Source organism: Pseudomonas sp. P97.38 (genome assembly GCF_001269745.1).
Taxonomy (GTDB): Bacteria; Pseudomonadota; Gammaproteobacteria; order Pseudomonadales; family Pseudomonadaceae; genus Aquipseudomonas; species Aquipseudomonas chlororaphis_E.
In genome coordinates this window covers 55,063-165,485 of the sequence record NZ_LHVJ01000016.1, presented here as the reverse complement: position 1 = coordinate 165,485, position 110,423 = coordinate 55,063, and the positions used below count along the sequence as shown (strand labels likewise).

Here is a 110,423-nt window from a genome sequence, read left to right as displayed (position 1 = left end):
CTTGCTCGCGAATGCGGTGTATCAGTCAACCTTGAATGAGCTGACACACCGCATTCGCGAGCAAGCCCGCTCCCACAGGGTTTACCGGTGAAATTGAAATTTGTGTGAGGACACCGTTTTGCGCTCTACCGAAGTCGTGATCATTGGCGCTGGCGCCGCAGGTCTGATGTGCGCGTTGACCGCCGCCGCGCGAGGGCGCCAGGTCATGTTGCTGGACCACGCCAACAAGGCCGGCAAGAAAATCCTCATGTCCGGCGGTGGGCGCTGCAACTTCACCAACCTGTACACCGAGCCGGCCAATTTCCTCTCGCAGAACCCGCACTTCTGCAAATCCGCCCTGGCCCGCTACACCCAATGGGATTTCATCGCCCTGGTGGCCAAGCACGGCGTGCCTTATCACGAAAAGAAACTCGGCCAGCTGTTCTGCGATAACAAGTCCAGCGACATCCTCGCCATGCTGCTGGATGAGTGCGACCAGGCCGGTGTCAGCCTGCACCTGGAGACCTCTATCGAGCACATCGACAAGACCGAAGATGGTTACCAGTTGCAAACCACCCTCGGCGCCATCGGCTGCCAATCACTGGTGATCGCCACCGGCGGGCTGTCGATTCCGACCCTCGGCGCCACCGGCTTCGGCTATCAAGTGGCCCGGCAGTTCGGCCACCAGTTGCTGCCGACCCGCGCCGGCCTGGTACCGTTCACCATCACCGACCAACTCAAGACGCTGTGCAGCGAACTCTCGGGCACCTCGGTAGACTGCCTGGTGAGCTGCAACGAGCAGAGTTTTCGCGAGAACATCCTGTTCACCCATCGCGGCCTGAGCGGCCCGGCGATCCTGCAGATTTCGTCGTTCTGGACGCCAGGGGACACGGTGCAGATAAACCTGCTGCCCGACCATGACGTGCCACAGTGGCTGCAACAGCAGCAGGCCGAACGCCCCAACAGCGAACTGAAGACCCTGCTCGGCGAGCTCTTCACCAAGAAGATGGCCAACCTGCTGGCCGACACCTGGTTCGTCTCCAAGCCCATGAAGCAATACACCCACGCCGAACTGGCGGACATCGCCGAGAAGCTGGCGAGCTGGAACGTTGTCCCGGCCGGCACCGAGGGCTACCGCACCGCCGAAGTGACCCTGGGCGGCGTCGACACCCGGGAGGTCTCGTCCAAGACCATGGAGTCGCTGAAAAGCCCCGGCTTGTACTTCATCGGCGAAGTGCTCGACGTCACCGGGCACCTGGGCGGCTTCAACTTCCAATGGGCCTGGGCCTCGGGCTATGCGGCGGCGCAGTACGTTTGATTCATGATTCAAATGTGGGCACAGATCCTGTGGGAGCGAGCTTGCTCGCGATAGCGGTAGTTCGGTCAATATCAACGTGACGGATCTGACGCCATCGCGAGCAAGCTCGCTCCCACAGTGGCTCGGCGTGTGGGGCGCGGAACACTTTTTGCTGCCAGATGTGATCGCCCCCATTGCGTCGGCGTCATTACTGCCTCAATTTAGCGTCATTGCCCGTCAGGCCCGTGCACTTCATGTCATCGACCTCGTTTAGCCAATCTCTGCGTCGCCTTTGGGCGTTGGATAAGTTCAGTTATAGCGTGCGGGTGTTCATCGCCCTGACCGGCAGCATGGGGCTGTGCTGGTACCTCGATGAAATGGCCCTGCTGATCCCATTGTTCCTGGGCATCATCGCCAGTGCACTGGCCGAGACCGACGACAGTTGGCAAGGGCGGCTCAACGCGCTGGTCGTCACCCTGGTGTGTTTCAGTGTCGCGGCGCTGTCGGTGGAATTGCTGTTCCCCTATCCCGTCCTGTTCATCATTGCCCTGGCCCTGGCGAGCTTCGGCCTGACCATGCTCGGTGCGTTGGGCGAACGCTATGGCGCGATTGCCTCGGCCACCTTGATCCTGTCGGTCTATACGGTGATCGGCGTGGACCAGCGCGGTGGCGCGGTCACCGACTTCTGGCACGAGCCCTCGCTATTGGTCGCCGGCGCGGCGTGGTACGGCCTGCTCTCGGTGCTGTGGCACGCGCTGTTTTCCAACCAGCCGGTGCAGCAGAGCCTGGCGCGGCTGTTTCGCGAGCTGGGGCGCTACCTGAAGCTCAAGTCGTCGCTGCTCGAACCGATCCGCCAACTGGACATCGAAGCGCGACGCCTGGAACTGGCCCAGCAGAACGGTCGGGTGGTCGCCGCCCTCAACAGCGCCAAGGAGATCATCCTGCATCGCGTTGGCAACGGCCGGCCGGGGTCGAAAGTCAGCCGCTACCTGAAGCTGTACTTCCTGGCCCAGGACATCCACGAGCGCGCCAGCTCGTCTCACTACCCCTACAACGCCCTGGCCGAGGCGTTCTTCCACAGCGACGTGCTGTTCCGCTGCCAGCGCCTCCTGCGCCAGCAAGGCAAGGCTTGCCAGGCCCTGGCCGAATCGATCCAGTTGCGCCAGCCGTTCGTCTATGACGACACCTTCGCCGAAGCCCTCAACGACCTGCACGCCTCGCTGGAGCACCTGCGGATCCAGAGCAATCCGGCCTGGCGCGGTCTGCTGCGGTCGCTGCGGGCATTGTCGGTGAACCTGGCCACCATGGACCGCCTGCTCAGCGACGCCAGCAACCCCGACGCCCTGGCCGATGCCACCGACAGCAGCCTGCTGGACCGCTCGCCGCGCAACCTCAAGGACGTCTGGCTACGCTTGCGCACCCAGTTCACGCCGACCTCGCTGCTGTTCCGCCATGCCCTGCGCCTGCCCCTGGCCTTGAGCGTCGGCTACGCCGTGGTGCACATGATCCACCCGTCCCAGGGTTACTGGATCATCCTCACCACGTTGTTCGTCTGCCAACCGAACTACGGCGCCACCCGGCGCAAGCTCGGCCAGCGGATCATCGGCACCGCCATCGGCCTGACCGTGGCCTGGGCGTTGTTCGACCTGTTCCCCAACCCACTGGTGCAGTCGTGCTTCGCCATTGCCGCCGGGGTGGTGTTCTTCACCAACCGCACGACCCGCTACACCCTGGCGACGGCAGCGATCACCATCATGGTGCTGTTCTGCTTCAACCAGGTGGGCGATGGCTATGGCCTGCTGCTGCCACGCCTGTTCGACACCTTGCTCGGCAGCCTGATCGCCGGGCTGGCAGTGTTCCTGTTCCTGCCGGACTGGCAAGGCCGGCGGCTGAACAAGGTGCTGGCCAACACGCTGACCTGCAACAGCATCTACCTGCGCCAGATCATGCAGCAGTACGCCGCCGGCAAAAGTGATGACCTGGCTTATCGCCTGGCCCGACGCAACGCCCACAACGCCGACGCGGCACTGTCCACTACGCTGGCCAACATGTTGATGGAGCCGGGGCATTTCCGTAAGGAAGCCGATGTGGGCTTCCGCTTCCTGGTACTGTCCCACACCCTGCTCAGCTACCTCTCGGGCCTGGGCGCCCACCGGGGCACCGAGCTGCCGGCGCAGGTGCGCGAAGACCTGATCGACGGGGCGGGAGTGAAGCTGGCGACCAGCATCGATGAAATCGCCCAGGGCCTGGCGAGCAAACAGCCGATTGCGGTGCAAAGTGACGAAGAAGAAGCCCTGGCCAATGCCCTGGAGCAGATGCCCGACGAGATCGACGAAGGCCAGCGGCTGGTGCAAACGCAACTGGCGTTGATCTGCCGTCAGTTGGGGCCACTGCGCACGTTGGCGGCGCATTTGATCAAGGAGACGGGTGAGGCCTGACCCGGTGGTGTCCAGCCGGGCGCCTTCGCGAACAAGCTCGCCCACATTCGAAAGCGTTCCCCTGTGGCAGCGAGCTTGCTCGCGATGAGGCCGGCGCACGTACGCAAACCGCTCACATCCCGTGCTGTTTCAATATCCGCTCATAGCTCCCGTCGGCCTTCATCGCCGCAATCTCACGATCGAACCCCGCCACGATCTGCTCGTGCTCCGGGTTCTTCAGGCTGACCAGGATGTGCAGGCTGTTTTCGCTCAACGGCTTGGGCAAAAACTCCACGGCGTTGCGCACCTTGGCGGATTCGCGAGACAGGTAGTAACGGGCGACGAACTCATCTTCCAAGGTCAGTTTGACCCGGTCGGCAGCCAACATGCGCACCGCCATAGCGAAACTGTGGACCGGAACCTTCTGCATCTGCGGGTCTTCATCGAATGCCTTGGAGTAGGCGTAACCGCGCACCACGGCAATCGGATACACGTGCAGTTGCTGCAAGTCGTCGTATTCGATGGGGATGTCCTTGCGCTTGATGAAACGCACGCGGTTGAGCAGGTACTCGGCCGAGAACTGGCCGATGCGGGTGCGCTCCTCGCTGTACCAGGCGTTGATCAACACATCGTAACGGCCCTCGCCGATGCCCAGCATGGCCCGGGCCCAGGGCACCTGCTCGAAGTCGGTGGCATACCCCGCCCGCGCCAGGGCCGTGCTGACGATATCGGTCGCCAGGCCGCCGTTGACCAGCGTGGCGTCGGTAAAAGGAGGCCAACCATCGGCGACCAGGCGCAACTTTTGTGCGCAGGCGTTATGGCTCAGCAACAGCAACCCGACCAAAGCAAGAGCTCGATGCAATCGCGGCATGCCAACATCCTTGACGGGTTCAAATCCCGGTTTGTTTTTAGCCGAAACTCAAAGGCGATCCCTAAGATATCCGGTCCTAACATTAGCTCATTGAAACCGCTGCGCAGGGCTGGGTCGAAGATTACACAAAGAAGACAACAGCGCGACAGGCCAATGATGGCATTTTGGCCTCTATCACAGTTTTTTCCAGTCGCCCAAGGAAAGAGACTTCCCGGGGCAGCCCGCTTAATATCGGCAGCAGGTTTTTCAGGAAATTCAAAAAATGGACATCGACTGGGTCTGCAAACATCACAGTGACCTGAGCAAGGAACAGCTGTACGCCATCCTCAAATTGCGCGCCGAGGTGTTCGTCGTCGAGCAGAACTGCGCCTATCCCGACGTCGACGGCCTCGACCTGGAAGGCGACACCTGCCACCTGATGGCCTGGCAGGACAACCACCTGGTGGCCTACCTTCGCCTGCTCGACCCGCACTCGCAGAACAGCGACGTGGTGATCGGCCGCGTGATCATCGCGCCGCAGGCACGGGGCAAGGGCCTGGGCCATACGCTGATGGAGCAGGGCCTCAAGCAGGCCGAGAAGCATTGGCCCGGCACGTCGATCTCGTTATCGGCCCAGGCGCATTTGCAGGGGTACTACGGGCGGTATGGGTTCGAGGCGGTGGGGGTGGAATACCTGGAGGATGGGATTCCACACATTGGCATGCACAGGCCTTGAGGCCGTCTTCGCGGGCAAGCCCGATCCCACATTGGAATGCATGCGCCCTTGTGGGAGCGGGCTTGCCCACGCAGGCGTCAGCCCTGATACCCACCTTCTTCAGGGGTATTGCAGCACCGTCTTGATCTGCTGCAGATTCCCCTCGATCCACCGCCGGTCGATCGCTCCCCAATCGCGAATCCGATAAGAGCCGGCATGATGGCGGGCGCCCTGCGCTTGCTCGAACTCGCAGACGATGTCCAGGTCCGCCAGCGCCGCCACGGTGTCCTGGGCCGTGCGCCGGGGCATCCCGGTGACCTCGGTCAGCGCGGGAATGCTGCTGGCCACGCCGCTGTCGATCAGGTAAGCCACGTACATGCGCCGATAGAAGCTGGTCTTGGTCTTGCTGACATCCATCCGATCATTCCTTGTGAGGTTGCAGGTCCCGCCAGGTCAGGTACACCCGCAGGTCGAATTCCAATTGGTGATAGCCCGGCAGCATGTGCTCGCAGAGCTGGTAGAACGCCTTGTTGTGGTCCGATTCCTTGAAGTGCGCCAGCTCGTGCACGACGATCATGCGCAGGAACTCCGGCGCCGCCTCCTTGAACAGCGCCGCGATGCGGATTTCCTTCTTGGCCTTGAGCTTGCCGCCCTGCACCCGCGAAACGGTGGTGTGCAGGCCGAGGGCGCGGTGGGTCAGGTCCAGGCGGTTGTCGAACAGCACCTTGTCGATGGCCGGGGCGTTACGCAAGTACTGCTGCTTGAGCTCCAACGCGTAGCCGTACAGGGCCTTGTCGCTCTGGATCGCATGCCGTTCGGGATAGCGCTGTTGCAGGTAGTCGCCCAGGCGATCTTGGGCGATCAGTTGCTGCACCTGGGCTTGCAGGGCGGGCGGATAGGCCTGGAGGTACTTGAGGGCGTTCATCGGGCGGCAACACTGTAAGAGAGGCCGCCAGTGTAGCGAATTCAGTGCCTGATCGCGCTCCAGTCGAACGGCTCGGCAAAGGCATCGGTGTCATCCGCCACCAATGGCCGCGCCACCAGGAAGCCCTGCACGAACTCGCAGCCATGGGCCTTGAGCCACTGGTACTGCTCGGCGGTCTCCACCCCCTCGGCAATCACCCGCAAGCCCAGTTGCAGGCACAACTCGATCACCGACGCGGCCAGTGCCGCATCGCGCGGCGAACCGGGCAGGCGGGCGATCAGGTGCCGGTCGAGCTTGAGGGTGTCGAGTTCCAGGTCGCGCAGGTGCACCAGCGAGCACGGCCCCGAACCGAAATCATCCAGCGCCACCCGCACCCCGAGGTGACGTAGCAGCCGCAGTTGCTTCTGGGTTTCGTCGGGGTTGCGCACCAGCGCATCCTCCGTCACCTCGACCTCCAGTTGCCGGGGCTTCAAGGCATGGCGCTCCAGCACCTGGCGCAGCTCGGTCACCAGGTTGGGCATGCCGAACTGGGTGCTGCTCAGGCTCACCCCCAGCACCAGGTCGTCCGGGAACCTGCGCTCCCAGACTTTGCGCTGGGCGCCGCTGCGATGGTAGATCCAACTGCCCAGTCGACTGATCAACCGCGCCTCCTCCAGCAACGGCAGGAACAGCCCGGGCGGCACGTCGCCGACGCTCGGATGCTGCCAGCGCAGTAACGCCTCGAAGCCGCGGATGCGCCCATCGCCGATGCTGACCTGGGGTTGATAGACCAGGTTGAACTCACGGTTCTCGATGGCCGAGCGCACGCTTTCTTCGAGCATCAACCGTGAACGGGCTCGACCGTTCATTTCGTGATCGTAAAAACGGTATTGCTGGCGACCGGCGCGCTTGGCCTCGTACATGGCAATGTCGGAGGCACGCAGCAGGCCATCGAGGTTGGCGCCGCAGTCGGGGTACGTCGCGATGCCGATGCTGGCCCCGAGCGCCACGTCCATGCCCTCGATCTGCTGGCAGATCGCGACACGCTCGATGAGCTTCTCGGCGATCTTGGCCGCCTGCTCCGGAAACTCCAGGTCCAGCAGCGCGGTGAACTCGTCGCCCCCCAGGCGGGCAAGGATGTCGAAGGGCCGCAGGCACGCCTTCAACTGTTCCGAGACCCAGCGCAACACCCGATCGCCGGCGTCATGGCCGAGCAGGTCATTGACCCGCTTGAAGCCGTCGAGGTCCAGGTACAGCAGCACCCAGTTGCTTTCCAGTCGCTCGCTGCGCATCAGCAGGTTTTCCGCGGTCTGGTAGAACCCTCGCCGGTTGAGCAAGCCGGTGAGCGGGTCCGTGACCGCCTGGTATTCGAGTTGTTGGTGCAGGTGACGCACCACCGACATGTCCTGCAGTGTCACCACCATGGCCTTCTGCTCTGCCGGCAGCGGCGCACAGGACAACGCCACCGACACCTGCTGGCCCGGCGCCGTGCGCAATACGGCATCGTGCAGGCGCAAGGTCTGCCCACGGCAATAGGCCGCGAAGATATCGGAATCGGCCCAATCGGGAATGTGGGGTTTTTGCAGGAAATCCAGCATCGGCAGCCCTTGCAACTGCTCAGCCGTCGCGTTGAACAGTCGGCAGGTGGACGGATTGGCGAAGCGGATGCAGCCGCTTTCATCCACCACCAGGATCCCTTCGGCGGCGTTATCCAGCACCGAAGCGTTGAAGGCCCGGGCCGCTTCCAGGTCCTGGCTCAGGCGCTGCAGGGCCCGGCGATTGCGCTGGTGCTCCAGCAACGCCTGGACCTTGGGCTTGAGAATCTGCGGGTCGAAGGGCTTGAACAGGTAATCCACGGCGCCACTGGCGTAGCCCTTGATCACCGCGTCCTGGGATTGTTCGTTGGCGGTCAGGAAGATGATCGGCGTGAGCCGCGTGCGTTGGCTGCCGCGCATCAAGCGCGCCACCTCGAAACCGTCCATGTCGGGCATCTGCACATCCAGCAGCACCAGATCGATGTCGTGTTCGAGCAGCAGGTTAAGGGCCTCGACACCCGAGGCCGCCGTCATCACCTGCCAATCCTGACGCTGCAATAACGCTCGCATGCTGAGCAGGTTTTCGGGGTAGTCATCAACAATCAAAAGGACAGAGTTGTCTTCGCCAAGCGTAGGTTGCGCGCATTCCATGCTGCTTCTCTTATCAGGCGCCACGTCCGTTTTTCACAAAGTAAAGCGGACAAATACTGAGATCTCACTCTAGACCGGGATTTTAAAAAGCAGTAGGTGTCATCACGCCATCATCCAGACAAAGCCCGAAATAGCCGACTAACGGTCACCCTCCTCAGGCATAGAACCTGCAATGACGGATTTCGACGAACATTTGACGTCAAGCATCCGCCGGGCAGCGCTCGAAAACATCCTGCCTGACTTTTATACATACGCCTCAAAGGCCTGGACTAGAGCCTCCCTGATGCGGCGTGCAACATTGAACCGTTACGCAGGATCCGAACATGATCGATCTCAACACCTGGAACTTGAGCATTCCTGAAGGCAGCCCGGCCATCACCATCGAAACCCCTCGATTGGCACAAGGTTTCAAGGACGAATACTTCAACGCCGAAACCGGCACACTATTCTTCTGGGCCCCGGTGACCGGCACCAAGACCGCCAACGCGATCTACCCGCGCAGCGAGCTGCGCGAAACCTACAGCGACGGCACCCTGCGTAACTGGCTGTATTCGGCGGCGGATAACTCGCTGAAGGCGACCCTGATGGTCAACCAGGTACCCAGCACCGGCAAGATCGTGATCGGTCAGATCCACACCAAGGACAGCACCAGCCCCATGGTGAAGCTCGAATACCAGTACAAGACGAAAACCTCCACCGGCAACATCGTCGCCAAGGTCCGCATGCGTCCTGACGACGAGGAAGGACAGGTCGTCATCATTGCCACCGGCGTCAAGCTCGACAGCCGGTTCTCCTACCAGATTCATCTCAACCAGAAGGGTGCGCTGGGTATCACCGCGGCGGGCTACAACTGGAGAACCACCATCGACCCGACCTGGAAAGACAAGCCGCTGTATTTCAAAGCGGGGGTCTACGTGCAGGACAACACCGGCTACACCACCGAAGGCGGAAAAGTGACCTTCAGCCTGCTGGCTGTCGATCACAAGATCTGATCCCCTCCAGGCGCCGAAGCAGCAGGGAACGCTGCTTGGGCGGACGCTTGTCGATACGCCCCCTCTTCAAGCAAGAACTGCCAAAAAGTGGAAAGCGACAGATACCACTTGGCCATCGTTCCAACCATTTTGCGATTAATCGACCAACGGTCATTCCGTTCGGGCACAAAAGCGGCAAATGCCACTCTGACGGTCCGTTGACGCCAACCCTCCGCCGAACGCGTACAGGAAGAATTACCGTCGCGCACGCCCACCGGTGTCTTCAAAAGCGCGTCACAGAGCCTCCGGCTATGGCGTAAATCATTTCTTTTGTACAGAAAGGATCCGAGCATGGTCGATCTTGCAACGTGGAACTTGAGCATCCCCGAAGGCAGCCCGCCGAAAACCATCGAAACCCCACGCCTGGTGGATGGGTTCAAGAACAAATACTTCAACTCCGACGGCAGTACCGTCTACTTCTGGGCACCGGTCACCGGCGCCAAGACCGAAAACGCCATCTACCCGCGCAGCGAGCTGAGGGAAACCTATAAAGACGGCACCTTGCGCAACTGGCTGTACCCCGACGCCGACAACTTCCTGAATGCCACCCTGACCGTCAGCCAGGTACCCAGCAGTGGCAAGGTGGTGATCGGCCAGATCCATACCAAAGACAGCAACAAACCCATGGTGAAACTGGAGTACCAGTACAAAGAGGCCACTGACACCGGTGACATCGTCGCCAAGGTCCGCATGCGCCCCGACGACAAAAAAGCCCGGGTCATCACCGTCGCCACTGGCGTGAAGCTTGGCCGCGCCTTCTCCTATCGCATCCACCTTGACCGCACCGGCGACCTGGGCATCACCGCGGCGGGCCGCAGCTGGTACACCACCATCAGCGCGACCTGGCGAGTCAGGCCGCTGTATTTCAAGGCAGGCGTGTATGTGCAGGACAACACCGGCTACACCAGCGAAGGCGGGAAAGTGACGTTCAGCAAGTTGGATATCGATCACAACACCTGAGACTTTCTGCTCCTAAAACCTCGTAGGCATTGACGCTTCGTGGCGAGGGAGCTTGCTCCCGCTGGAATGCGAAGCGGCCCTCGCTTTTCGTCAGACCCAGCGCATGCCCAGGCCTTGCGACGGCTGCGCCACCGAGCGGGAGCAAGCTCCCTCGCCACGTGGTGGTCCTAGGCCAACGCCCATAAAAAAACCCGCAAAAATGCGGGTTTTTTCGAAAGCAGAAAGACTCAGTTGACCTTGGCGTTCAACTCACCCTTCAAATACCGCTGATACATGGCTTCCAAAGAGATCGGCTTGATCTTCGAAGCATTACCCGCCGTACCAAACGCCTCATACCGCGCAATGCAAACGTCACGCATCGCAGTCACGGTCGCGCCAAAGAACTTGCGCGGATCGAACTCGCTAGGATTGGTCGCCATCAAGCGGCGCATGGCACCGGTGGACGCCAGGCGCAGGTCGGTGTCGATGTTGACCTTGCGCACGCCATACTTGATGCCTTCGACGATTTCCTCAACCGGCACGCCGTAGGTTTCCTTGATGTCGCCACCGTACTGATTGATGACCGCCAGCCACTCCTGGGGCACCGAGGACGAACCGTGCATCACCAGGTGGGTGTTGGGGATGCGCTTGTGGATTTCCTTGATGCGGTCGATGGCCAGCACGTCGCCGGTAGGCGGCTTGGTGAACTTGTAGGCGCCGTGGCTGGTGCCGATGGCGATCGCCAGGGCGTCGACCTGGGTCTTCTTGACGAAGTCGGCGGCTTCTTCCGGATCGGTCAGCATCTGGCTGTGATCCAACACGCCTTCGGCGCCGATACCGTCTTCTTCACCGGCCATGCCGGTTTCCAGCGAACCCAGGCAACCCAGCTCGCCTTCCACCGAAACACCGCAGGCGTGAGCCATGGCAACGGTTTGCTGGGTGACGCGCACGTTGTACTCGTAGTCGGTCGGGGTCTTGCCGTCTTCGCCGAGGGAGCCGTCCATCATCACCGAGCTGAAGCCCAGTTGGATGGAGCGCTGGCAGACATCCGGGCTGGTGCCGTGGTCCTGGTGCATGCACACCGGGATGTGCGGGAACTCTTCGATGGCGGCCAGGATCAGGTGACGCAGGAACGGTGCACCGGCGTATTTACGGGCGCCGGCCGAAGCCTGGACGATCACCGGGGAGTCAGTCTTGTCAGCGGCTTCCATGATGGCGCGCATCTGCTCAAGGTTGTTGACGTTAAAGGCTGGGACGCCGTAGCCGAACTCGGCTGCGTGGTCCAGCATCTGACGCATGCTGATAAGTGCCATGTGTGTCTCTCTCCCGGTCGAGGGTCGTTAATCGTGCCAGCCTGCCGGAGCGGCGGCGGCTATTCAAGTCATTGCAGGTCGGGGCTCGGCCCTGGCCTGGATGTTTGGTGAAGCAAATGCTCGAAACTGCAGCGGCCCCTGTGGGAGCGGGCTTGCTCGCGAATGCGGTTTCACATCCAACAAAAATGCAATCTGGCCCACTGCATTCGCGAGCAAGCCCGCTCCCACACTGGATCTCTGTGAATCAATCGGCCTTGCAGCCACGCCCAATCAAGTCATTGGTGGCGACCCAATACACCAGGCCTTCCTCACCCTTGACGTGAAACGCCAGCATGTCATCGCTGTACAGCGAGCCTGAGGCGCCCGGTTCCTGCTTCAGGTGGTAGACCTGCTCGGCACCGCCAAGGCGCACGTCGACTTCCTGATGGGCGGCATCGGTGTAGCGCCAGAGCACCTTGGCCTCGCTGTCACAGGTCCAGGTCGTCCAACCTGCCGCAGGCGCGGATGCGCCCGGAAAACCCAACTGCGCACAACCGGCCAGCACTGCCAACGCCGCAACGGCGATCAAGCCTTTCATCCGTGTTCCTCGACTGACGGCACACGCCGCCAGCCATGAGTTAAGAGTCAGACCCGTCAAGGACAACCATGTTCCTTGGCCGGGGTTTGCGTCTCGTATTTGTCCAGGCCGTCGGGTCCGGAACGCTTGTTCAGCACCGGATTGGTCTCGGCCTGCCAGTCGGCCTGGTAGCAGCCTTCCTCAGGCGCCGGCGTCCCGGTTTCCGGGGGCGTGGCCTTCGGACTGCCAGAGCAGGCCGCCAACAGCGTCGCCGCCAGCAGCAACGTGAACGTCTTGACCATCAGAACACTCCTTTGCCTGGTCAACGCAGCCTCAGGCCTTGGCCCGGCTTTCCAGGACTTCCACGGCCGGCAGCACTTTGCCCTCGACGAACTCGAGGAACGCGCCACCCCCGGTAGAAATGTAGGAGATCTGCTCGGCCACGCCATATTTATCGATGGCCGCCAGGGTGTCGCCGCCGCCAGCGATGGAAAATGCCGCGCTCTCGGCGATCGCCTGGGCCAGCACCTTGGTGCCGTTGCCGAACTGGTCGAACTCGAACACGCCCACCGGGCCGTTCCACAGGATCGTCTGGGAGGATTTCAACAGTTCGGCGAAATTGGCCGCGGTTTGCGGGCCGATGTCGAGGATCATGTCGTCTTCGGCCACGTCGGCGATCAGCTTCACGGTCGCGGCAGCGCTTTCGGCGAACTCCTTGGCCACCACCACGTCCACCGGCAACGGCACGCTGACCTTGGCGGCGATGTCCCGGGCGGTGTCCAGCAGGTCCGGTTCATACAGGGACTTGCCGACCGGATGACCGGCCGCCGCGAGGAAGGTGTTGGCGATGCCGCCACCTACGATCAGTTGGTTGCAGACCTGGCTCAGGCTGTTGAGCACATCGAGCTTGGTCGACACCTTGGAACCAGCGACGATGGCCGCCATCGGCTGGGCCGGGGAACCCAGGGCCTTGCCCAGGGCGTCCAGTTCGGCGGCCAGCAGCGGACCGGCGGCGGCGACCTTGGCGAACTTCGCCACGCCATGGGTCGAGCCCTCGGCGCGGTGGGCGGTGCCGAACGCGTCCATCACGAATACGTCGCACAGGGCGGCGTATTGCTGGGCCAGTTCATCGGCGTTCTTTTTCTCGCCCTTGTTGAAGCGTACATTTTCAAACAGCACGACATCGCCGGCCTTCACGTCCACGCCGCCCAGGTAGTCAGCCACCAGAGGCACCTCACGGCCCAGGGCACGGCTGAGGTAGTCGGCCACGGGCTTGAGGCTGTTTTCGGCCGAGAACTCGCCTTCGGTCGGGCGGCCCAGGTGGGAGCAGACCATCACGGCCGCGCCTTTTTCCAGGGCCAGCTTGATGGTCGGCAGCGAAGCCAGGATACGTGCGTCGCTGGTGACAACACCGTCCTTGACGGGGACGTTGAGGTCTTCGCGAATCAGTACACGCTTACCTTGCAGATCGAGGTCGGACATCTTCAACACGGTCATGGGTCGCAATTCCTGGGTAACTGTTTAGAGAGCAGGTTTGTTGGAAGCACTGAGCGGGCCAGAATGCGCCGTCGCTGCTTGCAGGTAATGTTCAGCAACGTCGAGCATTCGGTTGGCAAAACCCCATTCGTTGTCGAACCAGGCCAGGATGTTCACGAGCCGCGGCCCGGAAACACGGGTCTGGCTGGCATCGACGATGGCCGAATGGGGGTCATGGTTAAAATCACAGCTGGCATGAGGCAATTCGGTGTAGGCCAGAAGGCCTTTGAGCGGGCCGCTGGTGGCGGCTTCGCGCAGGATCCGGTTGACCTCGGTGGCGTCGGTATCGCTCACGGTCTGCATCGTGATATCGAGGCAGGACACGTTGACCGTCGGCACCCGCACGGCTTTGGCCTGAATTCGCCCCGCAAGTTCCGGCAGCAGCCGTTCGATGCCGCGCGCCAGACCAGTGGACACCGGAATCACCGACTGGAACGCCGAACGGGTGCGGCGCAGGTCTTCATGGTGATAGGCGTCGATCACCGGCTGATCGTTCATCGCCGAGTGAATGGTGGTGATTGACACGTATTCCAGGCCTATGGCCTGGTCCAGCAGGCGCAACAGCGGCACGCCGCAGTTGGTGGTGCAGGACGCGTTGGACACCAGCAGTTCGTCGCCCGCCAGGCAATCCTGGTTCACGCCGTAGACGATGGTCGCGTCCACATCCGCTTCGCTGGCCATCGGTTGGGAGAACAGCACGCGGGGCGCGCCGGCCGCGAGAAAACGCTGGCCGTCTTCACGGGTGTGGTAGGCGCCGGAACATTCGAGTACCAGGTCGACGCCCAGGGACGCCCAGTCGATGCCTTCGGGGGTGGCACTGCGCAGGACCTTCACGCAGTCGCCATTGATATGCAGACAATCGCCCTCGACCCGCACTTCGCCCGGGAACCGGCCGTGGGTGGAGTCAAAGCGTGTCAGGTATTCGATACTGGCCATGTCGGCCAGATCGTTGATCGCGACAATTTCAAACCCGGCCTTCGCCCCTCGCTCGAACAACGCACGCAAGACGCAACGACCAATCCGGCCGTAGCCGTTGAGTGCAACTTTGTAGGGACGCGGTTGGGGCATGGGGGTCTCGGGGCCTGGTTGAATCCATTAAGACAATCTTTATCTGGACCACCGCCATCGCGAGCAAGCTCGCTCCCACAAAGACCTTCGTCGAACCTGTGGGAGCGAGCTTGCTCGCGATGGCGTCAGAACAGACAACTTGTTCGCGGATCAGTCTTCCAGCAACTCTTCAGCCTGGCCCAGGATGTTGTCCAGGGTGAAGCCGAACTCCTCGAACAGCGCCGGCGCAGGCGCCGATTCGCCGTAGGTGGTCATGCCGATCACGCGACCTTCCAGGCCGACGTACTTGTACCAGTAATCGGCGTGAGCTGCCTCGATGGCGATCCGGGCGCTGACCTGCAGCGGCAGTACCGCCTGCTTGTAGCCGGCGTCTTGGGCGTCAAACACGCTGGTGCACGGCATCGACACCACGCGTACGTTGCGCCCCTGCGCGGTCAGCTTGTCGTAGGCCTGGACGGCCAGGCCAACTTCGGAGCCGGTGGCGATCAGGATCAGTTCCGGCTCGCCGATGCAGTCCTTGAGCACGTAGCCACCGCGAGCGATGTCGTCGATCTGGCCGGCTTCGCGCACTTGGTGTTGCAGGTTCTGACGGGAGAAGATCAGCGCCGATGGGCCGTCGTTACGTTCGATCGCGTATTTCCAGGCCACCGCCGACTCCACGGCGTCGCAAGGGCGCCAGGTATCCAGGTTCGGCGTGCAGCGCAGGCTGGCCAGTTGCTCGATCGGCTGGTGAGTCGGGCCGTCTTCGCCCAGGCCGATGGAGTCGTGGGTGAACACGTAGAGCACGCGTTTCTTCATCAGGGCCGACATGCGCACGGCATTGCGGGCGTATTCCATGAACATCAGGAATGTCGCGCCGTAAGGCACCAGGCCACCGTGCAGCGCCACGCCGTTCATGATGGCGCTCATGCCGAATTCACGAACACCGTAGTACATGTAGTTGCCGCTGGCGTCTTCGGCGCTGACACCCTTGCAGCCTTTCCACAGGGTCAGGTTGGAACCGGCCAGGTCGGCCGAACCGCCCAGCAGTTCGGGCAGCAGCGGGCCAAAGGCATTGAGGGTGTTCTGGCTGGCCTTGCGGCTGGCGATGGTCTCGCCCTTGGCCGCGACTTCGGCGATGTACGCCGAGGCCTTGGCGGCGAAGTCGGCCGGCAGCTCGCCGCTGAGGCGACGCACCAGCTCATTGGCCAACTCAGGGAATTCGGCGCTGTAAGCCGCGAAACGCTGGTCCCAATCGGCTTCGACGGCGCGGCCTTTTTCCTTGGCGTCCCACTCGGCATAGATGTCGGCCGGGATTTCGAACGGGCCATGGTTCCACTTCAGCGCCGCGCGGGTCAGGGCGATTTCCTCGGCGCCCAGGGGAGCGCCGTGGCAGTCTTCCTTGCCCTGCTTGTTCGGCGAGCCGAAGCCGATGGTGGTCTTGCAGCAGATCAGGGTCGGCTGGGCACTTTTGCGAGCGGTTTCGATGGCGGTCTTGATCTCTTCCGGGTCATGACCGTCGACGTTGCGGATCACCAGCCAGTTGTAGGCTTCGAAACGCTTGGGGGTGTCGTCGGTGAACCAGCCTTCGACTTCACCGTCGATGGAGATGCCGTTGTCGTCGTAGAAGGCGATCAGCTTGTCCAGGCCCAAGGTACCGGCCAGGGAGGCCACTTCGTGGGAAATGCCTTCCATCATGCAGCCATCACCCAGGAACACGTAGGTGTGGTGATCGACCACGTCATGGCCGGGACGGTTGAACTGCGCCGCCAGGACTTTTTCCGCGAGGGCGAAGCCCACGGCGTTGGCCAGGCCCTGGCCCAGCGGGCCGGTCGTGGTTTCCACGCCTGGGGTGTAGCCGTATTCCGGGTGGCCCGGGGTGCGGCTGTGCAACTGGCGGAAGTTCTTCAGGTCATCGATCGACAGGTCATAGCCGGTCAGGTGCAGCAGCGAGTAGATCAACATCGAGCCGTGGCCGTTGGACAGCACGAAGCGGTCACGGTCGGCGAACGATGGATTGCTCGGGCTGTGCTTGAGGTAGTCGCGCCAAAGCACCTCGGCGATATCCGCCATACCCATAGGGGCACCGGGATGGCCGCTGTTGGCTTTCTGCACGGCATCCATGCTGAGGGCACGAATGGCATTGGCTCGCTCACGACGGCTGGGCATCGCTGATCTCCTGCGGGAATTGAATCGAGAATGAATAAAACGAAACTGAAAAAGGCGAGCATTTTCCCTCACCCACCCGCCCCGGGGCAATGACAGATAGTCATCGGCAGGCGTTTTTCCGGTGGATAAAGTCTCATTCGCCAGGTGAAACCTTTCCGCTGATGGATTGTAGAGTCCGGTACGCGGCGGGAAGTGCCATTTATCAAGCAATATCAAAACTTTTTGATATTGACCTTGCGATGCACCGCCCCCCTCACTAGACTGCCGCCTTATGAACTTACACGTGCCTTCCATTCGCCACGACGATTGCGATGAGCTGGCGGCCCTTTGCAAGGCCGGCGGCGATCCGTTGCGGCTCAATGTATTGCGCGCCCTGGCGAACGACTCGTTCGGCGTGCTGGAACTGGCGCAGATCTTCGGCATCGGCCAGTCCGGCATGAGCCACCACCTCAAGGTCCTGGCCCAGGCCGACCTGGTGGCCACCCGCCGCGAAGGCAACGCCATTTTCTATCGCCGCGCCCTGCCCCACACCGATCTTCTGGGCGGCAAGCTGCACGCCGCGTTGCTCGACGAAGTGGACGCGCTGCAGTTGCCGATGGACGTGCAGGCACGCATCGCCCAGGTCCACAAGCAACGGGCCGCCGCCAGCCAGGACTTCTTCGCCCGTGTGGCCGAAAAATTCCGCGCCCAGCAAGACCTGATCGCCGGCCTGCCGCAATACCGCGAAAGCGTGGTGGCGCTGCTGGACAAGCTCGGCTTCGAGCCCACGGCCAGCGCGATCGAAGTCGGCCCTGGCGACGGCGCGTTCCTGCCGGAACTGGCGCGACGCTTTCACCAGGTCACGGCGCTGGACAACAGCCCGGCCATGCTCGAACTGGCGCGCCAGGTGTGCGAGCGGGAAAACCTGGCTAACGTCAGCCTGCAACTGGCCGATGCCCTGGATGGCATCAACCAGCAGGCCGACTGCGTGGTATTGAACATGGTGCTCCACCACTTCGCCGCACCGGCCGATGCCCTCAAGCACCTGGCCAGCCTGGTGCAAACGGGCGGCAGCCTGCTGGTAACCGAGTTATGCAGCCACAACCAGAGCTGGGCCAGGGAGGCCTGCGGAGATCTCTGGCTGGGGTTTGAACAGGATGACCTGGCCCGTTGGGCCTCCGCTGCGGGCCTTGTGCCCGGGGAAAGCCTCTATGTGGGCTTACGCAATGGTTTCCAGATCCAGGTTCGCCACTTCCAGCGACCGACTGGCGACACTCACCAACGGTAACTTGTAGGAAAACATCGAGATGAGCGAATACTCCCTTTTCACCTCCGAGTCCGTGTCTGAAGGGCATCCGGACAAAATCGCCGACCAGATTTCCGATGCCGTGCTGGACGCCATCATCGCGGAAGACAAATTCGCCCGCGTGGCGTGCGAGACGCTGGTGAAAACGGGCGTGGCGATCATCGCCGGCGAAGTCACCACCTCGGCCTGGGTCGACCTGGAACAGATCGTGCGCGATGTGATCCTGGGCATTGGCTACAACAGCTCCGACGTGGGCTTCGACGGGGCCACCTGCGGCGTGATGAACATCATCGGCAAACAGTCGGTGGACATCGCCCAGGGCGTCGACCGCAGCAAGCCGGAAGACCAGGGTGCAGGCGACCAGGGCCTGATGTTCGGCTACGCCAGCAACGAGACCGACGTGCTGATGCCGGCACCGATCACCTTCTCGCACCAACTGGTGCAGCGCCAGGCCGAAGCCCGCAAGTCCGGCCTGCTGCCGTGGCTGCGCCCGGATGCCAAGTCCCAGGTCACCTGCCGTTACGAGAACGGCAAGGTCGTGGGCATCGACGCGGTCGTGCTGTCGACCCAGCACAACCCGGAAGTGTCCTATAAGGACCTGCGCGAAGGCGTGATGGAGCTGATCGTCAAGCACGTATTGCCTGCCGAATTGCTGACCAAGGACACCCAGTTCCACATCAACCCGACCGGCAACTTCATCATCGGCGGCCCGGTGGGTGACTGCGGCCTGACCGGTCGCAAGATCATCGTCGACAGCTACGGCGGCATGGCCCGTCACGGCGGCGGCGCGTTCTCCGGCAAGGACCCATCGAAGGTCGACCGTTCGGCCGCCTACGCCGGTCGCTACGTGGCCAAGAACATCGTCGCCGCCGGCCTGGCCGAGCGCTGCGAGATCCAGGTCTCCTACGCTATCGGTGTCGCCCAGCCGACTTCGATTTCGTTGAATACGTTCGGCACCGGCAAGATCGGCGACGACAAGATCATCAAGCTGGTGCGTGAAGTGTTCGACCTGCGCCCTTACGCCATCACAACCATGCTCGACCTGCTGCACCCGATGTACCAGGAAACCGCCGCCTACGGTCACTTCGGCCGCACGCCGCAGACCCGCACCGTCGGTGACGATACCTTCACCACCTTCACCTGGGAAAAAACCGACCGCGCCGACGCCCTGCGCGCCGCTGCCGGCCTGTAATACCCGCGTGTCATGAAAAAGCCCCTGGCGACCCGGTTGCCAGGGGCTTTTTCATGCCCGGCGCTTTGTATGCCGCCAGGGCAATCAGGCGGGTAAAACCCGGTAACGCTCTCGATCGCCCAGTGTGCGCGACAGTGACTAGCCTTCAAGTCACTCAACGAGCAAGGATGCCTCGATGCCACTGTCCGCATTTGTATTCATCGGTCTTCTATTCACCACCCTACCCGTCACTGCGGTGCCCTGCCCAACCTGGCCCGAGGAACGCGCCCAGGCCGAGGTGGCCGCCGTGCAGCAACAAATCGACAGCTGGGACGACAGCTATCACCGCGAGGGGCGCGCAGAGGTCGCCGATGAACTGTACGACCAGGCCCGCGAGCAACTGGAGCAATGGCGCAACTGCCTGGGCCTGGAGAAGCCCGCGAGCCCATTGCGCACGGCCGGTGGAAAGGTCGCGCACCCGGTGGCCCACACCGGCTTGGACAAACTCAAGGATGCCGGCGCCGTGCAAGCCTGGCTGCAGGATCGAGAAGACGTCTGGGCCCAGCCGAAAGTCGATGGCGTGGCCGTTACGCTGATCTACCGCAAGGGCCGGCTGCACCAGGCGATCAGCCGCGGCGATGGCGTACAGGGACACGACTGGACTGCGAACGCGCGAAAGATCGGCGCCATCCCCCAGCACTTGCAGCAACGTTCGGACGTGCGGGTCCAGGGCGAGTTGTATTGGCGCCTGGATGCCCACGTCCAGGCACAAAGCGGCAGCCTCAACGCCCGCGGGACGGTAGCGGGATTGATGGCACGCCAGCATTTGACGGCGCAGGAGGCAGCGGGGATCGGTCTGTTTACCTGGGACTGGCCAGAAGGGCCCGACACCCTGACCGAACGGATGACGGCCCTGGGCAAGCTGGGTTTTGCCGACACCCTCACATACAACCAGCCCGTCCACACCCTGGCCGATGCCGAGCACTGGCGCAACCACTGGTATCGAACGCCACTGCCGTTTGCCAGCGATGGGATCGTCCTGCGCCAGAGCCGCCGTCCACCCGCCGACCGCTGGCAGGCCCGGGCACCGTTCTGGAGCGTGGCCTGGAAGTACCCTCACGCCCAGGCGCTGGCCGAAGTGCGCAAGGTGCGCTTCAAGATCGGGCGCACCGGGCGGATCACACCGCTGCTGGAACTTGAACCGACCCTGCTCGACGACCGGCTCATCCGCCGGGTGAGTGTCAGCTCCCTCAAGCGCTGGGAAGCATTGGACATCCGGCCCGGCGACCGAGTCGCCATCAGCCTGGCCGGGTTGACGATTCCGCGTCTCGACGGCGTCGTGCTGCGTGGTGTCGTGCGCGAACCCATCAGCGCACCGGTGGCAACCGATTATCACCCGTTGAGCTGCTGGCAACCGACACTCGGCTGCGAAAGCCAATTCCTCGCGCGCCTGAACTGGCTCAGCGGCAAGCAGGGGCTCGCCTTGCCTCACGTCGGCCCCGGCACCTGGGAAAAACTCCTGGCGGCCGGTCGACTCGACGGATTGCTGGATTGGATGACCCTCGATGCCGCCGAGCTTGCTAACATGACCGGCTTCGGCGAACGCAGCAGCACCCGCCTGCTCGCCAGTCTGCATGGCGCCCGGCAACGGCCTTTTCGGCAATGGCTCAAGGCCCTTGGCCTACCCCCCGTTGGCGAGGCACGGCTGGAAGGCCCCTGGCAGGCACTGGCCGAGCGCAGCACCGAACAATGGCAAGCCGAAACGGGTATTGGGCCGGGGCGCGCCGCGCAATTGAGCGCGTTTTTTGGCGACCCTCAGGTGCAAGCCTTGAGTGAAGTGTTACGCGCCGCCGGAGTCGACGGGTTCTGATCCGTACCCGTGTGGTTGAACCCAAGGGGCCCCTGAGGGCTCCAACTGCGCATCTGAACCGACCGCTCGCGATTTAATTACGGAGTTGCTATGAATTTCCTGTCCCCCGCTGCCCTGCTGGTCCTGTGCAGCGCCATGGCCACGCCGCTGATGGCGGACGAGCAAGCCCCGGAGCTCACCGGCTGCGCGGCCAAGCGCCAGGGCATCATCAACCAGATCGAACTGGCCAAGTCCCGTGGCAACCAGGACCAGCAAGCCGGCCTGGAAACGGCGCTGAGCGAGGTCACCACCCATTGCACCGACGCGTCCTTGCGCAAGGAACGTGAAAACAAGGTGCTCGAGGCCAAGCACGAAGTCAGCCGACGCCAGGCCGACCTGGAAAAAGCCATGAAGAAAGGCGACGCCGAGCGGATCAACAAACGCAAGGACAAGCTGGCGGCCTCCCGCAAGGAGCTGCAGGAAGCCGTGGATGAGCTGGACAAATAAGCGGCAAGTTTCAAGCTGAAGGCGTCAAGTTACGGCGAACCGCTAGCCTTTTACTGGCCGCTTGCAGCTGGCCACTCGAAGCTGCTCTATTTCAATGATCGCGAAATTCCTTATGGCAGGCACTGCACGCATCCTCGACCTTCTGCACCGCCGGCCCAAGGTTGCTGGCCTTGTAGGGCTGGACCTGGCTGACCGTCACCAGTTCGCCGGTCGCCACCTCAAGGTTGCGGGCCAGTTCCTGGAAACGTGCCTGCTTCTGCCAGACCTCATCCCGGGCGCTGGTGTGGTCTTGCTCGCGCACTGGCGGGAAGTGCTTCCACGGCTCATGGGACAGTCGATCGAGCTGCACCGCGCCCTCGGCGAAACGCGTGCCGTCGAACGGGACCCGACCACGCAGCATGCCGCCCAGTTCTTCGTTGGTCTTGAGCATCTGTTTGAAAATCGCCTTGCGCTGGCCCAAGGGAGAGTTGGGATCGACGCCGCCACAAGCGGGCAACAGCAGGCAGGCCAGCATGACCATGGAAAATCGTTTTACAAACATCTTGGCCTCGGGACAGGAAACGGCGGTTAGTATCCTCGCGTCATCGGTAAAGACCAATGGCCCCATCAACAATACGGGTTGTTCGCACGCCTGACAGCGTTTGAATGACTGCAAGGGAAATCTTCATGAACAGTCGCTCCAAGACCTGGCACCTGGGCCTGGCGTTGACCTTGCCGCTGCTCGCTGTGCTGGCCGGCTGCAACCGCGGCGAAAAAACCGAAGCACCCCAGACCCATGCCCTCGCCACGTATGCCAGCGCGCCATGGGAAGCGCTGCCGCCCGTGTCCGACCAGGATCTGTTGGCCGGTTTCGCCTCCTGGCGCAGCGCCTGCACCCGGCTCAAGGCCGATGCGAACTGGGGCCCGACCTGCGCGGCGGCGGCCAATGTGCCGCAGACCGCCACGGCTGTACGCAACTTCCTCAAGCAAAACCTGGACGTCTATGGCCTGCGCTCGGGCGACAACAGCCCCAACGGCCTGATCACCGGCTATTACGAGCCGGTCTACCCCGGCAGCCTCACCCAGACCGCCAGCGCGAACATCCCGGTGTACGGCGTGCCCGACGACATGATCATCGTGGCCCTGGACAGCATCTACCCCGAACTCAAGGGTAAGCGCCTGCGCGGCCGTCTCGAAGGTCGCGTGCTCAAGCCCTACGACGACGCCGCCACCATCGAGACCCAGGGCGTGAAGGCGCCGGTGATCGCCTGGCTGACAGACCCGATGAACCTGCAATTCCTGCAAATCCAGGGTTCGGGTCGGATTCGCCTCGATGACGGCCGCCAGTTGCGCATCGGCTATGCCGACCAGAATGGCCACCCTTACCGGCCCATCGGCCGCTGGCTGGTGGAACAGGGCGAACTGAAGAAAGAAGACGTGACCATGGGCACCATCGCCGCGTGGGCCAAGGCCAACCCGAAGCGGATCCCCGAGTTGCTGGGCAGCAACCCCAGCTACGTGTTTTTCAACCGCAACCCCGACAGCAACGAAGGCCCGCGAGGCTCGCTGAACGTGCCGCTGACCGCCGGCTACAGCGTGGCGGTGGACCGCAAGGTGATTCCGTTGGGTAGTTTGTTGTGGCTGTCCACGACACGCCCCGACGGCAGTGCCTTGAACCGCCCCGTCGCCGCCCAGGACACCGGTGGCGCAATCACCGGAGAAGTACGTGCGGACCTGTTCTGGGGCACCGGGGACGCCGCCGGGCAGTTGGCCGGGGACATGAAGCAGCAGGGCCAGATCTGGATGCTCTGGCCCAAAGCAATGCCATTGCCGCAAGTGCCACAGGTGGCGAATGCGGTCAGCGCCAATCCCTGAGGGTTTTGGCGCCAGCGGCCCCCTCTGGCGAGCAAGCCAGCATCAGGCCCCAGCAGCCAGGCTCAAACCGAAACGAAGAAGAAACTCAACACCAGCCCCACGCCGACTAGCCACACCAGCGAACGCAGGATCGCCCAGTCGGCCAGGTAGCAGATGATGTAGAGCAGGCGGCTGGTGATGAACAGCACCGCCAGCACATTGATCGTCACCAGCTCGGCGTTGCCGGCCAGGTGCGCGACGATCACGGCGGCAGCGAACGCCGGGGCGATTTCGAAGCTGTTGAGCTGTGCGGCATAGGCGCGCCGCGGCCAGCCGTCGAGCGATTCGAGAAAATCCCGAGGGTCGTGGTTGTCCTGCAACCGATACCTGCCGCCTATCTTGGCAAGACCGATACACAGGTAAGGCAGGATGATCGCAATCAAAATACACCACAGAGCCACCGTCATGACGCAGTTCCTTTTTTTAAGTGTTGTGGACAATCGAGCATCAGGGCGCCGGTCAGAACATCACCACCGACGTGCCAATCCGCACCGGCCCGCAGGCTAGGCTCTGTCTGAAAAGCCTTGATACTCGTTCATGCTGCGTTGAAAACCGGCTCGGAATGCTCATTTACTCCAGTAAACTCCGCTTCCTCGCCGGTTTTCGCCTTGCCTGACCTTCGTCTCAAGACTTTTCAAACAGAGCCTAAGAGCCGCGGCCGGGCAAAAGGTTCTTTCAGGCCATGCACGCCGTTGCGGGCATGGCATCCCCCCTGTCCGGTTTCACGCCCGCAAGGGCACGAATTGATTCGCGATCCCGGGACAGCTGTTTATACTGCACGCAACCACGCCGCACTCAGTTGCGCATGCACCTATTCCAATAATTTCCAATAATTGTGCCGATATCCGCGCCCTTCGAGCCGGACGTCGGCCTGCGTATGCCTGAACCGCGTCAAGACTATAGACAGAGACCCTGCGCATGCCACTCGCCTTGCTTGCTTTGGCCGTCGCCGCTTTCGGCATCGGCACGACTGAATTCGTCATCATGGGGCTGCTGCCCGACGTCGCTCGAGACCTGGCAGTGAGCATTCCCCAGGCCGGGTTGCTGATCACCGGCTACGCCCTGGGCGTGGTGTTCGGTGCGCCGATCCTGGCCATCGGCACCGCCAACATGCCGCGCAAAGCCACATTGCTGGGCATGACGTTGATGTTCATTCTTGGCAACGTGCTCTGCGCCCTGGCGCCGAACTACGCCACGCTGATGGCCGCCAGGGTCATCACGGCGCTGTGCCACGGGGCGTTCTTTGGCATCGGTTCGGTGGTGGCTGCCGGGCTCGTCGCTCCGAACAAGCGGGCCCAGGCGATTGCCATGATGTTCACCGGCCTGACCCTGGCCAACGTGCTGGGCGTGCCGCTGGGCACGGCCCTGGGTCAATACGCCGGCTGGCGCTCGACGTTCTGGGCGGTGGCGGTCATCGGCGTGATCGCCGCCATCGCCCAATGGGTCTGGCTGCCCAAGGCAATCCCCATGGACAAAGCCAACCTGGCCAGCGAGTTCAAGGTGCTGGGCAAGGTCAACGTGTTGTTGGCCCTGGGCATGAGCGTGCTGGCCTCCACCAGCCTGTTCAGCGTGTTCACCTACATCGCGCCGATCCTGCAGGACATCACCGGCGTCAGCCCCCACGGCATCACGGTCATGCTGCTGTTGTTCGGCGTCGGCCTGACGGCGGGCAGTTTCCTGGGTGGTCGCCTGGCCGACCGCCGCCTGTTGCCAGCGCTGGTGGCGATGACCCTGGCCGTGGTGCTGGTCCTGGCCGCGTTCAGCCAGACCAGTCATTCGGTGATCCCGGCGGCGATCACCCTGGTGCTCTGGGGCATCTTCGCCTTTGCCCTGTGCCCGATCCTGCAATTGCTGATCATCGACCAGGCCCACGAGGCACCCAACCTCGGCTCGACCCTGAACCAGAGTGCTTTCAACCTCGGTAACGCGGCGGGGGCGTGGATGGGCGGGCTGGTCGTCGCCAGTGGCGCCGACCTCGCGGACTTGCCGTGGGCCGGGGCATGCATCGGCGGTCTGACGACGTTGACGGCGTTGTTCTTCATTCATCGTCAGCGGCGTTCGGCGGCAGTCGCGGTTTAAAGGCTGAGAAAACTGCCCTGCCCATGAGCGAATGGGCAACGCTTTCAGTAAGAATTTGTTCCCTTCCGTGCGGGCTGTTTTACCGGCCATCCAGAAGCCTTGTTCCAGAGCGCTTTCATAAAAGTCCGCCGACTGTTGTTGGCAACCGGCGGATATTTGTCCAATTGAGTCACGACGCAATTAGCCTCCAGATCTTGCTTACAGTTCGGCTCCCCTCCTGGGCACACGGAACGAACCAGAAAATGCTAGAAATCTCGCGACACTCCTCCTACACCTTTCAGAACTCAGGCCCACTCGCAGAACAAGCGCGTCCAGAAGGTCCCCAGCAGATGGCCTGTGGCGCGACGGACCGGTCGATCAGTCTCGTTCGAAATGAAGACGGTAGCGCCCAAATCGGTATGAAGCGGCCTCCCATCACAAAACTGGTCCTGAGCGGCGGTGGGGCCAAGGGCGTCGCTTATTCCGGATTCGTCGATACCCTCGAGGCCAACGGCGTCATGGGCAATATCAGAACGATTTCAGGCTCCTCTGCGGGGGCCATTTCGGCGGCGTTGCTCGCCAGCGGCATGAATCATGTGGGCTTCGACAGAATCTCTGACGACATCCCCCTTGTTTCCTTGCTCGACAGCACCCACCCAAGCGTCAGAAAAATCCAGAACGGGTTGTCGAAGCTGGGCGAAAAACTGGAAAAACTCCCCCTGGCGCAGTTGCTATGTGACCTGCTGCCACGCCTGGGCTCCAAAGGGATGCCCCTGGAAGAACTGATCAGGGCCGAGGCCTGCAAGGCGCTGCTGCAGCATTGCCAAGACCACCCAAAGCCTCTTTCCAAAGAAGCGCAACAAGCCGTTGCCAATGTGAAAAGCAACCAATACGTCACGTTTGCCGACCTGGCGACCCTGAGCAAAGAGATTGCGCAGATCAAATCTGTAGAAATCACCGGCACCGCCCTGTTCAAGGAAGGCACGCAACTGGTGGTCTTCAGCGCGGACCTGACCCCCGACATGGACATTGCCGTGGCCGCGCATATCTCCGCGTCGCTGCCGCTGGTGTTTGGCAAGCCGACCCTGCAAGGACAGCCTTTCCAAACGATGGAGGCAACCATGGCATGTGCCGATGGCGGCATCCTGAACAACACACCCGTACCTGACCTGTATAACCCGCCGACTTCGCTAAGTCCGATCCCGGACAGCGAGCCATTGATCCTGGTCTTCGAGGCGCAGGAAGCGGAGCAGGAAAATCCGCGAGGTACGGGCATGTCGGCCCTGGTCGACCGTTTTCTCAAGGCCCCCCATACGGCCAGCTCTGCATGGAATGCCGAACAACTCAAACGCTTTACCGACCAGACCGTCGTCGTACGGCTGAAAACGGATCAAGGCGATTATCGCGGCCTACTGAAAGGGACGGTCAACTTCAGGATGTCCAAGGACATCAAGAATCATCTCCAGGAAGAACTGCGCAAGGATGTCCAGATCCATCTGGACAGGCGCGATGCCACACAACAGACCTTTTCGTTTGCCTCGGTCGAGGACGCCCTGTTGGCATTGAACGATCAGGATTTCGAGCAACTGAGCGCAGAACTGGAGGTCGACGAAGCCTGCGCCGAAGTGATCGCCTTCAGGGAGAAGGCCAAGTGGGCGATGGCACAATTGAAGGAATCGGTCCGGGAGGCCAACGAAACGTCCACCGTGCTTGAACCCACGCCCCAGATGCACATGGCCATCTGGGGTCTCGACCAACTTGCGGATCAACCCGGTAGGCTGGAATGGCTGGCTAAACGCCTCAATCACGACAATGACCCGGACTTCATGCAGTTTCTGCAGGCTGCCAGCGAGTGGGACAAAAACGCACCCGGAGTCATTTCCGAAGTGACCCATCATGCTATCGAGAAAATGCAGTTGCAGGACATTGCCACGCGTATCCGTAACGTCGTGCAAAACGTGCTGCACCCCGCACGTTTCCTGAGCGGCCAGCCCAATGTGAACATCGAGCTGATCAATGGGGTCATCCGGGATCTGCAGGAACTGCAAGATCCAAAGGCGCCCAAGCATTCACACGAGCAGAAGATCGCGTTCAATCATTCGCTCGAACGGATCATCGCCAATTACCGGTCGCGCTACACGGGGCTGCTCAATCCGGAGTCAACGACCCGCGAGACGTTGCGCAACATGCAATTCAAGTAAGCGCCGCCCGCAGCGCGGGTCCGGGGTCAGGCTTGCCCTCACTCCGAATCGCTGCGCCGCGTCGGCCTGGCGGCTGGCTTGTCTTTGGGAAGGCCGACTTCGCTGCGGATCTGCGCATGACTGATCAGGGCGAATATGCAGCTGCCACCGACAATGTTGCCGGCCAGCGTCGGCCCGGCAAACACCATCCAAAAATCTTCCCAGGGCAGTTCGCCGGCAAACACCAGGTACGACACCTCGGCCGAGCCGACGACAATGTGGGTGAAATCGCCGAGCGCCATCAGGTAGGTGATGAGGATGATGGTCCACATCTTGGCGCTTTCCATGGAGGGGATCATCCAGACCATGGTGGCGATCATCCAGCCGGAAATGATGCCCTTGGCAAACATCTGGCCGGTGTCGTTTTCCATGACCTTGCGGCCGATCTCCAGGAAAGCGAGGTCGGTACGCGCGTCGAAGATCGGCAGGTGCAGCATCACGTACGCCACCAGCAGGGTGCCGCACAGGTTGCCCACCAGCACCACGCCCCAGAGCCGCAACAATCGTCCGAAATTGGCCAGGCTGGGTTTGCTCATGACCGGCAACACGGCGGTCAGGGTGTTTTCGGTGAACAACTGCTGGCGGGCAAGGATGACCGCGAGAAAGCCGGCGCAGTAGCCGAAACTGGCGATCACCTTGAAGCCTTCGTGGTCTGGCAGCCGGGAGTTGAGCAAGCCCATCGCCATCAGCGACAGGCCCATGGTCAACCCGGCCGCCAGGGCCGACCACCAGAGCGCGGCAATGCTGCGCTCCAGCTCCTGGTCGCCCTGGGTGCGGATGATTTCGTGCAGCACCGCTGCCCGTGGCGGCTGGTTGCGGTCGACTTCCTGCTGTTCCTGAGCCGAAAGGTCAGGGGTCTTGCCGTCTTTATGAGTGTCCATACAGCTCCTGAACCGGTGGCGTGATGTAGCTACGACAGGCGGCGCACGAAGCTGTTCAGTGACGGGTTTGCACCCTCGATCCCGAGTTTGATGCAAAACCCATGTTGGAGCGGGCTTGCTCGCGAAAACGGTGGTTCAGCGTGCCGTGATGCCGCATGTAACGACGCCTTCGCGGGCAAGCCAGCGCCCCCAAGGTTGTCACTCAGTGATGTCGTCCTGGAACTGATCCTTGACGTACTTGATCTCGGTACGGCCATGGGGCGCCGGCAGGCCATCCTCGCCAAGATTGACGAAGACCATCTTCTCCACGGTCAGGATGCTCTTGCGGGTGATTTTGTTGCGCACCTCGCACGTCAGGGTGATGGAGGTACGGCCAAACTCGGTGGCGGTGATCCCCAGCTCGATGATGTCGCCCTGGCGCGAGGCGCTGACAAAGTTGATCTCCGAGATGTACTTGGTGACCACGCGCTGGTTGCCGAGCTGGACGATGGCATAGATGGCCGCCTCTTCGTCGATCCAGCGCAGCAGGCTGCCGCCGAACAGCGTGCCGTTGGGGTTGAGGTCTTCGGGCTTGACCCATTTGCGGGTGTGGAAATTCATGTTCACTCCTGAGTGTCTGGCCGATGAATGGCTGCATCATGGCAGACCGGCCGGTCAGGCTCTACGTCGCGGGTCCTATAACGACCATCGGCAATTTTGATTTGCCGACAGAAACCCTTTGGAAGATCGGCCGAGCCCGTTATAATCGCCACCGCTTCAACCGGTCCTCGCTTTGGACCGTTCCCGCCACCTGTCCGAGGGGCGCTGCAGCAGGTTCGACCTGTCAGGCTCGGATGGGGCGTTGTTCACACGGGGCAACCTGCATGGACACTAAACGCACAACGGCGCCCATTCGCATACATTACGAATGGAGGCTCTTCATGAGCGCTGTTATCACGCCTGCAGATTTTAACGACTACAAAGTTGCCGACATGTCCCTAGCCGCCTGGGGCCGTCGCGAAATCATCATCGCCGAATCCGAAATGCCAGCCCTGATGGGCCTTCGCCGCAAATACGCCGGCGAGCAACCGCTCAAGGGCGCGAAGATCCTCGGCTGCATCCACATGACCATCCAGACCGCCGTGCTGATCGAAACCCTGGTTGCCCTGGGTGCCGAAGTGCGCTGGTCGTCCTGCAACATCTTCTCGACCCAGGACCAGGCCGCCGCCGCCATCGCCGCCGCCGGTATCCCGGTGTTCGCCTGGAAGGGCGAGACCGAGCAAGAGTACGAGTGGTGCCTGGAGCAGACCATCCTCAAGGATGGCCAGCCATGGGACACCAACATGATCCTCGACGACGGCGGCGACCTGACCGAGCTGCTGCACAAGAAATACCCGGCCGTGCTCGAACACGTCCACGGCGTGACCGAAGAGACCACCACCGGCGTGCACCGCCTGCTGGACATGCTGGCCAAGGGCGAACTGAAAATCCCGGCCATCAACGTCAATGACTCGGTGACCAAGAGCAAGAACGACAACAAGTACGGCTGCCGTCACAGCCTCAACGACGCCATCAAGCGCGGCACCGACCACCTGTTGTCGGGCAAGCAGGCGCTGGTGATCGGCTACGGCGACGTGGGCAAGGGCTCGGCCCAGTCCCTGCGCCAGGAAGGCATGATCGTCAAGGTCTCGGAAGTCGACCCGATCTGCGCCATGCAGGCTTGCATGGACGGTTTCGAGCTGGTTTCGCCGTTCATCGACGGGATCAACGACGGCACCGAAGCAAGCGTCGACAAGGCCCTGCTGGGCAAGATCGACCTGATCGTGACCACCACCGGTAACGTCAATGTCTGCGACGCGAACATGCTCAAGGCCCTGAAAAAGCGTGCCGTGGTGTGCAACATCGGTCACTTCGACAATGAGATCGACACCGCCTTCATGCGCAAGCACTGGGCTTGGGAAGAAGTGAAGCCGCAGGTCCACAAGGTTCACCGCACCGGCACCGGCAGCTTCGACCCACAGAACGACGACTACCTGATCCTGCTGGCCGAAGGCCGCCTGGTCAACCTGGGCAATGCCACTGGCCACCCGAGCCGGATCATGGACGGTTCGTTCGCCAACCAGGTCCTGGCCCAGATCTTCCTGTTCGGCCAGAAATACGCCGACCTGTCGCCTGCCCAGAAAGCCGAGCGCCTGACCGTGGAAGTATTGCCGAAGAAACTCGACGAAGAAGTGGCCCTGGAAATGGTCCGCGGCTTCGGTGGCGTGGTCACCAAGCTGACCAAGCAACAGGCTGACTACATCGGCGTCACCGTCGAAGGCCCGTTCAAGCCGCACGCCTACCGGTATTAAGCAGCTGCGAGCTTCAAGCTTCAAGCGGCAAGCAGAGCGGTTTGTCTACTTGTGACTGGAAGCTTGGATCTACTTCTTCATCGCTATTACGCAGCCGCGAGCTGCAAGCCTGAAGCACAGGAATCGGCGCAACGCCCTCTTGTAGCTCGCAGCTTGCAGCTTGCAGCTGGGAGCTCCGACCATGTCCCAAGACCGTCGCTACAGCTTCGAATTCTTCCCGACGAAGACCGATGCTGGGCATGAAAAACTGATCGCCACTGCCCGCCAGTTGGCGAGCCACAAACCCGACTTCTTCTCCTGCACCTACGGCGCCGGCGGTTCGACCCGTGACCGCACGATGAACACCGTGTTGCAGCTCGAAAGCGAAGTGAAAGTCCCGGCAGCGCCCCACCTGTCCTGCGTGGGCGACAGCAAGGACGACCTGCGCGGCCTGCTGACCCAGTACAAGGCGGCGGGCATCAAGCGCATCGTTGCCCTGCGCGGTGACCTGCCCTCGGGCATGGGCATGGCCAGTGGTGAACTGCGCCACGCCAACGAACTGGTGAGCTTCATTCGTGAAGAGACCGGTGACCACTTCCACATCGAAATCGCCGCTTATCCGGAAATGCACCCGCAGGCGCGCAATTTCGAAGACGATCTGCGCAACTTCGTCCGCAAGGCCCACGCCGGGGCGAACAGCGCCATCACCCAGTACTTCTTCAACGCCGACAGCTACTTCTACTTTGTCGAACGCGTGCGGCAGCTGGGAGTCGACATTCCAGTGGTGCCGGGGATCATGCCGATCACCAACTACAGCAAGCTGGCGCGCTTCTCCGATGCGTGCGGCGCCGAGATCCCACGCTGGATCCGCAAGCAGCTGGAAGCCTATGGTGACGACACGTCCAGCATCCAAAGCTTCGGCGAGGACGTCATCACGCAAATGTGTGAACGTTTGTTGCAGGGCGGTGCACCGGGGCTGCATTTCTATACCCTTAACCAGGCCGAGCCAAGCCTGGCGGTATGGAACAACCTCAAACTGCCACGTTAATGGCTTAACGTGCCGGTATGAAAAAGGCCTTGGCACCCTCCAAGGCTTTTTTTTCACCCAAGACACCTGAAGGATTGCAGTAGATGCTCAACGGTCAAAGGTTAAAGACCCCACAACTGATCTACCTGGTCTATGGGGCCGAGACCTATCACCAGGAAGCCTTGTTCAGCATCGCCAGCGCGTTGGCGGGCCTGCGCAAAACCCCCGGCGAAGCCCTGGATATCCAGGTATTCACCGACGATCCGGCACCGTACGAAGGCCTGCCGGTGCGCTTGCGCCTGCTGGACGACGAGACCCGCAAGGCCTGGATCGAGCCCCACGGCTATCATTTCCGCGCCAAGCATGTGGTGATGCAGAAGGTGCTTGAAGAAGCCGAACTGGCCCTGTTGATCGACACCGACACCTTCTTCCATTGCTCACCGCTCGAATTGTTCCGCCGTATCCAACCCGGCACCTTGCTATGCAATGCCGTCAACCTGAGTTATGGCGCCAACAAGGATTCGTTGCTGTACGTGACGCTGGCGGACATCCTGCGTGAGCGCCGGCTGGCGGACGACAGCATGCCCCAGTTGAATTCGGGGGTCATCGGCCTCTACCACACGGATGCGTCGGTGCTGGACCGCTCGATTGCACTGATGGATGAGCTCTTTCCCCTGGCCCAAGGGGCCTACACCCTGGAAGAGTTTTGCCTGGCGGTGGCGGCCTACCGTTCGGTGCAACTGCGCGAATGCCCGGACCTGATCCATCACTATTGGAGCCGCAAGCAGCTGTTCCGCGCCAAGACCAAGGCCTGGCTCGACAAGCACCATGCCGCGCCCACCTGCCAGCAGGCGCTGGACGAAACGGCGCAGGTCACCACCGTCCTGCCCCGCCCTCCGGCGTTCCAACGCCTGGCCTACAAGTTCGTCACCCTGGCGCTGCCCGCCCATAAACGGCAATTCATGCGCGAGATCCTCTACGGCTGCTACCGCCATACCAACCAGTTCGATCAGGCTTGCGCCCCGGTCTGGTGGGAAAAAGCCCTGGAAAACGTCGAAGATCGCCTTAAAAAACCACTGGAAGACCACGAACTCAAGCGCTGGCTCAATCATCCGCTGATTCGCCTGGTGCTGGGCGAGCGCCGCGAAGTCATCTATGCGCACCTGATGCAGACAAAAGGCGACTGAGGCCCAGGCCAGAGCACTCTAGCTATTTGATGAGCTCTCGTCGTAACCTCAGGGCATGCCCGTCATTGCCCAGCTACTGACAGCCTTAATTCTCATGTGCCTGAGCATTGCCGCTCGGGCAGAGAAGTTGCGCATTGTCACTGAGCCCTGGGCGCCGTACGTGTACGAAGAAAACGGCAAGCGCCTGGGCCTGGACTACGAAACCACGGCCATTGTGTTCAAGCGCCTGGGGATCGACGTGGAATGGCAGTTCCTGCCCTGGAAGCGTTGCCTGGCGATGCTGGAGCAAGGTCTGGCGGACGGCGCGCTGGACATTTTCCACAGCGACGAGCGCGATGCCACGCTGCTGTACCCCAGCGAGCCGCTGTCGGACGTGGAGTTCGTGATGTTCTACGCCAATGCCCGCCCCCATCCCTTTCGTACACTCGACGACCTCAAGGGCCTGACCGTCGGCACGTCACCCGGCTATCTCTACAGCCAGGCCTTCAGCGAATCGAACCTGTTCAAGCGCGAAACCGCACCCACCCACGAAGCCAACTTCGGCAAGTTGCAACTGGGCCGGATCGACCTGCTCATCACCGATCGCCGGGTCGGCCGCCATGTGCTCGAGCAGATGCAGCTCGGCGACCAGATCACCGAGAACCCGACTGTCGTCAGTCGTCAGAGCCAATACCTGGCGGTGCGACGCAACGCCGGCATGGACCTGCTGGTGCAACGTTTCGGCGCCGAACTCAAGCGTTTCAAGCGCGAACCGGCCTATGCCGAACTGAGCGCCCGGTACGGCGCAGGCCCGATGGCCCAGGTCATGCCGTCGGCTGCGGCCAACGCCGAAATACACCGTTGAGCAGCAGGAAAGCAGCGCACGGCGTTTGCTCTGTTATACTCCGGCCTTCCCGCCAGGCTCACGCCCGGACGCCCGGTCTTGCAAAAGGTCTCCCGACACCGCTACAGCGCAGCTTTCAGCCCCGCGCGAGCCGTATCCGGACCCACCTTTAAGACCCGGCAGGACCGGACGGGATGACATTTATTGACCGTCATTCGCGCCAGGCAAGACTATCCCATTGGGCCAGGCCCTCACTAAAACAGGATTACTCATGTCCTTTGCTTCCCTCGGTCTCTCCGAGGCTTTAGTCGGCGCCATCGAAGCCGCCGGCTACACCGAGCCTACCCCGGTGCAACAGCGGGCCATTCCCGCCGTGTTGCAAGGTCGCGACCTGATGGTCGCGGCGCAGACAGGCACTGGTAAAACCGGCGGTTTCGCCCTCCCGATCCTGGAGCGGTTGTTTCCCAACGGTCACCCAGACAAATCCCAGCGTCATGGCCCGCGCCAACCGCGCGTACTGGTCCTGACCCCGACCCGCGAACTGGCGGCCCAGGTCCACGAGAGCTTCAAGATCTATGCCCGTGACCTGAAGTTCGTCAGCGCCTGCATCTTCGGCGGCGTGGGCATGAACCCGCAGGTCCAGGCCATGTCTCGCGGTGTCGACGTGCTGGTGGCCTGCCCCGGCCGCCTGCTGGACCTCGCCGGCCAAGGCAGCGTCGATTTGTCCCACGTGGAAATCCTCGTGCTGGACGAAGCCGACCGGATGCTCGACATGGGCTTCGTCCATGACGTAAAGAAGGTCCTCGCCCGCCTGCCCGCCAAGCGCCAGAACCTGCTGTTTTCGGCGACGTTCTCCAAGGACATCACCGACCTGGCCGGCAAGCTGCTGCACAACCCGGAACGCATCGAAGTCACGCCGCCCAACACCACGGTCGAGCGCATCGAGCAGCGAGTGTTCCGCCTGGCAGCCAGCCACAAGCGCGCCCTGCTGGCGCACCTGATCACCGCCGGCGCCTGGGAACAGGTCCTGGTGTTCACGCGCACCAAGCACGGCGCCAACCGCCTGGCCGAATACCTGGACAAGCATGGCCTGCCGGCCGTGGCGATCCATGGCAACAAGAGCCAGAACGCCCGCACCAAGGCCCTGGCCGACTTCAAGGCCGGTGAAGTGCGCATCCTGGTCGCCACCGACATCGCCGCCCGTGGCCTGGACATCGACCAGTTGCCCCACGTGGTCAACTTCGAACTGCCGAACGTCGATGAAGACTACGTGCACCGTATCGGCCGTACCGGCCGGGCCGGTCGTTCGGGCGAAGCGATCTCCCTGGTTGCGCCGGACGAAGAAAAGCTGCTCAAAAGCATCGAGCGCATGACCAAGCAGAAAATCGCCGACGGCGACCTGATGGGTTTCGACGCCAGCACCATTGAGGCCGAGAAGCCTGAAGTGCGTGAACGTCCGGACGTGCGCAACCCGCGCAATGCCCGTGGCCCACGGGGCGACGGTCCGAATGGCGGTGGCGGCGGTCGCAAGGACAAAGGCAAGGACAAGGGCAAGGAAAAGTCCGCCAGCAACGGCCGTGGCGAGCGCCCGGCCCGTGAGCAGAAGCCCCGTGAAGGCAGCCCTGCCCGCGAGCAGCAGCGTCCGGCCCCACGCGCCGCCGTCGATCGTGCCCCGGACGAGTTCCTGGACGACGATATCGACAACTTCGGTAACCGCGTCGACTACGTACCGCAGCAAAAGCCCGCCCAGGGCCGCGGCCGTCGCCCGGGGGCTCCGGCACAAGGCGCAGGCGCTCCACGCGGCGGCCAGTCGCAAGGTCGCCAGAACGGTCCGCGCAACAACGGCTCGTCCACCGGCACCCCGCCAGCCAAGCGCAACGGTCCACGCAACGGTGCATCCCGTGACGGTCAGGCACGCCGCGAAGACTCCCGCCCTCGCCGCCCGGCCCGTGACGACCAGTCTCGCCAGGAACCGGCCGTGCAAAACCCGCGTGGCAACCAGCCGAAGATCATGCACAAGGAGTCGAAGATCGATCGTTTCCCGACGCCTGAGCAACTGGATCAACTGCCTAGCCGTCCACGAGGCGAAAAACCGGCCCTGTTGACCCGCAATCGCTGAGTTTTTCCGTGCCGTAGACAATGCCCCTTGGTCTCGCGATCAAGGGGCATTTTTGTTGAAGCCTCACACACATTCCTGTGGGGCACATCCTAATGTGGGAGCGGGTTTGCTCCGGGCGGCGATCCGACGAATGCGGACTTTCATTCACCTCTGTGTCTACTGGCCCACCGCTTTCGCGAGCAAGCCCGCTCCCACAGAGGTCAGGGGTCGTTTGCAGCATATTCATACGGCCATAAAAAAACGCCCCCGACCGCAAGGCCGGGGGCGTTTTTTTGTCAGGCGCGAAGATTACTTCGCTTTGACACCTTCAAACGAAACGTACAGCTCGACCACATCGGACGATGGGCCCAGGTCTTTCTGTTTGCCGAAGTCCGAGCGCTTGATGCTGGTGGTGCCTTCGAAGCCGGCACGGTAGCCGCCCCATGGGTCCTTGCCTTCACCCAGGAAAGTGGCCTTGACCACGACTGGCTTGGTCACGCCCAGCAGGGTCAGGTCGCCGGTGACGTCGGCCGTTTCCTTGCCATCAGCGTTCTTGCCGGTGGACTTGACGCTGGTGGAGACGAACTTGGCGTCGGCGAATTTGCCCGCGTTCAGGAAGTCGGCACTGGCGATGTGCTTGTCGCGCTCGGCGTGGTTGGTGAACACGCTGGCGGTGCGGACGTTGAACTCGATCTTGCTGTCTTCAGGCTTGGCGGCGTCGAAGTTGAACTTGCCGTCGATGTCCTTGAAGGTACCGGTGATGTAGCTGTAGCCCAGGTGGCTGATCTTGAAGTCGACGAAGGCGTGCTGACCTTCCTTGTCGACTACGTAGTCGGCAGCCATGGCCTGGCCGGCCAGCAGGGTGGAACCGATTGCCAGGGCGGCGAGCGTCTTTTTCAACATGCTTTCTATTCCTTTGGAGTCGAGGTTGAACATCAGGCTTGGCGCCCCAGCATGCGCTTGAGGGTCGCGTCACGGTCGATAAAGTGGTGTTTCAATGCTGCCAACGCATGGAGGCCGGAGAAAATGACCAGCGCCCATGCCAGGTACAGGTGAATCAGGCCGGCGACGTCTGCCTGGTCAGGCAGTCCAGACACTAGCGCGGGTACTTCGAACAGGCCAAACACCGGGATCCCGACACCGTCTGCGGTGGAAATCAGGTAACCGGCAATCATCACGGCGAACAACCCGAGATACAGGGCACTGTGGCCGAGCTTGGCGCCGACGCGGGTCAGGCGACCATAGCTGGGCAAGGTCGGTGGCGGCGGGCTGATAAAACGCCAGAGCACCCGCAGCAGCATCACCGCCAGCAGCACCAGGCCAATGCTCTTGTGCAGGTCCGGCGCGTCTTTGCGCCAGGTGCTGTAGTAATCCAGGCCGACCATCCACAAGCCAAGCGCGAACAACCCGTACACCACCAGCGCAACGCCCCAGTGCAAAACGATACTGACCCAGCCATAGCGAGAAGAAGAGTTGCGTAGCTGCATTGCTCATATCCTGTAAAAACTGCGACCAAGACTAGCGGGTTATCTATCGATTTAAAGCGGAAAATTTCGCTTTGAAATATCGAGAAATACGATCATCAGTGTGGGAGAGCTGGGTTAAGGAAAGATTAAAGGGGGAGATGGTGGTGATGACGGGGGATTAGCAGCCTTTAGGGGCAATGCCAGTCAGTTAAGCCGCAAACCCGTGGGGAGAAAAGCTTGCTCGCGATGGGGCGAGCCAGTCGACAACACCATAGATGGGCTGCCGCTATCGCGAGCAAGCTTTGCTCCCAAAGGTTTTGTGTCGTTTGATCATTAACTGACTGACATTAGCCTTTACGAGCCTGTATGGGTCTCATCGCGAGGGACTGCTTCCACAGGAAAGCGCGTCGGAGCCATCACCACCCAGCTATTTCCACCATGCAATATATGTATCGCCGTTTCCGCCTTCCCTCTTGATCAAATGAGTGCTCAACAACTCATTGAACAAGGTAAAAACATGGCTGTTCCTTACACTCCATTTCGAGCAAGTGGCTCGCCGTTGCTGCCTCCCAATCAAACAATGTCGCCGGGGCAGTACCTCCAGTCCCCAAACGGAAAATTCCGCCTGGTCTTGCAGGCTGATGGAAATCTGATCATCAAAGACGATGAGACTGTCGTTTGGGTAGCTGATAGCAGACAACCTCATAGCGCAACCTTGTATCCAAAAAGAATGCGTGAGCCACTGCAGTTTGTCATCGCAAACAGTGGCTTCCTTTATAACCCGTCGAAGAGGCGTTTGTGGATTGCTGAAAGTACTCATAGCAGAGACAAATCGCTCTGGTACAACGCCTGCCTGGCGATGCAAGACGATGGCAACCTGGTGATCTATGACAGACGGACGGGGAATCTATGCTGGGCCCGCTTTGGCTTCGTCCCGGGACGTTTCTCAAAGCCAAAACGGGTGAAAATCTGGTTCGAGAATGTGGAGGTCTATACTTGGTCTTTTTCGCTACCGCCCTTGTAGGAACTACACAAACCTCAAGTAGCGGTGCATTCAGGTCTATAAGGATCCATATCGCATCTGTACGTCAATTGAGGGTCGTGTTTTTTAAGTATCATACGGCCACCAGTACAGCCGCTACCGAAGAGAATTATCAATAACACTAAAGCCGCCATTGGTTTCATGTTTCACTCCAATTCTTATGAGCCTAACGCTTTGAATTATTAATTCACCAAGCATTCAGGCTTATAGGGGACAAACGTGCACCTGTACGCCAACTAAGGGTCTTGTTTTGAAATCATCAGAGGATCCCGACATTCGCCGTACACGCACCCGTACATCGAAACCAATACGGCCATCGTCATCAGTATTTTCATACACGCTCCTGCTTTTTCGAGGAGCCTAGACTTATGGCTTGGTGCGCTCTATCGCTTGCTTCTGGTTAAAGGGTGGGAAGTTTCCGATATATCGCCAAGAGGTGTAGGACGTAACGCTCATTAAGCGACGCCGGGCTTTGGGTGGCGCCGCCGGTACGCTTGATGCTGAATAAAAAACGCGGCCCTTGAGCCGCGTTCTTTCCACCTGATCGTTACTGAGCCTTCGTCTCAGTAGCCGTCGTCGGTTTGACTGCTGCCTTCTTCACCGGCTCGGCCTTTTTCACCGGAGCCTTGGACGGGGACTTTTTGGCGGGAGCCTTGGCGGCCGGTTTTTTCGCCGCCGGCTTAGCCGTTGCTTTCTTGGTTGGCTCAACTTTCACCGGAGCAGGCGCTGGTGGCTCCACCGGTGCGGGTGCTGGGACGGGTGCCGGCGCAGGTGTTGGAGCAGGCGCTACCGGTTCCGGTGCCTTGACTGGCTCTGGCTTCTTCTCGTCGTCCGACCCACCGAACAGGTTGGTGAAGAAGTTGCCCTTCTTCGCCGCCACGGCGCCCGCTGCCGCCGCCGCGACCGGAGCCACCTTGGCCGGCTCGAACGACTTGCCCGCTGCCAGGTCTTCCACCTGGCTGGCCGCCCGTTGACCGCTGCGCAGCGCACCTTCGAGGGTGCCTGGGTACAAGGTGTCGGTGTGCTCGCCGGCAAAGGCTACGCGTTGCAACGGTTTTTCCCACAGGCGCCAGTACTTGCTGATCTGGCCCGGGCCAAAGGCCAGGTAGGCGCCGCCCATGGACGGGTCGGTGCTGTAGCGACGGATTTCATAGCCGGTGAACGCGCCACGGGCCTGTGGGTAGAACGCGTGCAGACGAATGAGCACCTGGTCGACCATCTGCTTGTCGCCGAAGGCCTGCATCACCCGAGCGTTGTCGCCGGACAGGTTGATGACCACGTTGGCGCCGCCCTTCAAGGCCGGCTCGATCCACATCATGCCCAGGCCGGTGTTGCTGTAGATCTCGCCGGACATGCGCGCCTTGCTGTCCCACACCGGAGTCTTGAACTTGAGCATGATCTGGTCGCGCCAACCGTAGTTGGTGCCTTTGATCGCGCCCTGGTGCTGGGCGTCGAGGGCCGGGGTCAGCTGGATCTTGTTCAGCGCCCGCAGCGGCACGGCCAACACCACGTAGTCGGCCTGGTAGCCGACGCTGCCGACCTTGACGGTCACGCCGTCCTTGTCCTGGGAAATCGCCGATACCGGCGAGTTGGTCTTGATGGTCTTCAGTTGCTTGACGAACGCCTGGGCCAGGACCGGGCTGCCGCCGAGCAGGCGCGAGGCCCGCAGGTCGCGGTCGGACACACCCCGGTAAACGCGGTTCTGCTGTGCGAAATACAGCAGCGACAAGCGCGAAGGTTCGTCATAACGGGTACGGATTTCCTGGTTCACCAGTTGCCGCGTGGTGGCGGGCAGTTGCAGGCGGTCGAGCCAGTTGGACACGGTGATCTGGTCCAGGGCGTGCAACGTGCTGGTGGCGGCCGGGTTCTGCGGGTCCTCGATGGAGCGCGCCAGATCATCCAGGGTGGTTTCGTAGCGCTTCAGGGCTTCGGCGGTGGCCGGCTGCTTGGTCGCCAGGTCCGCGGCCGTGAAGTAGGTGCCGTCGATCAGGTAGCTGGGGGTACGCACGAACTCCGGGGCCGGCGTGGTGCTCAGCTTGAAGGTCGAGACGTATTTGTTCAGCACCGGCTGGGTCTTGTCATTGCCGATCCATTCACTGGTGGCCATGCCCGAACGGCCGCCCAGGTCCTGCTTGGCCTCCAGCAGCGTCACGGCCCAACCCTTGTTCTGCAGCTCATAGGCCGCCGTCAGCCCCGCCAGGCCGCCACCGACGACGATGGCCGTCGGTTGTTTGTCCTTGGCCAGCGCCGAAACGCTGAACAGCCCTATCATCACCAGCGCACAGGCGCGCAGCCAACCAGCAGACATTCAGCGAACTCCGGATTAAAACGTAGGAAATTTCAGTTGTTCGAGCCAGACGGCTCACGGTCTTTCGAGCCAGTCGGCTCAGGGAACGGCGAAGAATACGTCAGCCATCAAAACGCCGCCAGCGACGTCTATCGCCTCGGCCAAAGTAGCGGGAATGACACAATGGGTTGTCCGCGCGGCCACCATTGCATAGGCTTGCGCGATTGTTTTGCCCGCGCCCGCCGCGAGCCGCACCGAGGAGACTGTAAATGGGCCTGAATGACCAGTGGATGCAACGCGACCTCGCCGTGCTGTGGCATCCCTGCACCCAGATGAAAGACCACGAACAGCTGCCGCTGATCCCGATCAAGCGCGGTGAAGGCGTGTGGCTGGAAGACTTCGAGGGCAAGCGCTACCTCGATGCCGTCAGCTCCTGGTGGGTCAACGTGTTCGGCCACGCCAACCCGCGCATCAACCAGCGGATCAAGGATCAGGTCGATCAACTGGAGCATGTGATCCTCGCCGGTTTCAGCCACCAGCCGGTGATCGAACTGTCCGAGCGTCTGGTCAAGCTCACGCCTGAAGGCCTGACGCGGTGCTTCTACGCCGATAACGGCTCGTCCTGCATCGAAGTGGCGATGAAGATGAGCTTCCATTACTGGGTCAATCGTGGCCGGTCGGACAAGAAGCGCTTCGTCACCCTGAGCAACAGCTATCACGGCGAAACCATCGCGGCGATGTCGGTGGGCGACGTGCCGCTGTTCACCGAAACCTACAAGGCGCTGCTGCTCGACACCCTCAAGGTGCCGAGCCCCGATTGCTACCACCGGCCCGAGGGCGTGAGCTGGGAAGCGCATTCACGCACGATGTTCGCCGCCATGGAGCAGACCCTCGCCGAACATCACGACACGGTCGCGGCGGTGATCGTCGAGCCGCTGATCCAGGGCGCCGGCGGCATGCGCATGTATCACCCGGTGTACCTGAAACTGCTGCGCGAAGCCTGCGATCGCTACGGCGTGCACCTGATCCACGACGAAATCGCCGTCGGCTTCGGCCGCACCGGCACGATGTTCGCCTGCGAGCAGGCCGGCATCACGCCGGACTTCCTGTGCCTCTCCAAGGCCCTGACCGGTGGCTACCTGCCGCTGGCGGCCTGCCTGACCACCGACGAGGTCTACAGCGCCTTCTACGACGACTACCCGACCCTGCGGGCCTTCCTGCATTCCCACAGCTACACGGGCAATCCACTGGCCTGCGCGGCGGCCCTGGCGACGCTGGATATCTTCGAGCAGGACCAGGTCATCGACAACAACCGGGCCCTGGCCCAGCGCATGGCCAGCGCTACGGCGCACCTGGTCGATCATCCGAATGTCGCCGAAGTGCGCCAGACCGGCATGGTGCTGGCCATCGAGATGGTCAAGGACAAGGCGAGCAAGACCGCCTACGCCTGGCAGGAACGGCGTGGCCTGAAGGTGTTCCAGCATGCCCTGGAGCGCGGGGCGTTGTTGCGTCCGCTGGGGAGCGTGGTGTATTTCCTGCCGCCGTACATCATCACCCCGCAGCAGATCGATTTCCTGGCCGAAGTGGCCAGCGAAGGCATCGACATTGCCACCCGGGACACGGTCAGCGTGGCGGTGCCGAAGGACTTTCATCCGGGCTATCGCGACCCGGGCTGAAAATAGATTCTCCGTGGCGAGGGAGCTTGCTCCCGCTCGATTGCGCAGCAATCGCAAAAAAAGGGCCGCTTCGCAGCCCAGCGGGAGCAAGCTCCCTCGCCACAGCAATCTTCCTCGCCACAAAAAGCGCTCGATCAAAATAGCAACGACACCCCCTGATTCAGCAGAGAACCCACATGAGACTGTCCCGCTTCTTCATCGACACCCCCCTGAGCCTCGGCGACCACGAGCTGCCCGAGGCCCAGGCGCATTACATCGGCCGGGTGCTGCGCATGGCCGAGGGGGATGCGGTTCAGGTGTTCGACGGCTCAGGCCAGGAGTATCGCGGTAGCCTGGCCGAAGTCGGCAAGAAGCGCGTGCGGGTGCAACTGGACGAGCAGTTCGCCGGGCAGCCTGAATCACCGTTGCGCATTCACCTCGGCCAGGGCTTGTCCCGGGGCGAGCGCATGGACTGGGCCATTCAGAAAGCCACGGAACTGGGCGTCAGCGAGATCACGCCGATTTTCAGCGAACGCTGCGAAGTGCGCCTCAAGGACGAACGCGCCGACAAACGCCTGCTGCACTGGCGCCAGGTGGCGATCAGCGCCTGCGAGCAATGCGACCGTTCGAGCGTGCCGGTGATCCATGCGCCATTGCTGCTGGCCGATTGGCTGAAGCAGACCGAGGCCGAGCTGAAACTGGTGCTGCACCCGGTGGCCGAGCCGTTGGTCAGCCATGCCAGGCCATCGACGCTGGCCTTCCTGATCGGCCCTGAAGGCGGGTTGTCCGAAGGCGAAGTCGAACAGGCCAAGGCCGCCGGCTACCACGCCGCCCGCCTCGGCCCTCGCGTGCTACGCACCGAAACCGCACCGGTGGTGGCGCTGGCGGTGGCGCAGCAGTTGTGGGGGGATTTCTAACCGCCTGCGGCCACTGAGAACCCCGTGTGGGAGCGGGCTTGCTCGCGAATGCCATGGGTCAGTGACATCGATGTTGGCTGACCCACCGCTTTCGCGGGCAAGCCCGCTCCCACACGGGTTCGGTGGTGTTTGTCAGAGTACATAACGCAGAATCGCCACGAAGTGCAGCAGGCTGCCGGCGATCACGAACAGGTGCCAGATGCCATGGGCATGGCGCAGGCGTTTATCGAGGGCGAAGAAAATGATGCCCACGGTGTACAACACGCCGCCCGAGGCCAGCCAGGCGAAACCGGTGCTGCCCAGGGCCGCCAGCAGCGGCTTGACCGCCACCAGCACGATCCAGCCCATCACGGCGTAGATCACGATCGACAGGATCCGCGCCTCGGATCGTGGCTTGATCTCCTGCAGGATCCCGATCAGCGCCAGCCCCCAGACGATCCCGAACAGGCTCCAGCCCCACGGCCCGCGCAAGGTCACCAGGCAGAACGGCGTGTAGCTGCCGGCGATCAGCAGGTAGATCGAAAAATGATCGACCTTCTGCATGATCTCTTTTCGGCGTCCGCGCACGCTGTGGTAGACCGTCGAGGCGCTGTACAGCACCAGCAGGGTAAACCCATAGATCGCCACGCTGACGATCTTCCAGGGATCGCCGGTCAGCGCGGCAATCACCACCAGCCACACACCACCGACAAAGGCCGCAATGGCCCCGACCAGGTGGGTCCATGCGTTGAGTCGTTCCCCGTGATACATCGAATCCTTACCCCATATGTCCAGACATGCGCCAAGGCTCAGGCCTGGCGCCATAAAGTGCAATGGTTTGCTTAAGACCTGCTGACACAACCCTGTGGCGAGGGAGCTTGCTCCCGTTCGATTGCGCAGCAATCGCACAAAACCGGGGCCGCTTCGCAGCCCAGCGGGAGCAAGCTCCCTCGCCACAAAAGCGTCCTTGCCACAGCTGAATGCCTCCCGAAAAACCTCGTCAATATCCTCGCCACAGTTGCGATTGAGGCACAATCGGATGACACGAATAAGAGCCCGCCCCATGCTGATCGACGAAGAATTGACCCTGAAGAAACTCGAGGTGTTCCTGGCGTTCATGCGCACCGGCAACCTGGCGCGGGCGGCGGTTGAGTTGCAGACCAGCAACGTCAGTGTGCACCGGGCCATTCACTCGCTGGAGAGCGCCCTGCGTTGCCCGCTGTTCAAGCACGAAGGTCGCAACCTCACGCCGCTGGAAAGCGCCTACGTGCTGGAGGAACGGGCCCAGAAGCTGATTCAGGACGTGGTCGAAAGCGTGCGCCTGACCCGTGAGGCCGCCGGGTTCTCCGCTGAGCGTTTCAAGCTCGGCTCGCTCTACTCACTGACGGTCAAGACCGTCCCGCAACTGATCATGGGCCTGAAGATCCGCCGCAGCGAACTCAACATCGACCTGATCATGGGCTCCAACATCGACCTGCTGTACAAGCTCAAGAACATGGAAGTGGACGCGATCCTGGTCTCGCTGGACGACAGCGTCAACGACCCGGACTGCGAGCACATCGCGCTGTTCTCCGATGACATTTTCCTCGCCACGCCGGCCGACTCACCGTTCGCCCAGCGCAGTGAGGTCGACCTGGCCGAGGTCCGCGACGAGACGTTCATCACCCTGACCCAGGGGTTTGCCACGCACCAGGACGGCATCCGGGTGTTCAGGCAGGCGGGGTTCGAGCCGAAGGTGGCGATGCAGGTCAACGACATCTTTACCCTGCTGAGCATGGTCAGCTCGGGCGTGGGCTATGCGTTGCTGCCAGGCAGGATCGCGGCGGTGTACGAGAACCGGGTAAAACTCATCCCGTTGCAGGACAAGTACCGATTGCAACAGCACATCGGCGTGGTGTTCCTCAAGGCCAAGGAGCGCGACCCGAACCTGCTGGCGTTGCTCGCCGAGTGCCGGATGTACGCCAATCGCCAGGGTTGAGACCCCGCGGACTTCTTCGCGAGCAGGCTCGCGCCCACAAGATCCCAGGGCCTCTCGATCAAACGTGGGGCGAGCCTGCTCGCGAAGGGGGCGCCCCTGCCAACCGAACTACCCCAACAGCCCTCGCATGATCAAAAACAGTACCGAGGGACCCAGCAAGCAACCCAGCGCGGTATAGAACGCCGCCGTCAGACAACCATAGGGCACCAGCTTCGGATCCGTGGCTGCGAGCCCGCCCGCCACGCCACTGGAGGTCCCCATCAAGCCGCCGAAGATCACCGCGCTGCGTGGGTTGTTCAGGCCGATCAGTGGCGCCACGAACGGCGTCGCCACCATGACCAGGATCGCTTTGATCAAGCCTGCGGCAATCGACAGTGCCATCACCTCGGAACTGGCGCCGATGGCTGCGCCGGTCACGGGGCCGACGATGTAGGTGACCGCGCCTGCGCCAATGGTAGTCAGGCTTATCGCGTCGGTATAACCGAAGGCCATCGCCACCCCAACACCGGCGATGAATGATGTCCCGACGCCGACGAACAGCGCCAGCACTCCGACGAAACCGGCACGCTTGAGTTCTTCGATGTTCACGCCGAACGCAGTGGCGACGATGGCAAAGTCGCGCAACATCGCGCCGCCCAGCAGGCCGATGCCCGAGAGCAATGGAATGTCCACCACCCCTTTCTGTCCCCCGGTCATCGCGCCGCCAATGTACGACAGCACCAGCCCCAGCAGTATCGCGATGGCTGAACCATGCAGGCGACCCTTGGTGAATGTGTTACTGATCCAGTACGACACCCACATGGTGATGCCGACAATCGCGAAACCGCTGATCAGGCCGTAGCCGGTGATGACCTTCATCAATGATTCGTACATGGCGATCACCCTACCGTTTTCACGCAGGTGTCGGCTTCAGGCCCCTTGTTGCCGATGCGCACCAGCACCGGCACCATTGCAAAGGCAATCACCACCGCCAGAGTCCCCGCCAGGATCGCCATCGGCCCGCCCTTGAGGGCACCGTAGACATTCTGCTGGGCTGCCATTGCCACAACGATGGGAATGTAGACCGCGCTCCAGAATTCCACCCCGGCCTCGGATTTGCCCTTGAACAGACCACGCTTGCCCAGGTAGCTGCCCAGGCCGATCAGCAACAGCATTGCAATGCCGACCCCGCCGACATTGGCCGGCACGCCGATCAACTTACCCAGCAGTTCACCGATGAAAATACCCGTCAGGGTACAAAAAGCCAGAAACGCCACGCCGTAAATAATCATTGTTGTAGTCCTCAAAATGCATCGTCGAAGTTGTTGTTTTTGTGCTTCGCCAGCTTGAGTCGGTGGTCTAGGGTTGGCGGCATCCCTCCTCTGCGAGCAGCGTCTGCAGCGTATCGAGCCGGGCACCGTCATAGGCCATGACCGTGCCCGACTCGAACACCCGGCGCGCCAGCCCGGTCAGCACCGCACCGGGTGGCAGTTCGATCTGCAGCCGCACACCGCGCTCGTAGGCACTTTGCACCGTGCCGCGCCAATCGACGACACGGCACATGTTGAAGGCCAGGTCGTCACGCAAGGCCTGCGGCGCGATGACCAGCCGGGCACGGCTGCCGCTCAAGTAACCCAAGGCCGGGGCTTGCAGCGGTACATCGGCAAATGCCTGGGCCAACGTTCGCGCCGGGGCCTCCAGCAGCGGGCAATGGGACGGCACGCTCACCGCCAGGCGACAGGCCTTGCCGGCGCCCTGGCCGCGCGCGTGCCTGGCGACGGTGGCCATGGCCTCGTCGCTACCGGCGATGACCACCTGGTTATCGGCATTGATATTGGCCAGGTAGACCGGCGTGCTGTCGCTGTGCACTTGCGCCAGCAAGCCTTCCACGGCGGCGAGGTCCAGGCCGATGATGGCGGTCATGCCATAGCCCTGTGGGTACGCCTGCTGCATCAGTTCTCCGCGCAGGCTGACCAGCCGCAGCGCATCCTCGAACCCCAACGCACCCGCCACCACTGCCGCCGGATAGGCACCGATGGACAACCCCGCCACATAATCCGGTGCCGGCGCCTGCTCCAGCAATCGACGGGATGCCGCCACGCCGGCGATCAACAGGCACAACTGCACGGCGCGGGTCGATTGCAACGCCTGGGCGCTGTCCAGTTGCAGCACGTCTTCACCGAGCACTTCGCTGGCCTGTTCCAACCACTGCGGCGCCAGGCCGTGGAGCATGCCTGCCCGCTGCGCGCCCTGGCCCGGAAACACCAAAAGGCTGCTCATGCCACCTGCTCCAGCGCCGGCTGCCAGGGATTGCTCACCAGTCGGGCCTGGTGGTCATCCTTGAGCAGGACCCGGCGCGACGACCCCGCCCACTCCCGCAGCGCCACGGCGCCGAAGGGCGTTTGCAGCTGCATGTCCACCCCGCACGCCGAGTCCTCCAGGTCCGCCAGCAACGCCTTGGCTCGCTGGCGTTCCAACGGTTGTGGCGTGCGCAGAATCAGGTCCAGGTCGCTGCGCGCATGCAGGGCCTCGACCCCACTGGCAAGCTCGAACCCGGCGCTGCCGCTGATGCCCCAGCGCCAGCCGCAGGCATCGAGCAGCGGCCGCAGACGGGACAGCGCTCGCAGGGCCGGCAGGTCGCGAGCGGAGTGGGCCTGGCACAGGTCTTCCGGGCGAACCCGGCGCAGGATCGCCGCCAACGGCATCGACGTGGCATAACGTTGTTCCCGGGCCCGACCACGAATGCCCACCGCCACCCACCCGGCCGGGCTCAGCGCCCGTCGTACCACCACCGGGTGCCCGAGACCGAGGGCTTCGCTCGCCCAGGCGGGTGCATCCAATGGCAACTGCGCCGGGGTCATCCCCCAGAGCAGGTCGTGGGCCAAGAAGGTGCTCACCACTGCTCACTCAGCAATTGGCGAACATGGCTGGAAGCGGCGCGATGGGGCGCCCCAAGGCGACTGCGCAAATCCCGAGGCGCCCCGCCGACATGCTTGATCGCCTGTTGCAGGCAGTCGGCAACCCGGGCCAGATCGGTCACCGAGGGCTGTTCGATCTGCTCGACCGACAAGGTTTCCCAGAGCAATCCCAGGCTGGCAAAGCTGTCGATGTCATAGGCCATCGGCGGCACGCTGGCGGCCAGTGCTTCCAGTTCTTCGACACTGCGCAGGGTCACCCGCGCCGCCGACGCCTTGCCCATGGCGTGGACCATCACCCCCGGATCGCGCAGCGCAATCAACCGGTTCGCCTGGTAGCCGTGGGCCAGGAACGCCCCAGACATCGCCTTGCCCACCAGCAGGCCGATCACCGGGTGCCCGGCCAGGCGGGCACGGGCGTAACTGTCCGCCGCCCCCGCCAGGGCCTGATGGATGCCCAGGGCTTCTTCCCGGCGCCCATAAGCCTGGCTGGGCACATCGACAATGGCGATCAGCGCCCGCTTGGCGGACGCCTGGCGGTCGGCCTCGATGGCGTCGTCCACCGCCTTGGCCAGGCCCCAGCCCTCCAGCAAACCGACCTCGCCGTTGCGCGCACGGGGAAAACGGTTGTCGGGGTCGGCCACGACCGCCAACAGGCGCACGGCCTGTTCGCCCAGCGTCGTGTCGACAACTTTCACCGAAGCAGGCAATCCCGACAGCGGCTCGGCACCGCCGCTCAAGGCTTCGAACCAGCGCAAGCCTCTCAATGAATACGAACTCATGGGCGTTCTCCCTGATACAACTGGCGAACCGCGGCCGGTTCGATCTGCGCGTGCGTGTCCAGGCGAGCCAGGCGTTGCAGGAACAGCCCGGCCTGGCCGCTGCGGTGCTGGGCAGGTACGCCCAGGTGCAGCAACTGGCTGACCTGTTGGCGAATCTGTGTCACATCATCGGCGCTGTAGCGGTCCACCAGCCCGGTGGCAAAACGCTGTTCACCACCGGTCAGGCTCCAGATGAAGGGGCGGTCGCGGGAGTCGTACTCGTCGAGCCCGGCCTCCTGCTCGATCACCTGCGGGCCGTTCAGGCCCAGCCGGGCCTCCTGGGTCACCAGCAGGTAACTGCACAACCCGGCGGCGATGGACATGCCGCCAAAGCAGCCGACGCTGCCCGCCACCACGCCCACCACCGGCTGGTACTGGCGCAGGTCGACGATCGCCGAGTGGATCTCGGCAATCGCCGCCAGGCCCAGGTTCGCCTCCTGCAAGCGCACGCCGCCGGTTTCCAGCAGCAGCACGGCGCGGGTCGGAATGCCACGACGGTTGTCCTCGGCAGCCAACTCCAGCGCACCGGCAATCTTCGCCCCACCGACCTCGCCGAGGCTGCCGCCCTGGAACGCGCCTTCGATCGCGGCGATCACCACCGGCAGGCCGTCGAGCGAGCCCTTGGCGATCACCACCCCGTCGTCGCTTTGGGGCACCACGCCTTGTCGCAGCAACCAGGGCGACATGACCCGCTGGAACGGGTCGAGCAACTCGCGAAACGTACCGGCATCGAGCAAGGCTTTCGCCCGCTGCCGGGCACCGAGTTCGACGAAGCTGTGCTTGTTGAGCAACGCTGCGCTGTCAGTCATGACCGATCTCCTCGAAGCCTTGTTCCAGGCGCAGGCGTACCACCCCAGGGGTGGCGCCGAAATCGTGGATGTCGATGGCCAGCGCGGGAGGCGTCTGGCCGTCGAACATCCGGGCGAACAGATGTTGCCAGCGTTGTTCGCTGCCATTGACCGAGGTCTGCACCTGGATGGTCAGCTTGCCGGCCAGCCCCGGCTCGATCAGCACTTCCAAGTCGCCCGAGCCGACACAGCCCACCAGGGCACGCCCCCGTGGCGGCTGCCCGGCGGGGAATTCAAACATTAAGGTTTGCATCAGAAAGCTCCCTGGATGAGGCCGTCACCCGATTCGATACGGTCGACGAACAGGCAGGCGGCGAGCAGGTCGGCGGCACCGCCGGGCGAGGCGTTCAAGGCGATCAGTTGTTGGTCCAGCCCGTGCAAGCGGCGGCGACCGTCGAGGCTGGCGCTGCCGCCGGCGTCCAGCACCGCCTGGGCGCCAGTCTGCATGGCCTGCAAACCGGGCTCGCCGGCGCGGTACAGCACGCAGGTGTCCGCCAGTTGGGTCATGATCGCCAGCAAGGCATCGAGCCGGGCGTTCTGTTCGCCGTGCCCTTGGGCGCGGCTGCATCTGAGTTGCGGCAGGGCCCGCTGCGTGATCGAAGGAAAACCAAGCTGCGCTTCTTCCCTGGCGCCGCGGGCGCCGTAGCGTTGGGCGACTTGGGCGCCATGGCTGAGGGGCCTTGGCGCATAGCGATCGTCTAGCAACGCCAGGCGCGCGGCGCGCAAGGTGACCGCGCCGGCCGTAGCGGCTTGAGGTGCCAGCGCAGCCGCGGCCACCAACAGGCCCAGCGCCCAGATCGCGCCACGATGGGTGTTCACGCCACCGGTGGTGGCAAGCATTGACGCTTCCCCTTCCCGTCCGATCCGCCCGAGGGCTTCGCGCAGCGGCAGGCCGATTTCACCGAACTCGATCGCTGCTTCAGCCATTTGCTTGAAAGCCGGCCACAAGGCCAGCGCCGAGGCGTGCATCAGGCCGAGGTGCAGGTCGGTGTGGGCGCCGTTGCCACGTCGGTCCACCAGCGCCGGTTTGGGCGACAGGTCCGCTTCGTCGATCAGCGCGTCCACCGCCAGGTCGGCCAGTCGGTCGGCCAGGCTCAGGGTTTTCGGTTGCAGGTTGAATGCGAGCATTACCAACTCCTGAATTTGGCGGGCGGGTTGTAGAGGCCACCGGACCACTCCACCAGATCGGCCACGCTCTTGGCGGCGAGCCATTGGCGGGTGGCGTCGGTGCGGCGAATGCCGAGGTCTTCGGGCAAGGCGATCAAGCCCTCGCGGCGCATGCGGGCGGTGTCCTTGGGGTTGTGCCGCAGGCCGATGGCGGTGACGCCGGCCACGGCAGCGATCATGGCCTGGCGCTCTTCCAGGGAACGGGCCTTGTACAGGTAGGCGATGCCTTCCTCGGTGAGCAGGTGGGTGACGTCGTCGCCGTAGATCATGATCGGCGCCAGGGGCATCCCGGCTTTCCTGGCCACGTCCACCGCATCGAGGGTGTCGACGAAGGTGGGCTTGCCGCCTTCCTGGAAGGTCTCGACCATTTGCACCACCAGCTTCTTGCCACGTTCGAGCAATGGCGCCTCGCCGTCGCCATGGCGCATGTCGAGCCAGGCCGGCGTGCCATGTCGACGACCACGCGGGTCGTGGCCCATATTCGGTGCCCCGCCGAAGCCGGCCAGTCGCCCTCGGGTCACGGTGGAGGAATGGCCGTCGCCGTCCACTTGCAGGGTCGCGCCGATGAACAGGTCCACCGCGTATTGCCCGGCCAGTTGGCACATCATGCGGTTGGAGCGCAGCGAGCCGTCGTGGCCGGTGAAGAACACGTCCGGCCGGGCGGCGATGTAGTTTTCCATCCCCAGCTCGGTGCCAAAGCAATGCACGCTTTCGACCCAACCGCTTTCAATGGCCGGGATCAACGTCGGGTGCGGGTTGAGGGTCCAGTTGCGGCAGATCTTGCCCTTGAGCCCGAGGGATTCGCCGTAGGTCGGCAAGATCAGCTCGATCGCCGCGGTGTTAAAGCCGATGCCGTGGTTGAGGGACTGGACGTTGTGTTTCTCATAGATCCCACGGATCGCCATCATCGCCATCAAGACGTGCACCGGCTTGATGTGACGCGGGTCGCGGGTGAACAGCGGCTCGATATAGAACGGCTTGTCGGCCACCACCACGAAATCCACCCAGGACGCCGGGATATCCACCCGCGGCAGGTCGCTGACGTCGTCTACCAACTGATTGACCTGGACGATGACGATGCCATCGCTGAACGCCGCCGGTTCAATCAACGCCGGGGTGTCTTCGGTGCTCGGGCCGGTGTAGATGTTGCCGGCGCGGTCGGCCATGAAGCCGGCCGAGAGCACCACGTTGGGAATCAGGTCCACCACCAGCCGGGCGTAAAGCTCGATGTAGGTGTGGATCGCGCCGACTTCCAGCAGCCCGTCTTCGAGCAACTGGCTGATGCGCAGGCTCTGGGTGCCGGCGAAGGAAAAGTCGAGCTTGCGGGCGATGCCGCGTTCGAACAGGTCCAGGTGCTCGGGCCGGCCGACGCTGGGCATGATCATGTGCAGGTCGTGCAGCTTCGAAGGATCGGCCTTGGCCAGGGCGCGCGCGAGGAAATCCGCCTGCTTCTGGTTATTGCCCTCCAACACCACACGGTCGCCTGGCAGGACCAGCGCCTCCAGCGCCGCCACGATCTTGTCGGTGGGCAACACCACACCGTCGGCCAGCCCCTTCACCAGCCCGAGACGCCGCTGCTTTTCGCCGCGCCGCCGCGTCCAGCGCGAGTCGGGGGATATTGTTGTTGTCATGACCACTCCACGGGTTCGCTGTCGTGGGGCTTACCTTAGGAGCGATGGTGTGACGGCATCAATCAAGCTCGATGGAGGATCGTTACGCTTGGCGTAATGATCGAGCACAACCCTTGTGAAAGGCGGTTTGAGACACGGCGCCAGCCCTCGTGGGAGCGAGCTTACTCGCGAAGACGGCGGCACGGTCAACATTATCGGTGACTGACATATCGCTTTCGCGAGCAAGCTCGCTCCCACAGCGAGGGATGGCGGCCTGCTTGAAATTGAGACTCAGCGCGGGACTTTGTGGGAGCGGGCTTGCCCGCGAAGGCGGCGGCACGGTCAGCATCATCGGTGACTGACACGCCGCTTTCGCGAGCAAGCTCGTTCCCACAGGATGAGGGACTGGCTCAGGCTTTGATCAGGCCGGCGGCGATGACCAGTTCTTCCAACGCCAGCAGGTCCGGTACTTTTGCCACGTGTTCGCCCACTTGCACCGCCGCCTGTTCCAGCCCGCACAGCGGTACATCGACGTAGCTCAGTTGAGCGTCGAGCTTGCAGGAACGGGGGATGCCTTGCACCAACAGTGCCATGAAGCGCAGCTCCGGGCGGCCGCCCAGGGCGTTGAGCACGACGATGCGCACTCGCTCGCCGATCACGGTTTTCTGGCCGCACGCCGATTCGAAGCTCAGCAGCGGGATCTGCCGTTCGCGCCAGCTGGCCCAGCCCAGGAACCACGGCGGCGTGTCCAGATCGAACGTGCTGCCCTGGTAGTCGATCAACTCGGCCACCGCGACGTTGGGCAGGATCAGGTGGCGGTCCGCCAGGGGCAACAGCAACCCGGTGAGGTGGCTGGTGCGCTGGTGGGGGTGCAGGTCATGCATGGGGCTTGCTCCAGTGCGCGATGCTGTCGAGCAGCACCGATTCCTGGTACGGCTTGCCCAGGTAGTCGTTGACGCCAATCGCCATGGCGCGGTCGCGGTGCTTCTGGCCGGTGCGCGAGGTGATCATGATGATCGGCAGGTGTGCCAGGCGCGGGTCGTTGCGCACCAGGGTGGCCACTTCGAAGCCATCCATGCGCGGCATCTCGATGTCCAGCAGCATCAGGTCCGGCGAATGCTCGGCCAGCAGCGCCATCGCGTCCACCCCGTCCTTGGCGGTCAGGACATGCATACCATGGCGCTCCAACAGGCGGCTGGTGACCTTGCGCACCGTCACCGAGTCGTCCACCACCAGCACCAGCAGCGGCCGTTGCGGCTCGCCCTCGCTTTCGGCGGGCATCGGTCGGCGCGGCACCTGGTGAGGCAAGGCGCGGATCGGCGCCAGCAGGTCGAGGATCAACACCACCCGGCCATCCCCCAGGATCGTCGCCCCGGACACACCCTGCACCGCCGCAAACTGCGCGCCAAGGCTCTTGACCACGATCTCGCGGGTGCCGGCGGTGGTGTCCACCTGCACCGCGATATGGCGCTCGTTGCACTGCATCAGCAGCAGCGGCAACGGTTGGCTCTGGCCCAGCAGTTTCGGCCGAGCCGTGGTCTTGAGCAGCTCGCCCAGGTAGCACAGTTCGTAGCGCTGCCCGGCGTAGGTATAGGTCGGCGGATCGAGCTGGTAATAGCCATCCAGCTCGGCAGGCAAGACCCGCACGATGCTTTCGATGGTATTGAGCGGGATCGCGTATTGGTCTTCGTGACACTGCACCATCAACGCCCGGTTGATCGCCAGGGTGAACGGCAGGCGGATACGGAAATGCACCCCCTGCCCCGGCGTCGAGTCGATGATCATGCTACCGCCCAGTTGCCGCACCTCTTCGTGGACCACGTCCATGCCGACGCCGCGCCCGGAGATCTGGGTGATCTTCTCGGCGGTGGAAAACCCCGGCTGCAGGATGAACTGCAACACGTCGCGGTCACTGATGTCGCTGTCGGGAGCCAGCAGGCCGCGCTTGATCGCCTTGCGCCGCACCGCCTCCAACGGCACGCCGGCACCGTCGTCGCGGATGTCGAAAATGATGTCGCCGCCCTCCCGCGACAAGTCGAGGCTGATGCGTCCGCGGGTCGGCTTGCCGGCGGCGATGCGCACGTCGGCCGGTTCCAGGCCGTGGTCGACGGCGTTGCGCAGCATGTGCTCCAGGGGCGCGGCCATGCGCTCCAGCACGTTGCGGTCCATTTCGCCCTCGGCATTGCCGACCACGAACTCGACCTCCTTGCCCAGTTCCTGAGCCACTTGCCGGACGATGCGCTTGAGGCGCGGCAACATGCGCTCGAAGGGCACCATGCGCGTGCGCATCAGGCTTTCCTGAAGCTCGGTGTTGATCCGTCCTTGCTGTTGCAACAGGCTTTCGGCGTCGTGATTGCCGCGGTCGAGGGTTTCCTTGAGGTCGAGCAGATCCGAGGCGGATTCGAACAACGCCCGGGACAATTGCTGCAATTGGGAATGCCGATCCATTTCCAGCGGGTCGAACTCCTCGTAGCCCAGGCGCTCGGCCTCGACCTGCTGGCGACTGAGAATCCGCCCCTGGGTCTCGGTGTCCAGCCGGCGCAATTGATCACGCATGCGCTCGATGGTGGTTTCCATTTCGCTCAACGCCACCCGGGCGTCGTTGACTTGCTGTTCGATGCGGCCTCGGAAGATCGACGCTTCACCGGCCAGGTTGACCAGGTCGTCGAGCAGTTCGGCGGAGACCTTGACCATGTCCGCGCCGTCGCTGGGTGTGCTCGGCTCGGGCCTGGCGGGCGCAGGCGTGGCGGCAGTGACCGGGGCCACGACCGGCGCCGGAAGCGGCTGTGCCACGGGCGTCGCCTGACTTGCCGGGGCTTGCTTCGCGTGGCTCACCGCCTGGATCTGTGCGATCAGCCGGTCGCCCGGCGGGCACGGGTGCCCGGCGCGTACGGCATCGAGCATCTGCGCCAGTCGGTCGTGACTGCTTTGCAACAGGGTGAACAGGCTCGGACTGGGCTGGAGCAGACCGGCCGACAAGCCTTCGTAAAGGTTCTCCAACTCATGGGCCAGGTCGCCGATGGGCACGATCTCCACCATCCGCGCGCCGCCCTTGAGGGTGTGCAGGTCCCGCAACAGGGTTTCCACGGCCTGGCGATTCGACGGCTCGGCCTGCCAGCGCAGCAACGCCGCGCCGGAGCTGTCGAGGATGTCGAAGCCTTCTTCGAGGAAGATCTCCAGCAACTCAGGGTCCTGGCCGGCTGCATCGCCCTGGCTTGCCCCGGCGGTGTCAATGGCGTTCGGCTTGTCCTGGCGGAAGCGGCGGATGGCATCGATCAGCGCAACGGGATCGCCCAGCGGCTGGCCCTGTTGCAATTGCCCGAGCAGCAGGTCGAGGCGTTCGTGGCTGCGTTCGAGCAGTTGCTCCAGTGCCTCGCTGTGGCTGTAGCGGCGGTCCACCAGGCCTTCGTAGAGGTTTTCCAGTTCCTGGGCCAGGTCGCTTACCGGCCGGATATCGGCCATCCGCGCCCCGCCCTTGAGGGTGTGCAGGTCCCGTTGCAACGAGGACAACGGCGCACCGTTGTCCGGGTCGGCCAACCAGCGCTGCAAGGCTTGGGCGGCGCTCTCGAGAATGTCCTGGGCTTCCTCGAGGAAGATCGCCGCGATATCGTCGTCCACCGCTGCGTCGGTGGGGGCGTCGCGCTCCAGCTCGGCGGTGGCCTGGCCCAGTTCGTGGATGCTCAGGGTCCGACTGCCGTCGCTGCGGATCAGGCCGGTGGCCGCCGGGTCGAGGCCGTCTTCCAGCAACCTGTGCAAGGCCTGGACCCGTTCGGGTTGTGGATGCACCGACTGCCCGGCCGCCAGCTCATCGAGCATGTCGATCAGCGCCTCATGGGCGCGCTGGGCTTCCTGGAAAAACATGTCGCTGACCACCAGGCTGCTCTCTTCCACCGCGCCGTAGAGGTCGAGCAACGCTTCGCAAAGCTCATCGACCGGGTGCAGGTCGGCCAGGTGTGCGCCTTCGCCGAGGGTGGTCAGCTCATCCAGCAACGCACTCAGTTCCTGGCCTTCGCCCGGATGCTGCTGCCAGCGCTGCAGCAGGCTTTCGGCGTCGAGCAGGATGTCCATGCCCTGGGCGAGGAAGTTGTTGATCAGTTGGGGATCGCGCTTGGCACGCAGTCCCTTGTCCGGGGCGTCGAGGGCTGTTTGCAGGTGTTCGGCCAACAACGATTGGGCTCGCTGGATCAGGTCCTCGGCACCGGGAATCGGTGCCAGCGGCTCGCTGTGCAACTGGCGCAGGCTGCGGCGCAGCAACCCTTCGGCCTCCAGCAACAGTTCGATCTCATCCAGGTCGAGGGCAATCAGGTGGGCCTTGTATTCCCGGGCCAGTTCATCCATTGCGCCGGCCAGTTCGGCAATCGGCAGCACGCCGGCCATGGAGGCGCTGCCCTTGAGGGTGTGCAAGGCCCGTTGCAGTTCATCGCTGGCCTGCAACGGCAAGTGGTCGGTGGCCTGGTCGAGAAACCGATTGAGGCTGGCGAGGTGGCCCTGGGCTTCATTATCGAAGATCTTCAGCAGCAGCGGGTCGAGGGCGGCCACGTCCTGCACATCTTCATCGGCCTCGTCATCGCCCTTGGCGAGGGCATGGGCGCGGGCGGCCAGGCGATCGACGTCATCGCGCTGCCGTTGCTGGTGGGCGGCGAACTCGGTCACCAGGGCCGGCAGCAACTGCACGGTGTCCTCGATCAGTTGACGCACCGAAGCCGTCGGCTCGACACTGCGCTCCAGCACCCGGTTGAGCAGGTTTTCCACCGCCCAGGCCAGCTCCCCCAGCACCAGCGCCCGCACCATCCGGCCGCTGCCCTTGAGGGTGTGGAAGGCCCGGCGCAGTTCACTCAGGGCACCCTGGTCATCGGGGTGGGTGTTCCAGCGCGGCAGGTATTCGCGCAGGACGTCCAGCACCTCATCGGTCTCCTCGAGAAAGACCTCGCGCAATTCATCGTCCACCGGATGTTCGTCCCGCGGTGGCGGCAGCAGGCTGCCCGGTGTGCTGCGGGCCGGCGGATTGACCGTCGAGACCGGGCTGGCCAGCACTTGCGCCAGCGATTGCACGGTCAGCGGGTCGTCCAGTTCCTGCAGATCCTGCATCAGCTGGGCTTCGTTGGGGCCCAGCACATCCTCCAGCACCGGCACCCGCGCTTCGTCCGGGAAATAGCCGAGCGCGGCCAGGCTCCGCTCGACCCCGTCGAGCAAAGGCTCGCCGGGGGTCTGTGGGTCTTCGCTCAAGCGCTCCAGGTAATATTCGAGGCCGCTGATCACATCGGCCAGATGGTCGAGGGCTTCCCAGCCCGGCTGGGCCTGGTCGAACAGCAGGTGTTCGCGGATGAACCCGTTGCACGCCTCCACCAGGCCGGCTGCGCGGCTCAGGGGGATCATCGCCAGCGCACCGCGCACCTGGGTCAGCAGGGCCGGCAAGGGCTGCAACTGCTCGCGGTTCCAGTCGGCGTCGATGTAGTCGACGATCATGTCCTTGGCCTGTTGCAGGCAGGTGTGCGCTTCCTTGATGACAATCTGGTGGATCTGGGTCAGATCGGTGGTGGGCAGGTGCGTGTCTTCGCGGCTCTGTGGTTCGACGGTGCCGACCATGCCGGCCAGGGTGGCTTCGACGTAGAGCAAGGCACCGGCGACGTCCATGAGGGTTGCGTCATCAGGCTTGCGCTGGCCCTGGGCGAGGCTCAGCACCACCGCCAGTTGATCGATGATGACCTTGCGCGGCTGGCCGAAGCCCAGCACCGCCAGGGTATCGGCGATCTGTCGCAGCGGCGCCAGCAGGCTGTCCAGTTCCGAGGCGTGCTGGCGATCGCTGCGCACGAACAGGTCGAGGCGCTCCTTGACCCGCACCAGTTCTTCACAGAGCGCGGCAAGCACCGAGCGCAAGGCATCGCGGTCGGGCCCGGCGAGGCGCGCGCGTTCTTCGTCGACCATGGCGCTGTCGGGCAGCGCGTCGTCCAGTGAGTAGCGTTCTTTCATGATCTGCATCTGCCCGCTGGGGTGTTCGGCCTTGGCAATATAGAACAACAAGCTCTTGAGCAGGTGGGCCGGTGCCGGTTGATTGATGCCACCCATGCCGTGTTCGAGCAGGCGCCTGAGTTCCTGGTCGGCTTCCTTGAACAGGCTGCGCAACGCCGGGCTGTTGGCGATGCGCCCCTCGCGCATGCCTTCGACCAGCGCCGAGGCCACCTGCCACAAGGCATTGAGCGGCGCCCCGGCGCACAGGCCTTCCAGGCGATGGAAAACCTTGGCAAGGTAGCCGAGGTGGGTGGCATCGTCCTGTTCGCGCAACAGCCCGACGAGGGCCATTTGCAGGGTCTGGCGCAGCTTGCGCAGGGTGTTCGGCAGGTCCGGCGGTTCGAGTCGCCGCAACGCCTCGTCGCTCAGCGGCGGCAGTTGCGGCAGCTCGGGGCTGAACAGGCTGGTCTCCGACAACAGGCTTTCGCCCCGGGCGCTGCGCAGGTCGTTGATCAACGGCAGCACCACCAGCGGTAAATCGCGGCGGGCGCCCTGGACACGGTCCAGGTAGATCGGCAACTGGCCCAGGGCCTGGCTCAACAGGCTGATGGCCTCTTCGCGATGGCTGATGCGGTTGTCCTGCAGGGCCAGGCACAACTGTTCCATCTCTTCGGCCAGCAGCGCGGCGCCGTAGAATTCGACCATCTGCAAGCCACCGTGCACCTGATGGATACCGGCCAGGCACTGCGCGAGGGCATCCAACGCCTGCGGGTCGTCCACCAGGCGATTGAGGGCCTGGTGGGCCTGCTTCAGCGTTTCGGCAATCTCGCCCTTGACCCACTCCAGGGCCACATAGTCGCGCCGATCAGCCATAACCACTCCAAATCAACAGTCGTACACCTGCGCTGACGTCGAGAACGTCGTGGCGAGGGAGCTTGCTCCCGCTTGAGCGCGCAGCGCTCACAAAATCTCTAGGGCGGCTACGCCCGAAACGTCGGACCGCCCCAGCGGGAGCAAGCTCCCTCGCCACAAAAGCGTGCCCGCCACAGATACATCCCCTCCCAGCAGACGGGTCACGCCTTGTCCTCGCCCGCAGCCGCCGGCAAGGTGAACCCGGACACCGACCGCCGCAGTTGGCTGGCCATTTTCGCCAGGTTGCCGATGCTCTCGGCGGTGGCGGTGGAGCCCGACGAGGTTTGCGTGGTGATCTGCTGGATCACGTTCATGGTCAGGGAAATCTGCCCCGCCGACGTGGTCTGTTGCTGCGCCGCGTTGGAGATGCTCTGGATCAGCGCAGCCAGGGTCTTGGAGACGCCTTCGATTTCCTCCAGCGCGACGCCGGCATCCTGGGCCAGCCGTGCGCCGCGCACCACTTCGGTGGTGGTCTGCTCCATGGAGATCACCGCTTCGTTGGTGTCGGCCTGGATCGCTCGCACCAGCGTCTCGATCTGCCGGGTCGCCGCCGAAGAACGCTCCGCCAGGCGCTGCACTTCATCGGCCACCACCGCGAAGCCGCGCCCGGCGTCGCCGGCCATGGAGGCCTGGATGGCGGCGTTGAGGGCCAGGATGTTGGTCTGGTCGGCGATGTCGTCGATCAGGCTGACAATGTCGCCAATCTCCTGGGACGATTCGCCCAGGCGCTTGATGCGCTTGGCGGTGTCCTGAATCTGTTCGCGAATGTTGTCCATGCCGTGGATGGTGTTGTGCACCACTTCGTTGCCCTTGTTGGCAATTTCCACCGAGCGCTCGGCCACCGCCGACGACTCGGCGGCGTTGGCCGAAACCTGGTCGATGGACTGGGCCATCTCATTGATGGAAGTCGACGCCTCGGAGATCTGCTGGGCCTGGTGCTCGGAGGCCTGGGCCAGGTGCATCGCCGTGGCCTGGGTTTCCTGCACGGCGGCGGCGACCTGGCCGGCGGTGAGGTTGATGGTCGCCACCAGGTCGCGCAGCTGGTCCACCGAATAGTTGATGGAGTCGGCGATGGTGCCGGTGAAGTCCTCGGTCACCGAGGCGGTCACCGTCAGGTCGCCGTCGGCCAGGTCTTCGATCTCGTCCAGCAGACGCATGATCGCGTTCTGGTTGCGCTCGTTCTTTTCCGCGGTCTCGCGCAATTGGCGGTTGGTTTCCCGAACCATTACCAGGCCGATCAGGATGATCGACGTCAGCGCCAGCAGGCCCAGCACATACCCGCCGATGGCGTTGGCCGCGCGCCCGCCGGCCAGGTTCTCGAACGCCGTGGCCAGGTGCGACGCTTCGTCGAGCAGGGTTTGCGACAGGCTGAAGATATTGCCGGCCGACTCACGGACCTTGAACAGCTCCGGCGACGTTTCGAGGATTTCATCCACCGAACCCGAGACGAACTCGAACAGTTCGCTGATTTCGCTCAAGCGGGCCCGGGCATCGCGGTCCTGGACCTGGGAAATCTTCAAGGTCGGGTCGCCCTGCAACATGCCGTTGAGCACCTGGCCGAAACGCGCGGCGTCGCGGCCGAAGGTGTCGGCCGCCTGGCTGGCGTTTTCATCCCCCGCCAGCACGGTGTTGACCGCGCCAAGAATCCGCTCGGCCAGCAGCGACTGGCGCTGGGCCATGGCCACCTGGGCCGCGGGCGCACCGCGTTGCAGCAGGATCTCGACGACTTTCTCGTACTCGACCTGCAGTTGCGGCACGGTCTCGGCCAACGTCGCCGCCACTTGATGCAACGACAGGACCGTCTGCTCGCTGGACAGAATGGCGTCGGCATTTTTCAGCAGGCGTTCCCAGTCCAGCTGCACGGCGCGCATCTGCGGGCGCAGGGCGGCGGGCGCCGGCGGCAGCCCGGTCACCGGGTCCCCCTGTTTCAGGTAGCCCCAGCGCTGGGCAAAGTCATTGCGCGCATCGCTCAGCAACTTGAACGCGGCCGGCTTGCCGGCTGCGGCCTCGGTGGCGTTCTTGGCAATGCGCTGGGACAGCACCCGCAACTCACCGGCGTGACCGATGTACTGCTTGTCGTAGGTGGACTGGGTGTTGAGGTAGGCGAAGTTGGCGAACAGCAGCATGATGAAGACAATCAGCGCGACGAACAGCACGATGATCTGCGAACGACTGCGCGACGCTTCCAGTGGCTTGCCTGCTTTTGCTTTGATCATCGGTTCTCGCCTGTACTGCATCATCCAACTCACTCACCGTGGTACCCCATGTGGGAGCGAGCTTGCTCGCGATAGCATCGGATCAGCCAGCATTGATTTAGCTGACCCACCGCAATCGCGAGCAAGCTCGCTCCCACAAGGGACCGGCTCTGTATCCCGTCAAATCGCCACATCCATGAACCCTGGCGAGCGCGTCAACGCAAACGGGCTGAACACCTGCCACGGCGGCTCGCCGGGAAACTGCCCTTTGACGAACACCGACTCCGGGCCGTCGAGCTCGTCCACCAGCGTCGGCTCCAGGCTGCCCTGGGGAAAATGCTGCAACCCGAGGACCTCATCCACCAGCAAGCCGGTGAACACTTCGTCGTGATCCACCACCAGCACGCGCCGCTGCTTGCGCACGGGCGACAGTTCATGGCCGAAGAACCCGCACAGGTCCATCAATGGCAGCAGCCGCCCGCGCAGGTTAGCCACACCGCGCACCCAGGGCTTGACCCCGGGCAACTGTGTGCAGCGCGGTTCATGCAGCACTTCACTGACCTCCCCCATGGGGGCCACGTACCAATGCTCGCCCAGGCGAAAACCGATGCCGCTCCAACTGTCGCGGTGGGTCGGCTGGGAAGGCAGGTCGGCCCCCAGCAGCCGGCAGCGCCGGTCGATCTGCAGCAGCAGTTCGAATGCCGTCAGGTTCTGGCTCATGGCCGCGTCGTCAATCCGCCAGCACTTTGTTCAGGGTCGCGATCAGGGTTTCTTCGTCCACCGGTTTGGTCAGGTAGTCCTTCGCGCCCTGGCGCGTGCCCCAGACCTTGTCGGTGTCCTGGTCCTTGGTGGTGATGATGATCACCGGGATGTGCCCGGTGTCCGGGTCCTTGGTCAACTGGCGGGTGGCCTGGAAACCGTTGAGGCCGGGCATGACGATGTCCATCAGCACGGCGTCGGGTTTTTCCTGGCGGGCCAGGGCCACGCCATCGGCGCCGTTTTCGGCCTTCAGGACCTGGTGGCCGTGCTTTTCCAGCATACCGGTCAATTTGTACATTTCGGTCGGCGAATCATCGACGATCAGAATACGTGCCATGGTGTTCCCCATTTTTGTCGACCCCAGGCCTGTTGGCCGAGTGTCATTAATGTGCCTGGTGCGGCTGGACAGCGGCAAAGCCCGGAACATGGGCCTGTATCGCACCCAGCAGTTCTTCCTTGCTGAACGGTTTGGTCAAAAACTGATCGGAGCCGACGATGCGCCCCTTGGCCTTGTCGAACAAGCCGTCACGAGACGACAGCATGATCACCGGCGTGGCCTTGAACGCGCTGTTGTTCTTGATCAGGGCGCAGGTCTGGTAGCCGTCCAGGCGCGGCATCATGATGTCGACAAAGATGATGCCCGGATGATGATCGGCGATCTTGGCCAGGGCATCGAAGCCGTCGATGGCCGTGATCACCTCGCAGCCGACGTTGCGCAGCAAGGTTTCGGCGGTGCGGCGGATGGTCTTCGAGTCGTCGATGACCATGACCTTCAAGGCACTGGGTTGCTGCTGCGTAAATTGCTCTGCCATTGCCACTGCGAACCAGTTTTTAACGCGCCAGGGTGGTCGACGGCGCAAACCCTTGATGTTCAAGGCCCGCGCGTCACATGGCAGCCTTTTTAGCACAGTCTCCATCGCCGATCTATCGGCCGCTCGGCGTGGCGGTTTTTCCTTGACCGCCAAACTTGGGGGCGCCACTCTGACGCCACTTTTTCACGCCATTTGTGCCCATCATATTTTCGAGGAACCAAGCCATGAGCGTACGCGTCGGCATTGTCATGGACCCTATCGCCAGCATTTCCTATAAGAAGGATAGCTCGCTGGCCATGCTGCTGGCCGCTCAAAAGCGCGGCTGGGAGTTGTTCTACATGGAGCAGCGCGACCTCTACCAGGCCGAGGGCCAGGCGCGGGCGCGGATGAAACCGCTGAAAGTCTTCGCCAACCCCGAGAAATGGTTCGAGCTGGGCGCCGAAAGCGATGCCCTGCTGAGCGACCTCGACGTGATCCTGATGCGCAAGGACCCGCCGTTCGACATGGAGTTCGTCTACTCCACCTACCTGTTGGAGCAGGCCGAGAACGCTGGCGTGCTGGTGGTCAACAAACCCCAGAGCCTGCGCGACTGCAACGAAAAGCTGTTCGCCACGCTGTTCCCTCAGTGCACGCCGCCGACCCTCGTCAGCCGCCGCCCGGACGTGCTGCGCGAGTTTGCCGAGCATCACGGCGACGTGATCCTCAAACCCCTGGACGGCATGGGCGGTTCCTCGATCTTCCGCCACACCGCCGGCCACCCGAACCTGTCGGTGATCCTGGAAACCCTGACCCTGCATGGCAAACAGCAGATCATGATCCAGGGCTACCTGCCGGCCATCGTCGACGGCGACAAGCGCATCCTGATGATCGACGGCGAACCAGTGGACTATTGCCTGGCCCGGATTCCAGCGGCTGGCGAAACCCGCGGCAACCTGGCCGCCGGTGGCCGTGGCGAGGCGCGCCCGCTGACCGACAAGGACCGCTGGATCGCCGCCCAGGTCGGCCCGAGCCTGCGGGAGAAAGGCCTGCTGTTCGTGGGCCTGGACGTGATCGGTGAGCACCTGACGGAAATCAACGTCACCAGCCCGACCTGCATCCGCGAGATCGACAACGCTTTCGGCACCGACATCGGCGGCCTGCTGATGGATGCCATAGAGAAGCAACTGCAAGCCATTCGCGGCAAGCGGCAAGCGTGAAGCGGACGATGTGCAGCTTGTCGCTCGCTGCTTGAAGCTTGCAGCTAAAAACCAACATTGCGCTATCATGCCGGGCCCTGAAAAAAAGCGATGTTGGTTTTTGCCGCTATGACCCTCCCGTCCGATCTGCCCCAAGAGCTTGCCCATCGCGGCGTGCGCCCGGCCGATCGCCTCGGTTTTACGCTGTTCCTGGCGGCGCTGATCCACCTGGCCCTGTTGCTGGGCGTCGGGTTTGCCACGGTCGAGCCCAAGCAGATCAGCCAGACCCTGGAAATCACCCTGGCCACCTTCAAGAGCGAGACGAAGCCGGCGAAGGCCGATTTCCTCGCCCAGGAAAACCAGCAAGGCAGCGGCACCCTGGAAAAAAAGGCCATTCCCAAGACCACCGAGATCGCGCCGTTCCAGGACAATCAGGTGCAGAAAACCAGCCCGCCCCCGGCTGCCAAGCCCGAGGTGCAGGAGGCCGCGCCGAAGGCCGCCGTGACCACCGTGGCGCCCAAGCCCAAGAAGGCCCCGGTCAAGGAAGAGGTCAAGCCCGACCCCAAGCCCAAGGCCCCCGCCCCGACATTCGACAGCTCCCAGTTGTCCAGCGACATCGCCAGCCTGGAAGCCGAACTGGCCCAGGAGCAGCAGCTCTATGCCAAGCGCCCGCGCATCCACCGCCTGAGCGCGGCCTCGACCATGCGCGACAAGGGCGCCTGGTACAAGGACGAATGGCGCAAGAAGGTCGAGCGCATCGGCAACCTGAACTACCCCGACGAAGCGCGGCGCAAGCAGATCTATGGCAACCTGCGGCTGATGGTCTCGATCAACCGCGACGGCTCGCTGTATGAAGTGTTGGTCCTGGAGTCCTCCGGCCAGCCACTGCTGGACCAGGCGGCCCAGCGGATCGTGCGCCTGGCCGCGCCGTTCGCCCCGTTTACCGGGGATCTGTCGGACATCGACCGGCTGGAGATCATCCGCACCTGGAAATTCTCCCGGGGTGACCGGTTGTCCAGTAACTGACACATCATTGATGCCTGTGGGAGCGGGCTTGCTCGCGAAGCGGCCTGTACATCCAACAGATTTCTTGTGGCAGGACCACCGTCTTCGCGAGCAAGCCCGCTCCCACATCGATGGGGCCGGGAGGCCGATAGGGGCATTTGCAACGCATCCCCAGCTTGTCAGTTCGCCCCCGCGCCGCCACACTAGCGCCTATGAAAAACGTCAGCCCCACCTACCTCAAGCATCAATTCCTGATCGCCATGCCCCACATGGCCGATCCGAACTTTGCCCATACCTTGACCTACATCGTCGAGCACACGGCCAATGGGGCCATGGGGCTGGTGATCAATCGCCCGCAGGAGCTGAACCTGGCGGACATCCTCGAGCAGCTGCGCCCTGATGTAGAGCCGCCATTGTTGTGCCAGCACGTGCCGATCTTCATCGGCGGCCCGGTGCAAACCGATCGCGGTTTCGTGCTCCATCCGTCGGGGCCGACCTACCAGGCCACGGTGGACCTGAACGGCGTGTCGCTGTCCACGTCCCAGGACGTGCTGTTCGCCATCGCCGACGGCGTCGGCCCGGAAAAAAGCCTGATCGCCCTCGGCTACGCCGGCTGGGAAGCCGGGCAACTGGAGGCCGAGTTGGCCGACAACGCCTGGCTGACCTGCCCGTTCGACGCCGACATCCTGTTCAACACCAGCAGTGAACTGCGCCTGGAAGCGGCCGCCAGCCGGCTGGGGATCAACCTCAGCCTGCTCACCAGCCAGGCGGGACACGCCTGATGGCCTTGCGCTTGCTGCTGGGCTTCGATTACGGCACCAAACAGATCGGCGTGGCAGTCGGCCAGGTCATTACCGGCCAGGCCCGCGAACTGTGCACGCTCAAGGCGCAGAATGGCGTCCCGGACTGGAACCAGGTCGAGGCGCTGATCAAGGAATGGAAACCCGACGCCGTGGTGGTCGGCCTGCCGCTGAACATGGACGGCACGCCCAGTGACATGTGCGTGCGTGCGGAAAAGTTCGCCCGCCGGCTCAATGGCCGCTTCAACCTGCCCTTCTATACCCACGACGAACGCCTGACCACGTTCGAAGCCAAGGGCGAGCGCCTGGAGCGTGGCGGGCAGAAAGGCAGTTACCGCGACAACCCGGTGGACGCCATTGCCGCCGCCCTGCTGCTGCAAGGGTGGCTCGATGCAAACACCGCCCTGTTCGAAACCTGATTTTCTATAAAGCGCCGCCAAGGCGCTTTCTTTTAGCGATGAACCGCGCCCCTCACACCGGCCCGGAAACCTGAAGGAGCCAGCATGAGCCTGCCCAATCCTGCCGAACTGATCAGCCAGATGGCGATCCGTCTCACGGCACACCTGGAACAACGCGGCATCCGCGAACCGCGCTACATCGGTATTCGCACCGGTGGCGTCTGGGTCGCCCAGGCATTGCTCGATGAACTGGGCAGCCAATCGCCGTTGGGCACGCTGGATGTGTCGTTCTACCGCGACGACTTCAGCCAGAACGGCCTGCATCCGCAAGTCCGCCCTTCGGCGCTGCCGTTCGAGATCGAAGGCCAGCACCTGGTACTGATCGACGACGTGCTGATGAGCGGGCGGACCATCCGCGCGGCCATGAATGAGTTGTTCGACTACGGCCGCCCGGCCAGCGTGACCCTGGTGTGCCTGCTGGACCTGGACGCCGCCGAACTGCCGATCCGCCCGGACGTGGTCGGCGCGACACTGGCGCTGGCCGCCCACGAGCGCGTCAAGCTCTCCGGGCCCGCGCCGCTGCAACTCGAACTGCAAGACCTTGCCCTTTAACTGCCCTTGTAAGAGTCCATTGCGATGACGCCTCTCGAAACCAAGCGCCCGCTGCAGCTCAACGATCAGGGCCAGCTGCGGCACTTCCTGTCCCTCGACGGCTTGCGCCGCGAGCTGCTGACAGAAATCCTCGACACCGCCGACTCGTTCCTCGAAGTCGGCGCCCGGGCAGTGAAAAAAGTCCCGTTGCTGCGCGGAAAGACCGTGTGCAACGTGTTCTTCGAAAACTCCACCCGCACCCGCACCACCTTCGAACTGGCCGCCCAGCGGCTGTCGGCGGACGTGATCACCCTCAACGTGTCGACGTCCTCGGCGAGCAAGGGCGAAACCCTGCTCGACACCCTGCGCAACCTCGAAGCCATGGCCGCCGACATGTTCGTCGTGCGCCACGGTGATTCCGGCGCGGCACACTTCATCGCCGAACACGTCTGCCCGCAGGTGGCGATCATCAACGGCGGCGATGGCCGCCACGCCCACCCGACCCAGGGCATGCTGGACATGCTCACCATCCGCCGGCACAAAGGCAGTTTCGAGAACCTCTCGGTGGCCATCGTCGGCGACATCCTGCATTCGCGGGTGGCCCGCTCGAACATGCTGGCCCTCAAGACCCTCGGTTGCCCGGACATTCGCGTGATCGCGCCGAAGACCCTGCTGCCGATCGGCGTCGAGCAGTACGGCGTGAAGGTCTACACCGACATGACCGAAGGCCTCAAGGATGTCGACGTGGTGATCATGCTGCGCCTGCAGCGTGAACGCATGACCGGCGGCCTGCTGCCCAGCGAAGGCGAGTTCTACCGCCTCTACGGCCTGACCACCGCCCGCCTGGCCGGGGCCAAGCCGGACGCTATCGTCATGCACCCGGGGCCGATCAACCGCGGCGTGGAGATCGAGTCGGCGGTGGCCGACGGGCCGCATTCGGTGATCCTCAACCAGGTGACCTACGGCATCGCCATCCGCATGGCCGTGCTGTCCATGGCCATGAGCGGGCAAACGGCCCAGCGCCAATTCGACCAGGAGAACGCCCAGTGAAGCTCAGCATTCTCGGCGCACGCGTGATCGATCCGGCCAGCGGCCTGGATCAAGTGACCGACATCCACATCGACGCCTGCAAGATCGTCGCCCTGGGCGCTGCGCCCGCCGGTTTCACCGCCGTGCAAACCCTCGACGCCCAAGGCCTGGTGGCGGCCCCGGGCCTGGTGGACCTGAACGTCTCCCTGCGCGAACCCGGCTACAGCCGCAAAGGCAGTATCGTCAGCGAAACCCGCGCCGCCGCCGCTGGTGGCGTGACCAGCCTGTGCTGCCCGCCGCAGACCAAACCGGTGCTGGACACCTCGGCCGTGGCCGAACTGATCCTCGACCGCGCCCGCGAAGCCGGCAACACCAAGGTCTTCCCGATCGGTGCCCTGAGCAAAGGCCTGGACGGCGAGCAACTGGCCGAACTCATCGCCTTGCGCGACGCCGGCTGCGTGGCGTTCGGCAACGGCCTGAACAGTTTCCGCAACACCCGCACCCTGTGCCGCGCCCTGGAATACGCGGCGACGTTTGGCCTGACGGTGATTTTCAACTCCCAGGATCACGACCTGGCCGAAGGTGGCCTGGCCCACGAAGGCCCGACCGCCAGCTTCCTCGGCCTGCCGGGCATCCCGGAAACCGCCGAGACCGTGGCCCTGGCCCGGGACCTGCTGCTGGTGGAGCAAAGCGGCGTGCGTGCGCACTTCAGCCAATTGACCAGCGCCCGTGGCGCGGCATTGATCGCCCAGGCCCAGGCCCGGGGCTTGCCGGTCACCGCCGATGTGGCGCTGTACCAATTGATCCTGACCGACGAAGCGCTGATCGACTTCAACAGCGTCTATCACGTCCAGCCGCCGCTGCGCACCCGCGCCGATCGCGATGGCTTGCGCGAGGCGGTGAAGAGCGGAGTGATCTCGGCCATCTCCAGCCATCACCAGCCCCATGAGCGTGACGCCAAGCTGGCACCGTTCGGCGCCACCGAGCCCGGCATCAGCAGCGTCGAACTGCTGCTGCCGTTGGCGATGACCCTGGTGGAAGACGGCTTGCTCGACCTGCCGACCTTGCTCGCGCGCCTGAGCGCTGGCCCGGCCCAGGCCCTGCAATTGCCGGCCGGGAAACTGGCCGTGGGCGCCGCGGCCGACCTGGTGCTGTTCGACCCCGCCGCCTCTACCGTGGCCGGCGAAGCCTGGCGCTCCAAGGGCGACAACTGCCCGTTCCTGGGCCACAGCCTGCCGGGGGTGGTGCGTTACACCCTGATGGATGGGCGGGTCACTCACCAGGCCTGAGACCGCGTCGCGCCTATCGCGAGCAAGCTCGCTCCCACAGTTGGATCTTTGGTGAACACATGATTTGTGAACACCTCGATCCAGTGTGGGAGCGAGCTTGCTCGCGATGCAGGCGCCCCGATCTTACTGAAACGCCCCCCGCTTCTGCGCATTGCGTATCGAGACCTGGTCATTGAGTGTCCAGAAGTCATACAGCACCCCCAGGAAAAACACCCCGCCCGTCAGCAGATAGACAATGCCGCTGAGCCATTTGCCCTGGTACATGCGGTGTACGCCGAACACTCCGAGAAACGTCAGCAGGATCCACGCCACGGAGTATTCGATGGGGCCGGGGGTAAAGCGCAGGTCCGCCTCGCGGTCCATGGCCGGGATCAGGAACAGGTCGATCAGCCAGCCGATGCCCAGCAAGCCAAACGTGAAGAACCAGATCGTGCCGGTGACCGGCTTGCCGTAATAGAAACGGTGGGCACCGGTGAAACCGAAAATCCACAGCAGGTAGCCGATGACTTTGCTGTGGGTGTCGTGCACGGCACCCGGTTGATAGCTGTTCATGAAGAGCCTCTTCGCCTCGATAGATAAATTTTTTCTGACTTTTTGTTACTTTTTCGTGTCTCGCCGACAAGCGGTCTTCACCGCACCGGTTCGACGAAAGCCCCGTACTAGCAGGGCTGTGTCGGACAATCGGGCCAATTTGTCGCATTTAGACGGGTTTTGCCTGGGGTTCCAAATCGACAAACGGCCTCGGAATCGCAAAAAAAGCTGTTATAAAGTTGCGCGCTAACCTTTATGAGCCCTGCCTAATGCGTCCATTTTTCAAGACATGGCTAACCATTTGCCTATTATTGCCACTGGCCGCCCACGCCACCAATCGTGAGCAACGTCTGCCCAACATCAACGGCTACACCCCCAAATCCCATGTTTCTGCTCCTTCGAGCAAGAACAAGCCCGGCGCACAACGCCCAGGCACCGCCAGCAGCAAGCTGGTACCGCCCATGGCGAGCAAGACCAGCAGCAACGTGCTGAGCCGCGCCGTCAATGTACTCGGTACACCTTATCGTTGGGGCGGCAGCAGCCCAAGTAAAGGCTTCGATTGCAGCGGACTGGTGAAGTACGCCTTCAACGACGCCACCTTCGACCTGCCGCGCACCTCCAACGCGATGGCTGCCGGGCATGGCGAGAAAGTCGAGCGCAAGGACCTCAAGCCGGGCGACCTGATCTTCTTCAAGCTCAAGAGCCGCCGGGTCAACCACGTGGCGATCTACCTGGGCAACGACCGCTTCATCCATGCCCCGCGCCGTGGCAAGTCGGTGACCATCGACACCCTGAACAAGCCGTACTGGGACACCCACTATGTGGTAGCCAAGCGCGTGCTGCCGAAAGAGCCGGGCGGGATGCGGGTCGTCCAACGCTGATCTGAAGAACACACCGCACCCTGTGGCGAGGGAGCTTGCTCCCGCTGGGGCGCGAAGCGGCCCAAAAATAATTGGGCCCACAGAGATCATTGGCCTGTTTTGGGGCGGCTGCGCCACCCAGCGGGAGCAAGCTCCTCGCCACAGAGCTCGTATCAGGCCTGACTGACCGTCCCCCGCCTCAGAAATTATCCGGCGTACGCGCCCGCTCCCGCGCATGTTCCCGGCTGATCAGGCCCTTGTTCACCAGGTCCTTCAGGCACATGTCCAGCGTCTGCATCCCCAGCGACCCACCGGTCTGGATCGACGAGTACATCTGGGCGATCTTGTCTTCGCGGATCAGGTTGCGAATGGCCGACGTGCCCAGCATGATCTCGTGCGCGGCAATGCGGCCGCCACCGATCTTCTTGATCAGGGTCTGGGAGATCACCGCTTGCAGTGACTCCGACAGCATCGAGCGCACCATGGACTTCTCATCCCCCGGGAATACGTCCACCACCCGGTCGATGGTCTTGGCCGCCGACGTGGTGTGCAGCGTACCGAACACCAGGTGCCCGGTTTCGGCGGCGGTCAGCGCCAGGCGGATGGTTTCCAGGTCGCGCATTTCTCCCACCAGGATCACGTCCGGGTCTTCCCGCAGGGCCGAGCGCAGGGCCGTGGAGAAGTCTTGGGTGTCGCGGTGCACCTCACGCTGGTTGATCAGGCACTTGCGCGGCTCGTGGACGAACTCGATCGGGTCTTCGATGGTAAGAATGTGATGGTGCTTGTGGCTGTTGAGGTAGTCGATCATCGCCGCCAGGGTGGTGGACTTGCCCGAGCCGGTCGGCCCGGTCACCAGGACCAGGCCCCGGGGCGACTCGGTCACTTTGCGAAACACTTCGCCCATCCCCAGGTCTTCCATGGTCAGGACCTTCGACGGGATGGTCCGGAACACCGCCCCCGCGCCGCGATTCTGGTTGAAGGCGTTGACCCGGAACCGCGCAACGCCCGGCACCTCGAAGGAAAAGTCGGTTTCCAGAAACTTTTCGTAATCCACCCGTTGCCGGTCGTTCATGATGTCGTAGATCAACTCATGGACCTGCTTGTGATCCAGTGCCGGCAGGTTGATCCGCCGCACATCGCCATCGACCCGGATCATCGGCGGCAAGCCGGCGGACAGGTGCAGGTCCGACGCCCCCTGTTTGGCGCTGAAGGCCAGCAGTTCAGTGATATCCATAGCGCTCCTCAATTCCAGTAGAATGCCGCGAACCTCAGACCGCTGGCGCTTCTTTATGTCCACGATAGCAGACAACATCGCTCAGGTTAGATCGCGTATCCGCGCTGCGGAACAGGCCGCCCAGCGTGCCGAACAGAGTGTCCAACTGCTGGCCGTGAGCAAGACCAAGCCCGCCCAGGCCCTGCGCGAAGCCTATGCCGCGGGCCTTCGGGACTTCGGCGAGAACTACCTGCAAGAAGCCCTGGGCAAGCAGGCCGAACTCACCGACCTGCCCTTGATCTGGCACTTCATCGGCCCCATTCAATCGAACAAGACGCGCGCTATTGCCGAACATTTCGATTGGGTGCACTCCGTGGATCGCTTGAAAATTGCCCAACGCCTGTCCGAGCAACGCCCGGACGGCTTGCCGCCGCTGAACATCTGCATCCAGGTCAACGTCAGCGGTGAAGCCAGCAAGTCCGGCTGCACCCCGGCGGACCTGCCCGCCCTGGCCGCCGCCATCGACGCCTTGCCGCGGCTCAAGCTGCGCGGGCTGATGGCCATTCCCGAGCCAACCGAGGAGCGTGCCGCCCAGGATGCCGCCTTCGGTGCGGTCCAACGCCTGCAAGCGAGTCTGCAACTGCCGCTGGACACCCTTTCCATGGGCATGAGCCATGACCTCGAGTCGGCCATCGCCCAAGGCGCCACCTGGGTACGAATCGGAACAGCCCTGTTCGGCGCCCGCGACTATAGCGCTGGCTGAGCCCAAGCCATGCCGACCCCACTCTCTAATCAAGGACCAGTCATGAGCAACATGCGTATTGCCTTCATCGGCGCCGGCAACATGGCCGCCAGCCTGATCGGCGGCCTGCGGGCCAAGGGTCTGGATGCCTCGCAGATCCGCGCCAGCGATCCGGGCGAGCAAACCCGCAGCCGGGTGAGCAGCGAGCACGGCATCGAGACCTTTGCCGACAATGCCCAGGCCGCCGACGGCGCGGACGTCATCGTACTGGCGGTCAAGCCCCAGGCCATGAAAGCCGTGTGCAAAGCCCTGCGCCCGAACCTCAAACCCCATCAACTGGTGGTGTCGATTGCCGCCGGCATCACCTGCGCCAGCATGAACAAATGGCTGGGCGAGCAGCCCATCGTGCGCTGCATGCCCAACACCCCGGCGCTGCTGCGCCAAGGTGTCAGCGGCCTGTTCGCCACCCCGCAGGTGAGCGCCGCGCAACGCCAGCAGGCGCAGGAGCTGTTGTCGGCCGTGGGCCTGGCGCTGTGGCTGGACACCGAGCAACAGCTGGACGCCGTCACCGCCGTCTCGGGCTCGGGCCCGGCGTACTTCTTCCTGCTGGTCGAAGCCATGACCGCCGCCGGCGAGAAACTCGGCCTGCCCCGGGAGATCGCCGCGAAGCTGACGGCGCAGACCGCCCTCGGCGCGGCGCACATGGTGGTGTCCAGCGACGTCGATGCGGCCGAGCTGCGCCGCCGCGTGACATCGCCGGCCGGCACCACCGAAGCCGCCATCAAATCATTCCAGGCCGGGGGCTTCGAAGCCCTGGTGGAAACCGCACTCGGCGCCGCCGCGCACCGCTCGGCCGAAATGGCCGAACAACTGGGTCAATAAGGAGCCATCATGATTGGATTGAACACCGCAGCGGTCTACGTGCTGCAAACCCTTGGCAGCCTGTACCTGCTGATCGTGTTGCTGCGCTTCGTGCTGCAACTGGTGCGCGCCAACTTCTATAACCCGCTGTGCCAGTTCGTCGTCAAGGCCACCCAGCCGCTGCTCAAGCCCTTGCGCCGGATCATCCCGAGCCTGTTCGGCCTGGACATGTCGTCGCTGGTGCTGGCCATCCTCGTGCAGATGGCACTGATGGCCCTGACCCTGCTGCTGACCTACGGCACCACCGGCAATCCGCTGCAACTGTTGATCTGGTCGATCATTGGCGTGACCGCGCTGTTCCTGAAGATCTTCTTCTTCGCCATGATCATCAGCGTCATCCTGTCGTGGGTCGCGCCTGGCAGCCACAACCCGGGCGCCGAGCTGGTGAACCAGATCTGCGAGCCGGCCCTGGCCCCGTTCCGCCGCATCGTGCCGAACCTCGGCGGCCTGGATATCTCGCCGATCCTGGCGTTCATGGTGCTCAAGCTGATCGACATGCTGGTGATCAACAACCTCGCGGCCATGACCATGATGCCGGAGATCCTGCGCCTGCTGATCTGACGGGGCGCACATCCTGTGGCGAGGGAGCTTGCTCCCGCTGGCGCGCGTAGCGGCCCTGGTTTTTAGGGCTGCTGCGCAGCCCAGCGGGAGCAAGCTCCCTCGCCACGGCAGGCTCTCAGTCATAAGTACCGCGTCAAGCAATAAGGCCCGCCCTTTGCTTGCCGCTAACCCCAGCGGTCTTTAGACTTACGCCTCATTTCAACGAGAGCAGGGTCGATGCCAGCTGCCTTTCCCGCCGATTCCGTTGGTCTGGTGACGCCGCAAGTGGCGCATTTCAGCGAGCCCCTGGCCCTGGCCTGCGGTCGCTCGTTGCCGGCCTATGACCTGATTTACGAAACCTATGGCACCCTCAACGCCACGGCCAGCAATGCCGTGCTGATCTGTCACGCCTTGTCGGGCCATCACCACGCCGCCGGCTACCACAGCGTCGACGACCGCAAGCCAGGCTGGTGGGACAGTTGCATCGGCCCGGGCAAGCCCATCGACACCAACCGGTTCTTCGTGGTCAGCCTGAACAACCTCGGTGGCTGCAATGGCTCCACCGGCCCCAGCAGCCTCAACCCGGACACCGGCAAGCCGTTCGGCGCCGATTTTCCGGTGCTCACCGTGGAAGACTGGGTGCACAGCCAGGCACGCCTGGCCGACCGCCTCGGCATCGGCCAGTGGGCGGCGGTGATCGGCGGCAGCCTGGGCGGCATGCAGGCGCTGCAATGGACCATCACCTACCCGGACCGCGTGCGCCATTGCCTGGCAATCGCCTCGGCCCCCAAGCTGTCGGCGCAGAACATCGCCTTCAACGAAGTGGCGCGCCAGGCGATCCTCACCGACCCGGAGTTCCATGGCGGCTCGTTCCAGGAACACGGCGTGATCCCCAAGCGCGGGCTGATGCTGGCGCGCATGGTCGGGCACATCACCTACCTGTCCGACGACTCCATGGGCGAGAAATTCGGCCGCGGCCTCAAGAGCGAAAAGCTCAACTACGACTTCCACAGCGTCGAGTTCCAGGTGGAAAGCTACCTGCGTTATCAGGGCGAGGAGTTCTCCGGGCGCTTCGACGCCAACACCTACCTGCTGATGACCAAGGCCCTGGACTACTTCGATCCGGCGGCGAGCTGCGACGATGACCTGGCGAAAACCTTCGCCGGCGCCACCGCCAAGTTCTGCGTGATGTCGTTCACCACCGACTGGCGTTTCTCCCCGGCACGCTCCCGGGAGTTGGTGGATGCGCTGATGGCCGCGCGCAAGGATGTCTGCTACCTGGAAATCGACGCGCCCCAGGGCCACGACGCCTTTCTGATCCCGATCCCGCGCTACCTGCAGGCGTTCGGTAACTACATGAACCGTATAACGCTGTGAGGACGCCATGAGAGCCGATCTGGAAATCATCCAGGAATGGATCCCCGCCGGCAGCCGCGTGCTCGACCTGGGCTGCGGCGACGGCGAACTGCTGACCTGGCTGCGGGACCACAAGCAGGTCAGCGGCTACGGCCTGGAAAACGACCCGGACAACATCGCCGAATGCGTCGCCAAGGGCATCAACGTCATCGAGCAGGACCTGGACAAGGGCCTGGGCAACTTTGCCAGCAACAGCTTCGACATCGTGGTCATGACCCAGGCCCTGCAAGCGGTGCATTACCCGGACAAGATCCTCGACGAAATGCTGCGGGTCGGGCGCCAGTGCATCATCACCTTTCCCAATTTCGGGCACTGGCGTTGCCGCTGGTACCTGGCGAGCAAGGGCCGCATGCCGGTGTCGGAGTTCCTGCCCTACACGTGGTACAACACGCCGAACATCCACTTCTGCACCTTCGCCGATTTCGAAGCACTGTGCCGCGAACGGGAAGCCAAGGTCATCGATCGCCTGGCCGTGGACCAGCAGCACCGACACGGGTGGGCCAGCAAGCTATGGCCTAATCTGTTAGGTGAGATCGGCATTTATCGGGTCAGCAGCCCAGGCCTGCCCGATTACCAGGTCGCGGTGTGAACCCCGGCCCTGACAGGAGCACGACATGAAACGTCTCGCATTGTTTCTCATCACCGCCTGCCTCTGTGCAGGCGCCATGGCCGCCGACGTCATCAAGGCCGAGCGCAAGGAAGTGTTCGGTGACGTCACCGTGCACTACAACACCTTCAACTCCACGTTCCTCACGCCGGACATCGCCAAGGCCACCGAGCTGGTGCGCAGCAAGAACCAGGGCGTGATCAACGTATCGGTGATCAAGGACGGCAAGCCCTTGATGGCCCAGGTCAGCGGCACGATCAAGGACCTGACCAGCAAGGCGGTCCCGCTGACGTTCCGCCAGGTCATCGAGCAAGGCGCGATCTACTACATCGCCCAGTACCCGGTGGAGCAGCAGGAAAACCGCACCTTCGAAATCAAGGTGCAGACCGGCGACAAGATCAACACCCTCAACTTCAACCAGGAACTGTTCCCCGGCGAATGATGAACCTCTCCCAACTCGTACTCGCCAGCCACAACGCCGGCAAACTCAAGGAACTCCAGGCCATGCTCGGCGGGTCGGTGCAATTGCGCTCGATCGGTGAGTTCAGCCAGGTGGAGCCTGAAGAAACCGGCCTGTCGTTCGTCGAGAACGCCATCCTCAAGGCCCGCAATGCCGCGCGCCTCTCGGGGCTGCCGGCGCTGGCCGACGACTCCGGGCTGGCAGTGGACTTCCTGGGCGGTGCGCCGGGCATCTATTCGGCCCGTTACGCCGACGGCAAGGGCGATGCAGCGAACAATGCCAAGCTGCTTGAGGCCCTCAAGGATGTGCCGCAAGCCGAGCGCGGCGCGCAGTTCGTTTGCGTCCTGGCGCTGGTGCGGCACGCCGACGACCCGCTGCCGATCCTCTGCGAAGGCCTGTGGCACGGGCGCATCCTCACCGAGGCCAGCGGCGAGCACGGCTTTGGCTATGACCCGTTGTTCTGGGTGCCGGAACGCAATTGCTCCAGCGCCGAACTCGGCCCGGTGGAGAAAAACCAACTGAGCCACCGCGCGCGCGCCATGGTCCTGCTGCGCCAGCGCCTGGGCCTGCAATGAACGATGACACCCCCGCGCCGCTGATCCATGGCGGCGCACAAACGCCTCGGGCGCCACTACCGGTGCTGCCGCCCCTGGCGTTGTACATCCACATCCCGTGGTGCGTACGCAAATGCCCTTATTGTGATTTCAACTCTCACACCGCCAGCCCACAGCTGCCCGAAGAGGACTACGTCGACGCCTTGTTGGCCGACCTCGACCAGGACCTGCATGGCGTGCATGGCCGGGCACTGAGCTCGATCTTCTTCGGTGGCGGCACCCCGAGCCTGTTCAGCGCCCAGGCCCTGGGCCGGCTGCTCAAGGGCGTCGAGGCGCGCATACCGTTCGCCCCTGACATCGAAATCACCCTGGAAGCCAACCCCGGCACGTTCGAGCAAGAGAAGTTCGTCGCTTACCGGGCGCTGGGCATCAATCGCCTGTCCATCGGTATCCAGAGCTTCCAGCAAGCCAAGCTCGAGGCCCTGGGGCGGATCCACAACGGTGACGAAGCCGTGCGCGCCGCCGGCATGGCCCGCCAGGCCGGGTTCGACAACTTCAACCTGGACCTGATGCACGGCCTGCCGGACCAGTCCCTGGACGATGCCCTGGGCGACCTGCGCCAGGCCATCGCCTTGAAGCCGACGCATCTGTCCTGGTACCAGTTGACGCTGGAGCCCAATACCGTCTTCTGGAACCAGCCGCCGACGCTGCCGGAAGACGACACGTTGTGGGACATCCAGGAAGCCGGCCAGGCCCTGCTCGCCGAACACGGCTACGCCCAGTACGAAGTCTCGGCCTACGCCCAACCCGGCCGGGCGGCGCGGCATAACCTCAACTACTGGAGCTTTGGCGACTTCATTGGCATCGGTGCCGGTGCCCACGGCAAGCTCAGCCATCCGGACGGGCGCATCGTGCGCACCTGGAAGACGCGCCTGCCCAAGGACTACCTCAACCCGGCCAAGCGCTTCCTGGCCGGCGAGAAGACCCTGGCCAACGAAGAGCTGCCGTTCGAGTTCCTGATGAACGCCCTGCGCCTGACCCAGGGCGTGGACGCCCGCTTGTACCCGGAGCGCACTGGCCTGCCCCTGCAAAGCCTGGCCGACGGCCGCCGCGAGGCCGAACAAAGCGGGTTGTTGCAGGTCGAACCGTCACGTCTGGCGGCCACCGAGCGCGGACAACTGTTTCTCAATGACTTGCTGCAGAAATTTCTGAGCTGATCAACACAAGGAAATCGAATGGATCTGGTACTCGACCTGCTGGCCACCGTGTCCCGCTGGAGCCGCAGCAACCTGTCGGAAATCTCCCTGGCGCTGGTCGGCTGCCTGCTGGTGCTGTTCGGTGCGGACATCAAGGCCTGGGTCGAGCAACGCCTAGGCAGCATCGCCGGCGCGTTGCGCGTCCCGTTGATCGCCCTGCTGTGCATGATCGGCAGCGGCGCCGCCCTGATCTACGCCACGCCATGGGTGGTGCGAGGGCTGAGCCAGTTCAACAACTACAGCCTGGCGCCGGTGCTGTTGGTGGTGCTGGTGTTGATCGGCGTGGTGGCGGATCGGCGCTGATCCCAGCTACACCATAGAACAAATGTGGGAGCGGGCTTGCTCGCGAATGCGGTGTATCAGTCGCAATTTCATTGCCTGACACTACGCATTCGCGAGCAAGCCCGCTCCCACATTGGATACAGCGTATGGCTTACGCCAACTTCTCGAACTTCAAATCCCAGACCCCATGCCCCAGCCGCTCGCCGCGGCGCTCGAACTTGGTGATCGGTCGTTCAGCCGGACGCGGGACGTATTGGCCGTCTTCGGCAAGGTTGCGGTAGCCCGGCGCGACGTTCATCACTTCCAGCATGTATTCGGCGTAGGGTTCCCAGTCAGTGGCCATGTGCAGCACGCCACCGACTTTCAACTTGCTGCGCACCAACTCAGCGAACGAAGCCTGGACGATGCGGCGCTTGTGGTGACGGCTCTTGTGCCAAGGGTCCGGGAAGAACAGCATCAGCCGGTCGAGGCTGTTGCCGGCCACGCAGCGGTTGAGCACCTCGATGGCATCGCAATCGTAGACCCGCAGGTTGGTCAGCCCCTGGGTCAGCACGCCGTTGAGCAGCGCACCGACACCGGGCCGGTGCACTTCCACACCGATGAAATCCTGTTCCGGCGCCGCGGCGGCCATCTCCAGCAGCGAGTGGCCCATGCCGAAACCGATTTCCAGCGAGCGCGGGGCCGAGCGGCCGAACACTTGGTCGAAGTCCACCGGCGCGTCGGCCAGCGGCAGGACGAACAGAGGGGCGCCCTGCTCCAGGCCACGCTGCTGGCCTTCGGTCATGCGCCCGGCACGCATCACGAAACTCTTGATGCGGCGGTGTTGGCGCTCTTCGCCTTCGTCCGGCTGGACAGGCGTGTCGTTCGATTCAGTCATCAATGGCTCTTACTTGATCAGACCATCCAGCGGCGAGGAGGCGCTGGCGTAAAGTTTTTTCGGCATGCGGCCGGCGAGGTACGCCAGGCGCCCGGCCACGATGGCGTGCTTCATGGCTTCGGCCATCAGGATCGGCTGCTGGGCGTGGGCGATGGCGGAGTTCATCAGCACCGCTTCGCAACCCAGTTCCATGGCGATGGTGGCGTCGGAAGCGGTGCCGACGCCGGCATCTACCAGCACCGGGATCTTCGCTTCCTCGAGGATGATCTGCAGGTTGTACGGGTTGCAGATCCCCAGGCCCGTGCCGATCAGCCCGGCCAGCGGCATCACCGCGATGCAGCCGATTTCCGCCAACTGACGGGCGATGATCGGGTCATCGCTGGTGTACACCATCACGTCGAAGCCTTCCTTGACCAGCGTTTCAGCGGCCTTGAGGGTTTCGATCACGTTGGGGAACAGGGTTTTCTGGTCGGCCAGCACTTCCAGTTTCACCAGGTTATGGCCATCGAGCAGCTCACGGGCCAGGCGGCAGGTGCGCACGGCTTCGGTGGCGTCAAAGCAACCGGCCGTGTTCGGCAGGATGGTGTAGCGATCCGGCGGCAGGATATCCAGCAGGTTCGGTTCGCCCGGGTTCTGGCCGATGTTGGTCCGGCGCACGGCGACGGTGACGATTTCGGCGCCCGAGGCCTCGATAGCCAGGCGGGTCTCTTCCATGTCGCGGTACTTGCCGGTGCCTACCAGCAAGCGCGACTGGTAGGTACGACCGGCCAGGACGAAGGGCTTGTCGCTACGAACGATGCTCATGGGAAATCCTCTGTTGGGGTGAGGTTCTTGCGAAAGACTGCGAAACCGGCGCGACTAGCCGCCACCAATGGCGTGCACGACTTCAACCTGGTCACCCTCGTTGAGGGTGGTGTCGGCGTGCTGGCTGCGCGGGACGATATCCAGGTTGAGCTCCACCGCCACACGGCGCCCGGTGAGTTCCAGGCGGGTCAGCAGGGCCGCGACGGTTTCACCGTCGGGCAGGTCAAGGGGTTCGCCGTTCAACTGAATGCGCATGCCGGATGCCGCCATCATTTTTAGGGGCAGGCATTCTAGCCCGATCGGTCTGGGGGACCCAAGTCCCTTGGTCAGGGAGAGCTACAAGCGGCAAGCTTCAAGCGGCAAGTTGGAGGCGCCAGGCCGCTAGCCCCAGGCAGAGCCAGCCGACCAGGAAGGCCACGCCGCCGAACGGCGTGATGATGCCCAGCTTGCTGATACCGGTGAGGGTCAGCAGATACAGGCTGCCGGAGAACAACAGGATGCCCACCACAAAGGAAACCCCGGCCCAGGTGACGATTCGACCGGGGATGTGCGTGGCCAGCAGCGCAACCCCCAGCAAGGCCAGGGTGTGCACCAGTTGGTAGGTGACGCCGGTGTGGAAAATCGCCAGGTAATCGGCGCTCAGGCGGTTTTTCAGGCCGTGGGCGGCAAAGGCTCCGAGTGCCACGCCGGTGAAACCGAAAAAAGCAGCCAGCATCAGAAAACTACGCAGCATGAGAACTCCAATCAGACGCGGTGGACAGGGTCTGTATAATGGCCCGCTCGACCGGTTCGGCCAAGCCATCCCTATGCTGCGTTCATTATTTCGACGATTCCTCAAAGCCCTGCTCTGGTTCGCCGTCGGCAGCGTTGTCCTGGTGCTGCTGTTTCGCGTCGTGCCGCCGCCGTTCACAGCGCTGATGATCGAGCGCAAAGTCGAGTCCTGGTTCAACGGCGAGCCCATCGACCTGCAACGCACCTGGCAGCCCTGGGATCAGATCTCCGACAACCTCAAGCTCGCCGTGATGGCCGGCGAAGACCAGAAATTCCCCGAGCACTGGGGGTTTGACATCGGCGCAATCCAGGCCGCGTTCGCCCACAACGAACGGGGCGGTTCGATTCGCGGCGCCAGCACCCTCAGCCAGCAAGTGTCCAAGAACCTGTTCCTGTGGTCGGGTCGCAGCTGGCTGCGTAAGGGCCTGGAAGCCTGGTTCACCGCACTGATCGAAGTGTTCTGGTCCAAGGAACGCATCCTTGAGGTTTACCTCAACAGCGTCGAGTGGGACGACGGTGTATTCGGGGCCGAAGCCGCGGCGCGCCATCACTTTCGTGTAGACGCCAACGCCCTGTCCCGGCAGCAGGCCAGCCTGCTGGCAGCGGTCTTGCCCAATCCACGTAAATGGAGCGCCGGCCGGCCAAGCCCTTATGTGCTACGGCGGGCTAGCTGGATTCGCCAGCAGATGAGCCAGTTGGGGGGCGATAGCTACCTGCTGGAGCTCGATCATGCGCGGCGGGCGCCCTGGGCTCAATAAACGTAACGCCATAGGCCCTGTGGGTAATTCCTTGTGGCTGCCACATATCCACAGAGCCTCCCACCACCTAACCTCTGTGGGAGCGGGCTTGCTCGCGAAGGCGGTGTATCAGGCGCATTGGTTTTCACTGACCTATCGCATTCGCGAGCAAGCCCGCTCCCACAGGGGGCTGCATCGTCGGTAACATCAGACACGAACGAAAACGCCCCGATCATCGCTGATCGGGGCGCTTTTTATTACCGCTGCGAAGGTCAGGCCGCAATCGATACCTTGAGCTTGTTCATCGCGCTTTTCTCAAGCTGACGAATCCGCTCGGCCGACACGTTGTACTTCTGCGCCAGGTCGTGCAGCGTGGCTTTTTCCTCGGCCAGCCAACGCTGGTAGAGAATGTCACGGCTGCGCTCGTCCAGCACTTCCAGGGCTTCGTGCAGGTTGGTGTTGGAGTTGTCGCTCCAGTCGGCGTCTTCCAACTGGCGCGCCGGGTCGTACCGGTGGTCTTCCAGGTAGTTGGCCGGCGATTGGAAAGCGCTGTCGTCGTCCGCTTCGGCGGCCGGGTCGAAGGCCATGTCATGGCCGGTCAGGCGGCTTTCCATCTCACGGACTTCCCGAGGCTCCACGCCCAGGCTCTCCGCCACGCGGTGGACTTCTTCGTTGTTCAGCCAGGCCAGACGTTTCTTCTGGCTGCGCAGATTGAAGAACAGCTTGCGCTGGGCCTTGGTGGTCGCGACTTTCACGATGCGCCAGTTGCGCAGGATGAACTCGTGGATTTCCGCCTTGATCCAGTGCACCGCAAACGACACCAGGCGCACGCCCATTTCCGGGTTGAAACGCTTGACCGCCTTCATCAGGCCGACGTTGCCTTCCTGGATCAGGTCGGCCTGGGCCAGCCCGTAGCCGGAATAGCTGCGGGCGATATGTACGACAAAACGCAGGTGGGCGAGCACCATCTGCCGAGCCGCCTCAAGATCCTGCTCATAATAGAGACTCTCGGCCAGTTCACGCTCCTGCTCGGGCGTCAGCAATGGAATGCTGTTCACCGTGTGCACATACGCCTCCAGGTTCGCACCCGGGACCAAGGCATAAGCAGGTTGCAAAGAAGTGGTCATACGAAAAAACCTCCGACTCACATAACTCGTGCAGTTCAGCACTGCGAAAATTGACCGGGAACCGTAGGACAAGTTCCCACAAAAACTGAAAGGTCAATACGCGCAAATTCACTATTTTGGTGCAAGCTCACGCAAGTGGCGTGCTACCGCAATCCATGCACCGATATAACCCAACAGCACGGCGCCAAGCAAGAGCGACAGACCGTCGGCGACTGGCACGCCGGCCAGTGCGAAGTCGCTGCCGTACAAACCGGCCAGCCCCACCACCGCATCGTTCAGCCAATCCAGGCCGAACGCCAATACACCCCAGGACAGGATCCCGGCACCGAAGCCATACAGCGCGCCCATATAGAGGAAGGGCCTGCGCACATAACTGTCCGTGCCGCCGACGAGTTTAATCACTTCTATCTCGGTGCGGCGGTTTTCAATATGAAGACGAATGGTATTGCCTATCACCAAAAGTAATGCAGAAACCAGCAGCACCGTCAGGCCGAAGACGAACCGGTCGCCCAGCTTGAGGATCGCCGCCAGACGCTCGACCCAGACTAGATCAAGCTGCGCCTGTTGTACCTTCGGCAACTCGGAAAGTGTTTGTCTCAATGCTTCAAGGGTCGGCTTGTCGACCTCCTTCGGCGTCACCAGCACCACGCCCGGCAACGGGTTCTGCGGCAATTCCTTGAGGGCTTCGCCCAGGCCGGACTGCCGCTGGAATTCCTCGAGCGCCTGCTCACGACTGATGTACTCGGCGTCGGCCACCCCCGGCATGGCCTGGATCTGCTCGCGCAGCGCCTGGCCTTCGCCCGGCGTCGCTTCCAATTGCAGGTACAGGGAGATCTGCGCCGCACGCTGCCAGGAGCCGCCGAGGCGCTCCACATTGTTCAGCAGTAATGACAACCCCATCGGCAAGCTCAGGGCGACGGCCATCACCATGCAGGTAAAGAAGCTGCCGATGGGCTGCTTGCCCAGGCGGCGCAGGCTGTCCAGCAGGCTGGCCCGGTGGCTTTCGATCCAGGCACGCAGCAGCGTCGGGAAATCCGGGCCGTCGTCATCGTCGCGTTTCTTTTTTTGCGGCTGCGGGTCGGAGGCCTTTGGCGCCACGCGCTCGGCCACTTTCGGGCTACGGGTTGCGCTCATACACCGGCCTCCCCGTCACCGATCAGACGGCCACGTTGCAAGGTGAGCATGCGGTGACGCATGCGGGCGATCAGGGCCAGGTCGTGACTGGCGATCAGCACGCTGGTGCCCAGGCGATTGATGTCTTCGAACACGCCCATGATTTCCGCCGCCAGGCGCGGGTCGAGGTTACCGGTGGGCTCGTCCGCCAGCAGCAAGGCCGGGCGATGGACGATGGCGCGGGCGATGCCGACGCGCTGTTGCTGGCCGGTGGACAGGTCGCCCGGATACAGGTCGGTCTTGTCCGACAGGGCCACGCGTTCGAGGGCCGAGTCCACGCGCTTGTTGATCTCGGCCTTGGACAGCCCGAGGATCTGCAACGGCAGCGCCACGTTGTTGAACACGGTGCGATCGAACAGCAACTGGTGATTCTGGAACACCACGCCGATCTGCCGCCGCAGGTAGGGAATCTGGGCATTGCTGATGGTGCTCAGGTCCTGGCCGGCCAGCAACAGCTTGCCAGTGGTGGGCCGCTCCATCGCCAGCAGCAGGCGCAGCAGGGTGCTCTTGCCGGCACCGGAATGGCCGGTAACAAACAGAAACTCGCCGCGACGCACCCGAAAGCTCAGCTCATGCAAGCCGACATGCCCGTTCGGATAGCGTTTACCGACCTGTTCGAAACGAATCATGAATGCTCCCGCTCGGCAAACAGCGCCTGGACAAAGGGCTCGGCTTCAAAAGTGCGCAGATCATCGATGCCTTCACCCACGCCAATGTAGCGAATGGGCAGGCCGAACTGCTTGGCCAGGGCAAAGATCACCCCACCCTTGGCGGTGCCATCGAGCTTGGTCAGGGCCAGCCCGGTCAGTTCGACGGTCTGGTTGAATTGCTTGGCCTGGCTGATGGCGTTCTGGCCGGTACCGGCGTCGAGCACCAGCAGCACTTCGTGAGGCGCCTCGGCGTCGAGTTTGCCGATGACCCGGCGAACCTTCTTGAGCTCCTCCATCAGGTTGTCCTTGGTGTGCAGGCGACCGGCCGTGTCGGCGATCAGCACATCGATGCCACGGGCCTTGGCGGCCTGCACGGCGTCGAAGATCACCGAAGCGGAGTCTGCGCCGGTGTGCTGGGCGATCACCGCGATCTTGTTGCGCTCGCCCCACACTTGCAGTTGCTCCACCGCGGCGGCGCGGAAGGTGTCGCCCGCGGCCAGCATGACTTTCTTGCCCTCCAGTTGCAGCTTCTTCGCCAGCTTGCCGATGGTGGTGGTCTTGCCGGCGCCGTTGACGCCCACCACCAGGATCACATACGGCTTGTTCTGGGAAGCAATCACCAGCGGTTGCTCCACCGGCTTGAGCAGGTTGGTCAGCTCGCCCTGCAAGGATTTGTACAGCGCGTCGGCATCGGTCAACTGCTTGCGCGCGACTTTCTGGGTCAGGCTCTTGATGATCACCGAGGTCGCCTCCACGCCGACGTCGGCGGTCAGCAGACGGGTCTCGATGTCTTCCAGCAGTTCGTCATCGATGACCTTCTTGCCCAGGAACAGGCTGGCCATGCCTTCGCCGATGCTGGCGCTGGTTTTCGACAGGCCTTGCTTGAGGCGGGCAAAGAAGCCGACCTTGGCCTCTTCATTTGTACGCGCCGGCTGCGCCGGAGCCTCGGGCTCGACGGGCGCAGGCGCAACGGCGGGCACGGCTGGCGTGGCGACGGGTGTGGGTATGACCGGCGTGGCGGCCACCGCCGGCAGGTCGGCAACCGGCTGCACCACAGGCGCGACAACAGGCTCGGCAACAGCCGGGATCGGCGGGGTGACCTGCGAGGCCTGCGCGTCATCCACCAGCGCCACCGGCTCTTCCGCCACGGGCAGGGTCAGCCAGGGCGTTTGCCCGGCAGGCGCGGCCAGTGGCTGTTCGATCACAGGCTCGGGCGTGGGCTCGGGTTCGGATTCGGCCGGTTGCAGCACCGGCTCGGCAATCGGCAGGACGATGGGCGCAGCTTCCTCGGCCACCGGCTCGGCGGCGGGTTCAAGCGGTGCTTGCGGCTGTTCGACGACGGTTTCCTGCGGCTTCTTGCGCAGCCATCCGAACAGGCCTTTCTTCTCGCCAGCCGCAGCTGGGGTCTTCTTGTCGTCGTTGGAACCAAACATGGAGGACGGCTATCTCACGGTAGCGAAGCGCCACAAGGGCGCCTCGGTGATAAATATTCGATGCTGAACAGACTGCGTTTCACCCAGCTTGTTCACGGGCAACAGATTGTCGAAATGTCCCGGGGACACCTCATGGCTGATTTTTTCAAAGGACTGGTACGGCATCATCGGCGAAAACGCCGGGATCGACGCGCTAACCCGGCATTTCTGCGCAGAACCCAAACAGCCTCGGGCCGATAAAAGGCCCGATAGGCGTGGCCGCCAGTAAAACGGACCGTTATCCTAGCACCCTCTCGCCCGCCGACGCTAAGACCTAGCGGGCAGCCCAACAGGTTTAAACACGAATGAATGCTCTTGCCCGCCGCGTTGCAGGCCTGCTGTTCAGCACAGTTTGTCTGCCCCTTTCAGCCCTGGCTGCCGATCCACAACCCACCCACGAATTTACCCTCGATAACGGCCTGAAGGTCGTGGTGCGAGAAGACCATCGTGCGCCGGTGGTGGTCTCCCAGGTCTGGTACAAGGTCGGCTCCAGCTACGAGACACCGGGCCAGACCGGTTTATCCCACGCCTTGGAACACATGATGTTCAAGGGCAGCGAAAAGGTCGGCCCCGGCGAGGCCTCGCTGATCCTGCGGGACCTGGGCGCCGAAGAGAACGCCTTCACCAGCGATGACTTCACCGCCTATTACCAGGTGCTGGCCCGTGACCGCCTGGGCGTGGCCTTCGAACTGGAAGCCGACCGCATGGCCAGCCTGCGCCTGCCGCCGGAAGAGTTCAGCCGCGAGATCGAGGTCATCAAGGAAGAGCGCCGCATGCGCACTGACGACAAGCCCATGTCCAAGGCCTATGAACGCTTCAAGGCCATGGCCTACCCGGCCAGCGGCTACCACACGCCGACCATCGGCTGGATGGCCGACCTCGACCGCATGACCGTCGAGGAACTGCGCCACTGGTACGAATCCTGGTACACCCCGAACAATGCGACCCTCGTGGTGGTCGGCGACGTAACGCCAGACGAGGTCAAGGCCTTGGCCCAACGCTACTTCGGCCCGATTGCCCGGCGCGCCGTGCCATCGGCGAAGATCCCCCTGGAACTGGCCGAACCCGGCGAGCGCCAGATCACCCTGCACGTGCAGACCCAACTGCCCAGCGTGATGCTGGCCTTCAACGTCCCCAGCATCGCCACCGCGACGGACAAGCGCTCGATCAACGCCTTGCGGCTGATCTCGGCGCTGCTGGACGGCGGCTACAGCGGGCGGATCCCGACCCAACTGGAGCGCGGTGAGGAACTGGTCTCCGGTGGCTCGTCGAATTACGACGCCTACACCCGCGGTGACTCGCTGTTCACCCTGTCGGCGACCCCCAATACCCAGAAAGGCAAGACCATCGCCCAGGCCGAAGCCGGGCTGTGGCGCCTGCTCGAACAACTGAAGACCACCGCCCCGACGACGGACGAACTGGAGCGCGTGCGCGCCCAGGTCATTGCCGGCCTGGTGTACGAGCGCGATTCGATCACCAGCCAGGCCACCGCTATCGGCCAGCTGGAAACCGTCGGCCTCTCCTGGAAGCTGATGGACACCGAACTCGCCGAACTGCAAAGCGTGACCCCGCAAGATATCCAGAAGGCAGCCCAGCTGTATTTCACCCGCGCACGCCTGAGCGTCGCGCATGTCCTGCCCGAGGAGAAAGCCCATGAGTGAGCGCACATCATCGCGCCGGCTGTTGATCGGCCTGGCGTTCGTCGCCCTGGCCGGCGCACTGGCGTTCTACCTGTTGCCCGCCACGGGCGTCACCGCGAGCCAGGCCCTGGATAACGCCAAGTCCGGCAACAAGCTGCAATCGTTGGCCGAGCTGGACGGCAAGGCGCCCAGCCGTCGCCAGCTCGACGTACAAACCTGGAAAACCGCCGAAGGCGCCAAGGTGCTGTTCGTCGAAGCCCGGGAATTGCCCATGTTCGACCTGCGCCTGACCTTCGCCGCCGGCAGCAGCCAGGACGGCGACGCACCCGGCCTCGCGATGTTGACCAATGCCATGCTCAATGAAGGCGTGGCCGGCAAGGACGTCAGCGCCATTGCCGAAGGCTTCGAAAGCCTCGGCGCGGACTTCGGCAACGGTGCCTACCGAGACATGGCCGTGGCGTCCCTGCGCAGCCTCAGCGCCGTGGACAAGCGCGAGCCGGCGCTGAAACTGTTCGCCGATGTGGTTGGCAAGCCGACCTTCCCCGCCGACTCCTTCAGCCGTATCAAGAACCAGATGCTCGCCGGTTTCGAGTACCAGAAGCAGAACCCCGGCAAACTGGCGGGCCTGGAGCTGATGAAGCGCCTGTACGGCGATCATCCCTACGGCCACTCCAGCGATGGCACCGCACAGAGCATTCCACCGATCACCCTGGCCCAGTTGCGGGCCTTCCACGCCAGGGCCTACGCCGCCGGCAACGCGGTGATCGCGCTGGTGGGCGACCTGTCCCGCGCTGAAGCCGAGGCGATGGCCAACCAGGTGTCCGCAGCGCTGCCCAAGGGGCCGGCCCTGGCCAAGACGCCTGCGCCGATCGAACCGAAGGCCAGCGTCAGCCACATCGAATTCCCGTCCAAGCAGACCAACCTGATGCTCGCGCAGTTGGGCATCGACCGTGACGACCCGGACTTCGCCGCCGTGTCCCTGGGCAACCAGATCCTCGGTGGCGGCGGTTTCGGCACGCGCCTGATGACAGAAGTTCGGGAAAAACGCGGCCTGACCTATGGCGTGTATTCCGGCTTCACCCCGATGCAGGCCCGCGGTCCGTTCATGATCAACCTGCAGACCCGCGCCGAAATGAGCGAAGGCACCTTGAAACTGGTGCAGGACGTGTTCGCCGATTACCTGAAGAACGGCCCGACCCAGAAAGAACTCGACGACGCCAAGCGTGAAATGGCCGGCAGCTTCCCGCTGTCCACGGCCAGCAACGCCGACATCGTCGGCCAGCTCGGGGCCATGGGTTTCTATGACCTGCCGCTGAGCTACCTGGAAGACTTCATGCGCCAGTCCCAGGCCTTGACCGTCGAGCAGGTCCGCACCGCGCTGGAAAAACACCTGAGCACGGACAAGATGGTCATCGTCACCGCCGGCCCGACCGTGCCGCAAAAGCCGCTACCGGCCCCCACTGACAAACCTGCCGAGCAACCGCTCGGGGTTCCGGAGCACTAATGGCCCGCCCATCGAATTCCAAGAAACCCGCCCACAACGGCGTGAACCAGCTACGCATCATCGGCGGCGAATGGCGCAGCCGGCGCTTGAGTTTCCCCGACGCGCCCGGCCTGCGCCCAACGCCGGACCGCGTGCGGGAAACCCTGTTCAACTGGCTGGCACCGTACGTCGCCGGAGCACGGGTACTCGACCCCTTCGCCGGCAGCGGCGCGTTGTTCCTCGAAGCGCTGTCCCGTGGCGCCGCCATGGGCCAGGCCCTGGACGCCAGCAGCCTGGCGGTCTCCCAATTGAAAGAGCACCTGGGCACCCTGCGTTGCACCGTCGGCCAGGTGCAGACCGCCGATGCGCTGCGCTACCTGGACAGCCAGCCGGCGACGGCCTTCGACCTGGTCTTCCTCGACCCACCGTTCAACCAGAACCTGCTGCCGACAGTGTGCGCCCTGCTCGAGGAACGTCAGTGGCTGGCCGAGGATGCCTGGGTCTACACTGAAAGCGAGACCGCTCCGTCGACCCTGGGCTTGCCGGGCAATTGGCGTTTGCATCGCGAGCAGAAATCCGGGCGGGTGTACTACGCGTTATGGCAACGAATGGCGCAAGCCGTTGAATGAACGGCTGGCCGGTGCATCGAGAACAATAATAATGGCCGCTGCATCTGAACGATTCACCCCCGCCCGGGGCCTGGGCAACCCGCACTTGCAGACCTTGTGGGGGCCGCTGTGGCGCAAGACCACCGTCATCGAGCGCCAACGCGAGCGCCTGTGGCTGGAAGACGGTGACTTCCTCGACCTCGATTGGCATGGCCCCCACAACGCCGAGGCGCCGCTGGTGTTGGTGCTGCACGGGCTGACGGGCTCCTCCAATTCGCCCTACGTGGCCGGCCTGCAACATGCCCTTGATCGCCAGGGTTGGGCCAGCGTTGCGCTGAACTGGCGCGGTTGCTCGGGGGAACCCAACCTGTTGGCCCGCAGCTATCACTCCGGCGTCAGCGAAGATCTGGCCGCCACCATCGCCCACTTGCGCGAGCGACGGCCGTTGGCGCCGCTGTTCGCGGTAGGTTATTCGCTGGGCGGCAACGTGTTGCTCAAGCACCTGGGCGAAACCGGCAGCCATAGCCAGTTGCAGGGCGCCGTGGCGGTCTCGGTGCCGTTTCGCCTCGACCAGTGCGCCGATCGCATCGGGCAGGGTTTCTCCCGCTTCTACCAGGCCCACTTCATGCGCCAACTGGTGGCATACGTGCGCAACAAGCAGCGGCAGTTCCAGCACGACGGACGCCACGAAGGGCTGGCGACCCTGGCAGCGCTTGGCCCGCTGGAAAACATGCGCACGTTCTGGGACTTCGACGGCCGGGTGACCGCGCCGCTGCACGGCTTCTCGGACGCGGCGGACTATTACCGTCGCGCCTCCAGCCGCTATTTCATGGGCGAGATCAACACGCCGACCCTGCTGATCCAGGCGGCCGACGATCCTTTCGTCTTTCCCCACAGCCTGCCTGAACCCGGCGAACTGTCGGCGTCGACCCACTTGGAGCTGCATGCCCAGGGCGGGCACGTGGGGTTTGTCGACGGCACCATGCGCCACCCCGGTTACTACCTGGAGCGACGCATTCCCCAGTGGCTGGCCAGCCTGGGTCGCGGATAAGATCCTGCACAAAGCGCCTGTGGGATGCACAAACCGCCTGTGGGAGCGAGCTTGCTCGCGAAAGCGGAGTGTCAGTCAACGTTTGTGTGTCTGGTACACCGCTTTCGCGAGCAAGCTCGCTCCCACAAGGCTCAATGACAGGGTTGAGTGTTACTCGCCGACGGCAACGGCCCTGTGTGGATCGGTGATCCACTCACTCCACGAGCCGGCGTACAACTGCCCCAACGGGTAACCCGCCAGGCACAAGGCAAACAGGTTATGGCAGGCGGTCACGCCGGAGCCGCAATAGGCCACCAACCCCGCTGGTGAACGCTCGCCCAGTTTTTCGGCGAAACGCTGCTTGAGCTGGGCGGGCGGCAAAAAGCGACCGTCGCTGCCCAGGTTGTCGGTGAACGCGGCGCACTGTGCGCCCGGAATATGCCCGGCCACCGGGTCGATCGGTTCGACTTCACCCTTGAAACGCGGCAGCGCACGGGCATCCAGCAAGGTCATGTCCGGCTGGCCGAGGCGCTGCTGCAAGGTTTGCGCGGTCAGCACCAGAGCGGTGTCCGGTGCGCCGTCGAAGGTGCCGCGACGCGTCTGTGGCGGGTCGAGGCTCAACGGCAAGCCGGCCGCATGCCAGGCCTTGAGTCCGCCGTCGAGCAGGTACACGCCCTCGCGCTTGCCCAGCCAGGCCAGCAACCACCAGGCCCGCGCGGCATACGCGCCCGGACCGTCGTCGTAGAGCACGACGTCGCTGTCGTTATCGATCCCCCAGGCCCTCAAGCGCTCCACCAGGGCCTGGGGTGACGGCAGCGGATGGCGACCGGTCACGCCCTTGGTCACCGGCCCGCTCAGGTCTCGCTCAAGGTCAGCGAACGCCGCACCGGCGATATGGCCCTCGGCATAGCTGCGTTGGCCGTAATCCGGGTCTTCCAGGGCAAAGCGGCAATCAAGGATGACCAGCCCGGGCAGCGCTCGCCGCTGATCGAGGGCCTGGGGACTGATGAGTTGCGCAATCGACATGGTGAGCTCCTGTGGGAAATAGAGGGTCCGTTCCTACTGCCCTTCCTCCAGGGTCTGGGCCAGGGGGACATAAAACTCTTTGAACAAGGCATCCACCGCGTCGCGGGCCTGATCGGTCACGAAACCGGCTTCCAGCACCAGGACCTGATACACCCCGCGCTTGATGGCCTGTTCACTCAAGTGGCTGAAGTTTTCCCGCGTGGTGCACAGGAACCGCACCCACGACGTGAGGATGATCCAGGCATTGAGGGTCAGGGATTCGATCTGCACCCGATCCATCTTCAGGATGCCCGCCTCGACGAAGCCCTCGTAGATGGCCGTGCCATGGATCAGGCTGCGCTGGGAAAAACGCCGATAGCGCGCCGCGAGGTCCGGGTCGCTGTCGAGCAGGTGCTCCAGGTCACGGTGCAGGAAGCGGTAGCGCCACATGGCCGCCAGCAGTTCCTGCAGATAGAAACGCTTGTCCTCCACGGTCGCCGCGCGGCCCTGGGGCGGGCGCAGGAAACTGTCCACCAGGTTCTCGTACTCACTGAACAGCACGGCGATGATCGCCTGCTTGTTGGGGAAGTGGTAATAGAGATTGCCAGGCGACATGTCCATATGAGCGGCAATGTGGTTGGTGCTGACGCTGCGCTCGCCCTGCTGGTTGAACAGCTCCAGGCTGTTTTGCACGATGCGCTCGCTGGTTTTGATTCGTGGGGCCATGGTTTGGGCTTTAATTCTACGAAGGCATTGAGGGACATCTTACGACCTATTGGTCACCGGAAAAAACCCAAAGCCGCTTGTGGAGGCCATTGACTTTCTAGAGTATAAGCTCTAAAAACACCCATTCTAATAACATCCGGTGCTCGAACATGCCTGCCGACGTAGCCTACCTGCATGAATCCCAACAGCAACTGGGCGAGTTGCGGTCGCTCTTCGATGCCCAGCGCAAGGCCTACGCCGCCCACCCCATGCCGCCGGCCGAACAGCGCCGGCAATGGCTCAAGGCGCTGGGCGAGATCTTGAGCAACGAGCGCCAGGCCTTGATCGACGCCATCAGCCAGGACTTCAGCCACCGCAGCGCCGACGAAACGCTGCTGGCCGAGCTGATGCCCAGCCTGCACGGCATCCATTACGCCAGCCGCCACCTCGCGGGCTGGATGAAGCCGGCCCGGCGCAAGGTGGGCATGGCGTTCCAGCCGGCATCGGCCAAGGTCATTTATCAACCGCTGGGCGTGGTCGGGGTCATCGTGCCCTGGAACTACCCGCTGTTCCTGGCCATCGGCCCGTTGGTGGGGGCATTGGCCGCAGGCAATCGGGTGATGCTCAAGCTCAGCGAAGCAACCCCCGCGACCGGCCTGTTGCTCAAGCAATTGCTGGCTCGGATCTTTCCCCAGGACCTGGTCTGCGTGGTGCTTGGCGAAGCGGAGGTCGGCGTGGCGTTCTCCAGGCTGCCCTTCGATCACTTGTTGTTCACCGGCGCCACCAGCGTCGGCCGGCATGTGATGCGGGCCGCCGCCGAGAACCTGACTCCGGTGACCCTCGAGCTGGGTGGAAAATCGCCGGCCATCGTTTCCGCCGACGTCCCCCTGCGCGATGCCGCCGAACGCATTGCCTTCGGCAAGACCCTGAACGCCGGGCAGACCTGCGTCGCACCGGACTACGTGCTGGTGCCGCAGAACCGTGTCGGCGAATTCGTCAAAGCCTATCGCGAAGCGGTGCGCAGGTTTTATCCGACGTTGGCGGACAATCCGGACTACACGGCGATCATCAATGAACGACACCTGGCCCGGCTCAACGGCTACATCGGTGACGCCACCAGCAAGGGCGCACTGCTGATCGAGCTGTTCGACCAGGGCCAGGGGCGCCGCATGCCCCACAGCCTGCTGCTCAACGTCCACGATGACATGACCGTCATGCAGGACGAAATCTTCGGCCCGCTGTTGCCCATCGTGCCGTACGAGCACCTGGACCAGGCCTTTGCCTACATCAACCAACGCCCACGCCCGCTGGCGCTCTACTACTTCGGCTACAACAAGGCCGAGCAGCAGCGTGTCCTGCACGAAACCCACTCCGGTGGCGTTTGCCTGAACGACACGCTGCTGCACGTCGCCCAGGACGACCTGCCCTTTGGCGGCGTCGGTCCTTCGGGCATGGGGCATTACCACGGGCACGAGGGCTTCCTGACCTTCAGCAAGGCCAAAGGCGTGCTGACCAAGCAGCGTTTCAACGCCGCGAAGTTGATCTATCCGCCCTACGGCAAGCCGCTGCAGACGTTGATCCAGAAGCTGTTCGTTCGCTAACACAGGCCTGCCCCCGGTAACGATAAACATGAACCCTAGCCTCATCGATGCACCCGCGCTGTCGCGGCGCGGCCTGCTGAAGTTCAGCCTCGGTGCCAGCGCTTTCCTGGCCACGGTCGGATTGGGCGCCAGCCTCAGCGGTTGTTCGTCAAGCCTGCCGGCCCACGGTTTCGCCGCGTTGCGTGACAGCGACCTGCCGTTCTTGCGTGCCGTCATTGCGGTGATGCTGGACGGCGCAGTCGCGGTTGAAGGGATCCGCGCCGCCACCGACGCCACCCTGCGCAACCTGGACACCGAGCTGGCCTACCTGTCCCCGGCCATGCTCAAGCTCACGCGCCAACTGTTCGACGTGCTCACCCTGGGCGTCACCCGCGGGCCGCTGGCGGGCATCTGGGGGGCATGGGAAAACGCCAGCGCCGATGACATCCGCCAGTTTCTCAATCGCTGGGAAAACAGCTCCCTGGACCTGCTGCGGCAAGGCCACAACGCGTTGCTGCAAATGGTGATGATGGCCTGGTACAGCCGGGCCGAGGCCTGGGCGCATTGCGGGTATCCGGGACCGCCCAAGATTTGAGCCATCAAAATCCTGTGGGAGCGGGCTTGCTCGCGAAAGCGGTGTGTCAGCTTGCATAGAGGTTGAATGTACAGCCGCCTTCGCGAGCAAGCCCGTTCCCACAGGGTTCTTCATCGTCCATCCATAACAATAAGAGAGCCCTGAACATGCCCGTACCCGATCTCTTTCGCGAAGGCCTGGCCCGTGGCTGGACCACCCACAACGGCGCGCAACTGACCCAGGACCTGAGCCTGGACGCCGACGTGGCGATCATCGGCAGCGGCGCGGGCGGCGCAACCACGGCGGAAATCCTCAGCGCCGCCGGCTACCGCGTGTTGCTGATCGAGGAAGGGCCGCTCAAGACCAGCAATGACTTCAAGCTGCTCGAAGACCAGGCCTATTCCAGCCTGTACCAGGAAGGCCTTGGGCGCATGAGCAAGGGCGGCGCCATCACCATTCTCCAGGGCCGGGCCGTGGGCGGTACGACGCTGATCAACTGGACCTCGAGCTTCCGTACGCCCGACCAGACCCTTGAGCATTGGGCCGCCGAACACGGCGTCCAGGGCCACAGCCCGGCGCAGATGGCGCCCTGGTTCGAAAAAATGGAGCAACGCCTGGGCGTGGCCCCCTGGATGGTTCCACCCAATGCCAACAACGACGTGATCCGCAAGGGTTGCGAACAGTTGGGCTACAGCTGGCACGTCATCCCGCGCAACGTGCGCGGCTGTTGGAACCTGGGGTACTGCGGCATGGGCTGCCCGACCAACGCCAAGCAGTCGATGCTGGTCACCACCATTCCCGCCACGCTGGACCAGGGTGGCGTGCTGCTTTACCTGGCCCGGGCCGAACGCCTGGTGATCAAGGGCGATGCGGTCGTCGACCTGGAGTGCGTGGCCATGGACGAGCGCTGCGTGGCACCGACCGGGCGGCGCATCACGGTCAAGGCGCGGCACTACGTGCTGGCGGGCGGTGGCATCAACAGCCCCGGCCTGCTGCTGCGCTCCGACGCGCCGGATCCTCATGAACGCCTGGGCAAGCGCACCTTCCTGCACCTGGTCAACACGTCAGCCGGGCAATTCGACGACGTCATCAACCCGTTCTACGGCGCGCCGCAGTCGATCTATTCGGATCATTTCCAATGGCAGGACGGTGTCACCGGCAAAATGTCCTACAAACTTGAAGTCCCGCCCCTGCACCCGGCGCTCGCCGCCACCCTGCTGGGCGGGTTCGGGGCCGAGAACGCCGCGCACATGGGCAGCCTGCCCTACACCCACGCAATGCTGGCCTTGCTGCGCGACGGTTTTCATCCGGACAGCCCCGGTGGGTGCGTCGAATTGCGCGGCGACGGCACGCCCGTGCTCGACTACACGGTTACGCCGTATACCTGGGAGGGCTTGCGCCGGGCCTTCCACAGCATGGCCGAGATCCAGTTCGCCGGCGGCGCCAAGGCCGTCATGCCGGTGCACGGCGATGCCCACTACGTGAAAACCCTGGCCGAAGCCCGGACCCTGATCGACGGCCTGGCGCTGGAGCTTTATCGCACGCGCCTGAGCAGCGCCCACGTGATGGGCGGCTGCGCCATGGGCGAAGACCCGAAAAACGCAGTCACCGACAGCCTCGGTCGTCATCACCAATTGGCCAATCTTTCGATCCACGATGGCTCGCTGTTCCCCACCAGCATTGGCGCCAACCCGCAACTGTCGGTGTACGGACTGACGGCGCAACTGGCGACAGCCCTGGCCGAGCGCTTGAAAAACCCATGAATATCCGGATTATTCGCACCGTCTATAGTGCTTTCTTATCCCACGGCCGACTTGGCCGACCGGGTCGGCTGCGATACCATCCGACTCCCCAACGGACTCCCGCCAGGACGACGCGATGAACCGAGTGTTGTACCCAGGTACCTTCGACCCTATTACCAAGGGCCATGGCGATCTGGTCGAACGCGCCGCGCGCCTGTTCGACCACGTGATCATTGCCGTCGCCGCCAGCCCGAAGAAAAACCCGCTGTTCCCGTTGGAACAACGCGTGGAGCTGGCCCGTGAAGTCACCAAGCACCTGCCCAACGTGGAAGTGGTCGGCTTCTCCACGCTGCTGGCGCACTTTGCCAAGGAAAAGAACGCCAATGTGTTCCTGCGTGGCCTGCGCGCGGTCTCGGATTTCGAGTACGAGTTCCAGCTGGCCAACATGAACCGCCAGTTGGCGCCGGACGTCGAAAGCCTCTTTTTGACGCCGTCGGAGCGCTACTCCTTCATCTCCTCGACCCTGGTGCGGGAAATCGCGGCCCTGGGTGGTGACATCACCAAGTTCGTCCACCCGGCCGTGGCCGATGCGCTGACCCTGCGCTTCAAGAAGTAGCCCTTGCCGGCGAGACTGCGCTCACGCTTTCCCACGCGAAGCGCAGCGCAGTCCATCGCACCCGCGTGCACTGCGCGCGCCAATGCGGCACAATTGCGCGCATACGTTTTCAGATGCCCGGGCCTAACGCCCCGGCAGGAGCCTGCATGTCCCTGATCATCACCGACGACTGCATCAATTGCGACGTCTGCGAACCCGAGTGCCCGAACGAAGCCATTTCCCAGGGTGAAGAAATCTACGTCATCGACCCGAACCTGTGCACCCAGTGCGTCGGCCATTACGACGAGCCCCAGTGCCAACAGGTTTGCCCGGTGGATTGCATTCCCCTGGACGAAGCCCATCCGGAGACTGAAGAGCAGTTGATGGCGAAATATCGCAGGATTACCGGCAAGGGTTGAGCCGGATAATTTTGTAGTGTTTTTGCGGGCCTCTTCGCGAGCAAGCCCGCTCCCACAAGGGGATCTGCTCAAGACGCAAATTCGGTGAGCACAGCCAATCCCTGTGGGAGCGGGCTTGCTCGCGAAGAGGCCATCAGCCATACCCCAAAACCAACTCCCTCACTCCTGCCGCTCAAACCCCTCCCCGATACACCCCAGGCACCGCACGAACGTGGCTTTCGCCGGGTCCACCACCAGCGCTTTACCCGCATCGCCCACCCCACCGCCCAGCGCGGTAAAGGGCAACGACACCACGAACGCCCCCGTGCCGATCACGGTGGCAGCGAGCAACAGCGGGCGGGCGATCAACAGGTCGCCGAGCATGGCGTAGGCCGGTGGGTTCTGGATGGTATAGCGCGGGTCGCCGCTGCCACCGTTCGCCAGCGCGGGCGCGGCGACACTCAACAGCAACGTTAGAACGACGAGGCGAAACAGGTTCATGGGGCGGTCCTTCGGCTAAGCAGTCTGACAACTGACTATAGACCGTAGGACGGATCAGCTCCGATCAGCGCTGGCAGCGCGGACACCAGACACTGGCGCGCTGGCCGAGGCGGATTTCCCGCAAACCCGTACCGCAGACCTTGCACAGCTCGCCACCGCGGCCGTACACGAACAATTCCTGCTGGAAATACCCCGGCTGGCCGTCACCGCCGATGAAATCCCGCAGCGTGGTGCCGCCCCGCTCGATGGCATGGGCGAGGATGCGTTTGATCTCGATGGCCAGCTTCAGGTAACGCGCCCGGGAAATGCCCCCGGCCGCCCGGCGCGGGTCGATGCCGGCGGCAAACAGCGCCTCGGTCGCATAGATATTGCCCACCCCTACCACCACGGCGTTGTCCATGATGAACGGCTTGACCGCCATGGCGCGACCCCGGGACAACTGGAACAGGCGTTCGCCGTCGAACAGGTCGGTCAACGGCTCCGGCCCGAGGCGCACCAGCAACTCATGGTTCAGCGGGTCGAGGCTCCAGAGCATGGCGCCGAAGCGCCGTGGATCGGTGTAACGCAAGGCCAGGCCGGACTCCAGTTCGATGTCCACATGCTCGTGCTTGGCCGCCGGCATGCCGATTTCCACCAACCGCAGGTTGCCGGACATGCCCAGGTGGCTGATCAACGTGCCAACCTCGGCATTGATCAACAGGTACTTGGCCCGCCGCTCCACCTGCACGATGCGCTGGCCGGAGAGCCGCACGTCGAGGTCTTCCGGGATCGGCCAACGCAGGCGACGATCGCGCACCAGCACGCGGCTGACCCGTTGTCCTTCGAGGTGTGGCGCGATGCCGCGACGGGTGGTTTCGACTTCCGGCAGTTCTGGCATGAGGCTCTCGAGTCAGGCGAACCGGGCACTCAACGAGTGGACAGGTCGCGGATTTCCTGTTTCTGGGTCTGGAAGTCGTATTCCGACAAGCCGATGTAGTCGAGCACCAGCGCCCCGACGCTGTCCCACTCATGGTCTTCAGGCTGGTTGCCCAGCACCCGGTGGGAGGCGCAGATGTTCTCGGACATCTTCAGGATCGCCAGCAAATTCTTCAGCGCGGTGTTGTTGCGCGAGGACTCGTCGCTGAAGACCGCCAGGGCATTGTGGTGGTTGGCGATGGCCTGGCTGACGTGATCCGGCAGGCGCCAGGACTTGGAGGTGTAGTAGCCGACCACCGCATGGTTGGTATTGAACTCGCGGTTTTCAGTGTCCACCACCCGGCACTCGGCGCTGGCATTGGCGTAGGCCTGCTCGAGCACGCTCATGTAGTGGGGGAATTGCTTGAGCATCAACGGCACGCCGCAATCGTGGAACAACCCTAGCGCGTAGGCTTCGTCGCCGTTTTCCAGACCGACACGCTTGGCCAGGGTCAGGCAGGTCATCGCCACGTCCTGGGCGGTGTCCCAGAAACGGTTCAGGGTAACGATGGCGTCATCGTGCAATTCACCCTTGATCGACTGCGCGTTGATCAGGTTGATGATCGAACGACTGCCCAGCAGGTTCACCGCGCGCTGGATCGAGGTGATCTTGTTGCGCAGCCCGTAGTACGGCGAATTGACGATCTTGAGCAAGGCCCCCGAAAGGCCCGGGTCCTGGGAGATCAGCTTGGCGATGGTGTCCAGGTCCGGATCGGGCATGTACTGCTCCATCTGCAGGTCAACCATGATCTGCGGCTGGGGCGGCACACTGATGCCTTGCAGGGACTGTTGAATCTGTTCCGCGGAAAGCTCTTGGGACATGAGTACACACTCTGGGTCAAGCAGGGATTCTAACCCTTAAAGATGGATCCGATACACCGCCGGGTAGATAGTCGGAACTTTCCTTCGGGCTCAGGCTTCGGACTGTGTAGGGCCGACATCAAGCCTGCGTAAGGTTTAGGTCGGCCGCCAACCCACTCAGCTTGAGGAGATTTTTCATGCCCGGTTCGCTGAACAACAAGCGTGTAGCCATCCTGGTGACCGACGGTTTCGAACAGGTCGAACTGACCGGCCCGAAACAGGCGCTGGAACAGGCCGGCGCCCAGGTGGACATCATTTCCGCCGACGAAGGCCAGGTCAAAGGCTGGAACCATGACAAACCTGCCGACGACTTCAGGATCGACCGGACCTTCAAGGCCGCCAATGTCGAGCAGTACGACGCCGTGGTCCTGCCCGGCGGCGTGCAGAACTCCGACACCATCCGCATAGACCCCGACGCGCAGAAGCTGGTCAAGGGTTTCGAGGCGGCCAGCAAGCCCATCGCGGTCATCTGCCACGGTGGCTGGCTGCTGGTGTCGGCCGGGCTGGTCAAGGGCAAGACCATGACCAGCTACAAGACGCTCAAGGATGACCTGGTCAACGCCGGGGCGAACTGGGTCGACAAGGAGGTGGTCAAGGACGGCACATTGATCAGCAGCCGCCAGCCGGATGACATCCCGGCGTTCAATCGCGAGCTGATCGGGGCGTTGTCTGCCTGACTCATCGTAGCGAGGGGGCTTGATCGAAATAGGGCGGCTGCGCCACCCAGCGGAGCAAGCTCCCTCGCCACATGTCCAGCGCAAGCCCCGGACCCGCTTCAACACGCTATACTCCCGCTCTTTTTTCCGGAGCGACGTCATGTCCCTGCCTAGCCTGCGCCTCAAAGCCAACGCCGACCGTCGCCTGCGCGCCGGCCACTTGTGGGTCTACAGTAACGAAATCGACGTGGCCGCCACGCCGCTGCACGGTTTCCAGGCCGGCGACCAGGCGGTCCTCGAGGCGGCCGGCGGCAAGCCGTTGGGCATCGTCGCGATGAGCCCAAACAACCTGATCTGCGCACGCCTGCTGTCGCGTGACGTGAAGCTGGTGCTGGACAAATCCCTGCTGGTGCACCGCCTCAACGTGGCACTGTCGTTGCGCGAGCGGCTGTTCGACAAGCCGTTTTATCGCCTGGTCTACGGTGACTCCGACCTGTTGCCGGGCCTGGTGATCGACCGTTTCGGCGACATCCTGGTGGTACAGATTGCCTCCGCCACCATGGAGGCCCACAAAGATGACGTGATCGCGGCCCTGACCCAGGTGCTCAAGCCCAGCGGCATCCTGTTCAAGAACGACTCCGCCGCCCGCGACGCCGAAGGCCTGAACCGCTACGTCGAGACCGTGTTCGGCCTCGTGCCGGAATGGGTCGCCCTGGAAGAGAACGGCGTGAAATTCGAAGCACCGGTCATGGAAGGCCAGAAAACCGGCTGGTTCTACGACCACCGCATGAACCGCGCGCGCCTGGCCCCGTACGCCAAGGGCAAGCGCGTACTGGACCTGTTCAGCTACATCGGCGGCTGGGGCGTGCAAGCCGCGGCCTTCGGCGCCAGCGAAGTGTTCTGCGTCGACGCCTCGGGCTTCGCCCTCGACGGTGTCGAGCGCAACGCCGCGCTGAACGGCTTCGCCGAGAAACTGACCTGCATCGAAGGCGACGTCTTCGAAGCCCTGAAGGAACTCAAGGCCAGCGAAGAGCGCTTCGACGTGATCGTCGCCGACCCACCGGCCTTCATCAAGCGCAAGAAAGACCTGAAGAACGGCGAAGGCGCGTACCGCCGCCTCAACGAACAAGCCATGCGCCTGCTCACCAAGGACGGCATCCTGGTCAGCGCCTCGTGCTCGATGCACCTGCCCGAAGACGACCTGCAAAACATCCTCCTGACCAGCGCCCGCCACCTGGACCGCAACATCCAACTGCTCGAACGCGGCGGCCAGGGCCCAGACCACCCGGTCCACCCGGCCATTCCCGAGACCCGCTACATCAAGAGCATTACCTGCCGGTTGTTGCCGAACAGTTGAGTGCTATCGTGGCGTGGGGCTTTTCCCGCGCCACTCCACCCTGTGGGCGTGAACGCTACCAATCGTCATCCCGTGCGCGACATTCACACCCGATCAGCACTTTGCGTCATTTCATCCTGACGCCAGCGGTGTAGAATCGCGACATTCATCGCCATTCATCCCCGGCGGGTTTATGAGCTCATGCCCAGGCTCGCAGCGATCCTGCACAGTCATCGGCCACCTCCAGACACTGCGCCCATCCCGAGTGTTCCAGAGGTCAACAGAAGCTCACTTCCCCTTGTTACCTGATTAGTACCTGATTAGCCGCCCGGAGTGCTCCATGCCCGATTACCGCTCGAAAACATCCACCCATGGCCGCAACATGGCCGGCGCCCGTGCCTTGTGGCGCGCCACGGGGATGAAAGATGACGACTTCAAGAAGCCGATCATCGCCGTTGCCAACTCCTTCACCCAGTTCGTACCGGGCCACGTGCACCTCAAGGACCTGGGTCAACTGGTGGCCCGGGAAATCGAACGCGCTGGCGGCGTGGCGAAAGAATTCAACACCATCGCCGTGGACGACGGCATCGCCATGGGCCACGACGGCATGCTCTATTCGCTGCCCAGCCGCGAGATCATCGCCGACTCCGTCGAGTACATGGTCAACGCCCACTGCGCCGACGCCATCGTGTGCATTTCCAACTGCGACAAGATCACCCCCGGCATGCTGATGGCCGCGCTGCGCCTGAATATCCCGGTGATCTTCGTTTCCGGCGGCCCGATGGAAGCCGGCAAGACCAAGCTGGCCAGCCACGGCCTCGACCTGGTGGACGCCATGGTGATCGCCGCCGACTCCAGCGCTTCTGACGAGAAGGTGGCCGAGTACGAGCGCAGCGCCTGCCCGACCTGCGGTTCGTGCTCCGGCATGTTCACCGCCAACTCGATGAACTGCCTGACCGAAGCCCTGGGCCTGGCCCTGCCGGGCAACGGCTCGACCCTGGCCACCCACAGCGATCGCGAGCAGCTGTTCCTGCAGGCCGGCCGGACCATCGTCGAGCTGTGCAAGCGCTACTACGGTGAGAACGATGCTTCGGTGTTGCCACGCAACATCGCCAACTTCAAGGCGTTCGAAAACGCCATGACCCTGGACATCGCCATGGGCGGTTCCACCAACACCATCCTGCACCTGCTGGCCGCCGCCCAGGAAGCCGAGATCGATTTCGACCTGCGCGACATCGACCGCCTGTCCCGCAACGTGCCGCAACTGTGCAAGGTCGCGCCGAACATCCAGAAGTACCACATGGAAGATGTACACCGTGCCGGCGGGATCATCAGCATCCTCGGTTCCCTGGCCCGAGGCGGGTTGCTGCACACCGACCTGCCGACCGTGCACAGCAAGACCATGGCCGAGGCCATTGCCAAGTGGGACATCACCCAGACCACCGACGAAGCCGTGCATCACTTCTTCAAGGCAGGCCCGGCGGGCATTCCGACACAGACCGCGTTCAGCCAGTCGACCCGTTGGGAAACCCTGGACGACGATCGTGAGAACGGCTGCATCCGCAGCGTCGAGCACGCCTACTCCAAGGAAGGCGGGCTGGCCGTGCTGTACGGCAACATCGCCCTGGACGGTTGCGTGGTGAAGACCGCCGGCGTCGATGAGTCGATCCACGTGTTCGAAGGCAACGCCAAGATCTTCGAAAGCCAGGACAGCGCCGTGCGCGGGATCCTCGCGGACGAGGTGAAGGCCGGCGACATCGTGATCATTCGCTACGAAGGCCCGAAAGGTGGCCCGGGCATGCAGGAAATGCTCTACCCCACGTCCTACCTGAAGTCCAAGGGCCTGGGCAAAGCCTGCGCCCTGCTCACCGACGGCCGTTTCTCCGGCGGGACTTCGGGCCTGTCCATCGGTCACGCTTCGCCTGAAGCGGCGGCAGGTGGCGCCATCGGCCTGGTGCGCGATGGCGACAAGGTGCTGATCGACATTCCGAACCGCTCGATCAACCTGTTGATCAGCGATGAAGAACTGGCCGCGCGCCGCGTCGAACAGGACAAGAAAGGCTGGAAGCCGGTGGAAGTGCGCCCGCGCAAGGTCACCACGGCACTCAAGGCCTACGCCCTGCTCGCCACCAGCGCCGACAAGGGCGCGGTGCGTAACAAGGCAATGTTGGGTTAGGAGCAGCTACGAGCTGCAAGCTTCAAGCTGCAAGAGAAAAGCGGACCGGTTCTCGCTTGCAGCTTGTAGCTTGTAGCTTGCATTCCTACTGAATGTCTTCCGGCTTGACGATCACCCAGTTCTTGTCCGCCGTCACGGGCAGGCCTTCCTTGGCCTGGGCTGCGGCATGCTTGGCCATCATGCCGTTGAGTTGGGTCATGTATTTGTCCTTGCGGTTGACCCACAGGTGGATGCCGCCCTTCGCTACGTCCACATCGTGGAACAACATGTAGCCATCGCTGCTCGGCGTGTCACCGCCCACGAGCACCGGTTTCTTCCATTCGTCGATGTAGGTCAGGATCGCCGCATGCTTGCCGGCCATCCAGGTCGCCGGCGTCCACAAGTAAGGCGTGTACTCCAGGTCGAGGTTGGCCTTCTCGTCATACTTGCCGGCGCTGATCTGCTTGCGGGCCGTGGTCAGTTCGCCCGTCTTGCGATCCTTGAGCAGCGTGGTCACGCCGATCACATTCTGCGGCTTGAGGTTGTAGCCATACTTCGGGTCGGCGGCGACCATGCGCACCAGCTCTTCCGACGCCGCGGTCATGACATAGACCTCGATGCCGTTTTCCATCAGCTTGTTGTACAGCTCGGCCTGGCCGGTGAAGACCTTGGGCGGGTTGACGGTGGAGTTGACGACCTTGTCGCCGTCGTAATACGTGGTGGGCACCGGCTTGCCGGAAGCCATCAGCTCGTCGACGTAGCCCTTGAGCTCTTTGAGGGTGAAGCCGGAGAACACCTGGGCCACCCAGGGGTAGCAGACCATGTCGTCCACTTCGCACAGGCGATAGTAATAGCTGAACAGGCTTTCCTTGTGGTCGGCGGTGTCCTTGAACGGCATCAGCTTGAGGGACGGGTCCAGGGTTTCGCGGGTGATGAGGCCCTTGTTCTCCATGAACGGCAGCAACGATTCCTCGAGGTCGTAACGGTAGCTGGTGTTGTCCATGTCGAACACCGCGTAGTTACCCTTGTTGGCGTTGGCCGCGATCATCGCGTCCAGGGCCTTGGCCTGCTCGGCCGGCCAGTGCTTGAGCTCGGTGGCAAGGGCCTGTCCGGCCAGGCCCAGGCTCAAGGCGACAGCGAGAAAACGAGGTGCGAGCTTCATCGGCATTTCTCCCAGGTTCAAAGAACCCGACGCTAACAAATGCGTATGACAGTCCTCGCCTGTCCGCGACCGCTTACGTCTTGAAAACGCCAGCGACGTACCCGCAAACGCCACGTCCTTATTCCATAAACGACATTCAACATGCATTTTTAGTATTAATTCATTAGTTATCAGACTGTTAGGCTTCCCGGTTCGCAGTCGCGGCTTCAAGCGACTGGCAAAGTCTTAACGGAGCTCTCTTGATGAATCTGCCGCTGATCCTCAATCTGCTGGTGTTCCTCGCCTTGCTGTTCGGCCTGGCGCAAACCCGTCACGCCAGCTGGAGCCTGGCCAGGAAAGTACTGCTGGCCCTGGTGCTGGGCGTGGGGTTCGGGGTGGCCCTGCACACGATCTACGGGGCTGGCAACCCGGTGCTCAAGGCCTCGATCGGCTGGTTCGACCTGGTCGGCAACGGTTACGTGCAGCTGTTGCAGATGATCGTCATCCCGCTGGTGTTCGCTTCGATCCTCAGCGCCGTGGCGCGTCTGCACAACGCCTCGTCCCTGGGCAAGATCAGCTTCCTGACCATCGGCACCCTGCTGTTCACCACGGCCATCGCCGCCCTGATCGGGATCGGCCTTACCAACCTGTTCGGCCTCACCGCTGAAGGGCTGGTGGCCGGTAGCCAGGAGCTGGCGCGCCTGCAAGTGATCCAGAGCGATTACGCCGGCAAGGTCGCCGACCTGAACATCCCGCAGTTGCTGCTTTCGTTCATTCCACAAAACCCCTTTGCCGACCTGGCCCGGGCCAAGCCGACCTCGATCATCAGCGTGGTGATCTTCGCCGCGTTCCTCGGCGTGGCCGCCCTGCAATTGCTCAAGGATGACGCGCAAAAAGGTCAGAAAGTGATCGACGCCATCGACACCCTGCAGAGCTGGGTCACGCGTCTGGTGCGGTTGGTGATGAAGCTGACGCCCTATGGCGTGCTGGCGTTGATGACCAAAGTGGTGGCGGGCTCCAACCTGCAGGACATCATCAAGCTCGGCAGTTTCGTGGTGGTGTCGTACCTGGGCCTGGGCCTGATGTTCGTCGTCCATGGCCTGCTGGTCAGCGCGGCGGGGATCAACCCGCTGCGTTTCTTGCGCAAGATCTGGCCGGTGCTGACCTTCGCCTTCACCAGCCGCTCCAGCGCGGCAACCATCCCGCTGAGCATCGAAGTCCAGACCAGCCGCCTCGGCATTCCGCGCGCCATCGCCAGCTTCAGCGCCTCGTTCGGCGCCACCATCGGCCAGAACGGTTGCGCCGGCCTGTATCCGGCGATGCTGGCGGTCATGGTTGCGCCGACAGTGGGCATCAACCCGCTGGACCCGGTATGGATCGCGACGCTGGTGGCGATCGTGACCTTGAGTTCGGCGGGCGTCGCCGGGGTCGGTGGCGGGGCGACATTTGCCGCGCTGATCGTGCTGCCGGCGATGGGCTTGCCGGTCTCGCTGGTGGCGCTGTTGATTTCCGTCGAGCCGCTGATCGACATGGGTCGCACGGCGCTGAACGTCAGCGGCTCGATCACCGCCGGGGCGATCACCAGCCAGGTGATGCAACAGACCGACAAGGCCTTGCTCGACGCTGATGAACATGGGGAGTTGGTGCACGCTTGATGCGTGGCGCCTGATAGACCGCTTTCGCGAGCAAGCTCGCTGCCACAGTCGACCGAGGTCTGCCTGACAAAACTCGGTTAACTGTGGGAGCGAGCTTGCTCGCGATGCCCTTAACGCCTCTCCCACACCTCGAAGCTATACGCCGGCTTATCCCCTTCGGCCGGGTTCGGCTGGTTCGATACCAGCGTCCACTGGTTCGCGTCGAACGCCGGAAACCAAGCATCCCCTTCCGGGCTCAGCGCCACGCGGGTCAGATACAGTCGGTCGGCCTGCTCCAGAGCCTGGGCGTACAACTGCGCACCGCCGATCAACATCAGCTCATCGACACCCTGCGCCAGCGCCCAGGCTTCGGCCCGTTCCACGGCGGCGTCGAGGCTGGAAAAGACTTCCGCACCCTCGAGCAGCAAGCCAGGCTGGCGACTGACCACGATGTTCAGGCGCCCCGGAAGCGGTCGACCGAGGGAATCCCAGGTCTTGCGCCCCATGATGATCGGCTTGCCCAGGGTGGTGGCCTTGAAGTATTTGAAATCCCCCGGCAAGTGCCAGGGCATGCTGTTGTCTACGCCGATCACCCGGTTTTCACCAAGGGCTGCGATCAGGCTTAAGGGAAGTGTTTTTTTCATGCCGCCGAGGATACCAGAGGCGCGCCGTACCCCGACAGGCGCTACAGCGGTTATGCTCAACCCTCATTTGAGCTACGGAAGCACCCGTGACGAAACTGCAAGAACTCTGGTTGACCGAGGCCATCCGCCTGCGTGAAGAGCACGCCGGCCCGTTGCAGGACCAGGAAGCCAATCGTCTGGCCCGTGCGGCCGGCGGTGAGTTGTCCACCCGCATCCGCCATCGCGCCCGCTGGCTGGCCGAGCGCGATGGCCTCGTCCTGGCTCTGCGCCACTGGTTGCAAGGGGCGCGCCTGGCACTGATGGTGTTGGCGGTACTCGCCGTGGTCAGCGGCGCCGGCCTGGGCTTTGCCGCACTCGGCGACGGTCAGACGCCAGTCAACGTGTTCTGGGCCTTGGGCAGCCTCCTGGGCCTCAACCTGGTCTTGCTGATCGGCTGGGCCCTCGGCCTGGCGTTCGCCGGGGGCCAGGATGCCGTGCTGGGCCGCTTGTGGTTGTGGCTCAGCGAGAAGCTCGCCCGCGATGCCAAGGCCATCCAACTGGCGCCGGCCCTGCTGCTGTTGTTGCAACGAAAGCGACTCAACCGTTGGGTTCTCGGGGCGCTGGTCAACGGCGTCTGGCTGGTAGCGATGGTCAGCGCGCTGGTCATCGTACTGATGCTGATGGCGACCCGGCGCTACGGGTTTGTCTGGGAAACCACCCTGCTCGGCAGCGAGACCTTTGTTGCCCTGACACGCGCCCTCGGTACTGTGCCTGCCCTGCTGGGTTTCAACGTACCGACCGTGGAGATGATCCGCGCCAGCGGCGACGGCGCCCTGAACCTCGACAGCGCCCGCCAGGCCTGGGCCACCTGGCTGGTGGGCGTGGTGCTGGTCTACGGCGTGCTGCCACGCCTGGGCCTGGCGCTGCTGTGCCTGTGGCGCTGGCGCCGCGGTCGCGCCGACCTGGCCCTGGACTTGAACCTGCCGGGCTATGCCCAGTTACGCGAACGCCTGATGCCCAGCAGCGAGCGACTGGGAATCAACGACGCCGCGCCCGCCCAGTTGCATCAGGTGCAAAGCCCCGCCGGCACGGTGCAAAGCACCGGCGCCTTGCTGGTGGCCATCGAGCTGGACGAGCGGCCCTGGCCGCCGAAGCTGCCCGACTCGGTGAAAAACGCCGGTGTCCTCGACAGCCGCGAGTCTCGCCACAAACTCCTCGAACAACTGTCGCGATTTCCACCGGCGCGGTTGGCGATTGCCTGTGATCCACGCCGCTCGCCAGACCGGGGCAGCCTGGCGTTGATCGCCGAACTGGCCCGCAGCGCCAGCGCCACCCGCGTGTGGCTGTTACAGGCGCCGCCCGGCGAAGCGCTGGACGCCGAACGCCTGGGCGACTGGCACAGCGCGCTGCAACAGCTGCAACTGCCTTTCGCCGATTGCGCCCCCATGAGCTGGCTGGAGAACGGCCATGACTGATTCCATCAAGCCGCTGAAACTGGCCGTGGTCGGCCATACCAACGTCGGCAAGACCTCGCTGCTGCGCACCCTTACCCGGGACGTCGGCTTCGGCGAAGTGTCCCATCGCCCGAGCACCACCCGGCACGTCGAGGGCGCACGCCTCTCGGTGGACGGGCAAGCCCTGCTGGAGCTGTACGACACCCCGGGCCTGGAAGACGCCATCGCCTTGCTCGACTACCTCGAATGCCTGGAGCGCCCCGGTGAGCGCCTGGACGGCCCGGCACGCCTGGCCCGTTTCCTCGAAGGCAGCGAGGCGCGACAACGCTTCGAGCAAGAGGCCAAGGTGTTGCGGCAGTTGCTCGCCAGCGACGCCGGCATTTATGTCATCGACGCCCGCGAACCGGTGCTGGCCAAGTACCGCGATGAGCTGGAAGTCCTCGCCAGTTGCGGCAAGCCGCTGCTGCCGGTGCTCAATTTCGTCAGCAGCACCCAACACCGCGAGCCCGACTGGCGCGAAGCCCTGGCACGCCTGGGGCTGCATGCCCTGGTGCGTTTTGACAGCGTTGCGCCGCCCGAGGATGGCGAACGACGCTTGTATGAAAGCCTCGCGCTGTTGCTGGAAAGCGCCCGTGGGCAGCTGGAGCGGTTGATTGCCGACCAACAGGCCCAGCGCCAGGCCCGCCAGCAGAGCGCAGCCCGGTTGATCGCCGAGCTGTTGATCGACTGCGCCGCCTGCCGCCGCAGCGTCGCCAGCGACCCCGAGCGGGAGCGCCAGGCCATCGACGAGCTGCGCCATGCGGTGCGTCAGCGCGAACAACGCTGCGTCGAATCCCTGCTCAAGCTCTATGCCTTCCGCCCCCAGGACGCCGCCGCCAGTGACTTGCCACTGCTCGACGGACGCTGGGGC

General features: G+C 63.3%; 103 protein-coding genes, 1 pseudogene and 1 riboswitch (1 of these 105 running past the window's edge). Of the genes and pseudogenes, 54 read left to right on the top strand and 50 right to left on the bottom strand.

The features are described 5' to 3' along the window. Positions 1 to 118: 118 nt before the first annotated feature. The gene (locus tag AD664_RS13805; RefSeq protein WP_053147280.1) at positions 119 to 1,297 is read left to right on the top strand and encodes an NAD(P)/FAD-dependent oxidoreductase; all 1,179 of its coding nucleotides are present in this window, start codon (positions 119 to 121) and stop codon (positions 1,295 to 1,297) included. Between the two features lie 233 nt (positions 1,298 to 1,530). Further along, positions 1,531 to 3,714, top strand: coding sequence for a YccS family putative transporter (gene yccS, locus AD664_RS13800; protein ID WP_042729640.1), 2,184 nt, complete (start codon positions 1,531 to 1,533; stop codon positions 3,712 to 3,714). 112 nt (positions 3,715 to 3,826) lie between these two features. Here the strand turns inward: yccS and AD664_RS13795 are convergent, their stop codons facing one another. Further along, positions 3,827 to 4,564, bottom strand: a complete 738-nt coding sequence (locus tag AD664_RS13795) for an ABC transporter substrate-binding protein (protein ID WP_053147278.1) — start codon at positions 4,562 to 4,564, stop codon at positions 3,827 to 3,829. Between the two features lie 262 nt (positions 4,565 to 4,826). Here AD664_RS13795 and AD664_RS13790 point away from each other — a divergent pair, with 262 nt between their 5' ends. Then, entirely contained in the window at positions 4,827 to 5,279 is a 453-nt protein-coding gene (locus AD664_RS13790) for a GNAT family N-acetyltransferase (RefSeq protein ID WP_047735891.1), read from the top strand. 99 nt (positions 5,280 to 5,378) lie between these two features. On the opposite strand, the gene AD664_RS13785 is transcribed toward AD664_RS13790, so the two are convergent. The 3 genes from AD664_RS13785 to AD664_RS13775 are packed head-to-tail and all read right to left on the bottom strand — an operon-like array spanning position 5,379 to position 8,348. After that, positions 5,379 to 5,675: a helix-turn-helix domain-containing protein gene (locus tag AD664_RS13785; RefSeq protein ID WP_053147276.1), complete on the bottom strand. Its 297-nt coding sequence runs from the start codon at positions 5,673 to 5,675 to the stop codon at positions 5,379 to 5,381. Between the two features lie 4 nt (positions 5,676 to 5,679). Continuing rightward, positions 5,680 to 6,183, bottom strand: coding sequence for a M48 family metallopeptidase (locus tag AD664_RS13780; protein ID WP_053147274.1), 504 nt, complete (start codon positions 6,181 to 6,183; stop codon positions 5,680 to 5,682). Between the two features lie 41 nt (positions 6,184 to 6,224). Next, a complete protein-coding gene (locus tag AD664_RS13775; protein ID WP_053147272.1) occupies positions 6,225 to 8,348 on the bottom strand; it encodes a bifunctional diguanylate cyclase/phosphodiesterase in 2,124 nt (707 codons plus the stop codon). Between the two features lie 323 nt (positions 8,349 to 8,671). Between AD664_RS13775 and AD664_RS13770 the strand changes: the two genes are divergently transcribed. Together AD664_RS13770 and AD664_RS13765 are read left to right on the top strand one after the other, a co-directional pair. After that, complete coding sequence (locus AD664_RS13770) at positions 8,672 to 9,340, top strand: polysaccharide lyase family 7 protein (RefSeq protein ID WP_047735889.1); 669 nt, start codon at positions 8,672 to 8,674, stop codon at positions 9,338 to 9,340. Between the two features lie 330 nt (positions 9,341 to 9,670). Beyond that, a complete protein-coding gene (locus AD664_RS13765; protein WP_053147270.1) occupies positions 9,671 to 10,339 on the top strand; it encodes a polysaccharide lyase family 7 protein in 669 nt (222 codons plus the stop codon). Between the two features lie 227 nt (positions 10,340 to 10,566). Here AD664_RS13765 and fba read toward each other — a convergent pair whose 3' ends face one another. The 6 genes from fba to tkt form a co-directional block, all read right to left on the bottom strand. Continuing rightward, positions 10,567 to 11,631 carry a class II fructose-bisphosphate aldolase gene (gene fba / locus AD664_RS13760; RefSeq protein WP_053147269.1) on the bottom strand — a complete coding sequence of 355 codons (1,065 nt, stop codon included), beginning with the start codon at positions 11,629 to 11,631 and terminating at the stop codon, positions 10,567 to 10,569. Between the two features lie 244 nt (positions 11,632 to 11,875). Further along, the gene (locus AD664_RS13755; protein WP_053147267.1) at positions 11,876 to 12,208 is read right to left on the bottom strand and encodes an MliC family protein; all 333 of its coding nucleotides are present in this window, start codon (positions 12,206 to 12,208) and stop codon (positions 11,876 to 11,878) included. A 56-nt stretch (positions 12,209 to 12,264) separates the two neighbouring features. Beyond that, on the bottom strand, positions 12,265 to 12,489 hold the full coding sequence (locus AD664_RS13750) for a hypothetical protein (RefSeq protein WP_042732123.1): 225 nt from the start codon (positions 12,487 to 12,489) through the stop codon (positions 12,265 to 12,267). 31 nt (positions 12,490 to 12,520) lie between these two features. Then, a complete protein-coding gene (locus AD664_RS13745) occupies positions 12,521 to 13,684 on the bottom strand; it encodes a phosphoglycerate kinase (protein ID WP_047735883.1) in 1,164 nt (387 codons plus the stop codon). Between the two features lie 24 nt (positions 13,685 to 13,708). After that, positions 13,709 to 14,791 (bottom strand): erythrose-4-phosphate dehydrogenase, encoded by a 1,083-nt coding sequence (gene epd, locus AD664_RS13740; RefSeq protein WP_042732121.1) that lies wholly within the window; start codon positions 14,789 to 14,791, stop codon positions 13,709 to 13,711. A 150-nt stretch (positions 14,792 to 14,941) separates the two neighbouring features. After that, positions 14,942 to 16,939 carry a transketolase gene (gene tkt, locus AD664_RS13735; RefSeq protein ID WP_053147264.1) on the bottom strand — a complete coding sequence of 666 codons (1,998 nt, stop codon included), beginning with the start codon at positions 16,937 to 16,939 and terminating at the stop codon, positions 14,942 to 14,944. A gap of 271 nt (positions 16,940 to 17,210) precedes the next feature. Between tkt and AD664_RS13730 the strand changes: the two genes are divergently transcribed. The 4 genes from AD664_RS13730 (at position 17,211) to AD664_RS13715 (ending at position 21,751) form a co-directional block, all read left to right on the top strand. Further along, positions 17,211 to 18,206, top strand: a complete 996-nt coding sequence (locus tag AD664_RS13730) for a metalloregulator ArsR/SmtB family transcription factor (RefSeq protein ID WP_053147262.1) — start codon at positions 17,211 to 17,213, stop codon at positions 18,204 to 18,206. A gap of 19 nt (positions 18,207 to 18,225) precedes the next feature. Then, on the top strand, positions 18,226 to 19,416 hold the full coding sequence (gene metK, locus AD664_RS13725) for a methionine adenosyltransferase (protein WP_053147260.1): 1,191 nt from the start codon (positions 18,226 to 18,228) through the stop codon (positions 19,414 to 19,416). A gap of 175 nt (positions 19,417 to 19,591) precedes the next feature. Next, the gene (gene ligB / locus AD664_RS13720) at positions 19,592 to 21,265 is read left to right on the top strand and encodes an NAD-dependent DNA ligase LigB (protein ID WP_053147258.1); all 1,674 of its coding nucleotides are present in this window, start codon (positions 19,592 to 19,594) and stop codon (positions 21,263 to 21,265) included. A 90-nt stretch (positions 21,266 to 21,355) separates the two neighbouring features. Continuing rightward, positions 21,356 to 21,751, top strand: a complete 396-nt coding sequence (locus AD664_RS13715) for a DUF1090 domain-containing protein (protein WP_053147256.1) — start codon at positions 21,356 to 21,358, stop codon at positions 21,749 to 21,751. A 91-nt stretch (positions 21,752 to 21,842) separates the two neighbouring features. Here AD664_RS13715 and AD664_RS13710 read toward each other — a convergent pair whose 3' ends face one another. Beyond that, positions 21,843 to 22,292: a cytochrome c gene (locus tag AD664_RS13710; protein WP_053147253.1), complete on the bottom strand. Its 450-nt coding sequence runs from the start codon at positions 22,290 to 22,292 to the stop codon at positions 21,843 to 21,845. Positions 22,293 to 22,417: 125 nt separating this feature from the next. On the opposite strand from AD664_RS13710, the gene AD664_RS13705 reads away from it, so the two are divergent. Continuing rightward, positions 22,418 to 23,605, top strand: coding sequence for a murein transglycosylase A (locus AD664_RS13705; RefSeq protein WP_053147251.1), 1,188 nt, complete (start codon positions 22,418 to 22,420; stop codon positions 23,603 to 23,605). 62 nt (positions 23,606 to 23,667) lie between these two features. Here the strand turns inward: AD664_RS13705 and AD664_RS13700 are convergent, their stop codons facing one another. Next, positions 23,668 to 24,051: an MAPEG family protein gene (locus AD664_RS13700; RefSeq protein WP_053147249.1), complete on the bottom strand. Its 384-nt coding sequence runs from the start codon at positions 24,049 to 24,051 to the stop codon at positions 23,668 to 23,670. 511 nt (positions 24,052 to 24,562) lie between these two features. Between AD664_RS13700 and AD664_RS13695 the strand changes: the two genes are divergently transcribed. Beyond that, positions 24,563 to 25,723: an MFS transporter gene (locus AD664_RS13695; protein ID WP_053147247.1), complete on the top strand. Its 1,161-nt coding sequence runs from the start codon at positions 24,563 to 24,565 to the stop codon at positions 25,721 to 25,723. Positions 25,724 to 25,965: 242 nt separating this feature from the next. Then, complete coding sequence (locus tag AD664_RS13690; RefSeq protein WP_083454197.1) at positions 25,966 to 27,903, top strand: patatin-like phospholipase family protein; 1,938 nt, start codon at positions 25,966 to 25,968, stop codon at positions 27,901 to 27,903. 38 nt (positions 27,904 to 27,941) lie between these two features. On the opposite strand, the gene AD664_RS13685 is transcribed toward AD664_RS13690, so the two are convergent. Together AD664_RS13685 and AD664_RS13680 are read right to left on the bottom strand one after the other, a co-directional pair. After that, on the bottom strand, positions 27,942 to 28,823 hold the full coding sequence (locus AD664_RS13685) for a formate/nitrite transporter family protein (RefSeq protein WP_053147243.1): 882 nt from the start codon (positions 28,821 to 28,823) through the stop codon (positions 27,942 to 27,944). 198 nt (positions 28,824 to 29,021) lie between these two features. Continuing rightward, on the bottom strand, positions 29,022 to 29,423 hold the full coding sequence (locus AD664_RS13680; protein ID WP_047735873.1) for an acyl-CoA thioesterase: 402 nt from the start codon (positions 29,421 to 29,423) through the stop codon (positions 29,022 to 29,024). A gap of 190 nt (positions 29,424 to 29,613) precedes the next feature. Further along, positions 29,614 to 29,720, top strand: a riboswitch (S-adenosyl-L-homocysteine riboswitch). Between the two features lie 23 nt (positions 29,721 to 29,743). On the opposite strand from AD664_RS13680, the gene ahcY reads away from it, so the two are divergent. From ahcY to AD664_RS13655, 5 genes and pseudogenes are all read left to right on the top strand, one after another. Next, entirely contained in the window at positions 29,744 to 31,153 is a 1,410-nt protein-coding gene (gene ahcY, locus AD664_RS13675; protein ID WP_042729534.1) for an adenosylhomocysteinase, read from the top strand. 181 nt (positions 31,154 to 31,334) lie between these two features. After that, on the top strand, positions 31,335 to 32,180 hold the full coding sequence (metF, locus tag AD664_RS13670) for a methylenetetrahydrofolate reductase [NAD(P)H] (protein ID WP_042729533.1): 846 nt from the start codon (positions 31,335 to 31,337) through the stop codon (positions 32,178 to 32,180). A gap of 83 nt (positions 32,181 to 32,263) precedes the next feature. Further along, positions 32,264 to 33,346 carry a hypothetical protein gene (locus AD664_RS13665; protein WP_053147241.1) on the top strand — a complete coding sequence of 361 codons (1,083 nt, stop codon included), beginning with the start codon at positions 32,264 to 32,266 and terminating at the stop codon, positions 33,344 to 33,346. 55 nt (positions 33,347 to 33,401) lie between these two features. Continuing rightward, a pseudogene (locus AD664_RS13660) lies at positions 33,402 to 34,212 on the top strand (substrate-binding periplasmic protein); the annotation flags it as partial. A gap of 228 nt (positions 34,213 to 34,440) precedes the next feature. Next, positions 34,441 to 36,288, top strand: a complete 1,848-nt coding sequence (locus AD664_RS13655) for a DEAD/DEAH box helicase (RefSeq protein WP_053147237.1) — start codon at positions 34,441 to 34,443, stop codon at positions 36,286 to 36,288. Positions 36,289 to 36,576: 288 nt separating this feature from the next. Here the strand turns inward: AD664_RS13655 and AD664_RS13650 are convergent, their stop codons facing one another. Then, the gene (locus tag AD664_RS13650) at positions 36,577 to 37,170 is read right to left on the bottom strand and encodes a YceI family protein (RefSeq protein ID WP_042729529.1); all 594 of its coding nucleotides are present in this window, start codon (positions 37,168 to 37,170) and stop codon (positions 36,577 to 36,579) included. Positions 37,171 to 37,202: 32 nt separating this feature from the next. Next, the gene (locus AD664_RS13645) at positions 37,203 to 37,754 is read right to left on the bottom strand and encodes a cytochrome b (protein ID WP_053147235.1); all 552 of its coding nucleotides are present in this window, start codon (positions 37,752 to 37,754) and stop codon (positions 37,203 to 37,205) included. A 496-nt stretch (positions 37,755 to 38,250) separates the two neighbouring features. Between AD664_RS13645 and AD664_RS27040 the strand changes: the two genes are divergently transcribed. After that, a complete protein-coding gene (locus tag AD664_RS27040) occupies positions 38,251 to 38,757 on the top strand; it encodes a hypothetical protein (protein ID WP_083454196.1) in 507 nt (168 codons plus the stop codon). A 565-nt stretch (positions 38,758 to 39,322) separates the two neighbouring features. On the opposite strand, the gene AD664_RS13640 is transcribed toward AD664_RS27040, so the two are convergent. Continuing rightward, positions 39,323 to 41,083, bottom strand: coding sequence for a flavin monoamine oxidase family protein (locus tag AD664_RS13640; RefSeq protein ID WP_053147234.1), 1,761 nt, complete (start codon positions 41,081 to 41,083; stop codon positions 39,323 to 39,325). Positions 41,084 to 41,331: 248 nt separating this feature from the next. On the opposite strand from AD664_RS13640, the gene AD664_RS13635 reads away from it, so the two are divergent. Both AD664_RS13635 and AD664_RS13630 read left to right on the top strand, forming a co-directional pair. Then, positions 41,332 to 42,738 (top strand): adenosylmethionine--8-amino-7-oxononanoate transaminase, encoded by a 1,407-nt coding sequence (locus tag AD664_RS13635; RefSeq protein WP_053147232.1) that lies wholly within the window; start codon positions 41,332 to 41,334, stop codon positions 42,736 to 42,738. A gap of 176 nt (positions 42,739 to 42,914) precedes the next feature. Further along, complete coding sequence (locus AD664_RS13630) at positions 42,915 to 43,634, top strand: 16S rRNA (uracil(1498)-N(3))-methyltransferase (RefSeq protein ID WP_053147230.1); 720 nt, start codon at positions 42,915 to 42,917, stop codon at positions 43,632 to 43,634. A 132-nt stretch (positions 43,635 to 43,766) separates the two neighbouring features. On the opposite strand, the gene AD664_RS13625 is transcribed toward AD664_RS13630, so the two are convergent. Beyond that, the gene (locus tag AD664_RS13625) at positions 43,767 to 44,384 is read right to left on the bottom strand and encodes a hemolysin III family protein (RefSeq protein WP_053147228.1); all 618 of its coding nucleotides are present in this window, start codon (positions 44,382 to 44,384) and stop codon (positions 43,767 to 43,769) included. Positions 44,385 to 44,676: 292 nt separating this feature from the next. On the opposite strand from AD664_RS13625, the gene AD664_RS13620 reads away from it, so the two are divergent. After that, on the top strand, positions 44,677 to 45,591 hold the full coding sequence (locus AD664_RS13620; protein WP_042731356.1) for a LysR substrate-binding domain-containing protein: 915 nt from the start codon (positions 44,677 to 44,679) through the stop codon (positions 45,589 to 45,591). 108 nt (positions 45,592 to 45,699) lie between these two features. Here AD664_RS13620 and madM read toward each other — a convergent pair whose 3' ends face one another. The 15 genes from madM to AD664_RS13545 all read right to left on the bottom strand — a co-directional run bounded on the left by madM (position 45,700) and on the right by AD664_RS13545 (position 63,558). Continuing rightward, positions 45,700 to 46,464 carry a malonate transporter subunit MadM gene (gene madM, locus AD664_RS13615; RefSeq protein WP_042731367.1) on the bottom strand — a complete coding sequence of 255 codons (765 nt, stop codon included), beginning with the start codon at positions 46,462 to 46,464 and terminating at the stop codon, positions 45,700 to 45,702. A 5-nt stretch (positions 46,465 to 46,469) separates the two neighbouring features. Beyond that, positions 46,470 to 46,862, bottom strand: coding sequence for a malonate transporter subunit MadL (gene madL, locus AD664_RS13610; RefSeq protein WP_042731357.1), 393 nt, complete (start codon positions 46,860 to 46,862; stop codon positions 46,470 to 46,472). A gap of 67 nt (positions 46,863 to 46,929) precedes the next feature. Continuing rightward, the gene (gene mdcH / locus AD664_RS13605) at positions 46,930 to 47,850 is read right to left on the bottom strand and encodes a malonate decarboxylase subunit epsilon (RefSeq protein ID WP_053147226.1); all 921 of its coding nucleotides are present in this window, start codon (positions 47,848 to 47,850) and stop codon (positions 46,930 to 46,932) included. After that, positions 47,847 to 48,470, bottom strand: a complete 624-nt coding sequence (locus tag AD664_RS13600) for a malonate decarboxylase holo-ACP synthase (RefSeq protein ID WP_053147225.1) — start codon at positions 48,468 to 48,470, stop codon at positions 47,847 to 47,849. Before AD664_RS13600 ends, mdcH begins: the two co-directional genes overlap by 4 nt. Next, complete coding sequence (gene mdcE / locus AD664_RS13595; RefSeq protein WP_042731360.1) at positions 48,464 to 49,267, bottom strand: biotin-independent malonate decarboxylase subunit gamma; 804 nt, start codon at positions 49,265 to 49,267, stop codon at positions 48,464 to 48,466. Before mdcE ends, AD664_RS13600 begins: the two co-directional genes overlap by 7 nt. Beyond that, positions 49,264 to 50,115: a biotin-independent malonate decarboxylase subunit beta gene (locus AD664_RS13590; protein ID WP_042731361.1), complete on the bottom strand. Its 852-nt coding sequence runs from the start codon at positions 50,113 to 50,115 to the stop codon at positions 49,264 to 49,266. The genes mdcE and AD664_RS13590 overlap by 4 nt, the downstream gene beginning before the upstream one ends. Next, positions 50,108 to 50,407, bottom strand: coding sequence for a malonate decarboxylase subunit delta (locus AD664_RS13585; RefSeq protein ID WP_042731362.1), 300 nt, complete (start codon positions 50,405 to 50,407; stop codon positions 50,108 to 50,110). The genes AD664_RS13590 and AD664_RS13585 overlap by 8 nt, the downstream gene beginning before the upstream one ends. Continuing rightward, positions 50,407 to 51,282, bottom strand: coding sequence for a triphosphoribosyl-dephospho-CoA synthase (locus tag AD664_RS13580; protein WP_042731363.1), 876 nt, complete (start codon positions 51,280 to 51,282; stop codon positions 50,407 to 50,409). Before AD664_RS13580 ends, AD664_RS13585 begins: the two co-directional genes overlap by 1 nt. After that, positions 51,282 to 52,952 carry a malonate decarboxylase subunit alpha gene (gene mdcA, locus AD664_RS13575; protein WP_042731364.1) on the bottom strand — a complete coding sequence of 557 codons (1,671 nt, stop codon included), beginning with the start codon at positions 52,950 to 52,952 and terminating at the stop codon, positions 51,282 to 51,284. The genes AD664_RS13580 and mdcA overlap by 1 nt, the downstream gene beginning before the upstream one ends. 389 nt (positions 52,953 to 53,341) lie before the next feature. Next, positions 53,342 to 53,815, bottom strand: coding sequence for a chemotaxis protein CheW (locus AD664_RS13570; protein ID WP_053147222.1), 474 nt, complete (start codon positions 53,813 to 53,815; stop codon positions 53,342 to 53,344). After that, a complete protein-coding gene (locus tag AD664_RS13565; protein WP_053147220.1) occupies positions 53,808 to 59,753 on the bottom strand; it encodes an Hpt domain-containing protein in 5,946 nt (1,981 codons plus the stop codon). Before AD664_RS13565 ends, AD664_RS13570 begins: the two co-directional genes overlap by 8 nt. Before the next feature lie 200 nt (positions 59,754 to 59,953). Beyond that, a complete protein-coding gene (locus AD664_RS13560; protein WP_053147219.1) occupies positions 59,954 to 62,008 on the bottom strand; it encodes a methyl-accepting chemotaxis protein in 2,055 nt (684 codons plus the stop codon). A 159-nt stretch (positions 62,009 to 62,167) separates the two neighbouring features. Further along, positions 62,168 to 62,707 (bottom strand): chemotaxis protein CheW, encoded by a 540-nt coding sequence (locus AD664_RS13555; RefSeq protein WP_042731342.1) that lies wholly within the window; start codon positions 62,705 to 62,707, stop codon positions 62,168 to 62,170. Between the two features lie 10 nt (positions 62,708 to 62,717). After that, on the bottom strand, positions 62,718 to 63,083 hold the full coding sequence (gene pilH / locus AD664_RS13550; RefSeq protein WP_042731352.1) for a twitching motility response regulator PilH: 366 nt from the start codon (positions 63,081 to 63,083) through the stop codon (positions 62,718 to 62,720). Between the two features lie 46 nt (positions 63,084 to 63,129). After that, positions 63,130 to 63,558: a PleD family two-component system response regulator gene (locus AD664_RS13545; RefSeq protein ID WP_042731343.1), complete on the bottom strand. Its 429-nt coding sequence runs from the start codon at positions 63,556 to 63,558 to the stop codon at positions 63,130 to 63,132. 224 nt (positions 63,559 to 63,782) lie between these two features. Between AD664_RS13545 and gshB the strand changes: the two genes are divergently transcribed. The 7 genes from gshB (at position 63,783) to AD664_RS13510 (ending at position 69,845) form a co-directional block, all read left to right on the top strand. Beyond that, positions 63,783 to 64,754: a glutathione synthase gene (gshB, locus tag AD664_RS13540; RefSeq protein ID WP_042731344.1), complete on the top strand. Its 972-nt coding sequence runs from the start codon at positions 63,783 to 63,785 to the stop codon at positions 64,752 to 64,754. A gap of 108 nt (positions 64,755 to 64,862) precedes the next feature. After that, a complete protein-coding gene (locus AD664_RS13535) occupies positions 64,863 to 65,759 on the top strand; it encodes an energy transducer TonB (RefSeq protein WP_053147286.1) in 897 nt (298 codons plus the stop codon). Positions 65,760 to 65,950: 191 nt separating this feature from the next. Continuing rightward, positions 65,951 to 66,520, top strand: coding sequence for a YqgE/AlgH family protein (locus tag AD664_RS13530; RefSeq protein ID WP_042731345.1), 570 nt, complete (start codon positions 65,951 to 65,953; stop codon positions 66,518 to 66,520). Continuing rightward, positions 66,520 to 66,957 (top strand): Holliday junction resolvase RuvX, encoded by a 438-nt coding sequence (gene ruvX / locus AD664_RS13525; RefSeq protein WP_042731346.1) that lies wholly within the window; start codon positions 66,520 to 66,522, stop codon positions 66,955 to 66,957. Before AD664_RS13530 ends, ruvX begins: the two co-directional genes overlap by 1 nt. An 84-nt stretch (positions 66,958 to 67,041) precedes the next feature. Further along, positions 67,042 to 67,548 carry a bifunctional pyr operon transcriptional regulator/uracil phosphoribosyltransferase PyrR gene (pyrR, locus tag AD664_RS13520; RefSeq protein WP_042731347.1) on the top strand — a complete coding sequence of 169 codons (507 nt, stop codon included), beginning with the start codon at positions 67,042 to 67,044 and terminating at the stop codon, positions 67,546 to 67,548. Positions 67,549 to 67,572: 24 nt separating this feature from the next. Continuing rightward, on the top strand, positions 67,573 to 68,577 hold the full coding sequence (locus tag AD664_RS13515; protein ID WP_042731348.1) for an aspartate carbamoyltransferase catalytic subunit: 1,005 nt from the start codon (positions 67,573 to 67,575) through the stop codon (positions 68,575 to 68,577). Continuing rightward, complete coding sequence (locus AD664_RS13510) at positions 68,574 to 69,845, top strand: dihydroorotase (RefSeq protein WP_053147217.1); 1,272 nt, start codon at positions 68,574 to 68,576, stop codon at positions 69,843 to 69,845. Before AD664_RS13515 ends, AD664_RS13510 begins: the two co-directional genes overlap by 4 nt. Before the next feature lie 123 nt (positions 69,846 to 69,968). On the opposite strand, the gene AD664_RS13505 is transcribed toward AD664_RS13510, so the two are convergent. Further along, the gene (locus AD664_RS13505) at positions 69,969 to 70,397 is read right to left on the bottom strand and encodes a TM2 domain-containing protein (RefSeq protein WP_053147215.1); all 429 of its coding nucleotides are present in this window, start codon (positions 70,395 to 70,397) and stop codon (positions 69,969 to 69,971) included. 248 nt (positions 70,398 to 70,645) lie between these two features. On the opposite strand from AD664_RS13505, the gene AD664_RS13500 reads away from it, so the two are divergent. After that, on the top strand, positions 70,646 to 71,257 hold the full coding sequence (locus AD664_RS13500; RefSeq protein WP_042731351.1) for a C40 family peptidase: 612 nt from the start codon (positions 70,646 to 70,648) through the stop codon (positions 71,255 to 71,257). A 178-nt stretch (positions 71,258 to 71,435) separates the two neighbouring features. Here AD664_RS13500 and AD664_RS13495 read toward each other — a convergent pair whose 3' ends face one another. Beyond that, positions 71,436 to 72,470, bottom strand: coding sequence for a type IV pilus twitching motility protein PilT (locus AD664_RS13495; RefSeq protein WP_053147214.1), 1,035 nt, complete (start codon positions 72,468 to 72,470; stop codon positions 71,436 to 71,438). Between the two features lie 55 nt (positions 72,471 to 72,525). On the opposite strand from AD664_RS13495, the gene AD664_RS13490 reads away from it, so the two are divergent. The 9 genes from AD664_RS13490 (at position 72,526) to AD664_RS13450 (ending at position 79,248) form a co-directional block, all read left to right on the top strand. Then, positions 72,526 to 73,212, top strand: a complete 687-nt coding sequence (locus AD664_RS13490) for a YggS family pyridoxal phosphate-dependent enzyme (protein WP_053147212.1) — start codon at positions 72,526 to 72,528, stop codon at positions 73,210 to 73,212. A 42-nt stretch (positions 73,213 to 73,254) separates the two neighbouring features. Then, a complete protein-coding gene (gene proC / locus AD664_RS13485) occupies positions 73,255 to 74,073 on the top strand; it encodes a pyrroline-5-carboxylate reductase (protein ID WP_053147210.1) in 819 nt (272 codons plus the stop codon). 9 nt (positions 74,074 to 74,082) lie between these two features. Further along, entirely contained in the window at positions 74,083 to 74,673 is a 591-nt protein-coding gene (locus AD664_RS13480) for a YggT family protein (RefSeq protein WP_042732791.1), read from the top strand. Between the two features lie 216 nt (positions 74,674 to 74,889). After that, complete coding sequence (locus AD664_RS13475; protein ID WP_053147208.1) at positions 74,890 to 76,029, top strand: homoserine O-acetyltransferase; 1,140 nt, start codon at positions 74,890 to 74,892, stop codon at positions 76,027 to 76,029. Between the two features lie 7 nt (positions 76,030 to 76,036). Continuing rightward, the gene (metW, locus tag AD664_RS13470; protein ID WP_042731259.1) at positions 76,037 to 76,657 is read left to right on the top strand and encodes a methionine biosynthesis protein MetW; all 621 of its coding nucleotides are present in this window, start codon (positions 76,037 to 76,039) and stop codon (positions 76,655 to 76,657) included. A gap of 25 nt (positions 76,658 to 76,682) precedes the next feature. After that, a complete protein-coding gene (locus AD664_RS13465) occupies positions 76,683 to 77,117 on the top strand; it encodes a DUF4426 domain-containing protein (RefSeq protein WP_042731258.1) in 435 nt (144 codons plus the stop codon). After that, positions 77,114 to 77,710 (top strand): RdgB/HAM1 family non-canonical purine NTP pyrophosphatase, encoded by a 597-nt coding sequence (gene rdgB / locus AD664_RS13460; RefSeq protein WP_042731257.1) that lies wholly within the window; start codon positions 77,114 to 77,116, stop codon positions 77,708 to 77,710. Before AD664_RS13465 ends, rdgB begins: the two co-directional genes overlap by 4 nt. Beyond that, entirely contained in the window at positions 77,707 to 78,906 is a 1,200-nt protein-coding gene (gene hemW, locus AD664_RS13455; protein WP_042731256.1) for a radical SAM family heme chaperone HemW, read from the top strand. The genes rdgB and hemW overlap by 4 nt, the downstream gene beginning before the upstream one ends. Before the next feature lie 18 nt (positions 78,907 to 78,924). Continuing rightward, positions 78,925 to 79,248, top strand: a complete 324-nt coding sequence (locus AD664_RS13450; RefSeq protein WP_024778900.1) for a DUF3392 domain-containing protein — start codon at positions 78,925 to 78,927, stop codon at positions 79,246 to 79,248. 130 nt (positions 79,249 to 79,378) lie between these two features. On the opposite strand, the gene trmB is transcribed toward AD664_RS13450, so the two are convergent. The 4 genes from trmB to AD664_RS13430 all read right to left on the bottom strand — a co-directional run bounded on the left by trmB (position 79,379) and on the right by AD664_RS13430 (position 81,641). Then, entirely contained in the window at positions 79,379 to 80,104 is a 726-nt protein-coding gene (gene trmB, locus AD664_RS13445; RefSeq protein WP_053147207.1) for a tRNA (guanosine(46)-N7)-methyltransferase TrmB, read from the bottom strand. Positions 80,105 to 80,113: 9 nt separating this feature from the next. Continuing rightward, positions 80,114 to 80,908, bottom strand: a complete 795-nt coding sequence (locus AD664_RS13440; RefSeq protein WP_042731254.1) for a thiazole synthase — start codon at positions 80,906 to 80,908, stop codon at positions 80,114 to 80,116. Positions 80,909 to 80,962: 54 nt separating this feature from the next. Further along, complete coding sequence (thiS, locus tag AD664_RS13435) at positions 80,963 to 81,163, bottom strand: sulfur carrier protein ThiS (RefSeq protein ID WP_042731253.1); 201 nt, start codon at positions 81,161 to 81,163, stop codon at positions 80,963 to 80,965. A 97-nt stretch (positions 81,164 to 81,260) separates the two neighbouring features. After that, positions 81,261 to 81,641: a DUF423 domain-containing protein gene (locus AD664_RS13430; RefSeq protein WP_053147205.1), complete on the bottom strand. Its 381-nt coding sequence runs from the start codon at positions 81,639 to 81,641 to the stop codon at positions 81,261 to 81,263. Between the two features lie 73 nt (positions 81,642 to 81,714). Between AD664_RS13430 and mtgA the strand changes: the two genes are divergently transcribed. Continuing rightward, positions 81,715 to 82,437 (top strand): monofunctional biosynthetic peptidoglycan transglycosylase, encoded by a 723-nt coding sequence (gene mtgA, locus AD664_RS13425; protein ID WP_053147203.1) that lies wholly within the window; start codon positions 81,715 to 81,717, stop codon positions 82,435 to 82,437. 251 nt (positions 82,438 to 82,688) lie between these two features. On the opposite strand, the gene rpoH is transcribed toward mtgA, so the two are convergent. The 4 genes from rpoH to ftsY all read right to left on the bottom strand — a co-directional run bounded on the left by rpoH (position 82,689) and on the right by ftsY (position 86,799). After that, entirely contained in the window at positions 82,689 to 83,543 is an 855-nt protein-coding gene (rpoH, locus tag AD664_RS13420; protein WP_003177476.1) for an RNA polymerase sigma factor RpoH, read from the bottom strand. Positions 83,544 to 83,654: 111 nt separating this feature from the next. Further along, complete coding sequence (gene ftsX, locus AD664_RS13415; protein ID WP_053147201.1) at positions 83,655 to 84,677, bottom strand: permease-like cell division protein FtsX; 1,023 nt, start codon at positions 84,675 to 84,677, stop codon at positions 83,655 to 83,657. Then, positions 84,674 to 85,345 (bottom strand): cell division ATP-binding protein FtsE, encoded by a 672-nt coding sequence (gene ftsE, locus AD664_RS13410; protein ID WP_024778908.1) that lies wholly within the window; start codon positions 85,343 to 85,345, stop codon positions 84,674 to 84,676. The genes ftsX and ftsE overlap by 4 nt, the downstream gene beginning before the upstream one ends. Further along, complete coding sequence (gene ftsY / locus AD664_RS13405) at positions 85,342 to 86,799, bottom strand: signal recognition particle-docking protein FtsY (RefSeq protein ID WP_053147182.1); 1,458 nt, start codon at positions 86,797 to 86,799, stop codon at positions 85,342 to 85,344. Before ftsY ends, ftsE begins: the two co-directional genes overlap by 4 nt. 344 nt (positions 86,800 to 87,143) lie before the next feature. Between ftsY and AD664_RS13400 the strand changes: the two genes are divergently transcribed. The 4 genes from AD664_RS13400 to AD664_RS13385 are packed head-to-tail and all read left to right on the top strand — an operon-like array spanning position 87,144 to position 91,620. Beyond that, positions 87,144 to 88,499, top strand: a complete 1,356-nt coding sequence (locus tag AD664_RS13400; protein WP_047735850.1) for a pitrilysin family protein — start codon at positions 87,144 to 87,146, stop codon at positions 88,497 to 88,499. Continuing rightward, positions 88,492 to 89,982, top strand: a complete 1,491-nt coding sequence (locus AD664_RS13395; protein WP_053147181.1) for a pitrilysin family protein — start codon at positions 88,492 to 88,494, stop codon at positions 89,980 to 89,982. Before AD664_RS13400 ends, AD664_RS13395 begins: the two co-directional genes overlap by 8 nt. Further along, positions 89,982 to 90,590: a 16S rRNA (guanine(966)-N(2))-methyltransferase RsmD gene (gene rsmD / locus AD664_RS13390; RefSeq protein WP_042731126.1), complete on the top strand. Its 609-nt coding sequence runs from the start codon at positions 89,982 to 89,984 to the stop codon at positions 90,588 to 90,590. Before AD664_RS13395 ends, rsmD begins: the two co-directional genes overlap by 1 nt. Positions 90,591 to 90,621: 31 nt before the next feature. Further along, entirely contained in the window at positions 90,622 to 91,620 is a 999-nt protein-coding gene (locus AD664_RS13385) for a hydrolase (RefSeq protein ID WP_053147179.1), read from the top strand. A 150-nt stretch (positions 91,621 to 91,770) separates the two neighbouring features. On the opposite strand, the gene AD664_RS13380 is transcribed toward AD664_RS13385, so the two are convergent. Next, positions 91,771 to 92,625 carry a sulfurtransferase gene (locus AD664_RS13380; protein ID WP_053147177.1) on the bottom strand — a complete coding sequence of 285 codons (855 nt, stop codon included), beginning with the start codon at positions 92,623 to 92,625 and terminating at the stop codon, positions 91,771 to 91,773. 33 nt (positions 92,626 to 92,658) lie between these two features. Then, on the bottom strand, positions 92,659 to 93,330 hold the full coding sequence (locus AD664_RS13375; RefSeq protein WP_042731129.1) for a TetR/AcrR family transcriptional regulator: 672 nt from the start codon (positions 93,328 to 93,330) through the stop codon (positions 92,659 to 92,661). A 149-nt stretch (positions 93,331 to 93,479) separates the two neighbouring features. Here AD664_RS13375 and AD664_RS13370 point away from each other — a divergent pair, with 149 nt between their 5' ends. From AD664_RS13370 to AD664_RS13350, 5 genes are all read left to right on the top strand, one after another. Further along, a complete protein-coding gene (locus tag AD664_RS13370; protein WP_053147175.1) occupies positions 93,480 to 94,910 on the top strand; it encodes a coniferyl aldehyde dehydrogenase in 1,431 nt (476 codons plus the stop codon). Positions 94,911 to 94,938: 28 nt separating this feature from the next. Continuing rightward, positions 94,939 to 95,484: a hypothetical protein gene (locus tag AD664_RS13365; RefSeq protein ID WP_053147173.1), complete on the top strand. Its 546-nt coding sequence runs from the start codon at positions 94,939 to 94,941 to the stop codon at positions 95,482 to 95,484. Positions 95,485 to 95,630: 146 nt separating this feature from the next. Then, positions 95,631 to 97,226 carry a GMC family oxidoreductase gene (locus AD664_RS13360; protein WP_053147172.1) on the top strand — a complete coding sequence of 532 codons (1,596 nt, stop codon included), beginning with the start codon at positions 95,631 to 95,633 and terminating at the stop codon, positions 97,224 to 97,226. A 115-nt stretch (positions 97,227 to 97,341) separates the two neighbouring features. Continuing rightward, positions 97,342 to 97,821: a pantetheine-phosphate adenylyltransferase gene (coaD, locus tag AD664_RS13355; protein ID WP_003177462.1), complete on the top strand. Its 480-nt coding sequence runs from the start codon at positions 97,342 to 97,344 to the stop codon at positions 97,819 to 97,821. Between the two features lie 146 nt (positions 97,822 to 97,967). Continuing rightward, complete coding sequence (locus AD664_RS13350; protein WP_003249063.1) at positions 97,968 to 98,219, top strand: YfhL family 4Fe-4S dicluster ferredoxin; 252 nt, start codon at positions 97,968 to 97,970, stop codon at positions 98,217 to 98,219. Positions 98,220 to 98,378: 159 nt separating this feature from the next. On the opposite strand, the gene AD664_RS13345 is transcribed toward AD664_RS13350, so the two are convergent. From AD664_RS13345 to AD664_RS13335, 3 genes are all read right to left on the bottom strand, one after another. After that, positions 98,379 to 98,699, bottom strand: coding sequence for a hypothetical protein (locus AD664_RS13345; protein ID WP_042731134.1), 321 nt, complete (start codon positions 98,697 to 98,699; stop codon positions 98,379 to 98,381). A gap of 64 nt (positions 98,700 to 98,763) precedes the next feature. Then, the gene (gene mutM, locus AD664_RS13340; RefSeq protein ID WP_053147170.1) at positions 98,764 to 99,576 is read right to left on the bottom strand and encodes a bifunctional DNA-formamidopyrimidine glycosylase/DNA-(apurinic or apyrimidinic site) lyase; all 813 of its coding nucleotides are present in this window, start codon (positions 99,574 to 99,576) and stop codon (positions 98,764 to 98,766) included. 29 nt (positions 99,577 to 99,605) lie between these two features. Next, positions 99,606 to 100,421, bottom strand: a complete 816-nt coding sequence (locus AD664_RS13335) for an HDOD domain-containing protein (RefSeq protein ID WP_162489260.1) — start codon at positions 100,419 to 100,421, stop codon at positions 99,606 to 99,608. A 230-nt stretch (positions 100,422 to 100,651) separates the two neighbouring features. Between AD664_RS13335 and AD664_RS13330 the strand changes: the two genes are divergently transcribed. From AD664_RS13330 to ilvD, 3 genes are all read left to right on the top strand, one after another. After that, positions 100,652 to 101,191 carry a type 1 glutamine amidotransferase domain-containing protein gene (locus AD664_RS13330; RefSeq protein WP_042731184.1) on the top strand — a complete coding sequence of 180 codons (540 nt, stop codon included), beginning with the start codon at positions 100,652 to 100,654 and terminating at the stop codon, positions 101,189 to 101,191. Positions 101,192 to 101,330: 139 nt separating this feature from the next. Next, positions 101,331 to 102,527, top strand: a complete 1,197-nt coding sequence (locus AD664_RS13325; protein ID WP_053147168.1) for a class I SAM-dependent rRNA methyltransferase — start codon at positions 101,331 to 101,333, stop codon at positions 102,525 to 102,527. A 319-nt stretch (positions 102,528 to 102,846) separates the two neighbouring features. After that, a complete protein-coding gene (gene ilvD / locus AD664_RS13320) occupies positions 102,847 to 104,682 on the top strand; it encodes a dihydroxy-acid dehydratase (RefSeq protein WP_053147167.1) in 1,836 nt (611 codons plus the stop codon). An 85-nt stretch (positions 104,683 to 104,767) separates the two neighbouring features. Here ilvD and AD664_RS13315 read toward each other — a convergent pair whose 3' ends face one another. Beyond that, a complete protein-coding gene (locus AD664_RS13315) occupies positions 104,768 to 105,823 on the bottom strand; it encodes a phosphorylcholine phosphatase (RefSeq protein ID WP_042731191.1) in 1,056 nt (351 codons plus the stop codon). A 242-nt stretch (positions 105,824 to 106,065) separates the two neighbouring features. On the opposite strand from AD664_RS13315, the gene AD664_RS13310 reads away from it, so the two are divergent. Further along, complete coding sequence (locus tag AD664_RS13310; RefSeq protein ID WP_042731187.1) at positions 106,066 to 107,457, top strand: L-cystine transporter; 1,392 nt, start codon at positions 106,066 to 106,068, stop codon at positions 107,455 to 107,457. A gap of 110 nt (positions 107,458 to 107,567) precedes the next feature. Here AD664_RS13310 and AD664_RS13305 read toward each other — a convergent pair whose 3' ends face one another. Beyond that, positions 107,568 to 108,080, bottom strand: a complete 513-nt coding sequence (locus AD664_RS13305) for a dihydrofolate reductase (protein WP_053147164.1) — start codon at positions 108,078 to 108,080, stop codon at positions 107,568 to 107,570. A gap of 86 nt (positions 108,081 to 108,166) precedes the next feature. Between AD664_RS13305 and AD664_RS13300 the strand changes: the two genes are divergently transcribed. Together AD664_RS13300 and AD664_RS13295 are read left to right on the top strand one after the other, a co-directional pair. After that, positions 108,167 to 109,534: a DUF2868 domain-containing protein gene (locus AD664_RS13300; protein ID WP_053147163.1), complete on the top strand. Its 1,368-nt coding sequence runs from the start codon at positions 108,167 to 108,169 to the stop codon at positions 109,532 to 109,534. Next, positions 109,527 to 110,423: the 5' portion of a GTPase/DUF3482 domain-containing protein gene (locus AD664_RS13295; protein ID WP_053147161.1), read on the top strand. 480 nt of this gene lie beyond the right edge of the window; only the first 897 of its 1,377 coding nucleotides appear in the window; the start codon lies at positions 109,527 to 109,529; its stop codon lies beyond the right edge, outside the window. Before AD664_RS13300 ends, AD664_RS13295 begins: the two co-directional genes overlap by 8 nt.

What these genes read in the sequence shown, in the direction of transcription:
- AD664_RS13650 (WP_042729529.1), bottom strand. Translation starts at nt 37,170, where the DNA reads ATGTTGAAAAAGACGCTCGCCGCCCTGGCAATCGGTTCCACCCTGCTG.
- gshB (WP_042731344.1), top strand. Translation starts at nt 63,783, where the DNA reads ATGAGCGTACGCGTCGGCATTGTCATGGACCCTATCGCCAGCATTTCC.
- AD664_RS13765 (WP_053147270.1), top strand. Translation starts at nt 9,671, where the DNA reads ATGGTCGATCTTGCAACGTGGAACTTGAGCATCCCCGAAGGCAGCCCG.
- tkt (WP_053147264.1), bottom strand. Translation starts at nt 16,939, where the DNA reads ATGCCCAGCCGTCGTGAGCGAGCCAATGCCATTCGTGCCCTCAGCATG.
- coaD (WP_003177462.1), top strand. Translation starts at nt 97,342, where the DNA reads ATGAACCGAGTGTTGTACCCAGGTACCTTCGACCCTATTACCAAGGGC.
- hemW (WP_042731256.1), top strand. Translation starts at nt 77,707, where the DNA reads ATGAACGATGACACCCCCGCGCCGCTGATCCATGGCGGCGCACAAACG.
- AD664_RS13395 (WP_053147181.1), top strand. Translation starts at nt 88,492, where the DNA reads ATGAGTGAGCGCACATCATCGCGCCGGCTGTTGATCGGCCTGGCGTTC.
- AD664_RS13480 (WP_042732791.1), top strand. Translation starts at nt 74,083, where the DNA reads ATGATTGGATTGAACACCGCAGCGGTCTACGTGCTGCAAACCCTTGGC.
- AD664_RS13555 (WP_042731342.1), bottom strand. Translation starts at nt 62,707, where the DNA reads ATGAGCCAGAACCTGACGGCATTCGAACTGCTGCTGCAGATCGACCGG.
- AD664_RS13730 (WP_053147262.1), top strand. Translation starts at nt 17,211, where the DNA reads ATGAACTTACACGTGCCTTCCATTCGCCACGACGATTGCGATGAGCTG.
- AD664_RS13450 (WP_024778900.1), top strand. Translation starts at nt 78,925, where the DNA reads ATGGATCTGGTACTCGACCTGCTGGCCACCGTGTCCCGCTGGAGCCGC.
- AD664_RS13400 (WP_047735850.1), top strand. Translation starts at nt 87,144, where the DNA reads ATGAATGCTCTTGCCCGCCGCGTTGCAGGCCTGCTGTTCAGCACAGTT.
- ftsY (WP_053147182.1), bottom strand. Translation starts at nt 86,799, where the DNA reads ATGTTTGGTTCCAACGACGACAAGAAGACCCCAGCTGCGGCTGGCGAG.
- ftsX (WP_053147201.1), bottom strand. Translation starts at nt 84,677, where the DNA reads ATGAGCGCAACCCGTAGCCCGAAAGTGGCCGAGCGCGTGGCGCCAAAG.
- rpoH (WP_003177476.1), bottom strand. Translation starts at nt 83,543, where the DNA reads ATGACCACTTCTTTGCAACCTGCTTATGCCTTGGTCCCGGGTGCGAAC.
- AD664_RS13385 (WP_053147179.1), top strand. Translation starts at nt 90,622, where the DNA reads ATGGCCGCTGCATCTGAACGATTCACCCCCGCCCGGGGCCTGGGCAAC.
- AD664_RS13350 (WP_003249063.1), top strand. Translation starts at nt 97,968, where the DNA reads ATGTCCCTGATCATCACCGACGACTGCATCAATTGCGACGTCTGCGAA.
- AD664_RS13775 (WP_053147272.1), bottom strand. Translation starts at nt 8,348, where the DNA reads ATGGAATGCGCGCAACCTACGCTTGGCGAAGACAACTCTGTCCTTTTG.
- AD664_RS13790 (WP_047735891.1), top strand. Translation starts at nt 4,827, where the DNA reads ATGGACATCGACTGGGTCTGCAAACATCACAGTGACCTGAGCAAGGAA.
- AD664_RS13645 (WP_053147235.1), bottom strand. Translation starts at nt 37,754, where the DNA reads ATGCAGCTACGCAACTCTTCTTCTCGCTATGGCTGGGTCAGTATCGTT.
- AD664_RS13705 (WP_053147251.1), top strand. Translation starts at nt 22,418, where the DNA reads ATGAACAGTCGCTCCAAGACCTGGCACCTGGGCCTGGCGTTGACCTTG.
- AD664_RS13325 (WP_053147168.1), top strand. Translation starts at nt 101,331, where the DNA reads ATGTCCCTGCCTAGCCTGCGCCTCAAAGCCAACGCCGACCGTCGCCTG.
- AD664_RS13630 (WP_053147230.1), top strand. Translation starts at nt 42,915, where the DNA reads ATGAGACTGTCCCGCTTCTTCATCGACACCCCCCTGAGCCTCGGCGAC.
- rdgB (WP_042731257.1), top strand. Translation starts at nt 77,114, where the DNA reads ATGATGAACCTCTCCCAACTCGTACTCGCCAGCCACAACGCCGGCAAA.
- AD664_RS13620 (WP_042731356.1), top strand. Translation starts at nt 44,677, where the DNA reads ATGCTGATCGACGAAGAATTGACCCTGAAGAAACTCGAGGTGTTCCTG.
- AD664_RS13700 (WP_053147249.1), bottom strand. Translation starts at nt 24,051, where the DNA reads ATGACGGTGGCTCTGTGGTGTATTTTGATTGCGATCATCCTGCCTTAC.
- yccS (WP_042729640.1), top strand. Translation starts at nt 1,531, where the DNA reads ATGTCATCGACCTCGTTTAGCCAATCTCTGCGTCGCCTTTGGGCGTTG.
- AD664_RS13490 (WP_053147212.1), top strand. Translation starts at nt 72,526, where the DNA reads ATGTCCACGATAGCAGACAACATCGCTCAGGTTAGATCGCGTATCCGC.
- AD664_RS13560 (WP_053147219.1), bottom strand. Translation starts at nt 62,008, where the DNA reads ATGATCAAAGCAAAAGCAGGCAAGCCACTGGAAGCGTCGCGCAGTCGT.
- AD664_RS13330 (WP_042731184.1), top strand. Translation starts at nt 100,652, where the DNA reads ATGCCCGGTTCGCTGAACAACAAGCGTGTAGCCATCCTGGTGACCGAC.
- metK (WP_053147260.1), top strand. Translation starts at nt 18,226, where the DNA reads ATGAGCGAATACTCCCTTTTCACCTCCGAGTCCGTGTCTGAAGGGCAT.
- AD664_RS13710 (WP_053147253.1), bottom strand. Translation starts at nt 22,292, where the DNA reads ATGTTTGTAAAACGATTTTCCATGGTCATGCTGGCCTGCCTGCTGTTG.
- AD664_RS13365 (WP_053147173.1), top strand. Translation starts at nt 94,939, where the DNA reads ATGAACCCTAGCCTCATCGATGCACCCGCGCTGTCGCGGCGCGGCCTG.
- AD664_RS13545 (WP_042731343.1), bottom strand. Translation starts at nt 63,558, where the DNA reads ATGGCAGAGCAATTTACGCAGCAGCAACCCAGTGCCTTGAAGGTCATG.
- pilH (WP_042731352.1), bottom strand. Translation starts at nt 63,083, where the DNA reads ATGGCACGTATTCTGATCGTCGATGATTCGCCGACCGAAATGTACAAA.
- AD664_RS13665 (WP_053147241.1), top strand. Translation starts at nt 32,264, where the DNA reads ATGCTCAACGGTCAAAGGTTAAAGACCCCACAACTGATCTACCTGGTC.
- AD664_RS13535 (WP_053147286.1), top strand. Translation starts at nt 64,863, where the DNA reads ATGACCCTCCCGTCCGATCTGCCCCAAGAGCTTGCCCATCGCGGCGTG.
- AD664_RS13375 (WP_042731129.1), bottom strand. Translation starts at nt 93,330, where the DNA reads ATGGCCCCACGAATCAAAACCAGCGAGCGCATCGTGCAAAACAGCCTG.
- AD664_RS13785 (WP_053147276.1), bottom strand. Translation starts at nt 5,675, where the DNA reads ATGGATGTCAGCAAGACCAAGACCAGCTTCTATCGGCGCATGTACGTG.
- ruvX (WP_042731346.1), top strand. Translation starts at nt 66,520, where the DNA reads ATGGCCTTGCGCTTGCTGCTGGGCTTCGATTACGGCACCAAACAGATC.
- AD664_RS13795 (WP_053147278.1), bottom strand. Translation starts at nt 4,564, where the DNA reads ATGCCGCGATTGCATCGAGCTCTTGCTTTGGTCGGGTTGCTGTTGCTG.
- AD664_RS13305 (WP_053147164.1), bottom strand. Translation starts at nt 108,080, where the DNA reads ATGAAAAAAACACTTCCCTTAAGCCTGATCGCAGCCCTTGGTGAAAAC.
- mutM (WP_053147170.1), bottom strand. Translation starts at nt 99,576, where the DNA reads ATGCCAGAACTGCCGGAAGTCGAAACCACCCGTCGCGGCATCGCGCCA.
- AD664_RS13755 (WP_053147267.1), bottom strand. Translation starts at nt 12,208, where the DNA reads ATGAAAGGCTTGATCGCCGTTGCGGCGTTGGCAGTGCTGGCCGGTTGT.
- AD664_RS27040 (WP_083454196.1), top strand. Translation starts at nt 38,251, where the DNA reads ATGGCTGTTCCTTACACTCCATTTCGAGCAAGTGGCTCGCCGTTGCTG.
- fba (WP_053147269.1), bottom strand. Translation starts at nt 11,631, where the DNA reads ATGGCACTTATCAGCATGCGTCAGATGCTGGACCACGCAGCCGAGTTC.
- AD664_RS13440 (WP_042731254.1), bottom strand. Translation starts at nt 80,908, where the DNA reads ATGAGCATCGTTCGTAGCGACAAGCCCTTCGTCCTGGCCGGTCGTACC.
- ahcY (WP_042729534.1), top strand. Translation starts at nt 29,744, where the DNA reads ATGAGCGCTGTTATCACGCCTGCAGATTTTAACGACTACAAAGTTGCC.
- AD664_RS13530 (WP_042731345.1), top strand. Translation starts at nt 65,951, where the DNA reads ATGAAAAACGTCAGCCCCACCTACCTCAAGCATCAATTCCTGATCGCC.
- trmB (WP_053147207.1), bottom strand. Translation starts at nt 80,104, where the DNA reads ATGACTGAATCGAACGACACGCCTGTCCAGCCGGACGAAGGCGAAGAG.
- AD664_RS13500 (WP_042731351.1), top strand. Translation starts at nt 70,646, where the DNA reads ATGCGTCCATTTTTCAAGACATGGCTAACCATTTGCCTATTATTGCCA.
- AD664_RS13590 (WP_042731361.1), bottom strand. Translation starts at nt 50,115, where the DNA reads ATGACTGACAGCGCAGCGTTGCTCAACAAGCACAGCTTCGTCGAACTC.
- ligB (WP_053147258.1), top strand. Translation starts at nt 19,592, where the DNA reads ATGCCACTGTCCGCATTTGTATTCATCGGTCTTCTATTCACCACCCTA.
- AD664_RS13310 (WP_042731187.1), top strand. Translation starts at nt 106,066, where the DNA reads ATGAATCTGCCGCTGATCCTCAATCTGCTGGTGTTCCTCGCCTTGCTG.
- AD664_RS13585 (WP_042731362.1), bottom strand. Translation starts at nt 50,407, where the DNA reads ATGCAAACCTTAATGTTTGAATTCCCCGCCGGGCAGCCGCCACGGGGG.
- AD664_RS13360 (WP_053147172.1), top strand. Translation starts at nt 95,631, where the DNA reads ATGCCCGTACCCGATCTCTTTCGCGAAGGCCTGGCCCGTGGCTGGACC.
- madL (WP_042731357.1), bottom strand. Translation starts at nt 46,862, where the DNA reads ATGATTATTTACGGCGTGGCGTTTCTGGCTTTTTGTACCCTGACGGGT.
- AD664_RS13780 (WP_053147274.1), bottom strand. Translation starts at nt 6,183, where the DNA reads ATGAACGCCCTCAAGTACCTCCAGGCCTATCCGCCCGCCCTGCAAGCC.
- ftsE (WP_024778908.1), bottom strand. Translation starts at nt 85,345, where the DNA reads ATGATTCGTTTCGAACAGGTCGGTAAACGCTATCCGAACGGGCATGTC.
- AD664_RS13750 (WP_042732123.1), bottom strand. Translation starts at nt 12,489, where the DNA reads ATGGTCAAGACGTTCACGTTGCTGCTGGCGGCGACGCTGTTGGCGGCC.
- mdcE (WP_042731360.1), bottom strand. Translation starts at nt 49,267, where the DNA reads ATGAGTTCGTATTCATTGAGAGGCTTGCGCTGGTTCGAAGCCTTGAGC.
- AD664_RS13580 (WP_042731363.1), bottom strand. Translation starts at nt 51,282, where the DNA reads ATGCTCGCATTCAACCTGCAACCGAAAACCCTGAGCCTGGCCGACCGA.
- AD664_RS13695 (WP_053147247.1), top strand. Translation starts at nt 24,563, where the DNA reads ATGCCACTCGCCTTGCTTGCTTTGGCCGTCGCCGCTTTCGGCATCGGC.
- AD664_RS13430 (WP_053147205.1), bottom strand. Translation starts at nt 81,641, where the DNA reads ATGCTGCGTAGTTTTCTGATGCTGGCTGCTTTTTTCGGTTTCACCGGC.
- AD664_RS13565 (WP_053147220.1), bottom strand. Translation starts at nt 59,753, where the DNA reads ATGGCTGATCGGCGCGACTATGTGGCCCTGGAGTGGGTCAAGGGCGAG.
- AD664_RS13380 (WP_053147177.1), bottom strand. Translation starts at nt 92,625, where the DNA reads ATGTCGATTGCGCAACTCATCAGTCCCCAGGCCCTCGATCAGCGGCGA.
- ilvD (WP_053147167.1), top strand. Translation starts at nt 102,847, where the DNA reads ATGCCCGATTACCGCTCGAAAACATCCACCCATGGCCGCAACATGGCC.
- AD664_RS13770 (WP_047735889.1), top strand. Translation starts at nt 8,672, where the DNA reads ATGATCGATCTCAACACCTGGAACTTGAGCATTCCTGAAGGCAGCCCG.
- AD664_RS13370 (WP_053147175.1), top strand. Translation starts at nt 93,480, where the DNA reads ATGCCTGCCGACGTAGCCTACCTGCATGAATCCCAACAGCAACTGGGC.
- AD664_RS13625 (WP_053147228.1), bottom strand. Translation starts at nt 44,384, where the DNA reads ATGTATCACGGGGAACGACTCAACGCATGGACCCACCTGGTCGGGGCC.
- AD664_RS13345 (WP_042731134.1), bottom strand. Translation starts at nt 98,699, where the DNA reads ATGAACCTGTTTCGCCTCGTCGTTCTAACGTTGCTGTTGAGTGTCGCC.
- epd (WP_042732121.1), bottom strand. Translation starts at nt 14,791, where the DNA reads ATGCCCCAACCGCGTCCCTACAAAGTTGCACTCAACGGCTACGGCCGG.
- mtgA (WP_053147203.1), top strand. Translation starts at nt 81,715, where the DNA reads ATGCTGCGTTCATTATTTCGACGATTCCTCAAAGCCCTGCTCTGGTTC.
- AD664_RS13655 (WP_053147237.1), top strand. Translation starts at nt 34,441, where the DNA reads ATGTCCTTTGCTTCCCTCGGTCTCTCCGAGGCTTTAGTCGGCGCCATC.
- AD664_RS13315 (WP_042731191.1), bottom strand. Translation starts at nt 105,823, where the DNA reads ATGAAGCTCGCACCTCGTTTTCTCGCTGTCGCCTTGAGCCTGGGCCTG.
- rsmD (WP_042731126.1), top strand. Translation starts at nt 89,982, where the DNA reads ATGGCCCGCCCATCGAATTCCAAGAAACCCGCCCACAACGGCGTGAAC.
- AD664_RS13685 (WP_053147243.1), bottom strand. Translation starts at nt 28,823, where the DNA reads ATGGACACTCATAAAGACGGCAAGACCCCTGACCTTTCGGCTCAGGAA.
- AD664_RS13465 (WP_042731258.1), top strand. Translation starts at nt 76,683, where the DNA reads ATGAAACGTCTCGCATTGTTTCTCATCACCGCCTGCCTCTGTGCAGGC.
- AD664_RS13745 (WP_047735883.1), bottom strand. Translation starts at nt 13,684, where the DNA reads ATGACCGTGTTGAAGATGTCCGACCTCGATCTGCAAGGTAAGCGTGTA.
- AD664_RS13690 (WP_083454197.1), top strand. Translation starts at nt 25,966, where the DNA reads ATGCTAGAAATCTCGCGACACTCCTCCTACACCTTTCAGAACTCAGGC.
- mdcA (WP_042731364.1), bottom strand. Translation starts at nt 52,952, where the DNA reads ATGACAACAACAATATCCCCCGACTCGCGCTGGACGCGGCGGCGCGGC.
- proC (WP_053147210.1), top strand. Translation starts at nt 73,255, where the DNA reads ATGAGCAACATGCGTATTGCCTTCATCGGCGCCGGCAACATGGCCGCC.
- pyrR (WP_042731347.1), top strand. Translation starts at nt 67,042, where the DNA reads ATGAGCCTGCCCAATCCTGCCGAACTGATCAGCCAGATGGCGATCCGT.
- metW (WP_042731259.1), top strand. Translation starts at nt 76,037, where the DNA reads ATGAGAGCCGATCTGGAAATCATCCAGGAATGGATCCCCGCCGGCAGC.
- mdcH (WP_053147226.1), bottom strand. Translation starts at nt 47,850, where the DNA reads ATGAGCAGCCTTTTGGTGTTTCCGGGCCAGGGCGCGCAGCGGGCAGGC.
- thiS (WP_042731253.1), bottom strand. Translation starts at nt 81,163, where the DNA reads ATGCGCATTCAGTTGAACGGCGAACCCCTTGACCTGCCCGACGGTGAA.
- metF (WP_042729533.1), top strand. Translation starts at nt 31,335, where the DNA reads ATGTCCCAAGACCGTCGCTACAGCTTCGAATTCTTCCCGACGAAGACC.
- AD664_RS13495 (WP_053147214.1), bottom strand. Translation starts at nt 72,470, where the DNA reads ATGGATATCACTGAACTGCTGGCCTTCAGCGCCAAACAGGGGGCGTCG.
- AD664_RS13515 (WP_042731348.1), top strand. Translation starts at nt 67,573, where the DNA reads ATGACGCCTCTCGAAACCAAGCGCCCGCTGCAGCTCAACGATCAGGGC.
- AD664_RS13570 (WP_053147222.1), bottom strand. Translation starts at nt 53,815, where the DNA reads ATGCATGACCTGCACCCCCACCAGCGCACCAGCCACCTCACCGGGTTG.
- AD664_RS13475 (WP_053147208.1), top strand. Translation starts at nt 74,890, where the DNA reads ATGCCAGCTGCCTTTCCCGCCGATTCCGTTGGTCTGGTGACGCCGCAA.
- AD664_RS13635 (WP_053147232.1), top strand. Translation starts at nt 41,332, where the DNA reads ATGGGCCTGAATGACCAGTGGATGCAACGCGACCTCGCCGTGCTGTGG.
- AD664_RS13715 (WP_053147256.1), top strand. Translation starts at nt 21,356, where the DNA reads ATGAATTTCCTGTCCCCCGCTGCCCTGCTGGTCCTGTGCAGCGCCATG.
- AD664_RS13505 (WP_053147215.1), bottom strand. Translation starts at nt 70,397, where the DNA reads ATGAACAGCTATCAACCGGGTGCCGTGCACGACACCCACAGCAAAGTC.
- madM (WP_042731367.1), bottom strand. Translation starts at nt 46,464, where the DNA reads ATGTACGAATCATTGATGAAGGTCATCACCGGCTACGGCCTGATCAGC.
- AD664_RS13680 (WP_047735873.1), bottom strand. Translation starts at nt 29,423, where the DNA reads ATGAATTTCCACACCCGCAAATGGGTCAAGCCCGAAGACCTCAACCCC.
- AD664_RS13640 (WP_053147234.1), bottom strand. Translation starts at nt 41,083, where the DNA reads ATGTCTGCTGGTTGGCTGCGCGCCTGTGCGCTGGTGATGATAGGGCTG.